Here is a 115343-nt window from a genome sequence, read left to right as displayed (position 1 = left end):
CCCCTCGAGCTGACGGTTGCGGTCGGGCACGTTCGCGACCGCGCCCCGCGCCCATTCCGGCACGCCGAGCGCGGCGAGGTCGGTGCTCGCGCCGGCCGCGTCGAGCTCCTCGTACGTCAGGCAGGTGCGCTGCCCGTCGCGGTCGAGGCAGCTGGCCTCCGCGATGAGGGTGTAGATGCCCTTGCGCACCGCGCCGGTGTTGACGTCGCGGATGTCGTGCAACTGCCGGCCCTCGGAGATCACCACCGCCCCCACCCGGTTCGCGGGGTCGACCAGGGCGGCGACGGCCTCGCGGGCGGGAAGCCGGCTGGCGATCGAGTAGAAGCCCGGCTGCAGCGAGTTCATGCCGGGGTCCTGGACGGCGGCGTTGTAGAAGGCATCGGAGCTGGCGACGATGTCCGCCTCCTTGAAGGCGGCGCCGATCTGCTCGGCGGTGTCGCCCGGGTGCACCTGCACCACGACGGCGGGACCGCCCGCCCCGGTGTAGTCGGGCGGCAGGTCCGGGCCGGTGAATTTCTGGTAGGCGAAGAATCCGCCGCCGAGGAGCAGGACCAGTACGGCCGCGACGGCGAGGATCCCGACGATCCGGCCGCGGGTGCGGCGGGCCTGGGCCGAGCGGGCGTGGGCCCGGCGGGCCGGGGACACTCCGACGGTTTCGGGGGCGGCGCGGTCGGCGGAGTCGGTCCAGTCCCGCCCTGCGGCCGGCGTCTCGGCGTATCCGCGGGGGTCGTCGTCCACCGCGGCGTAGCCGAACTGGTCGTAGCCCGCCTCGTCGTAGGCCGGCCGCTGCTCGTAGTCGTCGTACCGGTAGGCCCCCGGCTCGGGGTCGTACCCGTCGTGGTCGCGGGGGTCGTAGTCCCGGGGCTCGTAGCCCTGCGTCTCGTAGCCCTGCGTCTCGTAGGCCTGCGTCTCGTAGGCCCGGACCTCGAAGGTGTCGTGGCCCGGGCCGTCGGTGGGAGTCCGGCCGTGGGGATCGAGGTCCTGCCGGTCGTGGCGGGGGTCGGGCTGCGACGGGGCGCCGGGGGCGTAGTCGTCGAGCCGGTAGACGTGCTCGGTGGTCGGCGCGTCGTCGAAGGCATGTCCGGCGGCCGGATGCGGTGGGTGCTCGTATCGGTAGCCGTCCCCGGCCGGGGCCGGCGGCTCCGGGACGTCGGGCCCCGGAGAACCGTGCCGCGGCCGGTACCACTCGTCCTGCTGCGCGGGTCCGAAGCCGGAGCGCCCCCCGGGGAAGTCGTGGTCCGCCCCGGTGGACTCGTCGTCCGGCCGCCCGTGCCGGCTCACTGCCCGCTCCCCGGCTTGCCGTCCTCGGCCACGTTCACAACTGCACTCCGCTCGTCCAACCAACCCTGCAAGATGGCGACGGCGGCGGCCTGGTCGATCACCGGCCGCGCACCGCGCGCGCTGACTCCGCTCTCGCGGAGCGCCCGCGCCGCAGTGACCGTCGTGAATCGTTCGTCGGCCATCCGCACGGGGATCCCGGTCAGGCGCCGGCGCAGCCGTCCCGCGAAATCACGGGCCAGTTTCGCGGCCTTGCCGGGCTCCCCGCGCAGGGTCTGCGGCAGTCCGACGATAACCTCCACGGCCTCGTACTCCGTGACGATGTCCACAATGCGCCGGATATCCGGCGCGTCGGACCCGCGTTCCTTCGAGCGGGGCACGGTCTCGACCGGAGTGGCCAGGATGCCGTCGGGATCGGACGAGGCGACCCCGATTCGGACACTTCCGACATCGATGCCGATGCGGCGGCCGCGGCCGGGGTCGTCGACGCCCGGACGGTCGGGACCGGCGAAGTCGGCCACGATCAGCCGGCCAGCTCGCTCAGCCGGGCCCGGAACGCGGTCAGCGCCGCAGGGATCCCGGCCGGATCGGATCCGGATCCCTGCGCCATGTCGGGCTTGCCGCCGCCGCGGCCACCGATGGCGGGCCCGAAGCTCGACACCAGGTCGCCGGCCTTGATGCCCCTCGCCTGGGCCGCCTTGGTGGTGGCGACGACGAACGGCACCTTGCCGTCGGCGGAACCGAGCAGCAGCACCACGGCGGGCTCGCTGCCGAGCCGGCCGCGGACGTCGGAGGCGAGGCTGCGCAGGTCGTTCCCGGCCACGCCCTCGGGGGCGGTCTCGGCGACGACGAGAAGATCCCCGGTGCGCTGCGCCTTCTCGGCGAAGGTGCCGGCCGAGGCGAGCACCGCGGCGGCGCGGGTGCGTTCGAGCTCCTTCTCGGCCACCTTCAGCCGCTCGATCAGGGATTCGACCCGTGCGGGCACCTCCTCGGAGGGCACCTTCAGCGTCGAGGAGAGACCCGCGAGCAGCGCCCGTTCCTTGGCCAGGTGCCGGTACGAGTCCAGGCCGACGTACGCCTCGACGCGGCGCACGCCCGAACCGACGGACTGCTCGCCGAGCAGGGTGACGGTGCCGACGTGGGAGGAGTGCTCGACGTGGGTGCCGCCGCACAGCTCCATCGAGAACGGGCCGCCGATCTCCACGACGCGGACCTCGTCGCCGTAGTTCTCGCCGAAGAGCGCCATCGCGCCCATCTTCTTGGCCTTGTCCAGGTCCGTGACGAAGGTGTTCACCGGATAGTTCGCGGCGACGGCCTCGTTGGTGACGGCCTCGATGTCGGTCTTCTGCTGCTCGCTGAGCGCGCCGGGCCAGGAGAAGTCGAACCGCAGGTAGCCCGGCTTGTTCAGCGAGCCGGCCTGCACGGCGTTGGGGCCGAGGACCTCACGCAGCGCGGCGTGGACCAGGTGGGTACCCGAGTGGCCCTGGGTGGCGCCCTTGCGCCAGGACGGGTCGACCTGCACGAGCACGGCATCGCCCTCGGTGACCTGTCCCTCGAGCACGGTCACCTTGTGCACCCACAGCTGCTTGGCGATCTTCTGGACGTCGTTGACCTTGATGCGCAGGCCGCCGGCGGTGATGGTGCCGACGTCGGCGATCTGGCCGCCGGACTCGGCGTAGAGGGGGCTGCGGTCGAGGATCAGCTCGACGTCCTGGCCGGCCTGCGCCGCGTGCAGCCGCTCGCCGCCGGTGATGACGGCCAGCACCGTCGCCTCGGTCACCAGCTCGGTGAAGCCGGTGAACTCCGTGGGGCCGCGGTCGAGCAGCTCCTTGTAGACGGTCAGGTCGGCGTGGGCGTGCTTGCGGGCGCGGGCGTCGTCCTTCGCGCGCTGGCGCTGCTCGGCCATGAGGGAACGGAACCCGTCCTCGTCGACGGTCAGACCCGCCTCGGAGGCCATCTCCAGCGTCAGATCGATGGGGAACCCGTAGGTGTCGTGCAAGGTGAAGGCCTCGGTGCCGCCGAGGACGGACCTGCCCTGCGCCTTCGCGGTCTCGACCGCACCCTCGAACAGCTTGCTGCCGGTGCCCAGGGTCTTGAGGAACGCGGTCTCCTCGCCGACGGCGACGGTCTCGATGCGCGAGTAGTCCGTGGCCAGTTCCGGGTAGGACGGGCTCATGGTGTCGCGCACGACGGCCATGAACTCGGCCATCGTCGGCGTGTCGGCGCCGAGCAGTCGGGCCGAGCGCACGATCCGGCGCAGCAGGCGGCGCAGCACGTAGCCACGACCGTCGTTGCCGGGGTTGACGCCGTCGACGATGAGCATCGCGGCGGTGCGGGCGTGGTCGGCGATGACGCGGAACCGCACGTCGGAGGCGTGGTCGGCGCCGTAGACACTGCCGGTCAGCTCGGCGGCCTTGTCGATGACCGGGCGCAGCAGGTCGGTCTCGTAGACGTTCTCGACGCCCTGGAGCAGGAACGCGACGCGCTCGACGCCCATGCCGGTGTCGATGTTCTTCTTCGGCAGCGGCCCGAGGATCGGGTAGCCCTCCTTGGCGCCGCCCTCACCGCGCTCGTTCTGCATGAACACGAGATTCCAGATCTCGATGTAGCGGTCCTCGTCGGCCTCCGGGCCGCCCGGGGCGCCGTACTCGGGGCCGCGGTCGTAGAAGATCTCCGAGCAGGGGCCACACGGGCCGGGGATGCCCATGGACCAGTAGTTGTCCTTCATGCCGCGACGCTGAATGCGCTCGGCGGGGACACCGATCTTGTCGTGCCAGATCGAGTACGCCTCGTCGTCGTCCAGATACACCGTCGCCCAGAGCTTCTCGGGATCGATGCCGTAGCCGCCGTCCTCGACGGGGCTGGTCAGCAGCGACCACGCATGGCCTATCGCCTCTTCCTTGAAGTAGTCGCCGAACGAGAAGTTGCCCGCCATCTGGAAGAACGTGTTGTGCCGGGTGGTGATGCCCACCTCCTCGATGTCGAGGGTGCGCACGCACTTCTGCACCGATGTCGCGGTGCTGAACGGCGGGGTCTGCTGGCCGAGGAAGTAGGGCACGAACGGGACCATGCCGGCGTTGACGAACAGCAGGTTCGGGTCGGCGAGGATCAGCGACGCGCTGGGCACCTCGGTGTGGCCGGCCTTCACGAAGTGGTCGAGAAAGCGCCTGCGGATCTCGTGGGTCTGCACGTCGATGGTCCTCTTTGTCTGACGGTGTGGGCTGCCGAACCCGCGCGGGCACGGCGAATCGGCCATCGTTCAGCTTATCGCGCGGGCGACGGTGGCCGTTCTCGCCACCCGCGCCGCTCCGTCCCCCGCCGGGGGCGAGCGAATGTATCGTTCACCTCCGTAGTCCGACGGCATGGTTCATTCGCTCGGCGCCTGCCGCGCGACCTGCGGCGCACGCGGTGCCCTACCGTTCGCCGCGCACGATCCGGCGCAGCTTGGGCACCCGCTGCGCCAGCTCGCGCTCGGCGCCGTGGCCGGTCGGGGTGTAGTAGTCGACGCCGACGAGTTCGTCCGGCGCGTACTGCTGCGCCAGCACGCCGTCGGGGTGGTCGTGCGGGTAGCGGTAGCCGACGGCGTTACCGAGCTTCTGGGCGCCGGCGTAGTGGCCGTCGCGCAGATGCGCCGGCACCGACCCGGACCGGCCGGCCTTGACGTCGGCGATCGCGGCGCCGAGCGCGGCGGTCACCGCACCCGACTTGGGCGCGGTCGCGATGTGGATGGTGGCCTGCGCCAGGGCGAGCTGCGCCTCGGGCATGCCGACGAGCTGCACGACCTGCGCGGCCGCCGTCGCGGCCTGCAGCGCGGTGGGATCGGCCATGCCGACCTCCTCGCTGGCCTGGATCATCAGCCGCCGCGCGATGAACCGCGGGTCCTCCCCCGCGACGATCATCCGCGCGAGATAGTGCAGCGCCGCGTCGACGTCGGAGCCGCGCAGCGACTTGATGAACGCGCTCGCGACGTCGTAGTGCTGGTCGCCGTCGCGGTCGTAGCGCACCGCGGCCTTGTCGATGCTCGACTCGACGGTCGGCAGGTCGATCGTCGCGCCCGTACCGCCGCGGTCGAGCGCGGTCTCGGCCGCCGCCTCGAGCGCGGTCAGCGCGCGACGTGCGTCTCCGCCCGCGAGGCGCACCAGGTGGTCGAGCGCATCGTCGGTGATCTCCACACCGCCGCCGAGACCGCGTTCGTCGGTACGGGCCCGCTCGAGCAGCGCCCGGATGTCGTCCGGGCCCAGCGGCTGCAGCTGCAGCACCAGCGAGCGGGACAGCAGCGGGGCGACGACGGAAAACGACGGATTCTCGGTGGTGGCCGCCACGAGCAGCACGATCCGGTTCTCCACCGCGGCGAGCAGCGCGTCCTGCTGGGTCTTGGAGAAGCGGTGCACCTCGTCGATGAAGAGCACGGTCTGTTCACCGGCGCCCAGGCGGCGACGGGCCAGGTCGATCACGGCCCGCACGTCCTTGACGCCGGCCGACAGCGCGGACAGCGCCTCGAAGCGGCGGCCGGTGGCACCGGAGATGAGGGAGGCCAGGGTGGTCTTGCCGGTCCCCGGCGGGCCGTAGAGCACGACGGACGCGGCGCCGGAGCCCTCGACGAGGCGGCGCAGCGGCGCACCGGGGGCGAGCAGGTGCTGCTGGCCGACGACTTCGCTCAGGTCGGCCGGGCGCATCCGCGCGGCGAGCGGCGCGTTCGGTCCGGCACCGCGGGACGTGCGCGACGCCGGTGGTACGGGTGCGGGATCGGGCTCGGTCGGGCGGGGGGTCTCGAACAGGGCGTCCGGTCCGGCTGGTTCCTCCGCTCCGAAGAAGGTGCTCACCCCACGACGCTACCGTCCCGGCCCGACGGCGGGTCGGGCCGACGGCGCGTGAACCGGCCGTGAACGTTCGGGACATTCCGTCGCGGTACTTGCTCATCGCGGGGGACGCTGGTCTGATCGTCCGGTGCCTCCCACCGAAACCCGTGTCGTGTCGCGACGGACCGCGCTGCGCGCGGGCGGCGTCGCCCTCGGCGCCGCGGCCCTGGCGGCCGTCTCCGTCTCCCCCGCCGCGGCGGAGAGCGCCGTGTTTGCGCACGGCGTGGCCTCCGGCGATCCGCTGCCCGACCGGGTGATCCTGTGGACCCGCGTCACGCCCGCCCCGGACGCCGTGCCCGGTTCCGGCCTCGGCGTCGCGACGACGGTCCGCTGGGAGATCGCCACCGACGGCGACCTCCGCGACGTGGTGGCCTCGGGGTCCGTGACGACGTCCCCCGCGTCCGACCACACGGTCAAGGTCGATGCGACGGGCCTCGAGCCGGACACCGCCTACTTCTACCGCTTCACCGCCGGCGACGCGGCCTCCCCGGTCGGCCGCACCCGCACCGCGCCCGGGCCGGGGGCCGAGCTGAACCGGCTGCGGTTCGCGGTGGTGTCGTGCTCGAACTGGGAGGCCGGGTTCTTCGGCGTCTACCGGCACCTGGCGGCGCGCCCGGACCTCGACGCCGTCGTGCACCTCGGCGACTACCTGTACGAGTACGGCACGGGCGAATACGCCTCCGGCGGCAACCGGGTGGTGCGCCCGCACGACCCGCGGCACGAAATCGTCACCCTCGCCGACTACCGGATCCGGCACGGCCAGTACAAGAGCGATCCCGATCTGCAGCGGCTGCACGCGCTGCTGCCGTGGATCGTGGTGTGGGACGACCACGAGAGCGCCAACGACGCGTGGTCCGGCGGCGCCCAGAACCACGACCCCGCCGTCGAGGGAGCCTGGGCGGAGCGACGGGCCGCGGCCCTGCAGGCCTACCTGGAGTGGCAGCCCCTCCGGCCGGGCGGCACCGCCGACGCGCCCCGGCTGTACCGGCGGCTGCAGTTCGGGGACCTGGCCGAGCTGTCGATGCTGGATCTGCGCAGCTATCGCACCGAGCAGGTGAACGGGCGCCGCATCGACGACCCGGCGCGCACCATCACCGGCGCGGAGCAGATGGCGTGGCTGACCGCGGGCGTGACGAGTTCGGGCACGCGATGGCAGCTCATCGGGAACCCGGTGATGATCGCCCCGGTGCTGCTGCCGCCCCTGGACGAGCGGACCACGGCGGCGCTGACCGCCGTCGCGGGGCTCCCCGCGGCGGGGGCACCGTTCAACGTCGACCAGTGGGACGGCTATCCCGCCGACCGGCGACGGCTGCTCGACGCGATTCGTGCCTCCGGCCGCGACGTGGTGTTCCTCACCGGCGACATCCACTCGTCGTGGGCCGCCGACATCCCCGTCGACGCCGCGAACTACCCCGGCGCGGGCACCGTGGCCACCGAACTGGTGGTGCCGTCGGTGACCTCGGCGAATATCGACGAGATGCTGGGCGTCGCGCCCCGCACCGTCACCCCGTCGATCGAGGCGGCGGTGTTGGCGACGAACCACCACATCCGGTACGTCGAACTGGACTCGCACGGCTTCGGTGTCCTCGACGTGACACCCGACGCGGTGCAGATGGACTGGCTGTACGTGCTCGATCCGACCGACCCGGGCACCGGCGTGTGGTACGGCACGAGCCGGCGGGTCGCCGCCGGCACGCCGCGGCTGGAGCCGGCGGCCGCGCTCGATCCGGGTGCGCACGGCCGGCAGGCCCGGCCGTGACGCCACCCGCCGGAGCGATCGATCGGCGCACGATGCTCGCCGGCACGGCCGTGCTGGCCGGCGCGGCCCTGATCGGCACGGCTCCGGCCCTGATCGGCACGGCTCCGGCCCGGGCGGCGACGCCGTCGGCGCTGCTACCGGACGCGGACGTGCACGTCCTCGTCGTCGACGGGATGCGCCCGGACGAGCTCGCGCCGGGTCTCACGCCGCATCTGCTCGCGCTCGCCGACGCCGGCACCCGGTACACCGCGGCCCGGGCGATCTCGGTGGCCGAGACGCTGCCGAACCACGCGGCGATGATGACCGGTGTGCTGCCGCACCGCTCCGGCGTGCCCGCCAACTCGATCTTCGACCCGGTGCTCGGCCGCACCCGGGACCTCGACCGGCCGACCGACCTGCGCGCCGGGACGGTGCTCGACCGGCTGCCCCGCGAGCTGGGGCTGACGACCGCGAGCGTGCTGTCCAAGCGGTACCTGCACGGCCTGTTCGGCGGCCGCGCGTCGGTGGCGTGGGATCCGGTGCCGCTGCTGCCGCTCACCGAACACGCGCCGGACCGCTTCACGGTCGACGCGCTGATCTCCGTGGTGGAGGAGCGGTCGCCGCGGTTCACGTTCACCAACCTCGGCGACGTGGACCGCGTCGGGCACCTGGACGTGCTCGGCGCGTCGCTGCGGCTCGCGCGTACCGCGGCGCTGCGCTCGGCGGACGAGCAGGTGGCCCGGTTCGTGGAGTTCCTGCGCGCGACGGGACGGTGGGAACGGTCGGTGCTGATCGTGCTGGCCGACCACGGGATGGACTGGTCGGCGCCGGACCAGCTGATCGGCCTCGTCGACGTGCTCGGCGCCGACCCGCTGCTCGCCGGATCGGTGCGCACCGCCCAGAACGGCGGTGCGAACCTGCTGTACTGGGTCGGCGATCCGGCGGCCCGGGTGGACGCGGTGGCGCGGATGCGGGAGGTCGCCGCCGCCGTCCCGGGCGTGGCCGCCCTGTACGCGGGTGCGGATCTGGGTCTCGGCGCCGCCGCGGGTGATCTGGTGGCGTTGTGCGACGCGGGGTGGCGGTTCTCCGATCCGAGCCCGTTGTCGAATCCGATTCCGGGCAATCACGGTCACGCCGCGACCGTCGAGATCCCGTTCTTCGTCGCCGGCGGGCATGCGAGTATCCGCCGCGGCCTCACCGTCGCCGACCCCGTGCGCACCCTCGACGTCGCCCCGACGGTCGCGGCGCTGTTCGGGTTGGCCGGGCCGGCGGGCGGCTGGGACGGCCGCGCGGCGACGCACGCCTTCGCCGGGTGAGCCCGATGCCTCCGCAACCCTTCCGCCGGTCGCCGTCCCGCGTGACAATGGAAGTGCAGTAACCGTTTTCAACGGAGGAGGCAGTGATGACCACTGCACGCGACATCATGCACCGCGACGCGGTCTGCATCGGCGAACACGACACCCTCGAGACCGCGGCCCAGCGGATGCGGGAACTGGACATCGGCGCGTTGCCGATCTGCGGCGACGACGACCGGCTCCACGGCATCATCACCGACCGCGACATCGTGCTCGAGTGCGTCGCCACGGGCGGCGACCCGAGTTCCATGACGGCCGGTGAGCTCGCCCAGGGCAAGCCCTACGTGGTCGACGCGGACGCGGACGTCGACCGGGTCCTGACGATGATGGAGGAACACCGCATCCGCAGGCTACCGGTGGTCGAGGAGCATCGGCTGATCGGCATGATCAGCGAGGCCGACCTGGCCACGCATCTGCCCGAGTCGGAGGTGGGCCGGTTCGTCGAGGCCATCTGCGCACGTACCGCGCCGTAGGCGGGCCGGGCATACCGCGCTGTAAGCGGCCCGGGCATAGCGCGGTCAGTCGCCGACGCGCTGCTCGAGACGTTCGAGGACGTCTCGGGCATGCCCGGCGACGTCGTCGTGTCCGGTGTCGGCGGCGTAGTCGGCGAGCAGCGACCAGCGGCTGCGCAGCGCGTCGGACCACGGCACGGACAGGTGGTGGTCCCGCACCGCCGCGATGCGGGCATGGTCCTCGGGGACGAACAGGTAGGTGCTCAGCCACACCCACGCGAGCTGCGCGTCGAGCAGCCGCTCGGCGAGCACCTCGTCGAAGCCGAGCGAGGGCCACATGCCCACCACCTCGGCCCGCCACGCGTCGGCCATCGCGCGGGCCCGCTCGAGCGTGAGCGGCGCCTTGCACAGGCACGCCGGGAAGGAGGTCAGGGCGTAGGCGATGTCGAGGGTGGCGTCGCGGAAGCCGCCCCACTCGTAGTCGAGGAACTGCACGCCCTCGTCGCCGACGACGATGTTGTCCGGGCACAGGTCCGAGGGGCTGAAGGCCCGGAACCGGCCGGCGGTGAACAGCTTCGCGGCCCGCTCGGCGCGGTCGATCACGCTCTGCGGCACCTCGAGGCCGAACTCGGTGGCGAAGCGGTCGGGCACGACGCGCAGCGCGCCGGTGGCCTGCTCGACGACGGCGTCGGCGAAGTGCGCCACCTCGGCACGGCGCAGCAGGGCGGCGAAGTCCTCCTCCCGCCCGACGGTCGCGGCATGCATCCGGCCGAGGGCCTGGGCGAACGCCATGAGGGTGTTGGTGACGGTGTCGGTGTCGTCGCTGCGCAGCAGCGTGGCGATCGGGGTGGCGTCGCCGAGGTCGCTGAGCACCAGCAGCCGCGACTCGAAGTCGTAGGCCAGCAGTTCGGCGCCCGGCCGGTCGTCCTTGGCCAGGGCGGTGGCGAACTGGTAGGACACCGCCTCGCGCAGGAACGCGACCTCGTCGTCGGTGGCGGCGCCACGGAAGCCCACCCGCCGTTCGGCGCGCGGGGGTACCTGCTTGAGCACCAGGGTGCGCGGCAGGGAGAACGGGTTCGCCGCGACCCGCACGCGCAGAACCACCGAGCGGCCACTGCCGCCGAGATCCACCGGATCGGCCAAGGTCACGGGTGCGCCGGTGCGCCGGGTCAGCAGCTTTTCGGCCGCCTCCACCACTTCCGACATGGGCTCCGCCAATGTTGCAGTCATCGTCTGACAATCTACCCGGTTCGGGCGACGATCAGTTCGTGCACGAACCGCATCTTGACCAAAACGGGCGGGGGTAGCACGAACGGATACAGGTCGGTGTGACCCATCGACCGGTTGACCATGTTCAGCGACCAGGCCAGCGGCAGCCAGCGCTCGAGGAGTTTGTCGAAGCCGGCCGGGCCGGGCTGGGGGCGGTCCAGGGCGGCGCCGGCGGGTGCGAACCCGAACCCGGCGGCGGTGTCCAGCGCGTCCCGCATGTGCAGATAGTGCGCGAACGTCTCGGCCCAGTCCTCGGCCGGATGCATCGTCGCGTACGAAGAGACGAACTCGTCCTCCCACCCGTCGGGTGCTCCCTCGGAGTAGTGCCGGTCCAGCGCCGCCTGGTAGTCCGCGTCGGGATCGCCGAACAGCGCCTCGAACCGGGCCCGCACGGCGGGGGTGGCGATCAGGACCATCTGGTAGTAGTGCCCGATCTCGTGCCGGAAGTGGCCCAGCAGGGTGCGGTACGGCTCGCCCATCTCGATCCGCAGCTGCTCACGGTGCACGTCGTCGCCCTCGGCGAGATCGAGGGAGATCACTCCCGACGCGTGTCCGGTGAGGACCTGCTCGTCGCGGCTCGACAGCAGGTCGAACGCGAGGCCGGTGTCCGGGTCGGTGTCGCGGCCGGTGAGCGGCAGGCCGAGTTCGGTGAGTTCGACGATCAGCCGGCGCTTGGCGGCCTCCGCGTCGGCGAACGCGGCCAGCGCGTCGGTGTCGTCGTCGGCCGGGCGGGTGCGGGTGAGCCGGCACGACCGGCACAGGCCGGGCTCGTCGCGGCCGACGATCCAGTTGCAGCGGGCCAGGTGCAGGTTGTCGCACAGCCGGTAGCGGCGGGCCGGCACCGCACCGGAGGCCGGACCGTCGGCGTCGTCCTCGGGCAGGATCGCGACCATCGAGACGGTGCCGAGGTCGAAGCCGATTGCGCTGCCACAGCGCAGGCAGACCGAGTTCTCGAAGGTCAGTTGCTGCCCGCACATCGGGCACGAGAAGTCACGCATCGGCCGCTCCTGTCGGTTCGGGGTCGGTGCGGTCGCCGCCGGTGGGCGCGAGCGGAGCCACGTCGACGGACACGTCGATGGTGCTGTCCTTGGCTTCGGTGTAGATCACCCCGCGCAGCGGCGGCACGTCGGCGTAGTCGCGGCCCCACGCGACGGTGGTATACCGCTCGTCCACGAACTGGTCGTTGGTCGGGTCGAAGGCGAGCCACGTGTCGCCGGGCAGCCACACCGCCGCCCAGGCGTGCGTCGCGTCGACGCCCACCATGCGTTCGCGTCCGGGGGGCGGATCGGTGGCGAGGTAGCCGGACACGTAGCGGGCGGCGAGGCCGTGCGCGCGCAGGCAGGCGAGGGCCAGGCGCGCGAAGTCCTGGCACACGCCGGAGCGCGCGACCAGGACCTCGGCGACGCGCGTGGACACCGACGTCGATCCGGAGTGGTAGGCGAAGTCGGTGAAGATGCGGTGGGTGAGTTCGGCGATCGCCTCGACCAGCGACCGGCCCGGAGGGAAGGTGGGCGCGGCGTAGGCGAGTACCTCGGCGTCGACCTCGGGCGGGTCGAGGTCCAGAACGAAGTCGGTGGCCAGGGCGCCGGCCGTGCCGACCGGCCGCGCCGACTCCCACGGCGCGACGGCGGGACCGGCGACCAGCCGCGCCGGATCCGGCGGGGTCACCGTCACCTCGGACTCCGCGGTGACGACGAGCGTGTCGTGGGGCTCGGCGACGTGGAAGTAGACGTCGCGGTTGCCCCACAGGTCCGCCCCCACCGACGTGTCGGCCGGGGCGGGGTCGACGGTGACGCTGCTCGAGACGACCCGCTGGTTGTCGGTGTCGCGGGGCAGCAGGTAGCCGCGGCCGTACGAGGAGGTCACCACGCCGGAGTACCGGTAGGTGGTGCGATGCACAATGCGGTACCGGCGCCGGGCGGGGTCGAGCGGATCGGTCACGGCAGGGTCCTCCGCTGGGCGCCGCCCCACAGCGGCCGGGTGCCGCCGGGCAGCGACAGCGGCCCGCGCAGCAGCTGCTCGGCCAGCTGCTCGAGTCCGGTGTGGACGGCCGCGAGGAGATCGGCGAGCTCGCGGCGGACGCCGTCGGTGGCGGTCTCGAGGTCGACCGGGTCCACCCGGCGCAGCCGGGTCAGCAGCTCGTCGGCGAGGCGTTCGGGCCGGGTCGAGCCGGAGGCGTCGGGCAGCGCCCGCAAGTTCTCGCGCAGGCGTTCGAGCACCCACGCCAGCGAGCGGGGGTTGGTGGTGTCGAGCAGCAGCAGCTGCGCGACGGCGGCCGGGCGCACCCGGTGGTTGCGGCGGCGGTAGGTCACCGAGCTCTCCGCGGCGCCGAGCACCGTCTCCATCAGCGCCCGGTCGGTGGCGGCGTCGCGGGCGACGGTGAGGGTGGTCGCCAGCAGGGTGGTCAGCGACAGCGCCCGCTCGATCCGCTTGCCGAGGTCCATCACGTGCCAGCCCAGGTCACGGACCATCGATTCGGCCCCGAGCCCGGACAGGGCGAGCATCCCGGCGAGGACGGCGGACTGGGTGGCGCCGAGCAGGGAGCCGTCGTCGTCGGGGTCCTCGGTGAGCGCGTCGAGGGCGCGCTGGACGTCGGCGAGCACGGCCCATGTGTCGTTGGAGAGCTGGTCGCGCACGGCCCGGGCCGCCTGGTCGAGTCCGGCGAACGATTGGGCGAGCGAGCCGAGCCGTTCCGGATCGACGGTCATGGAGCGGAATTCCGCTGTGGCGGAGTGGTAGTCGTCCATGACGTCGGCACCGGTGTGCTGCGCCGCGATCGCCGGTCCGGGGGCCGCGGCGGTGAGCGCCGACAGCAGCACGGGCAGGCACTCGCTGCCCGGCAGCCAGGGCCGGAAGCGGTAGTCCTGGTAGCGCTCGCGGACCGCGACGAGCAGGCGGGCGGTGTCCTCGGCACGCTCGCCGTAGCGGCCCAGCCAGAACAGGTCGTTGAGCACCCGAGGCGAGGCGACGACGTCGACGGGGGGCACGGCGAAGGTGGACACCTCGTCCCCGGCCGGAACGCCCGTCGCGCCGGTGGTGGCCGTGGGCGCGGCGGTGCGCACCCACACGTCCTTGGCGACGACGCGCATCGGCGGCCGCGTGCGCGGCGTCGCGCCCGGGACGACGATCTCGCCGAGCCCACCGGGCATGGGGGTGAATCCGACCCGCTGGGCGACGGTGAACAGCCGGACGCCGACCGGCGCGGCACCGAGCCCGCCGGAGATTCCGGACAGCGACGGGACGTACGAGTGGTCGGGAATCTCCTGGCCGACCCACCGACCCGGCTGCGCTCGCACCTGGGCGAGCAGACCCTCGCGCTGCTGCGCGTCGAGGCTGCCGACCATCACCGACCGGGCGGTGACCGCCGACCGCAGCACCAGCCGCTCGAACCTCTCCGTCAGCACCGCGACCCCGGCCGGGGTGCCGCCCCAGTATGCGGGGACCGGCTCGAGCAGCAGGTCCTCGTCCAGCAGCGCCCGGCACAGCGACGGCAGGAACTCCGCCAGGGCCGGATTCTCGAGCACCCCGCTGCCGAGGGTGTTGACGACGGTGACGGCGCCGCGCCGCACCACCTCCACGAGCCCGACCACGCCGAGCCGCGAGTCCGGCCGCAGGTCGAGCGGGTCCGCGTAGGCGGCATCGACGCGGCGTAGCACGACGTCGACGCGGGTGAGCGAGCCGAGCGAGCGCATCCACAACCGGCCCTCCCGCACCACCAGGTCGGCGGCCTCGACCAGCGGGAACCCGAGGACGCCCGCGATGTGGGCCTGATCGAAGGCGGTCTCCGAGTGTGCGCCCGGGCCGAGGACGACCACCACCGGGTCCTCCGCGCCGGCGGGTGCGGCCTCGCGCAGCGCGAGCCGCATCGCCTCGACGAACGGCGACAGCGGCCGTGGGTTCGTCGCCTGGTACAGGTCGGGCATGGCGCGTGCCGTCACCCGCCGGTCGGCAAGGGCGTACCCGGCGCCGGACGGGGCCTGGGTGTGGTCCCGCACCACCCGGAACCGGCCGTCACGGGCACGGGCGACGTCGATTGCGTGGAAGAACAGCTGATGCGGCCCGGGGAGCGAGAGCCCGTGCGCGGCCCGCACGTAGCCGCGATGGCCGAACACCAGTTGCGGGGGCAGCAGTCCCTCCCGGAGCGTGCGCATCGGCCCGTACAGGTCGGCGAGCAGCGTGTCGAGCAGCCGTGAGCGCTGCAGCAGACCCTGCTCGAGGGTGCCCCAATCGTCGGCGGAGAGGACGAACGGCACCCCGTCGAGTTCCCACCGGTGCGGCGCGGCCGGACCGGTCTCCTCGGTGCGGGCGTCGACGGGGGTGTAGGTGATGCCGTGGTTGTCGACGAGCCGGCGCACCCGCTGCCGGTAGCGGGCCAGCGCCTGGGGGCCACGTGCCTGCAACCCCTCCGCCAGTTCGGCCCAGTGCTCGCGGACGTCGCCCGCGGGGTCGAAGAGTTCGTCGAATTCCGGTCCGCGGTGGGCGTACCGCGCTCGCAGCGACTGTGTGGCGACCATGTCGGTCATGCCGTTGCCGCCCTCTCCGTCCGTCCGGCGCCTGCTGTCACTGTGCCAGGCCGTGCCCCGCCGTGCGCGCTGCCCTCTGACACCGCGGCGGCGCCGGCCCGTGGGCAGGCGCCGCCGACGAGGTCCTGTCGGTGCTCTACTTCTCGGCCTTCTTCGGCTCCGGCTTGAAGTCGATCCCGGACTCCTTGCGCTGCTCGGGGGTGATCGGCGCCGGAGCGTCGGTCAGCGGGTCGACACCACCGCCGGACTTCGGGAACGCGATGACCTCGCGGATCGAGTCCGCGCCGGCGAGCAGGGCGGTGATGCGGTCCCACCCGAAGGCGATGCCGCCGTGCGGCGGAGCGCCGTACTTGAATGCCTCGAGCAGGAAGCCGAACTTCTCGTTCGCCTCCTCCTCGGAGATGCCCATCACCTTGAACACGCGCTGCTGGATGTCGGTGCGGTGGATTCGGATCGAGCCGCCGCCGATCTCGTGACCGTTGCACACGATGTCGTAGGCGTAGGCGAGGGCCGAGCCGGGATCGGTGTCGAACGTGTCGAGGTGCTCGGGCATCGGCGAGGTGAAGGCGTGGTGCACCGCCGTCCATGCGGAGCTGCCGAGCGCGACGTCGCCGGAGGCGGTGGCGTCGGCGGCCGGCTCGAACAGCGGGGCGTCGACGACCCACACGAACTTCCAGTCGTCGGGATCGATGAGATCGAGCTTGCGGGCGATCTCGCCGCGAGCGGCACCGAGCAGCGCGCGCATGGGCTTGGTGGCGCCGGCGGCGAAGAAGATGCAGTCCCCGGGCTGGGCGCCGACGTGCTTGGCCAGGCCCTCGCGCTCGGCGTCGGTGAGGTTCTTCGCGACCGGTCCGGACAGCTCCCCGTCCTCGCCGACCAGCACGTACGCCAAGCCCTTCGCGCCGCGCTGCTTGGCCCACTCCTGCCAGGCGTCGAGCTGGCGCCGCGGCTGGCTCGCGCCGCCGGGCATGACGACCGCGCCGACGTACTCGGCCTGGAACACCCGGAAGGTGGTGTCCTTGAAGAACTCCCGGCACTCGACGAGCTCGAGGCCGAAACGCAGGTCGGGCTTGTCGGAGCCGTAGCGGCGCATCGCGTCGGCGTAGGTCATGCGCGGGATCGGGGTGGTCAGCTCGTGCCCGACCAGGCGCCACAGCGCGTGCAGGATCTCCTCGGCGAGCAGGATCACGTCGTCCTGGCTCACGAACGCCATCTCGATGTCGAGCTGGGTGAACTCCGGCTGCCGGTCGGCGCGGAAGTCCTCGTCGCGGTAGCAGCGGGCGATCTGGTAGTACCGCTCGATGCCGCCGGCCATCAGCAACTGCTTGAACAGCTGCGGCGACTGCGGCAGTGCGTAGAAGCTGCCGGGCTGCAGCCGCGCCGGCACCACGAAGTCGCGGGCGCCCTCCGGGGTGGAGCGGGTCAGCGTCGGGGTCTCGACCTCCACGAAGCTGTGGTGGGCGAGCACGCCGCGGGCGGCGGCGTTGACCTTGCTGCGCAGCCGGATCGCCTTGCCCGGGCCCTCGCGGCGCAGGTCCAGGTAGCGGTACTTCAGGCGGGCTTCCTCGCCGACCTGGTCGTCGAGCTGGAACGGCAGCGGCGCGGCCTCGTTGAGAACCTCGAGCGTCGAGGCGTTGACCTCGACGGCGCCGGTGGGGATGTCGAAGTTCTGGTTGCCCTCCGGCCGGACCTCGACCACTCCGACGACCTTGATGCAGTACTCGGCGCGCAGACGGTGTGCCTGCTCGAGGACGGCGCCCTCACGGAAGACGACCTGCGACACACCCGACGCGTCGCGCAGGTCGATGAAGATCACCCCGCCGTGGTCGCGGCGCCGGGCCACCCAGCCGGTGAGGGTGACGGTCTGCTCGGCGTGCTCGGCTCGCAACGAGCCGGCGAGATGGGTGCGCAGCACGGAATTCCTTTCGAAACAACCTAACGAGGGACGTCGTCGTTGCAATCCTACGAAAGACACACATCCGCCGAGGACACCCGTACCCGATCGGCCGTGCCAAGCTGAACCGATCGGTCCCCCTGCGACGAGGAAGTGAAGGCGGCGATGACGTTCAACGAGGGCGCTCGGATGGAGGGCGGCCGCATCCAGGTCGGCGGCGGAGGCGGACCGGGCGGGAAGATCGCGATCGGCGGTGGCGCCGGCGGCCTGCTGGTGCTGATCCTGGCACTGCTGCTCGGAGGTGATCCCGGCTCGCTCCTCGGCAGCGGCGCCCCGGAGCAGTCCGGGCAGTACGGCTCGGGCACCCTGGAGGGCTGTGAGACCGGGGCGGACGCCAACGCGAGCGTCGACTGCCGCGTCCAGTTCACCGTCGGCAGCCTCGACGCGGTGTGGGAACAGCAGCTCGGGCCGCAGACCGGCGTCGAGTACGTCCGGCCCGCGGTCGTGCTGTTCTCCGGTGCGGTCGCGACGGGCTGCGGCAACGCCACGAGCGACGTCGGACCGTTCTACTGCCCGGCCGACCGGACCGCGTACTTCGACACCAGCTTCTTCCAGGACCTGGTCACCCGGTTCGGCGCCAACGCCGGCCCGCTCGCGCAGGAGTACGTCGTCGCGCACGAGGTGGGTCACCACCTGCAGAACCAGCTCGGGGACCTCGGCCGCGCGCAGGCCGATCCGCGCGGTGCCGACTCCGGGGCCGTCCGCACCGAGCTGCAGGCCGACTGCTATGCCGGGGCGTGGGCGTACCACGCCGACAAGCAGCCGGATCCGAACACCGGGGAGCCGTTCCTGCAGCCCCTCACCCAGCAGGACATCCGCGACGCGCTGTCGGCGGCGTCCGCCGTCGGCGACGACCGGATCCAGGCTTCCGCCGGCGGGCGGGTGAACCCCGAGGGCTGGACGCACGGGTCGTCCGACCAGCGGCAGAAGTGGTTCCTCGCCGGGTACACCACCGGGCAGATCGCGGCGTGCGACACGTACACGGCGCGAGATCTGGACAACCCGCCGGCGCTGCGCTGACCCCGCCGCCCACCACGGGGAATCGACTCCCGAAACGCGGTGCGCGTGCCATGCTCGAGGGGTCCGCACCGGTACGAGGTGACCTGCCGTGGAATGGTACGACGCCGACGGGTATTCGCTGGGACGGCTGCTGTGCACGCGCGCGCTGGCCCTGGTGTACCTCGTCGCGTTCCTGGTGGCGCTCAACCAGTTCCGGGCGCTGCTCGGGAGCACCGGCCTGACGCCGATCCCCCGCTTCCTGAAGGCGACGTCGTTCGGCCGGGCCCCGAGCGTGTTCCACCTTCGCTACTCGGACCGTCTCTTCGCGGCGGTCGCCGGTCTCGGCGCGGTCCTGGCCGCCGCCACCGCGCTCGGGGTGACGGACCGGCTGCCGCTGATCGCGTCGATGCTCGTCTGGTTCCTGCTGTGGCTGCTGTACTTGTCGATCGTCAACGTCGGACAGGTCTGGTACTCGTTCGGCTGGGAATCGTTGCTGCTCGAGACCGGCTTCCTGGCGATCTTCCTCGGCAACGCGGACACCGCCCCGCCACTGCTCGTCCTGATCCTGCTGCGCTGGCTGCTGTTCCGGCTCGAGTTCGGGGCGGGCCTGATCAAGATGCGCGGCGACCGGTGCTGGCGGGATCTGACGTGCCTGTACTACCACCACGAGACCCAGCCGATGCCGGGCCCGCTGAGCTGGTACTTCCACCACCTGCCCAGGCCCCTGCACCGGGTCGAGGTGGCCGGGAACCACGTCACCCAGCTCGTGGTGCCCTTCTTCCTGTTCGCGCCGCAGCCGATCGCGGGGATCGCGGCGTCGATCATGATCGTCACCCAGTTGTGGCTGGTGGTCAGCGGCAACTTCTCCTGGCTGAACTGGCTGGCGATCGTGCTGGGCCTGTCGGTGATCCCGGACAGCTGGTGGGAGCGTCTGCTGCCGCTCGAACCCGGCCCGGGGTACGGGACGACGCCGACGGTGTTCGTGGCGGTGGTCGTGGCGCTGACCGGGACGGTCGCGGTGCTCAGCTACTTGCCGGTGCGGAACATGCTCTCCCACCGGCAGGCGATGAACGCCTCGTTCAACCGGTGGCACTTCGTCAACACCTACGGCGCGTTCGGCAGCATCACCCGGCACCGGCACGAGGTGATCGTCGAGGGCACCTCCGATCGGGAGGTGGGCCCCGGCACCGTGTGGCGCGAGTACGAGTTCAAGGGCAAGCCCGGCGACGTGCGCCGCCGGCCCCGCCAGTACGCGCCGTATCACCTGCGGCTGGACTGGCTGATGTGGTTCGCCGCGCTGTCCCCCGACTACGCGCGCTCCTGGTTCGGGCGACTGCTCGAAAAGCTGCTGACCAACGACGAGCACGTGACGGCACTGCTGCGGCGTAACCCGTTCCCCGACGCGCCGCCCCGCTGGGTGCGGGCGCGGTACTTCAGCTACCGGTACACCACGTGGCGCGAGCGCCGCGAGACCGGCGCGTGGTGGGTGCGCGAGTACATCACCGACTACATGCGGCCGGTGGCCCTGGCCGAACGCGACGCCGAATGAGGTTCCCGGAGCCGGCGGCGCTTTCGAAAATTCAATCTCGCGTTATCTCACCTTTATCGAACATCAACGGCGGGTAAAGAATGAGATCGACCGGGCGACCGGTATCCGGGACCCGGACAGGAAAAGGGGGCCTGCGTCCTCAACCCGCAGGCCCCCTCTATTTCCCCCGGATCAGCTGAGGTTCATGTCCTCGGCGGAACCGGAGAAGAAGTCGAACGCGCCGAAGAGGTCGGCGATTGCTCCGAAGAAGTCGGCCAACGTTCCAAAGTCCATGCTGGAGCTCCATTTCTGATCTTGTACATACCGTACCGGTGCCGTGCACCGAACCCAATTGTTACCAAACGCGCCGGGTCCCGCAATTCGAGCGCGGACCCGGCTGCCGCACGCGGTAGGGGAAATCGGGTTCGCGAAATTCTCAGCACTCCGCGCATGCAATTCGCTGGCGCGCACGGTCGGCGCGATCGCGCCTGAAGGGCCGGGTCAGCGACGCGGCGGGCCGCCGACCGCCGCGACGCCCAGCTCCGCGAGGCCGTCGACGATCCCCCCGGCGAACTCGTCGACGTCCGGGACGAGATCGGCATCGGCGACGACGTCGACGTTCAGCCGGCCCGCGTAGGACAGCACGCCGACGGCGACACCGACGTTGCCCTGCACCACGCCGACCTGGAACAGCTCGCGCACGCGGGCACCCGCGAAGTACAGCGGCACGGGCGGGCCGACCAGATTGCTGACGAACAGATTGACCAGCCGTTGGCGCCGCATCACCCGCACCGTCCACCGCTGGAGCAGCAGTCCCCCGGGCTGCAGCGGCGGCTCCCGCTTGAGCCGCGCGGTCTCGCGGGCGACGGCCGCGACCCGGGCGGCCACCGACCCGGGCCCCACCGGCAGGGGCACGAGCAGGATCCCGACCCGGTTCCCCGGGCTCCGGTCGTCGGCGGTGCGCAGCGACGCCGCCACCGACGCCTTCAGGATCAGGTCCGGGTCGAGTTCGCCGCGCGCCGCGAGGAGCCGCCGCGCGCCGGCGGCCACGGCGGCGAGCACGACGTCGTTGACCGTCGCACCGTGCGCGTGTGCGACGCGCCTGACCTCGGCGAGGTCGCAGCGCACCAGGCTCAGCCGGCGGTGCGGCCCGACGGGACCGTCGAACGACACCCGCGGGGCCCGGCCCTGCCGGGCGAGCGAGCGCAGCTGCCGCACCCGCAGGGCGGCACGTCGCGCCACCACCGCCGGCCGCACTGCCCGGAGCCACCGCCACGCGGCCCCGGGCCGGCGGTGCAGGTTGTCGCGGACGAGCGCACGCACGGAAGGTGGCGGAACCGGGGTGGGCACGGGACCGGGGTCCTCGTCGGGCGTGGTCGCGGCAGTGTCGAGCAGGGCGCCGAACAGTTCGAGGGCGGCGATGCCGTCGGCGACCACGTGGTGGAGCCGCAGCAGCAGCGCGATCGTCCCGTCGTCCCGGTCCGTGAGCAGCCACATCTCCCACAGCGGCCGGGACCGGTCGAGGCGTGGTTCGTCGAGTTCCGCGCAGGTGCGCAACAGGGTGGCCTCGTCGCCGGGAGCGGGCAGGGCGCGGGTCCGCACGTGGCACGAGATGTCGAAGTGCGGGTCGTCGACCCACACGGGCGGTCCGGCACCCGGCGGCGGGCGGTGCAGCCGCTGGCGCAGTCGGGGCGCGCGGCGGGTACGCCGCGCGACGTGCTCGCGGATCGCCGCCAGCCGGAGGCGTCCGGCCGCATCGCGCAGCGGCGCTCCGTCCAGGACGGCGAGCGCGGCCACGTGCATGGGCACCCCGCGGTCCTCGACGCGCAGGTTCCCTACGTCGAGCGGGCTCAGCCGCTCGAATCGGGGCCGGTCGTCCGTCATGGTGCCCGTCCTGCCGTCGGCAACGCCCGGGCGGCGCGGCTACGGCACGTTCAGCGCCCGCCGGGGCGTCTCGGCGGCACCTTCGTCGCCAGTACCGCGGCCTGGGTGCGGCGTTCGACCCCGAGCTTGGCCAGGAGCCGCGACACGTAATTCTTCACCGTTTTCTCGGCCAGGAACATCCGTTCGGCGATCTGACGGTTGGTCAGCCCCTCCCCGAGCAGCGCGAGCAGGGTCCGTTCCTGATCGGTCAGGTTCGCATACGGTCCGCCGTCGTTACTGGTGTCGGCGCGCAGCTTCGCCATCAGCGTGGTCGCGGCGCGGCTGTCGAGCAGGGACTTGCCTGCCCCGACGTCCCGCACGGCCTGGATCAGCTCGGTGCCGCGGATGTCCTTGAGCGCGTAGCCGCTCGCGCCGGCGAGTATCGCGTCGAGCATCGCCTGCTCGTCGGTGAACGAGGTCAGCATCAGGCAGCGCAGTCGCGGCATCTGCGAGAGCAGTTCCCGGCACAGCTCGATGCCGTTGCCGTCGGGGAGCCGGACGTCGAGCACGGCGACGTCGGGTTCTACGGCAGGAACCCGCACGAGAGCCTCGCCGTACGACGACGCCTCCCCCGCGATCGTCAGTTCGGGATCCGTGGTGAGCAGGTCCGCGATGCCACGGCGGACGACCTCGTGGTCGTCGACGAGAAAGACCTTGACCATGCGCCAGCCTCCAATCCCCGGTCAGCACGGTACCGCACGGTGTGCCGACTCACGGTCGGCTCGGGGACTGGATTGTCAACCGCGCTCGCCGGGCCACCACGGCAGCGTGGCACGACGCCCGCTGATGTGCTCGACGTCGATGACGAGGAGGGGATCCTCCGTGCCGATGCCCCACGGCAGGCCGCCGGCGCCGTCGAATCCGCGGAGACCGTCCGTGCCGCGCGCGAGCCGGGCGCGGCCGATCGCGACCACGCTCCACCCCGAGCGGGTCGGCGCCTCGAGTTGTTCGGCATGGAAGGCGAGCAGCCTGCCGTCGAAACGCTCGAACCACCCGTCGTCGCCGGTGGGAACGACGATCTCGCCGTTCGGCGCCGCGAAGGCCACCGGGTGCACCGCGGGCAACGCCCCGTCGGTGTAGACCAGACGGCCGGTCGGCACCGACCGCAGCAACGCCATGCACCGACCCGGCGCCAGCGGAGCTTCCGGACCCGTCGTCATCCTGGGCTTTCCCTCCTGCAAAGACATCTCCGCACTCCACCCTCGCCCGTCGAGGCGGCCCGCGGCAGGGTCCAAAGTCGTCACCACCGGGGCGCAAGTCACCGCGCCGGGGGTGACCCACGGATTACCCTCGGCACAATGGGAAAAACCGGGCCTTTCGAAGCGGCCCGGCACGCGGCGCACGGGACGTAATCCACCGAAGGGGTGAGCGATGGCCGCCGACGAGGAAACGTTGCTCGCGGGGACGCTCTCGCAGCTGCGACTGAGGGAGCTGCTCGCGGAGGTCCAGGACCGCATCGACCAGGTGATCGTCGCGCGCGATCAGATCGACGGTCTGCTCGAGGCCGTGCTCACGGTCGCGTCCGGGCTCGAGCTCGAGGCGACGCTCGAGCGCATCGTGCACGCCGCGATCGAGCTCGTGGACTGCCGCTACGGCGCCCTGGGCGTCCTCAACCGCCGCGGGGACGGATTGCAGAACTTCGTGTACGAGGGCATAGACGCAGACACCCGCGCGCTGATCGGCGACCTCCCCACCGGCCACGGACTGCTCGGACTGTTGATCGAACAGCCGAAGCCGATCCGCCTCGACAATCTGGCCCAGCACGTGGCCTCGTCCGGCTTCCCGGCCCACCACCCGCCCATGCGGACCTTCCTGGGTGTCCCGGTCCGGGTGCACGGTGAGGCGTTCGGCAACCTCTACCTCACCGAGAAGGCCAATGGTCAGTCGTTCACCGAGGACGACGAGGTGATCGTGCAGGCCCTCGCGGCCGCGGCGGGCATCGCGGTGGACAATGCGCGCCTGTTCGAGGAGGCCCGGCTGCGGCAGCGCTGGCAGGAGGCCACGAGCGAGATCCGCGCCGAGCTGCTCGCCGACACCGACCCGGAGGAGGTGCTCGGCCTGATCGCCCGACGCGCGCTGGCCCTGTCGGAGGCGGACCACGTGCAGATCGCCCAACCCGAGGATCCCGACGTGCCGCCGGAGGAGGTCGCGGCCCTGATCGTCACCGCATACGCCGGTTCGGACCCGTCCGGGTTCGGGGGCAAGCGGATCCGGGTCGAAGGGACCGCGACCGGAACCGTGTACCGGTGCGGTGAGCCTCTGCAGGTCACGGAGTTCGACGGTGACGGCGACCGGCACGGGCCGGCGCTGCTGCTGCCGCTGCGCGCGTCGACCGACACCATTTCGGGGGTGCTGTCGGTCATTCGCGATCCGGGGCGGGAGCCGTTCGACGACCGTCAGCTCTTCCTCGCCACCTCCTTCACCGATCAGGCGGCGCTCGCGCTGAAGCTGGCCGACGACCAGCGACGGCTCAACTCTCTGACCGTGCTCGCCGACCGGGACCGCATCGCGCGGGACCTGCACGATCACGTCATTCAGCGGCTGTTCGCCCACGGCCTGAACCTGCAGAGCACCCACGCCCGCACCCGGGCGCCGGAGATCCGCGGGCGCCTGGCGGACATGATCGACGACGTGCAGAGCATCATCACCGACGTGCGCACCGCGATCTTCGACCTGCACGGCGGGATGGAGGGCACCCGGCAACTGCGGCAGGCCCTGCACGACATCGTCGCCGAACACACCGCCGACGTCGGCTTGCGCACCGTCGTGCGCATGTCCGGGCCGCTCAACGTGGTCACCGGGCCCCTCGCCGATCACGCCGAGGCGGTGCTGCGGGAGGCGATGAGCAACGTGGTGCACCACTCCGGCGCGAACAACGTCACCGTCACCGTGTCGGTCGACGACTACCTCACCATCGACGTCACCGACAACGGCGTCGGCATTCCCGCCACCGTCGCGCGCAGCGGACTGCACAACCTCGCCTCCCGCGCCGAGGAGGTCGCGGGCACCTTCACCGCTACCGCGGTCGACACCGGCGGCACCCGCCTGCTCTGGTCGGCGCCGCTGCCCGAGGACTGAGCTCGCACCGCCGGCAGCGGACGGCTCCCGGCCCCGGCATCTCGCCGCGGGCGCGGCAGCGGGCCGCACCGAGGCGGTGACCGGCTCGGTGGGGGAAGGCGGCAACAATTGCTGCGGCGCTCCTCGTCGCCGTTTCCCTTCGCGGCCGTGCCGATCCCAATTCCGAATCGCCGTTTCTGTCCTTTCTCGGCCGGAAGTCGAGATTCTCCGGTATGCGCCGGATCGCCCGGTGCGAGGGCTATCATCGAATTCGGCAGAGGGAACCCGATGAACACGAACACGAACACGAGCGCACTGAGCGACCAGATTCGGGCCGTACACCAATTGGTGCGGACGCAACTGCAGATACTCGAAATTCGCCACGAGCGCAGCTCGCATCCGATGGCGAAGCAGCAAATTGCGGCGGACATTCGCTATTTGTCGGAACGATGCGACACCCTCGAACGAATTCTGCATTCGCACACGACATCCGCGAAGTCGTCGTCGTCTCGGGCGGCGCGGCTGAGCGACTGCATCGCCACCATCGCCGGCTCGGCGGACAGGCGCAGCGTCGCCGCCCTCGAACACGTCCTCGCGGACCAGCTGGCCGACCGCGTCCGCACCCTCGAATCCCTCGCGATCGCGCTCGGAGACCGGCCGCTGCAGCAGTGGGCACGCGGTATCCACGCCGTCGGCGCCGCCTGATTTCCCTCCCGTTCTCTTCCCACCTGCCCGGGACGCGTGCCAGGCTGGAGCCACGGTCCTGCCGAGCTGTTTCGGCCGTTCCGGTTGGAGGAGACGATGACGTCCACGCTGCCGCGCCGTGCCGGATCCGACCGTGGCGATGTCCCGGGCCGGCTGCTGACCATGGGCGTCGAGGAGGAGTTGCTGCTCGTCGACGCCGACTCCGGCCGGCCCCGGCTGAGCAACGCCGCCGTCGTGGCCGATGCCCGCGAGGCCGGGCTCGACCTCCAGCTCGAGCTGTCGCGCTGCCAGGTCGAGACCGCCACACCGGTCTGCACCCGGATCGACGACCTGCGGCAGGAACTGCGCGTCTCGCGCACGGTGGCGGCGGCGGCCGCCGCACGCGCCGGGGCCCGCCTGCTCGCGGCGGCAGTGCCCCCGTTCGACACCACCCCGCCCGGGGCGCTCACGGACGCCGCCCGGTACCGGCGGATGGCCGAGCACTTCGGGGTGGTGACCGATCAGGTGATCTGCGGCTGTCACGTCCACGTCGGGGTGCCCGATCGCGACGTCGCGGTGCAGGTCTGCAATCACCTGCGGCCCTGGCTGCCCGCCCTGCTCGCGCTCACGGCGAACTCGTCCGTCACCGCCGGCGCCGACACCGGTTACGCCAGCTGGCGTCACATCCAGTGGGGGCGCTGGGGCAGCGGGGGGCCGCCGCCCTTCTTCCGGTCCGCCCGGCACTACGACGACGTCGTCGCCATGATGCTCGACGCCGGCACCGTCCTCGACCCCGCGATGGTCTACTGGGACATCCGGCTCTCGCCGCACCTGCCCACCCTCGAGATCCGGGTCTGCGACGTGCCCGCCACGATCGAGGAGACCGTCACCGCCGCCACCCTCGTCCGCGGACTCGTGTCCACCGCGCTCACCGCCGTCCACCGCGGTGACCCGGCGCCCCGGCTCGAGGCCGACCGGCTGAAGGCCGCGTGCTGGCGCGCCGCGCGGGAGGGCATCGACGGCTACGGGATGGACCCGCTGACGCAACGGCCCGTCCCCGCCGCCCGGCTGCTGGGCTCGCTGCTCGAGCACGTGCGGCCCGGCCTCGAGGAGGCCGGCGACTTCCCGTCCGCGCGCGCGTCGGTGCGGCGGATCCTGCGCCGGGGCAACGGCGCGCGCCGTCAGCGGCGAGCGCTCGCGGCGTCCCGGAGCACGGCGGACTTCGTCGCGGAACTGGCCCGCATCACCGTCGAGGGGTGCGAACCGGCCGCTCCCCCACCGACGGCCCGGTGATCGCTCCTACTCGGTGATCGCTCCTACTCGGGGGGTGTGACGCCGATGTCCTCGTGCCACAGGTCCGGGTGCTCGGCGACGAACGTCGCCATCATGTCGATGCAGCGTCGATCGTTCAGCACCGTCACCTCGACCCCGTGCTCGGCGAGCCAGTCGTGGCCGCCGGTGAACGTGACGCTCTCCCCGATCACCACGGCGCCGATGCCGAACTGCCGGATCAGGCCGCTGCAGTACCAGCAGGGCGACAACGTCGTCACCATGATCGTCGAGCGGTAGTCGCGCCGGCGGCCCGCGGCCCGGAAGGCGGCGGTCTCGGCGTGCAGCGACGGGTCCCCCTCCTGCACCCGCCGGTTGTGGCCGCGGCCGAGCAGCGTCCCGTCGGCGGCGAACAGGGCCGCGCCGATCGGGATGCCGCCCTCGGCGAGGCCGAGCCGGGCCTCCGCGAGCGCGACCTCGAGCATGGCAGCGGTGGTGGGGATGTCGAGCGGCCTGCGCGGCTCCGTCATGACGCCACCTCGAATCCCGTTCAGGCGAACGACTTGTGGATCTGCGCGCCGTAGCGGCGGATGATCTTCTGCTTGGCGGCGGTGTAGGCGTGGACGTCGTCCTGCAAGCCCTTGTTCTCGAGCGATCGGCGCGCCAACTCGCCGGCGATCACGTCGAGGAACAACTCGGCCAGCAGCAGTCGTGCCGCGTCCCGGAACCGGCCCCGGCCGTCCAGATACAGCTGCACGGTGGGGTCGCCGGTGTTGATGAGGATCGTTCGCTGCTCGGGGTCGTACACGGCACGTCCGGCGTCGTCCCCGAGATAGCGCAGGTCGTAGCCGACGAACATGTCCTCGCCGTGGTCGCGTGGCGGCCGTCGGTGTTCCTCCGGATGGGGCGGGGTGTGCGGGCGTGGCACATGGTGCGGCGACGGCGCGTTCTCGGCGATGACGATCTCGCACCACGCCCAGAACGCCCCGGACCGCACCATGATCTCGCCGCGCTCCCCGGCCGCCTCGCCGACGACCGTCCATTCCAGCCGCTGCACACCGGCCTTCTGCTCCACGGCAATCTCGGCGGGCCGGGGGTCGATCCGCATCGAGTCGGGCAGCGTGTACGCGATCGTCAGCCTGTCGTCGCCGGGCAGGCGCTCGGTGTCGACTTCCAGAGTGACGTGGAACCGATGGCCGGGCCTGCGGTAGCAGAAGGGCGTCGTGAATTCAAGGACGACCGACTTCTCCGTGCCGGTCGCGGTCGTCAGCGGTGCCGAGGCCGGCGCCGGCCCGATCCCGAGATCCCGGATCGCCGACTCGCTCATCCGGTGCAGCAGCCGGTCGATCATGTGCGCGGTGTGCTCGGAGGTTATCGCGTGCTCGAGGTGTTTGAGCTGATCGCGTTCGGCCAGCACATATTCGGCGAGCCGAACGCTGACCGCATGCGAGAATGCGGCGACGAACCGGTCCTTGTGGTTCAGACCCTCACGCTCGTCGCTGATGATCGGCTCACCCTGCCCGAGCCGCTCGATCAGGGCCGCGCAGTGCACGGTGCCGAACAGGTACTCGGCGCCCACCTGGTTCTCGTACTCGAACATCTGACAGTCGAGCACGGCGAGGCCCGAGACGACGACGAGACCGTTCGTGCGCTCGTCCCCCGACATGGTCAGCTCGGCACCTTCGGCCCGCTTCAGGGTGAGGGTGAAGGTGTACTCGTCGCCGTCGAAGTCGAAGCTGCCGGGCGCGTCCGGACCGATCAGCACGAGCGCCGGGGTTCGTCGAAGAGCACCCGGCCGCTGCGCTGGATCTCGTGCCGACCGGCGACGTGCACCACCTCCACGCTCCGCCGCGACAGCACCTCACGCAGGTAGACGTTGTCGGACAGCGCCTGCACCACGGTCTGGTACCGGGAGATGACCACGTGCGGGTTCTCCACGACCAACGTCACCCGGGTACCGTTCCCGGGGATGCCGAGGCGTTCGCGGTCGTCGTCGGAGACCGGCCGGTCGCCGCCGTGGTCGTCGTAGAGGTAGCCGCCGTTCTCGCCGCGGAAGAGGTCGATGCGGGTGAGCCGGCCGTCCTTGACGGTCTCGACCGTTCCGGCGCCGACACCGAACACGGCCTGCTTGAGGCCGCGCCCGAAGTAGCCCCGCCCATGGCCCTCGCCCCGCGACAGCGGGCTGTGGGCTGCCCCGTACGCCAGGATGCGGGCGGCCTGATCGAACGGCATACCTTCGGCATGGTCGGTGACCTGCAGGACCGCGCCCGACTGGTGGCGCTCGTAGGTGATGTCGATGCGGCCGTTCGCCTGTGCGCGGCCGTTGTCCAGCCGGGAGTAGCTGTCGTCACTGTTGGTGATCAGTTCGACGAGCGCCTTCTCGATCGAGGCGAAGCGCCGCGAATCGATCCCGATCACACGCTGGTCCACCGGAATGGGGGCGACTGCCATCGTTTCTGCCTTGTCTGTTCCGTCGGGCAGTCCTGAGGGTGGCTTCCCGACCTTGCCGCGATCGTACCGACGTTCGCGTCGATGCCGCGGCAATCGAAGTGCCCGGCGATGTCACCGCATTTCGTCGCATCCCGTCAACTCCAGGTACTCGTCCGGCAGTCGGCCGTCGGTGACGACCCCGCCGTCGGACCACGTGAACGTCAGCTCCGCGAAACCGGTGGCGGCCGCGTTCGGCTCGCCCTCGCGCGGGTAGTTGTATTCGACGTCGATGGAGTCGAAGGCCGTTGCGACCACCGCCGGGTTCAGCGCGCACGGCGTGGCGGTGCCGACGTAGTCGCCGCGGTGGAACAACAGCAGGTGGGTCGGCGACGATCCCGTCGCCCCCACGATCCCGACCTGCGCGTAGCTCAGGTCGCTGCAGCCGTTGTAGTTGCCGTTGTACGCCTGCAGCCACGTGGCATCGGGGATCTGCTGCGGCGGGGGTAGCTGCTCGATCACCGCGAAGACCTCGGGTGCCTCGAGGTCGACATCCGGGTCGCACGGCTGTTCGCCCACCGTCGTGGACACGGCGGCCCCGCCGGTGGGTGCCTGACGGGAGGACGTCGCGGTGGTCGGTTCGGCCACCGGCTGCCCGTCCTGCGGCTGCGCGCACCCGGCCAGGATCGCCATCGCAAGGGCCGACACAAGGGTGACACCGGCTGTGCGACTCGGCATGGGGCTCCTCGGACTCTCGGGTGCGACGGCGGTCGCCGCGACGGGTACGAATGGTGTCAGTTCGGATCATCCCAGTCGAGGCCCGTGGCAAGGTCGCGGAATGGTCCAGTTCGGTCGAGCCGAGCAAACTCCGGCTACCTCGTCAGAAGCCGGTAGAACTCCGCATCGTGTCCGTGTGCCGGGCAGAGGACCGACATCACTGCGTGTGACTGTGGCCCGGCGGAGAGGGGTTCGGTGCGGGTGGCCGCAGGAGTTCGGCGCGGGTGCCGGGCATGCCGCTGTGGCCCCGTTCGGTGCATTTGACCGCCAGGACCTGATTGACCCCGAGCCGGTTCGCCGCAAATGCCAACGCCGAGCCGGCCATGTACAGCCGCCATACTCGTGCCCGCCCGGCGCTGCTGTGAGCCACCGCCTCGTCCCAGTTCGACTCCAGGTTCGCCACCCAGGCCCGCAGGGTCGTCGCGTAGTGCTCGCGCAGCGACTCGACATCGCGCACCTCGAAACCGGCCCCTTCGAGCGCCTCGATCATCGTCGCGAGCGGCACGATCTCGCCATCGGGGAACACATAGCGATCGATGAACGACGTTTTCGAGAACTCGGCGAGGGATTTGCCCGGTCGCCGCGAGATCGCGTGGTTGAGCAATCGCCCCTGCGGGCGTAGCAGCGCGAACAGGTCCGCGGCATAGGTCGCCAGCATCGCAGCACCGACGTGCTCGGCCATCCCGATGCTCGAGATCGCGTCGTAGGGGCCGTCGGTGACGTCGCGGTAGTCCTGGACCCGGATCTGCACCAACTCGCCCACGCCCGCGTCGACCATCCGTTTGCGGGCGTAGTCCGCCTGTTCGTGGGACAGGGTGACACCGACGACGTGCGCGCCGTAGTGACGTGCCGCGTGCAGCGCGAAGGTCCCCCACCCGCAGCCGACGTCGAGTACCCGCATCCCCGCGGTCAGGCCGAGTTTGCGGGCCACCAGATCGCATTTGGCGTACTGGGCGGCGTCCAGATCCTCGCTCTGCGCCGCCCAGTATGCGCACGAGTAGGTCATCGACTCTCCGAGCACGAGTCGATAGAAGTCGTTGCCGACGTCGTAGTGGTGGCTGATCGCGGCGGCGTCACGCCCCTTGTCGTGCCGGCGCCCGCGCACCGGTTTCATCTCCTCCACCGGCGGCCGCGGGGGCGGGCCGAGGATCCCCAGGCGCAGCGCCGCTTTCACCAGCGCCTTCTTCGTGTGCCCGTCGATCCGGACACCCGGGCCGCGGCTCGGGTCCGACACCTGCTCCAACACGTCCAGACCGGCGAGCAGGTCCCCCTCGATGTCGATGTCGCCGGAGACGTAGGCCCGAGCGAAACCGAGATCGTTGGGCGCCCACAGCAATCGCCGTAGACCACGCCTATTGACCAGGTGCACCCGCCAGGGCGCGTCCGCAGGCCCACTCCGACTGCCGTCCCAACACCTGATCCCGACCGGAGCCTGCGCGCCCAGCACCGCACGAACCAGCGGCGCCACCGTGTCAGCGACTGTCATACGCACCTCCGTCACAGTTCGGGCCCGACCACCATCGCGACTGCGCGGTTCCCGCTGCTCGCCGTGACGCTCAGGGCCTGTCAACCCGCACCCGCGTCCCGCAACGCCACCTCGTCGACAGTATCGATGGACCCCCTCGCCGTACACCATTACACCAATCTCCGTGTCACCACACCGGCTTCGCCGAGCTTGCACACCTCGTCGACCACCGGTCCAGCGCCACAGGCTCCGCCAGGGCAGCCCTCGACCCGAGCCGGCTGTGGCCGATAGCGCTTCGGGCGAGGCGGTGGCCGAACGTCTTCGTGCGCAACCCGTTCGAGCCGGGTCGCATGAAGTCACCCCGCGCCGAGTAAGGGCGTGGAAGGATGGCCTCACGCACAACCGCGCTCCGTGTGCACAGCCAGCCCCATGGAACCCGAAGGTCGAGTCGCCTGCCCAGCAGAAGACGTAATCGAAGGAAAACCATGACCGCACCCGGCGGTATCACGATCGATCCGGCACTCGTCGATCTGTACAAGGACCTGCACCGGCATCCCGAGCTCGGATTCCGAGAACACCGCACCGCCGCGATCGTGGCCGACCGGCTGAGGGCATCGGGATTCGAGGTCACCACCGGCGTAGGGAAGACCGGCGTGGTCGGCGTCCTGAAGAACGGGCCGGGGCCGACCGCGCTGCTGCGGGCGGACATGGACGCCCTTCCCGTCCGGGAGGACACCGGGCTCGACTACGCCAGCACCGCCACGGCCACCGACGAGCACGGCGGCACGGTGCCGCTCGCTCATGCGTGCGGCCACGACCTGCACACCACCTGCCTGCTGGGCGCGGCCCGAATTCTCGCTGCCGACCGGTCCGGCTGGACCGGCACCCTACTGCTGGTGTTCCAGCCCGCCGAGGAGCTGGGCGCGGGTGCGCAGGCCATGGTGGACGACGGGCTGTTCGGCAGATTCCCGAAGCCGGACGTCGTGCTCGGTCAGCACGTGGCGCCCCTGCCGGCCGGCAAGATCGCCGGACATCCCGGCCCGTCGTACGCGGGCTCGGATTCTCTGCGGGTGCGGCTCGCCGGAAGGGGCGCGCACGGATCGATGCCGGAGGCATCGGTCGATCCCATCGTGTTGGCCGCCGCCACGGTGTTGCGTCTGCAGACCGTCGTCTCCCGGGAGATTCCGAGTACCGCGACCGCGGTGCTCACCGTCGGGTCGATCCATGCCGGTGACGCCGCGAACGTGATTCCCGGGCACGCCGAGATCCAGTTGAACATCCGCAGTTACGACACCGCCGTGCGCCGCCGCATCCTCGACAGTGTCGAACGCATCGTGCGCGGCGAAGCTGCCACGGCCGGCGCGCCGGAGGACCCGACCATCACCGAGATCGAGCGCTTTCCGGTCGTCACCAACGACGCGGACGCGTTGCGCACGAGCCTTGAGGCCTTCGCGACCTGGCTGGGGCAGGACAACATTCTCGATCCGGGAGCCGGCGCCGGAAGCGAGGACGTCGGCATTCTCGCGACCAGCGCCGGGGCGCCGCTCTCCTACTGGCTTCTCGGCGGCGCCGATCCGTCGCTCTTCACCACCGGTGACATGACCGATCCCGCGCTGCTCACCGTGCCGTCCAACCATTCACCCCACTACGCCCCTGTCATCGAACCGACGCTGCCGATCGGGGTCGCCGCGTTGGTGACCGCTGCCCGGACGTGGCTGCCGTCGACTCACTGACCGTCCGCAGCACCGGTCTCGGTGCGCCCGCAATGCCGAGGTGCTCTGGGGAGAGGATCGATGCAAAGCTGTCTTGACGGGTCAGGGCACCGGGAACTGCACCGATGACTTGGCGGCGACAAAAGTCGCGAACTCGGTGTTGACGCGTTGGTGCTGCGGATCGGTCATGTAGTCGGTGAGTGCCTGTTGGTCACGGAAGACCGCGGCGACGGCGTAGTCCGCAGTTCCCGGCCGCAGGCGCAGGTCGGCACCGTGGTGGTAGGACTCGATCCCCACGCAGGAGTGGGAGACGGTCTCGAGCGCGTGGGCGAGCGCGTCGATGGTCTCCGATGTGGTGCTCGGGGTGAAGGTGAAGGTCACTACGTGGGCGATAGGCATGGCCGGTGGTTCTTTCCGGGAGTGGGCGGGTTCGGCAGTGCGGCCCGGGCGCGACAGTGTCCTCAGGCGGGTTGAGGTCCTCAGGCGGGTTGAGCTTCGAGTTGGTGCAGCGGTGCGCCGGTGGCTCCGCGCACCCACTCCTCGGCGACACCGGGTGCGCACTCACGCAGGACCAGGCCGTCGTCGGTCACGTCGATCACGGCGAGGTCGGTGATGATCCGCTGCACCACGCCCTCTCCCGTGAGCGGCAGCGAGCACTCCGAGACGATCTTGGGGTTGCCCTGCTTGTCGGTGTGTTCCATGAGCACGATGACCTTGCGGGCACCGTGGACGAGGTCCATCGCCCCGCCCATGCCCTTGACCATCTTGCCCGGCACCATCCAGTTCGCCAGATCGCCCGTAGCGGAGACCTCCATGCCACCGAGCACCGCGGTGTCGATGTGCCCGCCGCGGATCATGCCGAAGCTCAGCGCCGAGTCGAAGAACGCCGCGCCCGGGTTGACGGTGACCGTTTCCTTACCGGCGTTGATCAAGTCCGGATCGACCGCATCCTCGGTCGGGTACGGTCCCGTTCCCAGGATCCCGTTCTCACTGTGCAGGGTGACCTTCACGCCCTCGCGCAGGTAGTTGGGGATCAGCGTCGGCAGGCCGATACCGAGGTTGACGTACTCCCCTGGCGACAGCTCCTGAGCGGCCCGGGCCGCCATCTGCGTGCGCGACCAGCCGACGGACTGTGTGTCCACACTCACGGTCATCTCAAGCACCCTTTCCGGCCGACACGGTCCGCTTCTCGATCTGCTTGTCCTGCACCCCGGTGTGCACGATCCGGTTGACGAAAATCCCCGGCAGGTGCACTTCGCCCGGATCGATCTCGCCCGGCTCCACCAGCTCCTCGACCTGCGCGATGCAGATCCGGCCGGCCATCGCGGCGAGCGGGTTGAAGTTCATCGCGGCCTTGTTGAACACCAGGTTGCCCTCGGTGTCGCCCTCGAGCGCGTGCACCAGCGAGAAGTCCGCCGTGATCGACTCCTCGAGCACGTACCGCTTGCCGCGGAACTCGCGGATCTCCTTCGGCGGGGACGCCACCGCGACCGATCCGTCGGCGTTGTAGCGCCACGGCAGACCGCCCTGCGAAACCGGTGTCCCCACCCCGGCGGGGGTGAAGAAGGCGGGAATGCCCGCGCCGCCGGCCCGCAGCTTCTCCGCGAGGGTCCCCTGGGGCGTCAACTCCACCTCGAGTTCACCCGACAGGTACTGCCGCGCGAATTCCTTGTTCTCCCCCACATAGGACGAGACCATCCGGCGTACTTTTCCGCGAGTGAGGAGCAGGTCCAGTCCGTGGCCGGTCGCGCCGCAGTTGTTGGAGAAGACCTCGAAGTCGTCCACGTCGCGATCGGCAAGAGCACCGATCAGGACATCTGGAACACCGGAGACTCCGAATCCTCCCACCGCCAGCGCGGCCGACGAGGGAATGTCTGCCACCGCTTCGGCTGCGGAGGCGAACACCTTGCCCGCGCACAATAATTCGACGCGATCGGTCATCTTGGATCAGCCTTTGCTCGAGTGCGCGCCGGTCATCAGGGCGGCAAGATCTTCGGGTTCGAGGAACGACGGCGGCAGCGGGGGTCCCCACGAGTACAGTGCTGCCAGGCCGTGGAGCACCTCCGGGGCCCACACCTCGTCTTCGGGGATGCAGTCCATGTCGGAGTAGTACTCGGAGTAGTTGCCGGCGGGATCGCGCAGGTACCAGAAGAAGTTCGAGCCGGCGTAATGCCGTCCCAGTCCCCAGGCGTGCCGTTCCGGATGTCCTTCGAGCATTCCGTAACCGCCGCGTCCGACTTCGTCGATGTCGTCGACCTGCCAGCTGGTGTGGTGCAGGAAGTTCACCGGCGAGGCCTGGACGAGCACGTTGTGGTGATCGGTGGAGCAACGCATGAAGGCGGCCGTGTCCCCGACATAATCGCTGACCTTGAACCCGAGGCCTTCGGTGAAGAACCTCCGCGTCGTCTCGTAGTCGACACTGCCCAGCACGGCGTGACCGAGCTTGCGGGGACGGACCGGCCCGGTGCGCGAGGAGAAGGGCGCGCGACCGACGCGGTCGATCCGTCCGGGCCCGTTGTACGGGGTGGCCGGTACCGGGGGCACGACGATGCGCGAACGCACCGAGACACGCACTCGGGTGCCGGTGGCCGGTTCCACGGCCACCAGACTCGACTCTTCGTGCACCACCGGCACACCGAGCTCGGCCAGTCGCCGGGCGATGGAAGCGATGTCGTCGGGATCGTCCGCAGCAATCTCGAGTTCGACCAGCCGACGGATCGGTGCATGAACGATCTCGAGTTGCTCGCCACCGTTCTGGGTGGCGAAGATGCCGCCACCGCGGTGGTCTAGCCCGAATTCGGTGTAGTAGTAGATGTTTTCGTCCACATTGGGCACACCGATGGTGACTTTGCCCAGTCCGTGCAAGGCCATGACAGTTCTCCTGTTACTTCGCGGCGGGACCGGCGACGAACCGCTGGTGCAGTTCGCCGATGCCTTCGATCCAGCTGTCGAGGGTTTCGCCGGGCTGCAGGAAACGCTTCGGGGTGCGGCCACCGCCGACGCCGGCAGGGGTTCCGGTGAAGATGACGTCGCCCGGGTACAAGGTGACGGTTTGCGATAGGGCGGCGATCAGCTTGCCGACCGGGAAGATCAACTCGCGGGTGCGGCCCTTCTGCATCTCCTCGCCGTCGATGCTGCAGCCCAGCTCCAGATCGCTCGGATCGGCGAACTCGTCCGGGGTGACCAGCCACGGACCCTGCGGGGAGAATCCGGGGAACGACTTTCCGAGTCCGAATTGCGGTGCGGGTCCGCGCAACTGGGTGACTCGTTCGGAGATGTCCTGCCCGACGGTCAATCCGGCTACGTGGTCCCACGCATCCTGCTCGGCGATCTGGAAACCTTCGCGGCCGATGATCGCCACGAGTTCGATTTCCCAGTCGACGTTACCGCCGGCGGGAATGGTGACCTCGGTGTCCGGGCCGGAGAAGCTCGAGACGTATTTGGTGAAGACCGGCGGGAGTTGGCTCGGCGCCTCGAAACCCGATTCGGTGGCGTGAGCGGAATAGTTCAGGCCGACCGCGAAAACCTGGCGCGGGGCCGGGGACGGCGCCTCGAGCGTTGCCCGCTGCACCGGGGTGGTCTGCTCCGTCGAATCCACATCCGAAGCCCAGGAGCGGAACTCGTCCCAGGTGTTGTAGATCGACGGCAGGTCCGGACCGAACCGGCCATCGCTCGCAGTGGCGATATCGATGGCGTGCTCGGCACCGCGCTCTCCGACGATCAGAGCGGCGCGACCGGCAAGGTTGGCAATACGCATGAGAGGCATCTCCTGAAATTGTGTGAGGAACCCGGGGCGGTGCGGGGTCAGGCTGTCGGAACAGGGGTGGCGACAGAGATCGGAGCGAGGGCAGCGTGGTACCCGTGGACAAGGTCGGTGAGCCGCTCCGGGGTGGCAGCGGTGCCGAAGACGTAGTGGTCGGGCCGGAGGAGTACGCAGGCGATCTGCTGGTCGGTGAACCATCGCGACCATGCGTGAGTGGAATCCTCGAGATCGCAGCCTTCCGACCCGATCGTGAACACTCGCAGGTTCGCCGCATCGAGTAGGGGCCGATGCGTTTCGCCGATCCGGGCAGCAGCCGCGGCGTCGGACGTCAGCAGAACCGCGCCGTAGCCGATGACGTCGTCGAGCAGGGCGGTGTACCCCTCGGCAGTCTCCACCGGGAACTGCGGAGCATGGGTTCCCGCGAGTCCGGCGAGGCCCTCGGCCGTGGCCACGATCCCGGACCCCAGGACCGGCTGCTCGGTGATGGGCAGAACCTTGGCCGGATCTGCTCCCCCGGCGAGCATGCGGGCGTCACGTTCGGCAGCCAGCTCCGGGTCCAGGACGCAGATGACGTTGCCGAGGGCCACCGACATCGCGATTGCGTACTGCAGGTGTCGCGTCCGTTCGGAGGTGTAGCTGTCGAGCAGCGCCGGGCCGGACCGGCCGCTCAGAACACGGTCGAGCTTCCACGACAGGTTCGCCGCATCGCGCATGCCGGAGCACATGCCCTGGCCGGCGAACGGAGGCATCTGGTGGGCGGCATCGCCGGCCAGGATCAGTCGGCCCTTGTTCCATGCGTCGGCCCACCGGGCACCGAAGGTGTAGACCGCGTGCCGCTCGAGATCGGTGTTCTCCGGGGTTCGCCCCCAGGCTGCGAGCAACTCCCACGCCTTGGCGGGGTCGTTGAGGGAGTCGCGTGTTTCCCCCGGCAGTCGCATGAACTCCCAGCGTCGCCGTCCCGGTCCGCCGGACACCACGGTGGTGGGTCGCGCCGGATCGCACATCTGCCAGTTCTGCGGCACCGGGTCTACGTCGTCCCAGCCCGGCGGTGCCCAGTCGGCTTCGTCGTGAGGCTTCGTGTCCACGACCAGCCAGTCGAAGAAGAATCCCCGATCGACCATGGAGACACCCATGCGCTGGCGGACGAAGCTGTTCGCCCCGTCGCATCCCACCACGTATCGGGCACGGATCCGGCGTTGCTTGGTCACCGCGCTGGTGTAGGTCACCAGCACGTCGTCGTCGGTTTCGTGGATCTGTACCACCTCGGCGCCGCGCCGCAGCCGCACATTGGGCATGGCGGTCACCGCGTCGGCGAGCACCTGTTCGAGCTCGGGCTGGGAGAAGAAGGACGTACCCCAGCCGCACGGGCGGTCGAGCTCCCACGGGATCTTCACCAGTGTCCGGCCTTGGGCGTTGCGCCACTCGTACGAGTCGTGCACCGGCTCGGAGATGGCCTTGACCTCGTCGCTCAGTCCCATGGACTGGAAGGCGCGTCCGATCTCGTCGTCGAAGACCACGGCCCGGGGCAAACCGTAGGGCTCGGGCCAGCGCTCGAGGATCACCACGTCGTGACCTTGCAGGCCCAGCAGCCGTCCGACGGCCAAGCCCACCGGACCGGCTCCGACCACGACCACATCGTGCAGTTCAGGCTGCATTGCCGAGGTCCTCTCGTTTGGAAGGGGAATGGTGCGGATCACCCTCGCACCAATTGAGCATGTTGAATATGCTTAATACTGTGACGTGATCTGAGTCTCATGTCAAGAGGTCTGAGAGAATCGGGCATGATGAATTGCGATCGAGTACGAAAGAGCAGGTAGAGGGCATGACCACTCCACAGCCGGACCTGCAGGTACGAGGGTCACTGACCCGGCCGGAGCAGGCCGCCCTCGCGATAGGCCGTCTCGCCGAGAGCGCCGAGCCCGGCGCGCGCCTCGGCACCAAGCAGGAACTACAAGAGCGCTGCGGGGTTTCGAAAGGAACCTTCAACGAGGCCCTGCGTTTGCTGCAGGCCCGGGGCCTGATCACCGTCCGATCAGGTCCGGGCGGAGGGCTGTTTGCCGCAGAGCCCACACCTGCCGTACGGATCGGCAACGCCATTCTGGCCCTCGATCGAACGGAAACCTCCGTCGACGACGCGGTACGGATCCGCAGCGCACTGGATCCACTGTTGATCGACGACGCCATCCAGTTCGCCGGCCGCGCCGACATCGCCCGGATGCGTCAAGCACTCGACGAAATGAGCCGATCGGTCGAGACCGAGGACGTGCTGACCTTCCTGCGCGCGAATTGGGATCTGCACGCCGCCATCGCACGCACCAGCCCTAGCCGGGTACTTCGATCGGTCTATCTCAGCCTGCTCGACGTGCTTGCCTCGCATACTGTTTCAGCCGAACCTGTCGACGGTCGGACCCTGGCCGAGGTGCTCGCCGAACGCTTGGTGCTACATTCCGATATCGTCGAAGCTCTTGCAGGCAAAGACCTTTCGCGCGCCCAGGAACTTATCGCTGTCCACAATCAGCGCTGACTCCATCCAGCCCTCCAGAAGGAGCCATTACGTGCAGGCAGCAGTTGTCCATCAGTGGGGCGGTCCCGAGCAACTCGTCCTCGAAACCGTGGCCGATCCCACCCCCAGCCCGGACCATGCCGTCGTCGAGCTCAAAGCCAGTGCCGTCAATTGGCACGACATCCTTGTCCGCCGCTCCGGCCGCGGATTCCCGCTTCCTCGCATCCTCGGCATCGACGGTGCCGGAATCCGGCGCGACACCGGTGAAGAAGTGCTCATCTATCCCGGCTTGAACTGGGGCGACAACCCCGCTGCCCCATCGGCACAGTTCTCGATCCTCGGTGACGACACCGACGGCACCTACGCCGAACTCGTCTGCGTACCTGCCGCCAACCTCTTCCCCAAACCTCGCCACCTCGGCTGGGAGGAAGCCGAGGCGCTGCCGGTCGGTGCGCTGACCGCATATCGCGCGATCGTTACCCGGGCCGGCCTGCGCCCCGGCGACACCGTTCTCGTCCTCGGCGCCGGCAGCGGCGTGTCCACCTTCTCGATCATGATCGCCGCCACCCTCGGCGCCACCGTGCTGGTCACCTCCTCGAGTACGGACAAGATCGAGCGGGTTCGCGAGCTCGGTGCCACCGACGGAGTGCTCTACACCGACCCGAACTGGCCCCGGCAGATCATCGACGCGACAGGTGGCGTCGATGTCGTCGTCGACGGTGTCGGCGCCAACCTCGACCAGTCCCTTTCCTGCCTCAAACCCGGCGGCCGTGTCGTCGTCTTCGGGGCCACCGCAGGCACAGTCGGGAACATCGACATCCCTTCCCTCTACTTCGGGCAGCACACCATCCTCGGATCGACTCTCGGCACCCGAGACGAGTTCGGCCGGATACTCTCGCTGTTCGATGCCCATCGCCTCCGCCCGGTGATCGACTCCGTACGTCCTCTGACCGATGTCCGGGCTGCCCACGAACGCATCGAAAGCCGTGCCCACTTCGGCAAGCTGGTCCTGTCCATCGATTGAGGACGGAGTTCGTCGATCTCGGGCGGGCCATGGAGCGTTTCGTCAGATCAGCGGGGTGACCTGCTCATCGATGTCGAGCAGCGCTCGTCCGTACGCCTCCGCACTGATGGACGGGTTGACCACTGCGTGACGCGAGCCGGTCTCGAGATCGCGCCACTTCAGCTGCAGCGGGCTGCCTTCGGCGAAACTGCCGGCGCCCTGCACACTGAGCAGCAAGTCCATCGCCTCGCGCGCTCGGGTCGCCACGACGCCGACGTCCATCCGCACCCGTGCTCGGGTCAGGACATCGGGATACTCGGCACGGCGAGCTGCCGCATCGATATCGGCGGCGGCGCGGAAGCAGTGCAGTTCGGCGGTGTCCACAAGCGATGCCGCCTGTGCCATGTTGAGCTGCGTCGAGCCCGAATCGGTGGCCTTGTCGTAGAAGGTGTAGGAGATTCCCCGGCCCTTGGCGAGAGATGCCTTGACGAAGTCCAGTGCCCCCTTCGCCAGTCCCAGCTGGGGGCCGGCCAGCACCAATGCCAGAACCGGGACGAACGAGGACCGGTACAGTGCCTCATCCGTGTGCTCGGTGGGGTAGTTGCCCTCGATCCCCTGGGTCACCGAGAGGATCCGATGGGCCGGTACGAATACCCCGTCGGCGATCAACGTATTACTGCCGGTCCCGCGCATGCCGGCCACGTACCAGGTGTCCTCGAGGGAGAGCTCGCTCATCGGGATCAGTGCGATCCCCTGATCGACCTGCAGACCGTCCTCGTCCACGATGGGAACTCCGAGAATCGCCCATTGCGCGTGCAGGCTGCCGGAAGCGAACCCCCACTTCCCGCTCACCACGAGACCTCCGTCGACGGCCTTGCAGGTCGCATTGGGGGCAATGACGCCACACACCCTGGCATCGGGATCGGTTTCGAAAACCTCGCGCTGAGCCCGATCCGGGTACAGCCCGACGAGCCATCCCCCCACGTTGATCAGCGTGGCCACCCATGCGGTCGAACCGCAGGACTGGGCCAGAGTGGATGTCACCTTCAGGAAGGTGGTGAAGTCCGCCTCGTATCCACCGAGGCGTTCGGGCACGGCCAGCTTGAACAGACCCGAGGCTGCAAGCGCGTCGATGTTCTCTTGTGGAATGCGGCGGTCGGCATCTGCACGAGCGGCGTTGGAACGAAGAAGTTCGGCCAAGTCCTCGGCACGCCGGGATAATTCGGCGGACAGGTCTGCCGGGTCGGTGGAGATGGGACGGGGTGCGGATGCAACGGTCATGGTGTCCTCACTGAAGTCGGTGACGAGATGTGCATCACATACTCCGAAGTCGGACCGGGAAACGCTTGCGCTCATCCACCAAAGATTTTCGGATCAGTGAAGCGATCTGCACGCTCCGGATCGCGATTGGGCGATCCGCACAAGGCTGCCGGAAATCTCGAGCCTCCCGAACAAGCGGAACGTCCCTGTGACGCGCTTCACTGTCCAGATCCGGTGCATCGATATCACAGGAGATTTCATGACCACTGCAGTTTGTCCCGTCACGAACCTCGATCCGTCTGCCCTTCGGCGCACCCTGGGACAGATCCCGACCTCTGTCGCCGTGGTAACTGCGATGCGGGAGGAGGGACCTGTCGGTATGACCATCGGGTCGTTGACCTCGGTGTCGCTGGATCCTCCGCTGGTGGCGTTCTTCGGCATCAGCTCCTCCTACACGTTTTCGCAACTGCGTCGTGCGGACCGGTTCTGCATCAATGTTCTCGCCGAGGATCAGCACGACATCTGCTACGCATTCGCTTCCCGTACCGGAACCAGATTCGAGGTGGGACAGTGGGAAAGCGGAGACGGATCGCGAGCACCACAACTACCCGGGGCAGCAGCATGGATCGAGTGCACCACCGAATCGGTATTCGAGGCCGGCGACCACCTCGGCATGATGGGCCGCGTCCGCTCCGCCACCCACAGCGACGCCCGGCCGTTGCTCTTCCACCGCGGCCGGCTGACGCGGCTGCACCACATGGCCGGACGTACCGCCGGAACGGCTCGCCTGGACTGGTGGACGGCCTGACGGTAGGAACCGGTCTTTCGTGGGGCGCCTTGTCTCACCACCCGAGCCGGAAGACCATCACCGGATCCCCGAACGACTGCCATCGGAAGGCAGGCTCTACATCGTGACCACGCATCACGACGCGGAAGACAATGCCTTCGGCGCTGTTCCGCGCGACCGGACGACGCAACACTGGGTGCACCGTCTGCATCCCGTCGCCGCCGCCTCGCCACCCGCCACGTCGGTGGCCACGGTGGCCGATGCCGCCGACCGGCTCGGTACCTCTCCGGTTCAATGGGCCTGCGAAGTCGGATACACGATGGCGGCGCGGGTTCTCGAGGAAATTCCAGAGCTCAGAGGTGGGAGCGAACCATTCGAGACGGTTCGGATGGGAACCGAGTCGTCCGTCATCCGCGCGATGCTGCGGCTCTCGGAGCTCGCGCCCGACGCACCGGCGATCACGGGAGAAGCCTTGGCGGGAGTGCCGGACTTCGTACGCCGCGGAATCACCCTCGACCGGCTGCTGCGGGGAATCCGGCTCGGGCACGCCGAAATGTCCAAAGCCTTCATGACGGCCTGTAGTCAGCTCGTGGCTGCCGACGAACGCCCCGAACAGATGCAACGGATCTCCGACGTACTCTTCGACTACATCGACGAATTCTCAGGTTCGATGGTCACCCACTACATCAGCGAACGTGACCGTTGGATGGCCAGTGCGGCCGCGGCCAGAGACGAAGCTGTGCGACGCATCCTGGCCGGCGAATCGACCGACGCCACTCAGGCCCAGCACGCGCTCGGATACGACCTGTCCCGCCAGCACCTGGCGGCCACACTCTGGTTCGAGCCCGCCCGCAGTCGCGCGAACAACGCGGACCTGCAGACCGTCGCGCACGACACACTCAGCCGTCTGGGAGCCACGAAACTGCTGATCATGCCGATCGGCGCGGGACGACTGTGGGCGTGGGGCAGTCGAGGAACATTCACCCCGTCCCTATCCGTCGACGATCTCCCGCCGACACACCCCGATGTCCGCATCGCGCTGGGAACACCGGCTCCTGGGCTCGAAGGATTTCGCAGGTCTCATGAGGAAGCCGCCACCGCCGAACGCGCAGCGCGCCTGTCGCCCGCCCCGGGACGGTGGGCGACCCTCTACGCGGATGTGGCTATTCCTGCCCTGTTGACGACCGATATGTCGGCCGCCCGCCACCTCGTGCAGCGCGAGCTCGGACCTTTGGCCGCGAACACTGCCCACGCCGGCGACCTGCGCAGCACTCTGCTGGTCTTCTTCGAGGAAGAGAGCAGTCCGTTCGCCGCCGCCCGCCGCCTGCACGTTTCTCGAAACACCGTTGCCTACCGAGTCAAGCGAGCCAGTGAGCTACTGGGATACGACATCGCAACCAGACGATACGAGCTGCACACAGCATTGCGGCTGATAGCGACGTTCGGCCCCGAGCGCCTGCTCACCCGCACGGACCAATCCCCCGGCGACCGATAACGGTGGCACTCCGATCACCGCACCGACCAATCGGGCCGCCGTACTTGTCGCACCTATTTCTCCCGAGTCATGGAAAGTGACTCGGGTTATGGGAAGTCCTCGAGAGCGACGACCTCCGAGTGCCGTTACGAGTCGCGCCTGGACTCCCACAGCCCGATCACGTTGCCCTCGGTGTCGGCGAAGTACGCCGCGAATCCCATGTCGCCGACGGGCATTCGCCCCGTCACCGTCTTCCCGCCGAGGGATTCGATCCTCTGCAGCGCGGCGTCGATGTCCTCGACGTCGACGGTCACGACGGGACTCTTCAACTCGTCGCGTCGGAACATGCCCCCGTTGATGTACCCGGGTTCGGTGGAGGTGCCGGTCTCGTCGACGGGACCGGTGGTGACGAGGGTGTAGTCCATGCCGGGGACGTCCGCGAGCGACCATCCGAATGCGTCGCGATAGAAGGACCGGGCGCGGTCACCGTCGTCGTAGGGGAGCTCGAAGTGCACGATGCGTCCTGCCATGACGTTCGCCTCCTGTTCGACCGGAACGACCGGGTTTCAGCGTAGCCTCCGCGAACTGGTGGACCCGCCCGATCGAGGTCGATCGACGCTAAGCCACCGCTAAGAGGGTGCGGGTGTACTCGACCGCGACATCCCGGTCGAGCGAGGAAGAACCATGCACGAGAGCACGTTGACCGTCCACCTCCGGGCGGTGCTGCAGTTGACGCAGACGCAGATCCAGATCTTGGCGGCGCGCCGGGAGCGCACGGCCGACCCGGTGCGCCTGCGGGAGATCGCGGACGATCTGGAGCACGCGCTCGGCTACCGGGACGCTCTGGAGCAGGCCCTCCAGGATGGCGGCGCGCCGGCCGAGCGCCCGTCGGCGCGGGCCGCGCGCCTGAGTCGCTGCGTGGAGCAGATTGCGACGTCCGGCGACGGGCGCCGGGTGGCGGTGCTGGAACGGGTCCTGCACGAGCAGCTGGTGGACCGCACCCGGGCGCTGGCTCGACTCACCGCGGCCGGCGACCATCGGCCGGTGCACTACTGGGCACGGCGCCACCTGGCGCACTGCCGGAGCCTGGGCGAACCGCAACCGGCCGGGGGCGACGAGCAGTGGTCCGTCAGGTCACGGTGACGGTCATGCTCCGCTCGTCCGCCGACATGTGCTCGGCCCGCTGCAACTGGAGCGACACCGGCCAGGTGCCGGGCCGCTTGGCGCGCAGGTAGAGGATGCGTTCGCTGCCGGCGCCGGGGAGCGGATTCCGGGACGGCACGAATCGCACGTCGCTGAGCAGGAGACCCTTGCCGATGTGGGTTGGGCACCAGGTGTAGTCGCGGGAGGTGTTCTCCGGCAGGTGCAGTTCGATGGTGTCGCCCACGGCGACCTGCAGGTCCCGGGGTCCGGTCGTCACGTGCCTCATTGGACCAGAGTACGGCGGCTTTGTGATCTATGTCACTATCGGGAGCGATCCGGGGGCCTCGTTCGTCGGAACACGTGTCGGGGGTCCGCGAGGCGGGTACCCGGACCACCGGCATGGGAATCGACCAGGGAGTGGGAACACATATGGCCGCATCGGTGTCAGACGAGTTCGAGATCGAGGCGACGCCCGAGCAGGTGATGCGCGCGTTGACCGACATCGAGCGCATCCCGGAGTGGTCGTCCTCCCACAAGGACGTGCAGGTCGAATCGCGGCACGACGACGGCCGGCCCCGCGTCGTGCGCATGACGCTCGCACTGTTCGGCATCTCGGACACGCAGGTGATCGAGCACGAGTGGACCGAGGAGTCCACCTCGTGGACGCTGATCGAGAGCGAGATGCAGCACTCCCAGGACGGCGAGTACCGCCTGACCCGCACCGAGCGCGGGACGCGCGTGCGGGTGACGATGTCCACCGACCCGAAGATCCCGGTGCCGGGCTTCATGCTCAAGCAGGGCCAGAAGCACGCGGTGAAGACGATCCGCAAGGGTCTGACCGAGTTCGTCCTGCGGCACTACGCCTGACCCGGCAGCCTGACCCGGCACCAGGTCCGGCACGCCACCCGCCCACAGTCTCGGCACGCCGAGCCGCCGGCGCGTCGTGCGCGCCGGCGGCTCGTCGCTTTCCCGGATCAGCTCAGGTGGTGGACCTCCTGAAGCCCGTACACCGGCGTCGGGATCCCCTCGTGCCGGGCCTTGAGCTGCAACGCCAGGTACAGCGAGTAGTGCCGCGACTGGTGCAGGTTGCCGCCGTGGAACCACAGGCCCTCCTGCCGGGTGGGCTTCCACATGTTGCGCTGCTCGCCCTCCCACGGGCCGGGGTCCTTGGTGGTGTCCGACCCCAGGCCCCAGCACTTGCCGACCTTGTCGGCGACGTCCTGGCCGATCAGGTCCGCCGCCCACCCGTTCATCGAGCCGTAGCCGGTCGCGTAGACCACCAGGTCGGCCTCGAGCTCGGTGCCGTCCTCGAGGATCACGCTGTTCTCGGTGAGTTCGCGGACGCCGCCGTGGGCCAGCTTGATCTCGCCGTCGGCGACGAGTTCGGCGGCACCGACGTCGATGTAGTAGCCGGACCCGCGGCGCAGGTACTTCATGAACAACCCGGAGCCGTCGTCCCCGAAGTCGAGCATGAACCCGGCCTTCTCGAGCCGGGCGTAGAAGTCGGCGTCGCGCTCCCGGATCGCGTTGTAGACGGGAATCTGGAACTCGTGCATGATCCGGTACGGCAGCGACGCGAACGTCAGGTCGGCCTTGGCTGTCGTCATCCCCGCGGCCAGGGCCCGCTCGGAGTACAGGTCGCCGAGGCCGAGGTCCATCAATGAGTCGGATTTGACGATGTGCGTGGACGAGCGCTGCACCATCGTCACGTCGGCGCCGACCTCCCACAGCGCGGCGCAGATGTCGTGCGCCGAGTTGTTCGCGCCGATCACCACGGCCTTCTTGCCCGCATACGCGTCCGGCCCGGGATGCTGGCTGGAGTGGTGCTGGTCCCCGCGGAACCGGTCCATGCCGGCGAAGGTCGGGATGTTGGGCTTGCCGGACATGCCGGTGGCGAGCACCAGCTGCTTCGGCCTCAGCACGACGGGTTCGCCGTCGCGGACCACGTTCACGGTCCACTCGCCGGTCGCCTCGTCGTAGGACGCCGAGGTGCACGTGGTCTTGGACCAGTAGGGCACCTCCATGACCTTGGTGTACATCTCGAGCCAGTCACCGATCTTGTCCTTGGGCGCGAACACCGGCCAGTTCTCGGGGAACGGCATGTACGGCAGGTGGTCGTACCAGACGGGATCGTGCAGGCACAGCGACTTGTAGCGGCCGCGCCACTGGTCGCCGGGCCGGTCGTGTTTGTCGAGCACGAGCGCGGGCACGCCGAGCTGGCGAAGACGGGCGCCGAGGGCGATGCCGCCCTGGCCGCCGCCGACGATCACGACGTACGGCTGGGTGGTGTAGCCGAGTTCGCGCTCCTCGGCCTCGCGCTTCTCGGACCAGGTGACGCGGTTGCGGTCGGCACCGTGCTGCACACCCTTGGGCCGGCGGACACCCTTGCTCTCCTCGTGCCCCTTCAGCTCCTGCATCGTGGTGAGCAGGGTCCAGGCACCCTCGTCCTTCAGCCGCAGGTGCCCGACGCCGCGGCCGACCGCCGTCTCGAACGCGATCCAGGCGCTGACGACGCCGCCGTCCTCGGTGGGGGGCTCGGTGGTGCGGAATCCGCTGGGGTCGGCGTCGTGCAGCCGCGCACGGAGCATGTCGGCGACACCTTCCCGGCCCTCGACGGTCTTGAGGTTCCAGGTGAAGGCGACCAGGTCGCGCCAGAAGCTGTCGGTGGCGAACATGCCCGCGGCGGCCTCGACGTCGCGCGCGGCGAGGGCGGCCTCGAAGTCGGCCAGCCACGCGTCGACCCTCTCCTGCGGTCCGGTGATCGCGGCGTCGGGTGGGGTCAGTGTGTCGGTCATTGCGTGCTCCTCGTCCTGAACTGTTGTGATACAGAGCACACCGCACTGCAGGTGGGTGCGGCCAGCGTTGCATCGTGTTGCACCCTGCGGCACACCGCTGCACGGACCCGGACGTCCGGCATAGACCCCGCTCGCATCCCGGACGAACCGTCACAAACCCGGCGACGGTTCGCCCGGGATGCGAGGGTGGAGCGGTGAGAAACGGACATCCTCGCCCGGCGGCGGTCGCGGCGGGCCTCGCCGTCGCGGTGTCGACCGCCGTGGGATGCGCGCCGGCGATCGACTGCGGCGCCGCGATCACGCCGCTGCACGAGCCGGTCGGCGCGTGCCTGCGATTCGGCGTGAGCACGCCCGGCGGCCCGACCGCCGTCGACGAGTTCGAACGGGTCGCCGAGATCGCGGGCACTCCCCCGACCGTGGTGCTGTCGTTCTCCGACTTCGCCTCGCCGCCGCCCGTCGCGGGGCTCGCCGCCGTGCGGCGGCTGGGCGCCGACCCGATCGTCACGTGGGAGCCGTGGCGCTGGCTCGGCGACGGGCGGTACGAGCGCGGCGAGTTCACGATGGCGTCGATCGCCGCGGGCGTGCACGACGACTACCTCTACCGCTGGGCCGACGAGCTCGCCGCGTGGGGTTCGACCGTCTATCTGCGTTTCGCGCACGAGCCGAACGGGACCTGGTACCCCTGGAGTCCGGCCGGGGGGACACCGCCGCACGTCTACGTCGCCGCGTGGCGTCACGTGCACGAGTTGTTCGCGTCGAAAGGGGTGGCCAACGTGAAATGGGTGTGGGCTCCGAACGTTTCGTTCGAGGGCAGCAGCATGATCGCGGACCTGTACCCGGGGGCGGAGTATGTCGACGTGGTCGGGGCCGACGGATACAACTGGGGCGCCACGCAGCCGTGGAGCCGCTGGACGTCGCCGCGGGAGCTGTTCGAGGAGACCCTCGACGAGCTCGGCCGGATCGCGCCGGGCAAGCCGATCGTGGTCACCGAGGTGGGCAGCACCGACGTCGGCGGGTCGAAGCCGGACTGGGTCGGCGACCTGATCTCCTTCCTCGACGACCGGACGGATGTGGCGGCGTTCGTCTGGTTCGATCACGACAAGGAAACCGACTGGCGGCTGGCGAGCACCCCGGAAGCGGCTGCCGCGCTGGCGGAAGCCCTGCAGAGGGGGCAGCGCTGACATGACGACCGACGCCTCGCACCTCCCCGACGACCTCGAGGACCAGCGGGTCCGCGACCTCGAACGGCTGGAGATCCTCGACACGCCCCGAGAAGACCGGTTCGAGCAGATCACCCGCATGGCCCGGCACGTGTTCGGGGTGCCCATGGCGAGTGTGGCACTGCTCGACCGGGACCGGCTCTGGTTCAAGTCCCTCCAGGGGCTCGACCTCGTACAGGTGCCGCGCGAGGAGAGCATGTGCAAGACCACGATTGCGCGCACCTACCACCATCCCGGCGATCCGACGCTGATCGTGGAGGACGCCTCCGCCGACCCCCGGTTCGCCGGCATTCCCGGTGTCGGCGGCGCCGACGGCGTCCGCTTCTACGCGGGCTACCCGTTGTACGGTCCCGCGGGTCATCCCGTCGGCACGTTCTGCATCTACGACACCGAGCCGCGGACACTCGACCCCGACCAGCTCGACGCGTTCGCCGAACTCGCCGAATGGGCGCAGCGGGAACTGCAACGCGCCGACGAACTCGATCGCGCCGCCGCGATGCAGGCCCAGCTGCTGCCGCGCCCGTTGACCGGGCTGCCCGGATTCGAGGTGCAGGCCGTGTGCATTCCGGCGTTCGTGGTCGGCGGCGACTTCTACGACCACTACCGGTTGCGCGGCGGGCTGGTCGTCACCGTCGCCGACGTGATGGGCAAGGGCCTCGGCGCGGCGATCCTGTCCTCGGCGGTGCGCTCCACGTTCCGCGGCGCGTCCCGGGTGATGGAGCGGTTCAGCCACGCCGAGGCATGCAGCGTCCTGGACACGGGCGCCGCGCTCGGCGCCGCCGCCGAGAACCTCACGGACGACTGCGAACACACCGGCACCTTCGTCACCGTGTTCCATGCCGCCGTCGAGTTCGCCACCGGGTCGGTGGACTACGTCGACGCCGGGCACGGCCTGGCCGCGATCCGCCGTCGCGACGGCTCCGTGGTGCCGCTGGCCGGCACCGGGCTACCCGTCGGCGTGCTCCGCGAGACGTCGTGGCAGGCGCAGTGCACGCGCCTCGAACCCGGTGACACGCTGGTGATCTGCTCCGACGGGCTGCTCGACCTGCTCGACGAGCACAGCGACCGGGAGGCCCTGTACCGGTTCGTGGCCGACCATGCGACGCCGCACGACCTGACCGAGGCGGCGCGGGCGCTGGCCGAAGGCAACCCACCGATGGACGACGTCACCGTCGTCGCCGTCCGTCGCTGCGAGGACGCATGAATGCGGCCGGTGCGGACCGCTACCCGTCGCCGGGCCTGCGGATCCTGATCACCGCGACGGTGCTGCTCGGCGTGAACTACGTGGTGTGGCGCTGGCTGTTCTCCGTCAACTGGTCCGCGTGGTGGATCGCGGTGCCACTCGTCGTCGCCGAGACGTACAGCCTGATCGACTCGATGCTGTTCGGGCTCACGATGTGGCGGTGGCGCCGGCGGGCCGCGCCGCCGGTCCCGCCGGACGGGCTGATCGTCGACGTCTTCATCACCACCTACAACGAGCCGGTCGACCTGGTGATCGGGACCGCCGAGGCGGCGGCACGCATCCGGTATCCGCACGAGACATGGATCCTCGACGACGGGGAGCGGCCCGAATTGGAGCGCGCCGCAGCCGAACTCGGGGTCCGGTACATGACGCGGGCGGCCAGCTGGACGAACAAGCCCCGGCACGCCAAGGCGGGCAACCTCAACAACGCCCTGCTGCACACGCACGGCGAGTTCATCCTCGTCCTCGATGCCGACCAGGTGCCCGACGCGGAGATCCTGCACCGCACCCTCGGCTACTTCGAGGATGAGCGGACGGCCCTGGTGCAGACACCGCAGTACTTCGTCAACGTGCCGGACTCCGATCCGCTGGGCAGCCAGGCCCCGCTGTTCTACGGCCCGATCCAGCAGGGCAAGGACGGCTGGAACGCCGCCTTCTTCTGCGGCTCGAACGCGATCCTGCGCCGCGAGGCGCTGATGCAGCTGGGCATCACCGGCTACGTCCGTGCCGTCGAGGAGGGCGTGGTGCGGGCGCTGCGCACGGCCGGCAAGGTGCTCGACCGGGCGCGATCCGAGGTCGGTGCGAACCAGCCGGAGGTTCTCGCCGCCCTCGATTCGGTGCGGGTGGCCGTGCGCACGGCCCGCGCGGCCGTCCGGCAGGGACAGCCGCTCGCCGAGGTGACCTACCGGTTCCAGCAGAGCGTGGACGAGGCCGCGCGGGCCGTGGTCGACGCGGACGCCGGATCGATCCGCGCAGACCTGGAGGCGATCGCCGCCCTGACCGCCACCCCCGGGTCCGACGCCGACGGAGTTCTGCTCGACGAGACGACATTGTCGCGCCTCGCAGACCGCGAGTGGTCGCCGCTCGGGGCGCTCGAGTCGATCCGTACGATGATCCGCGCCGTCGACGTCAGCCGCGACGACGAGGCCGAACCGACGCTGGCGCTGGCAACGATCTCGGTGACCGAGGACATGGCCACGTCGATGCGCCTGCACGGGATGGGCTGGAAGTCGGTCTACCACCACGAGGTGCTCGCGCACGGTCTCGCGCCGGAGGACGTGGGCACGATGCTCACCCAGCGGCTGCGCTGGGCGCAGGGCACGATCCAGGTGATGCTGCGGGAGAATCCGCTCGTGCAGCGAGGATTGACGATCCCGCAGCGGCTGATGTACTGGGCGACGATGTGGAGCTACCTCGCGGGTTTCGCGGCCGTCGCCTACATCGCCGCGCCGGTGATCTACCTGATCTTCGGAGTGCTGCCCGTGCAGGCCTACAGCTGGGACTTCTTCGGCCGGCTCATCCCGTTCCTGCTGTTGAACCAGTTGCTGTTCTTCGTGGTCGGTCGGGGCACCCCGACCTGGCGGGGGCAGCAGTACAGCCTGGCGCTGTTCCCGGTGTGGATCAAGGCGTGCTGGACGGCGTTTCGCAACGTGTACCTGCACAAGCCCCTCGACTTCGCGGTGACCCCGAAGACGCGGCAGGGCCGCGCCACGCTCCCGTGGGGCAAGGTGCGGTACCAGATCGCGGCCATGGCGCTGCTGGTGATCGCGTCGGTGGTGGGTGTGGTGCGCTTGTATCTGGGCGCGAGCTCGGTGCTGGGCGTCGGCGTCAACCTGTTCTGGGTGCTGTTCGACCTGGCGATCCTGAGTGTGGTGATACCGGCGGTCCGCTACCGCGGGCCCGACATGGAAGGAAGACGATGACGCACTTCGCAACCCGCACCACCGGCTCGGACGTGGTGGTGGTCCGGCCCGAGGGCCGGCTGAACATGGTCGCCGCACCGCGGCTGCGGGAACAGCTGCGCGGCCTCGTCGAGGGCGGGTCCGCCCGCGTCGTCGTCGACCTCGGCGCCACCGAGTTCATCGACTCGTCGGGGCTCGGGGCGCTGGTGTCGGGGCTCAAGGCCGCCCGGCAGGCCGGCGGGGACCTGCGGCTGGCGGCGCCCACGGCGCAGGTGCGCAGCGTGCTGTCGCTGACGAGCCTCGACCGCGTGCTGCGCACGTACGACTCCGCGGACGCCGCGTTCGATGGCGACTGACCCCGGCGCGGGATCTTGGGCCCTGACGACCGTCACGGGCGCCGACACGCTCACCGACGTGCACGCGCTGATCGAGAAGATGATGTGCGCGGGGCAGGTGGAGGACGAGGATCGCTTCCCGTTCGAGATCGCGGTGGCCGAGATCGCCGCCAACATCGTCGAGCACGCAGGCGACGGCGCTCCGGTCACGATGCGGCTGGAGCTGCGCCTGTCCCCGGACCGGATCGAGGCCTGCTTCCACGACGACGGCCGGCCCGCGCGCGTCGACCTCGAGACGGTCCGGATGCCCGGGGAGATGGCCGAGCGGGGCCGGGGCCTGGCGATCGCCCTGGCGGCGCTGGACGAGTTGTCCTACCGCAGGCGGGGCGGCAGCAACCGGTGGATCCTCGTGCGGGAACGGACCGACCCGGCATAACCGCGCACCGGTCCGCCCGGGGCCGGCCACGCGACCGGCCCGGCGTCCGCCCTCGCCGCGGCGACCGAGATGCCGACTTTGTCCGGACCACCCCCGTTAACTTCCCGTTAAGTCGACTCCCGCGCGACCGCTCGGACCGCCGGAAAAGCCCAGGCCGGCGCCGCGCATCTGCCGTTTCGTCGAACGTCGGGATCGACGGCTCGCCGATGTGTCTATTACAGCGGCGGAGCGGGAACCTCAGACTCAGGCGGTCGAGAGGTACATCACACTCGATACCAAACCTGGTTGTGAAGGGGTTCCCATGTCGAACAGCGATCAGCCCGAGCTGAGGCACACGCTCGAGAAGCGGCACCTGTCGATGATCGCGATCGCGGGTGTCATCGGTGCAGGCTTGTTCGTCGGCTCGGGCGCTGCGATCCGGGAGACTGGCCCCGGGGTGCTGGTCGCCTACGCACTCGCCGGGGTCGTCGTCGTGCTCGTCATGCGCATGCTCGGCGAGATGGCGGCGGCGAATCCGCAGACGGGGTCGTTCTCGGCGTACGCCGACCGGGCCATCGGCCGATGGGCCGGGTTCTCCATCGGGTGGCTCTACGCCTGGTTCTGGATCATCGTCCTGGGCATCGAAGCGACGGCCGGTGCGGTGATCATGAACCGCTGGATTCCCGGCGTGCCCCAGTGGACGTGGGCGCTGGTCCTCATGGTCGTGCTGACGCTGACCAACATCGCGTCGGTGAAGTCGTTCGGCGAGTTCGAGTTCTGGTTCGCCGCCATCAAGGTCACGGCGATCGTGGCGTTCCTCGTGCTCGGCGTCCTCGCGATCTGCGGCTTTCTGCCCGGCGTCGAGGCGCCGGGACTGAGCAACCTCACCGGTCACGGCGGCTTCTTCCCCAACGGGACAGGTGCCGTACTCGCCGGGGTCCTCGTCGTGGTGTTCTCCTTCTTCGGAGCCGAGATCGCGACCATCGCCGCCGGCGAGTCCGCCAACCCGGCCGAGGCGGTGCGCAAGGCGGTGCGGTCGGTCGTGTGGCGGATCCTGATCTTCTACATCGGCTCGATCGCCGTCGTCGTCACCCTGCTGCCGTGGGACGACGCCTCGGTGGCGTTGAGCCCGTACGTGGCGGTCATCGACTCCTTCGGCATCCCGGCGGCCGCCACCATCATGGACGTCATCGTGCTGACGTCGGTGCTCTCGTGCCTGAACTCGGGCCTTTACACCGCCAGCCGCATGATCTTCTCCCTGTCGCGCCGCGGTGACGCCCCGCCGTCGCTGGCCACCATCGGGCGGTCCGGTGTGCCCCGCAACGCGGTTCTCGTCTCCACCGTGGTCGGCTTCCTCACCGTGGGCCTGAACTACCTCTACCCCGAGACGGTGTTCCTGTTCCTGGTCAATTCCTCCGGAGCGATCGCCCTGTTCGTGTGGCTCGTCATTGCCGCGTCCCAGCTGCGCATGCGCCGCTCGCTCGAGGCCCAGGGCCGGGAGCTGTCGCCGAGGATGTGGCTCTTCCCGTACCTCACCTGGTTCACCATCGCGGCGATCGTCGCGCTGTGCGCCGGCATGATCGCCCTGGAGAGCACGCGCAGCCAGATGCTGACGTCCTCGGCCCTCGCCGCCGTCGTCGTCGGAGTCGGCGTCTACCGGCAGCGCCGCAGTGCCGCTCCGGCTGCGCCGGTGGACGCGAACGCCGGCGTCGCCGACGTGGTCCCGGAAACCACCTGACCGACCGGCCGGTGTCGCCCTCGCGGGTACCTGCCTCACCCCGGGGGGCGACGTCGTGTCCCGAGTTCCGCAGCGCCGCTCAGAACAGGGTGGGGTCCGCCGACTCGGCTGCCGGCCGCGGCGGCGCTGCGACCGGGCGCCGGTGCTCGGCCACGCGCGCGCCGAGCCCGTAGCGGGACACCAGCGGATCGACGCGGTCCTTCAACCACGTCTTGTACTCCGGTGAGACGTACGCGCCGCGGCCGTAGATCTGCCGGTACCGCCGGATCAGGGCGGGGTGCTCCTGACCCAGCCACGACAGGAACCAGCCGCGGGTGGCGCCGCGCAGATGCATCGGCAGCACCGTCACGCCGGTCGCCCCCGCCGCCGAGATCGCACCGAGCAGATCGTCGAGGTGCCGGGCGGAGTCGGTGAGGCACGGGATGACCGGGGCGACCATGACGTGGCAGGGCAGCCCGGCGTCGCTGACGGCCCGGATCAGGTCCAGACGTGCCTTGGGCGACGGGGTGCCGGGTTCGATCTGCTTCTGCAGGTCGGGCTCGCCGATCGCGAGGGAGACGGCGACGCCGATGTCGACCTGCCCGGCGGCGAGGGTGAGCAACGGCAGGTCGCGGCGCAGCAGCGTGCCCTTGGTCAGGATCGAGAACGGGGTGCCGGATTCGGCGAGGGCCCGGATGACGCCGGGCATCAGCCGGTAGCGGCCCTCGGCCCGCTGGTACGGGTCGGTATTGGTGCCCAGGGCGACGTGCTCGCGCTTCCACGACCGTCGCGCGAGTTCGCGGCGCAGCACGGCCGCGACGTTGGTCTTGACCACGATCCGGCTGTCGAAGTCGCGGCCCGCGTCGAGGTCGAGATACTCGTGGGTCGGTCGGGCGAAGCAGTATCGGCACGCGTGCGAGCAGCCGCGAAAAGTGTTGACGGTGAAGCGGAACGGCAGGTTCGACGCCTCGGGGGTCTTGTTGAGCGCGCTCTTGCACAGCACCTCGTGGAAGGTGATGCCCTCGAACTCGGGGGTCTGGACGCTGCGGACGAGCCCGGCCCGTTCGAGGCCTGGGAGCGCGCCGTCGTCGACGTCGAGAGTCTGTGCCGCCCACCGCATGCAGCCAGTCGAACATACGTGCTAACGACAGTCAAGCGCGGGGCGGCGGGGGCGGCCTGACAGAATTCCGGGCCATGACCCGTGTGAACATCTCGTCCGGCTCCGAATGGGAGCCCAGGATCGGCTACTCCCGCGCCGTGCGCATCGGCAACCAGATCGCCGTGTCCGGCACCACCGGCGCCGGCGACACGCTCGCCGACCAGACGCGCGCCGCACTGAAGACCATCGAGGCCGCGCTCGGCGAGGCCGGCGCCTCGCTGACGGACGTGATCCGCACGCGCATGTACCTCACCGACATGTCGACATGGGAGGAGGCCGCGCTCGTGCACGGCGAGGTGTTCGGCGAGATCCGCCCGGCCTCCACCATCCTCGAGGTCTCGAGCCTCATCGACAAGGGCCTGTTCATCGAGATCGAGGCCGACGCCGTCGTGTAGGCGGCTGCGCCGCCGGTGCGTCCTTCGGGCGGCAGGAACAGCCCGAAGGACACACCGGTGCTACGCGCCCGCGGCCTCCCAGCGGGCGCGCTCGGCGGCGAACGCCACCGACTGCACCTGCTGGAAGGCGTCGATCGACGCGGCGTTGCCGGCCAGGAACCGCTGGTGCTCGGCCAGGGAGAACGTGCCGTCGGTGATGTCCACTCCCCCGCCGCGGCCCGCCGCGAGGTCGGCGCGCAGGTCCATCAGCTCCTCCGGTTCGACGGGATACCAGGAGATCCGGTCGAAGAAGCGCAGCAGCCACGGTGTGCCGGCCTCGAACGGGCCCGCGGCCTGCGGGTGGCGGTGGTTCCACACCTGGGTCGTGCGGCCGACGAACTGGTAGCCACCCGGGCCCTCCATGCCGTAGATGCACAGGTACGCCCCGCCGATGCCGACGGCGTTCTCCGGCGTCCACGTGCGGGCCGGGTTGTACTTGGTCGTCACGAGCCGGTGCCGCGGGTCGAGCGGGGTCGCGACCGGCGCCCCGAGGTACACGTCGCCGAGACCGAGCACCATGTAGTCGGCGGCGAAGACGGTGTCGAACACGTCGTTCACCGAATCGAGGCCGTTCATCCGGCGGATGAACTCGATGTTCCACGGGCACCACGGCGCATCCGCCCGCACCCCGTGCATGTACCGCTGGATCGCCTCGCGGGTGGCCGGGTCGTCCCACGACAGGGGCAGGCGCACCCGCCGGCTCGGCACCACGAGCTCGTCGCTCGCCGGGAGCTGGTCCTCGGCCTCGGCGAGCAGATCGAGCAGCGTCGGCACCGGCAGCACGTCGGGGTCGACCTTGACCTGGAGCGACCGGATGCCGGGGGTGAGTTCGAGCAGGCCCGCGGGGCGTTCGGTGTCGAGCCGCCGGTGCAGCGCGTGCACGCGGGCCCGCAGCGCGAGATCGAGCGTCATGTCACCGTATTCGACCAGGACGTTGTCGTCGCCGCTGCGCCGGTAGGTGACGGCGGTGTCGCCGTCGCGGCGGGCGAGGACGCCGTCGTCGCCGTCGCCGCCGGGCGAGACCACCAGCGACAGCCCGGCCCGACGGGCGACGCCGAGCGCGCGGCGCGACGCGGCGTGCTCGGCGCGGACAGGCACGAACCGCACCGTGTGCCCGGGCGCGAGCTGGCCGAGCTTCCACCGGTCCGCGGCGACGACGGTGACGGGACAGACGAATCCGCCCAGGCTCGGGCCGTCCGGCCCGAGGAGGATGGGGGTGTCACCGGTGAAGTCGAGCGCACCGACGGAGTACGCGTTGTCGTGGATGTTGGACGGGTGCAGGCCGGCCTCCCCGCCGTCGGTGCGTGCCCACTGCGGCTTCGGCCCGGTCAGGCGCACGCCGGTGCGGTCGGAGTTGAAGTGCACCTCGTAGTCGGTGGCGTAGAGCGTGTCGATGTCGCTGCGGGTGAAGAACTCCGGAGCGCCGTGCGGGCCCTCGGTGACGGCGATCTCCCAGCGGGCGGTCATGGCCGGCACGTGTTCGGCCGGCACCGGGACGGCCGCGCCGGTCGCGACCTCCCCGACGACGAGCACGTCGCCCTCGGTGAGGGTGCGGCCCTCGTGGCCGCCGAACCTTCCGAGGGTGAAGGTGGCTGCGCTGCCGAGGAATTCGGGGACGTCGAGTCCGCCGCCGACGAGTACGTACACGCGCAGGCCGGGGCCGGCGACGGCGCCGACGTCGAGCACGCCGCCGGCGGGGACGGTGACGGGACGCCACTGCGGGACCACCGTGCCGTTCACCGTCACGGTCGCCGGGGCGCCGGTGACGCACACCTCGGTGGCATCGGTGAAGCGCAGGGCCGGCCCGGCCATGGTGGATTCGAGGCCGGCCGCGCCCTCGGGGTTGCCGAGTGCGGCGTTGCCGAGTCGGAACGACAGGTCGTCCATCGGGCCGGAGGGCGGGACCCCGATCTGCCAGTACCCGGTGCGGCCCGGATAGTCCTGCACTGTGGTGAGCATGCCGGGACGGTCGACGGTGATCTTGGTGGTCATGACGGTCGGGCCTCCGGTCGGGTGACGATCATCCGCACCGTGGTGGGGTCGAAACCGTTGCACGGATTGTTGATCTGCGGGCAGTTGGAGACGAGGACGAGCACGTCGCGGTCGGCGCGCAGTGCGAGGCGCTTGCCGGGCGCGGAGAGTCCGTCGACGATGCCGAGGGTGCCGTCGGGGTCGACGGGCACGTTCATGAAGAAGTTGATGTTGGACACCAGGTCGCGTTTGCCCAGGCCCCACCGGGCACCCTCGACGAGGAAGTTCTCGACGCAGGCGTGCTGGTGCTTGGTGTGGTGGCCGTAGCGCAGGGTGTTCGACTCCTGCGAGCAGGCGCCGCCGACGGTGTCGTGGTTGCCGACCTCGTCGGCGACGAGGGTCATCAGTTCCTCGCCGTCGGCGGCGCGCAGCACCGAGCCGGCGGTGAGGAACAGGTTGCCCTGCGCGGCGACGGTGGCGGCGGCGCTGTAGCGGACGGTGGTGTCGTGGGCGTCGTAGATCAGGGTGTCGACGGCCTGGTTGCCGTGCAGATCGACGATGGTGAGCACGTCGCCGGCGGCGACGACGGCCGACCACGGTCCGCGGGCGCCGGCGATCTCGTCGCGGATCACGGTCCCGGGGACGAGCGCCGGCAGGTCGAGGGTCGAGGTCATGATCAGTGCTCCGTTCCGGTGGCGGCAGTCCAGGCGTCCTCGGTGTTGAGGACGGCGCGCCGGTATTCGGGGTCCGTGTTCGGCAGGGTGTCGAGGTCACGCGGGGCGTGCCAGGCGAGCACCTCGAGGGTGGTGGTGGGGAACCCGGGTGCCGGGTCGAGGGGGTGGGCGGTGTTGGCGATGAGTGCGATCACCGGCAGGTGGATCAGCAGCTCGACGCAGGCTCCGGCGCCGGCGGTGCCGGTGCTGGTCAGGGCCCCGTCGGCCGCGACGCGCACGCCGTGGAAGAACGACAGGGACGGCGGCAGGTCGCGCGGGGCGAGGCCGTGCTTCGCGGCGGCGACGGTGAACAGCTCCCGCCCGGCGGGGGCGTGCGAATGCAGGCTGCCCGCCCCGTATTTCGCCGTGTTCCCGGCGAGGTTCGTGGTGCCGCACAGGGCGTCGTGGCGGCCGGAGGTGTCGGCGACGACGGTGGCGAGCACCCGGCCCTGGTCCGACAGCAGCGGGTGCCCGACGCCGAGGTAGGCCTGCCACGGCACCTTGACGGTGTCGGCGACGTTGAGCCGCTCGTGCGGGGCGTCGGCGCGGAAGAGCAGCAGGTGGGCGCAGGCGGCGCCGTCGATGTCACGCAGCCGCAGCCGGGTGCCGCGGGCGAGGACCTTGCCGGTGTAACGGCCGCCGGGCACGGTCTCCGCCCAGGTCATGGCGGCGGTGCGGCCGCCGGGCGGGGTGGGGTACGCGGTGGCGGGCACGGTGGGCATGCCGTCGGTGACGGTGCCGGCCTGCGCGCGGGCGTGCGCCTTGGCGGCGTGGGTGGTGGCGGTGTCGAGGACGCCGGTCATCTCAGGCTCCGATCGTGACGGGGTTCGGGTGCGCGGCGCGGCGCGGGAAGCACAGGGCGCCCAGAGCGACGACGGCGGCGACAGTGAGCGGTGCGGCCCACTGCAGCAGCGGCATGGTGCCGTCCGGGTTGAAGATCTCGGCGCGCGGCCAGGACAGGTTGATCACCATCAGCAGGCCGTACGCGACGGCGAGGGCGTTGACGGGCAGACCCCATCGGCCGAGGGAGAACAGCGGGTCGCCGTCGGCGTCGGTCGCCGTGCCGTCGTGCGGCCAACCGCGCAGCCGGCGCAGCAGCAGCGGCACGGTGACCATCAGGTACGCGAGGTAGATGAGCACGATGCACACGCTCGACAGGGTCGCGAAGATCGCGCTGTTGCCCATGTTGAGCGCGAGGATGCCGATGCACACCACGCCGATCAGCACGGCCGGCGCGATGGGAGTGCCGGTGCGGGCGTTGACGTGCGAGAGGATCTTCGACGCGGGCAGGCGCTCGTCGCGGGCCATCGAGAAGATCAGGCGCGACGCGGCGGTCTGGATGGCGAGGGTGCAGATGAACACGGCGATGGCGACGTCGACGAGGAGCAGCGTGCCCCACGGTGAGGACAGGATGGCGCCGAGCACGTAGGGCAGGCCCTCGGCGGCGAGGCGGCCGTCGGTGAGGCTGGGGGCGGCCATGAGGGCGCCGAGGATCATCAGGCCGCCGCCGAGGGCGGAGACCGACAGGGCGAGGCGGATGGTGCGGGGTGCGACGCGCCGCGGGTTGCGGGTCTCCTCGGCGAGTTCGCCGGCCGAGCCGAAGCCGACCATGACGTACGCGGCCATGAGGCCCGAGACGATCCACGCCCAGCCGTAGCCGGGGGCCTCCCCGGTGACGCCGGTGTCGAGGACGACCTGCGGGCCGCGGACGGCGTGGGTGAAGAACATGCCGATCACGGCGACGACACCGACGATCTCGCAGGTGACGCCGATGCTGTTGATCCGCGACATCCAGTTCACGCCGATGCTGTTGATGATCGTGGTGAGCACGAGCAGCACCGAGCCGAGCAGGACGGCATTGGCGGCGCCGGAGGAGGAGGTCAGCGACGGGTCGTCGCCGATGATCTGGAATCCGCTCCAGATGTTCGGCAGGACCACCTGCAGGGCGATCGCGGCGGCCGAGGCGGTGACCATCTGGGCGAGGATCATGAACCAGCCGGCGAACCAGCCGACCACCTCGCCGCCCATCCGGCGGGCCCATTGATAGATCGCCCCGGAGATCGGATAGCGCGCCGCGAGTTCGGCGAAGTTCAGGGCGACCATGAACTGACCGGCGAAGACCACCACCCACGTCCAGAAGAAGGCGGGGCCGCCGAAGCCGAAGCCGAGGCCGAACAGCTGGAAGATGGTCGTCAGGATGGAGACGAACGAGAAGCCGGCGGCGAAGGAGGCGAACTTGCCGAGGTTGCGGTGCAGCTGCTGCTGGTAGCCGAATTCGCCCAGGTCGCCCGCGTCCTGGTGCGAGGCGGTCGGTGCAGCGGCAGCCGGCCGGGTGAGCGTCAGGCTCATGGCGGTGTCCGTTTCTGTGCGCGGTGGCGGCGGCCGGGTGACCGTCGAAAAACTGTCGAGTGACAGTTTTCGCGAGGTCACGTCTTGTCCGAATGACCGCGGCGTAACGAGTTCGTGACCGACGTTTCCTCCGTGTGACGGTCTGCTCACCGCCCGCCCGGGGCGCTGTCACCGTCCGATCTGTGCCATCGTCGAGGACGTGACCCACGCCCGTCCCGGACGCCCCCGACTGCACCGGCCACGCCGGCCCGGTTCCACCGCGCGCGCCGAAATTCTCGACGCCGCAGCAGAACTGTTCACCACCCGTGGATTCGCGTCGACCTCGACGCGGCTCGTGGCCGAGGCGGTCGGCGTCCGGCAGGCCTCCCTGTACAACCACTTCGCCACCAAGGACGACATCCTCGCGGCGCTGCTCGAGCAGACCGTCGCCCCCACCCTGTCGTTCTGCGAGCGCCTCGGCGACGACGCGCCCGCCGAGGCGCGGCTGTACGCCCTGGCGCTGTTCGACACCGCGCAGCTCGTCGCGGGACGCTGGAATCTCGGTGCGCTGTACCTGCTTCCGGAGGTGCGCACCGAGCGCTTCGCACAGTTCCACACCGCCCGGACCGGTCTGCGCGAGTGCTACCGGCGGCTCACGGTCGCCGTCCTCGACCGCCTCGGCGCCGGCGCGGACGCCGACGACCCGCGCGCCGATCTGCCGTTCCGGCTGGTCGAATCCGCCATCAACATCCGCGCGGACCGGGGCACGGACGCCGTCGCCGACCTGCCCGACGTGCTGGCGGAGGCGGCGCTGCGCGTGCTCGGATTCACCGCGCCCGCAGAGCCCGTGCGCGACGTCGCCCGCACGCTCGTCGCCCGTGTCGCCGACTCGAGTTAGAGTGCTGCCCACGCGAATCTGATTGGGGGGTCATCATGAGCGGTTTACTCGACGCTGTCGGCTCGTTCTCGACGGGAGGCGGCGTCCGTGTCGTACCCGACGGGGTCCGGGCCTTCGGCAGCACATCCCTGCGCGCCGCGGAGGAGGTCGCCCGCGCGGGCGCGATGAATCTGCAGGCCAACGTCTCGTCGCTGAGCCCCGCCATGGGCCTGATCGGCGCGGACTTCGTCGCGGCGTTCGCCGTCACACAGGGTGCGCACACCCGCACCGTCGCGCAGCTGGCATACGTCTACGCGTCCGGCGGTGTCGCCGCGCACGACGCCGCCACCCGGTACGAGGCGCTCGACGCCGCGGTCGCCGCGGGACTCGGGGGCGCGCGGTGATCGCACAGGAGACGCCGGTCGCTTCGCCCACCGTCCTCGACGCACTGCGCGCGTCCCCCGCCGGCCCGGCCCTCGACCTGCCGCTGCCCGCGCCGCCGGCCCCGCCGACGTGGTCGCCCGAACCCGAGCTCGACGCGATAACCGAAGTGCTGCAGTCTCTTCCGGTTCCGGCAGTGCCGGGAATCGACGAAATGCTGCGTCCACTGCGCGACCTCGGCGACCTGTTCGGTACCGGCATCGTCGACGCGCTCGATCCGTCGGCGGTCCTGCAGCAGTCGTCGCGGATGCTCGACGGCGCGGCGTCGCTGGCCCGCACGGCACTGCACGCGCTGCCGGACTCGTGGGCGGGCGCACCCGCCGAGGCGGCGCTCGACAAGGGTCGCCAGGCCCAGGTCAGCGCGGTCGAGCTGAGCGAACGGGGCGACGAGATCGGGGCCGTCACGCGCGCCGCCACCGCGAGTGTCGAGCGGGGCAACGTCGAACTCGGCGGGATCGCCCAGTCCTTCCTGGCCTTCGCCACCGCGACCGCGCCCGTCGCGTTGACGCCGCCGGGTCAGATCGCGCTGCTCACTTCCGCCGCCGAGCATGTATCCGCGGCACTGGCGGTGGTCGCGCGCACCCGCGGTGAGCTTCTCGGCTACACCACGGCGATGAACGCCCTCGCCGCACCCATCGCCGTGCCCGCCCCCGTCGCCGCGCCCGGCCTGCCGGCTCCGGCCGACGTCGCAGCGGCGGCCACGGGAGCCGTGGACACCGTCGCCGGCGCGGTCGGTGTGTCCGACGACCTTCCCGCGCAGACGCACGCCGCGGCGTTCGGGGGTGGCACCGTCACCGCCGGCCCCACGACGACCGCCGCGACCGCACCGGTGAGCACCGGCGCCGTGGCACCGGGCGCCGGAAGCGCCGTTGCACCGGGCGCCGGAAGCGCCGTGGCGCTGGGCGCGGGAGGCGCCACGGCCCTCGGGACCGCGGGCGGGGGTCTCGCCGGCACGCCGTCGGGCCCGCGACCGCCCACGTCCGCTCCGGTGACGGCCGCAGCTGCGGCCGCACGTCATCCCCTCCCCGCCGCCGTCCCGGGCACCGGACGCGCCGATGAGGACGCTCCGCGACGGGCGCGTCCGACGATCCTGGTGACCGCGGCGAACACCACCGCCGTGATCGGCGAGGTGCCGCCGGCGACCGCCCCGGTGATCGGGGCCGGCGACGACTGGTGATTCCGTGTCCCCCGCCCCGGCGCGCGGGGCGGGGACACGGTCGACGGCCACGCTGGTGTCCGTGACCCGCGGTTTCCTTCTGCGAGGACGATCCGGGCCGCGTAGCGTGTAAACGCATGTTCGGTGGCGGTGCCCGCAAGCTTGGTGTCGAGGAGGAATTCCACCTCATCGACGCGAAGACCCGGCGTCTCACGCCGCGCGCCCCGGAACTGCTCGCGCGCCTGCCCGGCGACGTCTACGTCGAGGAACTGCAGCGCTGCGTCGTCGAGGTCAACAGCGGCGTGTTTCCGGATCTCGCGGGTCTCCGCGCAGATCTGGTGCACCGCCGGTCCGTTCTCGTCGACACCGCCGCCGAGCTCGGCCTCGGCATCGCCGCCGCGGGCGCGGTCCCACTGGCCGTGCCCGCGGAGATGCAGGTCACCGAGACGCCGCGGTATCGCCGCATGCTGGCCGACTACCAGCTCCTGGCCCGCGAGCAGCTGATCTGCGGCACCCAGGTGCACGTGGACATTCCCGACCGGGACGAGGCGGTGCAGGTCGCCAATCGGGTCGCCCCGTTCCTGCCGATCTTCCTCGCCCTGAGCGCGAGCTCGCCGTTCTGGGCCGACGGCACGGACACCGGATATGCCAGCGTCCGCAACCTGGTGTGGATCCGGTGGCCGAGTACCGGGCCGGCCGCGCCGGTGTCGTCGGCCGCCGAGTACGACAAGCTCATCGCGGACCTGGTCTCGACCGGCGTGATCACCGACCCGGGCATGGTGTACTTCGATCTCCGCCCGTCGGACCGGTATCCGACCCTCGAGCTGCGCGTGTGCGACAGCTGCCCGTCGGTGGACACGATCACGCTGATAGCCGGGCTGTTCCGCGCCCTGGTCGATCGGGAGGTGACCGACCTTCGGGCCGGTGTCCCGGGGCTCGACGTCTCGCCGACCCTGGTGCGCGCCGCCATGTGGCGCGCCTCGCGCTCCGGCCTCGAGGGTCCTCTGGTCGACGTGCGGTCGGCCACCCCGCGGCCGGCACGGGAGATCGTCGACGGACTGATCCGGTCGCTCCGGCCCCAGCTCGAGGGGAACGACGACTGGGCCCTGGTGTCGGAGCTCGCGGAGACCGCCCTGCAGGTCGGCAGTTCGGCCGCCCGCCAGCGGCGGGTGCTGCGCCGACGGGGCCGCCTGACCGACGTGGTGGATCTGCTTCTCGACGAAACCGCGGGGCGCGTGCGCGCGGTGCCGGAGATCGCCGATCCCGGTGCAACCCTGCTCCACGGCTACGTTCCGCTGCGAGCGGGCGACGTGGACGACCGGTACGACGAGGCCGTCGAGGTCGGCGGGCGTCCCCGTCGCGAGTACGAGGCGGTCCTGGCCGCGGTGGCGCGGGTCGGTGCGGCCGAACTGCGCCGCATCCAGGAGTCCATCGACCGGGAACAGAGCGTCGACGGCGTGACGTTCCGGGTGAGCGGCGAGGATCGTGCCCAGGTCTTTCCCATGGACATCGTCCCGCGCATCGTCCCGCACACCGAATGGTCGCACCTGGTCCCGGGTTTGCAGCAACGCGCCCTGGCCCTCAACGCCTTCCTCGGCGACATCTACGGCGAGCAGGCCGCGGTGCGGGACGGGGTGATTCCCTCCGAGTTGCTCGACCGTGCCCCGGGCTATCGGGCCACCGGGGCCGCCGCAGCAAATCCCCCGGTGCGCGCCCACATCTGCGGGATCGACCTCGTCAGCACGGGCCCGGGCGACTTCGTGGTGCTCGAGGACAACCTGCGGGTGCCGTCGGGCGTGGGGTATGCGATGGCGCATCGCGCGATGACGACCCGGTTCCTCGGGGCCCTCGGCATGCCGGCCGACGTGATGTCCGTGGACTCGATGCCGGAGATGACGCGGCAGACGCTGCAGGCGGCGGCGCCCGCCGCGGCCGCGGGACCGGACGTCTCCGTGGCGCTGCTCAGCGCCGGGTGGAAGGACTCCGCATGGTTCGAGCACCGGTTGCTCGCCGAGAAGTCCGGACTGCCCCTCGTGCTGACCGGGGAACTGTCGGTACGCGACGACGTCGTGTACCGACACCGGGGACGCGAGGCCACGCGAGTGGACGTGCTGTACGTCCGCCTCGACGAGGACATGCTGCTGTCCTCGATCGGGCACGACGGGCACCCGCTGCGCAGGGGGCTTCGGGCCGCGCTGCAGGCCGGCAACGTGACGATCGCCAACGCCCTGGGGAACGGGGTCGGGGACGACAAGGCCGTCTATTCGTATGTGCCGGCAATGATCGAGTACTACCTCGGCGAGAAGCCGATCCTCGAGCAGGTACCCACGTGGGTGTGCGCCGAGCGTGAGCAACGCGACTACGTCCTCGACCGGTTGGCGGAGCTGGTGGTCAAGCCGATCGACGGGTTCGGCGGCGCCGGAATCACCATCGGCCCGGAAGCGTCGCGACACGAACTGCTGGAGCGGCGTCGGGACCTGCTCACCCACCCGGAGCGATACGTCGCGCAGGAGGTCGTGCCGTTGTCGACGCATCCGACGTTCGACGGGAGCGGCCTGTTTCCGCACCACATCGACCTGCGCGCATTCGTTCATCTTCGGGCCGAGGGGCCGTCGGTGCGTGCCCGCGTCGCTCCGGCGGCGCTGACCCGGGTGGCCCCCATCGGGAGCATGGTCGTCAATTCGTCCCGGGGCGGCGGGGGGAAGGACACCTGGGTGCTCGGTCCCCCACGCGGCGCGGCCAGCGACGAATAACCGGAGGGCGTGAGCCGGAAGGAGAGCACGATGTGCGGTGTGTGTGGGGAGATGCGCTTCGACGGGGCTCCCCCGGACGTGGCCGCGGTCGGGCGGATGACCGACGCCATGAGCGCCCGGGGCCCCGATGCGGCCGGCCTCCACGCGCGCGGCTCGGTGGCGTTCGGGCATCGGCGGCTGACGATCATCGACCTGTCGGCGCGCGGCAGCCAGCCGATGATCGACAGTGAGCTCGGGTTGGCACTGGTCTTCAACGGGTGCATCTACAACTACCGGGAGCTGCGCTCGGAACTGGAGGGGGCCGGCTACCGGTTCTTCTCGACGGCGGACAGCGAGGTGGTGCTCAAGAGCTTCCACCGTTGGGGCGCGGAATGCGTGCAGCACTTCAAGGGCATGTTCGCATTCGCCGTGCACGACACCGACACCGGCGCGGTGACCCTGGCCCGCGACCGGCTCGGCATCAAGCCGCTCTATCTGGCGGAGGGCCCGGGACGGTTGCGCTTCGCCTCCACCGTGCCGGCGTTGCTCCGCGCCGGCGAGGTCGACACCACCGTCGATCGCGTCGCGCTGCACCACTACCTGAGCTTCCACTCGGTGGTGCCCGCACCGCACACGATGCTGCGGGGGATCCGGAAGCTGCCGCCGGCGACCGTGCGGGTGATCGAGCCCGACGGTGGCAGCACCGAGCACCGCTATTGGGAGCCCGCATTCACGCGGGACCCCGCGCGGACGACGTGGACGGCCGTGGATTGGCAGGAGGCACTGCTGGATTCGCTGCGGACCGCGGTGAGCCGGCGAATGGTCGCCGACGTGCCGGTGGGGGTGCTGCTCTCGGGAGGCATCGACTCGAGCCTGGTCGTGGCGTTGCTCGCGGAGCAGGGCCAGCGAGACCTGGCCACGTTCAGCATCGGATTCGATCCGGCCGGTGGCGAATCCGGGGACGAGTATGTCTACTCCGATCTCGTGGCGCGGAGGTTCGGCACCGTCCATCACAAGATCCATATCGACTCGTCCCGGCTGTTGCCGGCGGTGCCGAAGACCGTGGCGGCGATGAGCGAGCCGATGGTCAGCCACGACTGCGTGGCGTTCTACCTGCTGTCGGAGGAGGTGAGCAAGTCGGTGAAGGTGGTGCAGTCCGGGCAGGGCGCCGACGAGATCCTCGCCGGCTACGACTGGTATCCGCCGCTGATGGAGGTGGCCCGGGAACGGTCCGCCGAGGCGTACGCGAAGGTGTTCGCCGACCGTACCCACGCCGACATCGTCGCGCTGCTCGACCCTCGGTACTCCCTCGATCACGACGCGAGTGGCGAGTTCCTGGCCGAGCAGCACGCCGCGGCGGGGGCGGCGACGGCGGTCGATGCGGCGCTGCGTCTCGACACGACGGTCATGCTGATCGAAGACCCGGTCAAGCGGGTCGACACGATGACGATGGCGTGGGGCCTCGAGGGGCGGGTGCCGTTCCTCGACCACGACTTCGTCGAACTGGCCGCGACCTGCCCGCCCGAACTGAAGCTGGCCTCCGGCGGCAAGGGCGTCCTCAAGGAGGCGAGCCGCAAGCACCTGCCGGCGGAGATCATCGACCGGACCAAGGGCTACTTCCCGGTGCCGGGCATCCGGCACCTCGACGGGGACGTACTGACCCTGGTGCGCGATGCGTTGCACAGCCGGAGCGCCCGCGACCGCGGGCTGTACCGGCCCGAAGCACTCGACGCGCTGCTCGCCGACCCGAACAGGCATCGCACCACCCTCGGGGCGAACGCCCTGTGGCAGGTGGCCCTGCTGGAAATGTGGCTCCAGGAAATGGAACAGCTGTGAGCGGCGAGACGGAGACGACCTCGGTGGCGCGAACACCGGATGCCGCGACGACCGCCGCGGCGGCACAGTCGCGCCACATCCGCTTCACGTCGGGTGCGTCGGTCGCGCCGGACGGCACGGCGATCGCTCATCTCGTCGACGACGGCGGCTATCCCCGTGCGGTGCAGCGGTTCCTGTCCGGCCGCGCCACGAGCGCGGCGCGGTGGGTCGAGTTGCCGGTGGACGGGCCGGTCACCCGGATCATGCACTCGGCGGACGGCCGTTGGCTGGCGTGCGAGGTGGCGCCCGACGCCGGTACGCGCACCCAGGTATGGGTGGTGAGCACCGACCCCGACGACCGCGGCGCCCGCCGCCTCGGGTCGGCCGGGGACTCGTCGACGGAACTCGTCGGGTGGGACGGGAACCGGGTGGCGACGGTCGCCACCGACGAGGAGGGGGTGGCGGAATCCCGGCTGGTGGACCCGCACACCCAGGACACCGTGGTGCTCGATCGCCGCGTCGGCGGTCACCTCGTCGACGCGTGGGCGGGGTCGGCGCTGCTGCGGGTCGGTCCGCGCGGCCACCGGGAGTTGCTGCTGCTGCACGAGGACGGCACGCGGATTGCGCTGCTGCCCAACGACGTCGGTTCCACCACGGACGCCGGGGTCATTCTCGACGACCATCGGCTGCTCGGCGTGGTGGACCAGCTTCGTTCGCCGTGGGCGTCCAGCGACGGCGAACCGGAGAGATATCTGCGGTCGCTGGTGCGCAGCGACAACGGCGCGGAGTTCGCGCGGCTGCTGGGCGTGGCGGTGTCGTCGGAGGGCGTGTCGTACCGGGTGCTGGCCGAGCGGGAGGACGGCGACCTCGACGAGTTCGCCGTGAGCGACGACCACAGCACGGTAGCCCTGCTGTGGAACCACAAGGGTCTGAGCCAGTTGCAGATCCTGCACCTGGCGGACGGCTCGCTCGACGATCCCCTCGGGTTGCCCGGACTGGTGGCGTCCGAACTGAGCATCAGCGCGGACGGCTCGCTGCTGGCGGTGACCGTGCAGGGTCCCGGAATGCCGCCTTCGGTGGAGATCGTCGATCCGCGGACCGGGGAGTGGGGCCCCGCGGAGGCCGCGCGGACCCGGATGGACGACGACGATCTGCCGACGTTGCTCGAGTTCCCGGCACGGGACGGGACGCCGCTCTCGGGTTGGCTGTATCGGGCGCAGGGCAGCGGCCCGGGCCCGGTGCTGCTGTACTTCCACGGCGGACCGGAAGCCCAGGAACGGCCCGGATACAGCGACTACTACCCGGCGATCGTGGCGGCGGGATTCACGGTCTTCGGGACGAACGTGCGCGGGTCCGGCGGTTTCGGGCGGACGTTCATGCACGCCGACGACCGCTACGGGCGGTTCGCCGGGATCGACGACGTGGCCGACTGCGTGCAGTACCTCGTCGACCACGGCATCGCCGATCCCGCCCGGGTGGCGTGCGCGGGCAGATCGTACGGCGGCTACCTGACGCTGGCATCGCTGACCTTCCACGCCGAGTTGTTCGCCGCCGGGATAGCGATCTGCGGGATGAGCGACCTCGAGAGTTTCTACGCCAACACCGAGCCGTGGATCGCGGCGGCGGCCTACCCCAAGTACGGGCATCCGGTGCACGACCGGGAACTGCTGCGCGAGCTCTCCCCCATCCACCGGATCGCGGAACTGCGGGCACCCCTGCTCGTGGTGCACGGGGCGCACGACACCAACGTGCCGGTCAGCGAGTCGGAGCAAATCGTCGCCGCGGTACGCGACCGGGGTGGGATCGCCGAGTTCCTCCTGTTCGACGACGAGGGCCACGACATCGTCAAACGCGAGAACAGGGACGTGCTCGCCGAGGCCATGGTGAACTGGCTGACGAGCCGGCTCGGTACGGCCGGCCCGTAGATGTCACCGAACCGACGGAGTTCTCGACGGATGACGATCGACCACGACCGCCTCGTCGCCTGGCGACGGGACCTGCATGCCCACCCGGAGCTGTCGTTCGCGGAGTTCCGGACCACCGCGCTGGTGCGCGATCAGCTCGTCTCGCTCGGGCTGGACCCGGTGACGCTGCCCGGCGGCACCGGTCTGTGGTGCGACGTCGGCCCGGACACCACCGGATGCATCGGGTTGCGGGCCGACCTCGACGCGTTGCCGCTGACCGAGACCACCGGGTTGCCGTACGCGTCGACCGTGGAGGGCGTGTGTCACGCGTGCGGGCACGACGCCCACACCGCGATGCTGCTGGAGGCGGCCACCGTGCTCGCGGCGGATCCGCCCCCGCAGCGGGTGCGGTTGATCTTCCAGCCCGGCGAGGAGACCACCCCCGGTGGTGCGCTCGAGGTCGTCGCCGCGGGTGGCCTCGCCGGGGTGTCCCGGATCTTCGCCCTGCACTGCGCCCCCCAGCTCGAGGCGGGCAAGCTCGCCACCCGCGCCGGGCCGATCACCTCGTCCGGGGCCGTTCTCACGGTGCGGTTGTCCTCCCCCGGCGGCCACTCGGCCCGCCCGCACCTGACCGGCGACCTGATCCACGCGGCGGGCGTGCTGGTGACCGGGCTGGCGTCGGTGCTCGATCGGCGCCTCGACGCCCGCACCGCCACCGTGCTGACATGGGGCCGGATCCACGCCGGCCACGTCGGCAACGCCATCCCCGAGTCCGGTGAACTGGTGGGCACGCTGCGCAGCGCGTCGCATCGGACGTGGGCGACGGTCGAGCCGCTGGTGCGGCGCAGCGTCGCGGAACTGCTCGCACCCTACGCGGTGGACCACGAACTGGACTACGTGCAGGGCGTGCCGCCGGTGGTCAACGACGCCGAGGCAACCGCCGAGATGCTCGCCGCGATCGAATCCGTGGTGGGCCTGGAGAATCTGGCCGAGGCGGGACAGTCCAGCGGCGGCGAGGACTTCGCGTGGTATCTCGAGCACGTCCCGGGGGCCATGGCGCGCTTGGGAGTCTGGGACGGGACGAGTCCGCGACACGATCTCCACAAGCCCGACTTCGAACTGGACGAACGAGCCCTGGTGTACGGGGCGCGCACCCTGCTGGCCCTCGCCTACGGAGGCAAGTACGAACCTCGTACGCCTGACCCGAGCGAATGAACCATGCTGTCGGACTGATCGAGTGAGCGATACATTCGCTCGGGGGAAGCGCCCGCGCGGCGCCGTCACCGGTGGCGACGGACGGGTCCGGCCCGGATGGGCGGATCCGCCGCGGGGGGCGGGTCCGAGCGACGCACGGTCACCCGGACGGTCCGCGCGGAGGGCCGGGGGCCGTGTCGGCACGGCGCCGGTCGTACTCCGCGCGGCGGTGCGGATCGCGCAGGACGGCGTAGGCCGCGACGATCCTGCGCAGCTGCTCGTCCGGATCCGGACCGAAAGGGACATCCGGGCTGCGGAGGTCGGGGTGGTGCTCGCGGAGCTTGCGACGGAAGGCCGCGGTGATCTCCGCCTGCCCGGCAGACCTGGGCACGCCCAGCACGGCGTAGAGATCGGGTTCCCTGCCGGACACGGCCCCGCCCTTCTCTTCCGTTGTCGACGCCCGAACGGCGTGACGGCGCGTGACAGGAGCGAACGCCCGGCCACCCGCCGCGTGGATGGGTACGAACGGCGGGTGGCCGGGCGTCGGCGATGATCGGGTGCGGCCCGCACTGTGTGTGCCGAATACCGGCGGTGCGCTGCCCGGTCACCGGCTCCGGGCCGGTGCCCCGCCCAGCGCCTCGTAGCTGCCGTCCGGGCGGGCGGCACGCACGTCAACGCCTGGCGACTCTGCTGCGATGTCGTATCACCGTCCTTTCGCTACTACGTGGCTTCGACGGGCCGATCCGGTACGGACCGGAGGAGAGCGCTGCGTGGCAACCACTTCCCCCGGAGCCCGCGTCCCGGCTCGACCCGGCGGTCCCGCGGTGCGCGCCGCGCCCCGCGGACGACGGACCGCGGCGGTCCGGCACCTCGGGTCCGCCACCGGTCGTCGCGGCCGGGGCCACTCGAGCATCTCCAGCTCGAGATCGAGCAGGAGCAGCTCGAGGTCCACGCCGTCGACGGTGGGCGGCTGCCCGACGGGCGGTTCGGCAATCAGGTCGAGTTCGTCCATGGTCGTCTCCCGGGGACACGCCTCGGACGGATCAGCCGTCGATCGCCTTCTTGTCGCCTACCGCGATCTCGATCTTGCGCGGCTTGGCCTTCTCCGCGACCGGGATCGTCAGCCTCAGCACGCCGGCGTCGTACGTCGCCTCGATGTTGTCGGTGTCGAGGTTCTCGCCGAGGAACAGCTGCCGGCTGAACACTCCGCGCGGGCGCTCGGCCGCCACCATCTCCTGACTCTGGTCGCGTGCCGGCCGCTCTGCGTGCACCGTCAGCACGTTCCGTTCGACGTCGAGGTCGAGCGAATCCTCGGCGACGCCGGGCAGATCGAACTCGACGACGAACTTGTCGCCCTCACGCCAGGCATCCATGGGCATCACCGCGGGACGGGCCGCCGTGCCGAGAACCTGCTGCGCGAAGCGGTCGAGCTCGCGGAACGGATCGGTGCGCATCAACATCGTTTCCACCTCCACAGACTCTCTTCGTGCCGGTTGAGGAGAGCGGTCGATCTATGCTGGCCGCTACACCTTTCTTGTACCACTCACAACACAGCGGGGCAAGGAATTGTTCCCGGAAACCCCTCGAATTCCGCGCGTACGGACGACAATCCGCCTCGCAAAACCTCCCGCGCGCGGCCGGTGCCGGTTACGCTCGACCTACCGCATGATGCCGCGGTCGTTCCGGGGTGCCGTCTCAGGCCGAGCGGAGCGCCCGGCGCCGCAGCGACATCGCCGCCCCCCCGGGAGGCGCAAGGAGGCACCATGGTTGTCACCGAGACGAAGGCCGTTCGCCCGTATCCGCCGCGGTATGCGCCCAAGGGCTCGACGTTCTACAAGCTGGTCACCACGACCGACCCGAAGATGCTCGGGCTGATGTACATCGTGACCTCGTTCGCCTTCTTCCTGATCGGCGGGCTGATGGCCCTGCTGATCCGCAGCGAACTCGCCGTCCCGGGCATGCAGTTCCTGTCCAACGAGCAGTACAACCAGCTGTTCACCATGCACGGCGGCATCATGCTGCTGATGTACGCGACCCCGATCGTGTTCGGGTTCGCGAACTACATCCTGCCGCTGCAGATCGGCGCGCCCGACGTCGCGTTCCCCCCGGCTGAACGCGTTCAGCTACTGGCTGTACCTGTTCGGCGCCTCCGTCGTGGCCTTCTCCCTCGTCACCCCGGGCGGCGCCCCGGACTTCGGGTGGACCTCCTACGTTCCGCTCGCGGACGACCTGCACAGCCCCGGTGTCGGCGGAAACCTGTGGTTCGCCGGTCTGGCCGTCGCCGGTCTCGGCACCATCCTCGGCGGGGTCAACATGATCACCACGGTCGTGTGCCTGCGTGCCCCCGGTATGACGATGTTCCGGATGCCGATCTTCACCTGGAACATCTTCATCACGATGATTCTGATCCTGCTGATCTTCCCGCTGCTGACCGCCGCGTTCATGGGAGTGCTGGTCGATCGCGTGCTCGGCGGCAACATCTACGACCCGGCCAACGGCGGGGTGATGCTCTACCAGCACCTGTTCTGGTTCTTCGGCCACCCCGAGGTGTATGTCATCGCGCTGCCGTTCTTCGGCATCATCTCCGAGGTCATTCCGGTGTTCTCGCGTAAGCCGATCTTCGGCTACACCGGCCTGGTCTACGCGACCCTGGCGATCGGCGCCCTGTCGATGGCCGTGTGGGCGCATCACATGTACGCCACCGGCGCCGTGCTGCTGCCGTACTTCTCGTTCATGACGTTCCTGATCGCGGTGCCCACCGGCGTGAAGTTCTTCAACTGGATCGGCACCATGTGGCGGGGGCAGGTGACGTTCGAGACCCCGATGCTGTTCGCGGTCGGCTTCATCATCACCTTCCTGTTCGGCGGCCTGACCGGCGTGGTCCTCGCCAGCCCGCCGCTGGACTTCCACGTCCACGACTCCTACTTCGTCGTCGCGCACTTCCACTACGTGCTCTTCGGCACCATCGTGTTCGCCACCTACTCGGGCATCTACTTCTGGTTCCCGAAGATGACCGGGCGGCTGATGGACGAGCGCCTCGGCAAGTGGCACTTCTGGCTGACCTTCCTCGGCTTCCACACCACGTTCCTGGTGCAGCACTGGCTGGGCAACGAGGGCATGCCGCGCCGCTACGCCGACTACCTGCCGTCGGACGGGTTCACCACCCTCAACACCATCTCGACGATCGGTGCCTTCACCCTCGGCGTGTCGACCCTGCCGTTCCTGTGGAACGTGTTCAAGAGCTACCGGTACGGGCAGGTCGTGATCGTCGACGACCCGTGGGGTTACGGCAACTCCCTCGAGTGGGCCACCACCTGCCCGCCGCCGCGGCACAACTTCTACGAGCTGCCGCGCATCCGCTCCGAGCGCCCGGCGTTCGAGCTGCACTACCCGCACATGGTGGAGACCATGCGGGCGGAGGCGCACGTCGGCGTCGGCCGGCGCCACGCCGCCGAGGTGGCGGAGGAGCCCCACGTCCGGGACACCGCCGAGCGGACACCGCCGAGCACCTGATTCGGACGGATCGGTGTAATCGGGCTCCCGCCGGGGTATCTGGAGCGCACGCCCCTCACGGCGGCGGGCATTCGAGAACCACTTCGGCGGGAGGCCTGGTGTCCACTGACGCGATCGTGTTGTTGAAGGAAGACCACAAGGAGATCCGGAAGCTGTTCCGCGAGTTCCGCGGAGCGGACGACGGCGACGAGAAGGGCCGGATCGTCGGCCGGATCATCGAACTGCTGACGGTGCACACCTACATCGAGAACGAGGGGATGTACCCCGAGGTGCGCGCGCTGCTACCCGACCTCGAATCGGACATCCTCGAATCGTTCGAGGAGCACCACGTCGCGGACGTCCTCGTGACGGAACTGGCCGGGATGAAACCCGACGCCGAGCGGTTCGACGCGAAGACGACCGTCCTCATCGAGAACGTCGAGCACCACATCGAGGAGGAGGAAGAGGAGTGGTTCCCGAGGGTGCGGGAGGCACTCGGCCGTAAGCAGCTACAGGAGATCGGGGCGCGGATGCTCGAGCTGAAGGAGAAGGCCCCGCATTCCCCCGCGCAGCCCTCGGCCCTGAAGAAGACGATCGACGCCGTCGTGAGCTGACGCGTCGCCGGACCGGTTCCGGTCCGGCCCACGAAGGCCGGGGGTGCAGAGTTGCTCTGCACCCCCGGCTACTACGTTCCGGCGGTGTCGAGGAAACCGCTCCGCGCGGACGCGTCGGATGCCCCGCGTCCCGAGCGGCTGCCGCGGTATGCGTCGCGGCGGAACGGCACGAGCCAGCGCGGCCACAGCTCGACGGCCGCCGGGTGGTTGAGCACGGGATCGAACGACGGCTGGGCCTCGTCGGAGGCGGGCACCGCGGACTCGAGCGTGACGCGGCCGGCCGGCACGAGCGGCCCACGGGCCGAGGCCACGTGCAACGAGAACAGCAAAGGGACGCCGTGCCGGGCCAGTTCCAGGACGGACGTCGAGGACGGCTGGTCGCCCTCCGGGAACGCGAAGATCCACCGCGGCGCGAGGTCGACATTCGTGCGATAGGCCATCAGGGAGCCGTACCGCGCGGTCGACCAGCCCCGGGCCGGCAGCAGGACCGCCCTGGTGGGCACGTGCAGGGTGGCGAGCAGGATGTCCCACGGGCCGTCCTCGAGGGAGAACCGCAACGCCAGACCCAGGATGTCGGGCACGCCGTCGGGCGTGCCCACGGCGCCGGACAGCCGCGCGGTGACCGGCACCCGCGCCGGTGCCGGAACCGGCCACCATCGCGAATCCAGTTCCGCGACGCCCCGGAAGAGCACCCCACGTGGATGGAACACCCGCGCCCCGCGCAGCGCGGAGGCGGCTCGGAACGGCCCGGAGAACACCGAGTGCAGCGAGATCATGCGCCCCGCATACCCGGGGTACCCACAGCCCAATCGGTCCGCGCTCACTCGACGAGCGAGGCCACCTCGTGGTCGGTGAGCGTGGTCTGCGGCACGCGCCCGGCGTCACGGGCCAGCAGCACCGCCCGGTACAGCGGCCGCTGCTCGAGCCCGGCGTCGCGGGCCTCCGCCCGCAGCTGCTCCACCAGCACCGACGACATCGCGGCGGCCGAGGCCAGCTCGCTCGCCGCCAGCGCGTCGGCGAGTCGGCGCAACGCCAGTACGTCGAGCTCCCGGCAGCCGCCGTTCGCGTACAACGCCAGCGGAACCGACACGAGCCGATCCCCGTCGTTGAGCCGCAACACCACCTGACTCACCCGCAGCGCCGACACCACCAGCTCGACCCCGGCGAGGTTGCGCAGCTCCACCCGCCGGGTGCGCAGCGCCCCCTTCGCGGTGACCGTGGTGCCGTCGATCCAGCGGTGCCGGCGCAGCACCGCCAGGGCGCCCACCGCGGGCGGCACCCCGACGAGCACACCGAACACGACCGCAACCAGCGGGCTGGACACCAGGTACACCAGCAGACCGGCCACCACGCCGATCAGGAGGGAGAACACCGCGACTCTCCCGGCGCGGGGCGCGAGCACCCGCGTGGGGATCAGGTCCAGACGGGTCGGCGCGGGACGGGCCGACGGGTCAGGTGCGGGCAACGACGTCCCCGACCCGGGCGACCACGTCGTCGAGCGGCACGGTGTGCTGTTCGCCGGTGCGCAGGTCCTTGACGACGATCTCGCCGGCCTCGAGTTCGCGCTCCCCCAGCACGAGCGCGACCACGGCACCGGAACGGTCGGCGGCCTTCATCGCGCCCTTGACGCCGCGACCGCCGTACGCCAGGTCCACGCGGATGCCGGCGGCGCGCAGCCGGTGGGCGATCGGCACCAGCGTCGACTTGGCGGCCTCGCCCATCGGCACGCAGAACACCTCGCAGCGGGCGGGGCTGCCCGCGGTCCTGCCCTCGGCGGCGAGCGCGAGGACCGTGCGGTCGACGCCGAGCCCGAAGCCGATACCGGAGAGCGGCTGGCCGCCGAGCTGCGCCATCAGGCCGTCGTAGCGGCCGCCGCCACCGATCCCGGACTGGGCGCCGAGCCCGTCGTGGACGAATTCGAACGTCGTCTTCGTGTAGTAGTCGAGGCCGCGCACCATGCGCGGGTTGATCGTGTACGGCACGCCGAGCGCGTCGAGATGCGAGAGCACCTCGTCGAAGTGCGCCTTGGCCGTGTCGGAAAGGTGGTCGAGCATGAGCGGCGCGTCGGCCGTCATCTCCCGCACGTGGGGGCGTTTGTCGTCGAGCACCCGCAACGGGTTGATCTCGGCGCGGCGGCGGGTCTCCTCGTCCAGGTCCAGCTTGAACAGGAACTGCTGCAACAACTCCCGGTACTGCGGGCGGCACGTCTCGTCGCCGAGGGACGTGATCTCGAGGCGGAACCCCTCGAGGCCCAGGCTGCGGAATCCGGCGTCGGCGACGGCGATGACCTCGGCGTCGAGGGCCGGATCGTCGACGCCGATCGCCTCGACGCCCACCTGCTGCAGCTGGCGGTACCGGCCGGCCTGGGGGCGCTCGTACCGGAAGAACGGGCCCGAGTAGCTCAGCTTGACGGGCAGCTGGCCACGGTCGAGGCCGTGCTCGATCACCGCCCGCATCACACCCGCGGTGCCCTCCGGGCGCAGCGTGACGGACCGGTCGCCGCGGTCGGCGAACGTGTACATCTCTTTGCTGACGACGTCGGTGGACTCGCCGACGCCGCGCGCGAACAGTCCGGTGTCCTCGAAGATCGGCAGCTCGATGTGCCCGTAGCCGGCCAGCCGCGCCGCGCGGGTCAGCCCGTCGCGCACGGCGACGAACTCCGCGGACTGCGGGGGGACGTAATCGGGTACACCCTTGGGCGCCGAGAACGTGGAGGGCTTGCTCAACTGTCGCTGCTTTCTCTCGTCGGTGGATCGGAGGCCGGGCCGGCCCGGGCCGGGTCAGCGGGAGCCGGCCAGCCCCACCAGGAACGGGTTCGACACCCGCTCCTGGCCGATGGTGCTGGACGGGCCGTGGCCGGGCAGGATCGCGGTGGCGTCGTCGCGCACGAGCAGTTTCGCCGCGATCGACGCGAGCAGCTGTTCGTGGTTGCCACCCGGCAGGTCGGTGCGGCCGATCGACCCCTGGAACAGGGTGTCGCCGGTGAGGGCGATCTCGACGTCGTCGCCGTCGGGGGTCGTCGCGTGGGTGCGCAGCACCACCGAGCCCTGGGTGTGCCCCGGGGTGTGATCGACGGCGAACCGGATGCCGGCGTGCTCGATCTCGTCCCCGTCGGCCAGTTCGATCACGGTCCGCGGCTCGGCGAATTCGGCGCCCTCGAGGAACGGCTTCAACGTCGGGCCGATGCCGCGCCCGGGATCGGTCAGCATGTAGCGGTCGTCCGGATGGATATAGGCCGGGATGTCGTAGCGGTCGGCGACGGCCTGCGCCGACCAGATGTGGTCGAGGTGCCCGTGGGTGAGCAGCACCGCGCGCGGCGTCAGTCCGGACCGGGTGAGAAAGTCGGCGAGGGGCTCGGCGGCATCCTGCCCGGGGTCGACGACGACGCATTCCTTCGCGTCGTCCTGCGCGAGGATGTAGCAGTTGGTCTGGAACATCCCGGCGGGGAATCCGGTGACGAGCACGGGCATCGCTCCTACGGTGTGGGCCTTCGCGTGGCCCCTACAGCCTAGGCCGGGCTCCCCGTCGCCCGGTTCTCAGGTTGGGGTGGCAGACTCGATCCGGCTCGAGCCGGGTTCCAGCGGCGACGCTGGGACCGGCAACGACGATCGGTTACGGGAGGACTACTGCAGTGCCGAGCAACGCACAGCGGCGCCAGGCCGCCAAACGCAAACTCGAGCGGCAACTCGAACGGCGGGCACAGCGGGCGCGCAAGCGCCGCCAGCTGACCATCGGTCTGTCGGCGCTCGGTGTGGCCGCGGTCGTCGCGGCGGGCGTCGGCATCTGGGTGCTCGGCCGCGGCGGCGACGACGCCGCCTCCACCGCGGCGTCGGAGACGACCGACCCGGCGCAGACCGAGTTCGCGGCGCTGCCCGCGGGCCGGTCGGAACCGCTGCCCGAATCGGTGAACTGTGCGTACCCGCCCGGCGGCGAACCGGCCAGGCCGGTGCAGCCGCCGCGCACCGACGGCATCCTCACCACCGGTGAGGGCAATACCGACATCAGCGTCAGTGTGGAGACCACCCTGGGCAACATCGGCCTGGTCCTGCACAACGACACCTCCCCGTGCACGGTCAACAACTTCCTGTCCCTGGCGTCGCAGGGGTACTTCGACGACACCGCCTGCCACCGCCTGACCACGTCCGACTCGCTCGCCGTGCTGCAGTGCGGCGACCCGACCGGCACCGGCGCCGGCGGCCCCGGCTACCAGTTCGCCAACGAGTTCCCCACCGACCAGTACGCGCCCGAGGATCCGGCGGCCACGCAGCCGCTGACGTACCCGCGCGGCACCGTCGCGATGGCCAACGCCGGCGCCGGCACCAACGGCAGCCAGTTCTTCCTCGTGTACGGCGACTCGATCCTGCCGCCGCAGTACACCGTGTTCGGCACCATCGACGAGACCGGCCTGGCGACCCTCGACACGGTCGCCGCCGCCGGGGTCGAGGGCGGCGGCCAGGACGGCGCGCCGGCCCAGCCGATCTCCCTGACCAGTGTGAGGATGGACTGATGACCCGTACCCGATCCGGCGCTGCCCGGGCCGCCGCGGCCGGGGTCGGTGTGGCGCTGCTGCTCACCGCCTGCTCCGGCGACCCGGACGACGGGTCCGCGACGTCCACGTCGAACACCGCGGCCTCGGCACCGACGTCCGCACCGTCGCTGTCCGACTTCCCGGCCCTGCCCGCCCAGCGGGCCGAGCCGCTGCCCGATACGGTGAGCTGCGCGTACCCGTCCGACGGACGACCGGCCGTGAAGCCGGTGCAGCCGCCGCGCGCCGAGGCCGTCCCCACCACCGACACCGACGTCACCGTGGCGACCACCCAGGGCGACATCGGACTGGCCCTGCGGGGCGAGCTGTCCCCGTGCACCGTCGGCAGCTTCCTGTCGCTGGCCTCCCAGGGGTATTTCGACGACACCGACTGCCACCGGTTGACGACCGACCCGACGCTGTCGGTGCTGCAGTGCGGCGACCCCACCGCCACGGGTACCGGCGGACCGGGCTACGAGTTCGCCAACGAGTTCCCCACCGACCAGTACGCGGCCGGAGATCCGCAGGCGCAGAATCCGATGATCTACCCACGGGGCACGCTCGCGATGGCCAATGCCGGCCCCGGCACGAACGGCAGCCAGTTCTTCCTGGTCTACGGCGATTCGATCCTGCCGCCGCAGTACACCGTGTTCGGCACCATCGACGAGACCGGCCTGGTGACCCTCGACGAGATCGCCGCGGCCGGGGTGGACGGCGGCGGACCCGACGGACCACCGGCGGCGCCGACGACGCTGACCGCCGTCCGCACGGACTGATCCTGCGCGTCTCCCAACGCCCCGCCCACCCGCCGGTGGGCGGGGCGTTCGCGTCCCCGCCGCCGGCAGGGGTCTGTCGGATTGTGACGGGATCGTCTACTGTGCCGTGTCTGTGACCTCAGGTACCTCCATTGCTGCGCGCCTGGCCGCGACGCTCGGCGCAGCACTCGCGGCTGCGGCGTGTGCCGCTTCCGACACCGGGCCCGCCCCTGCCGCGCTGCGGGCGACGACCACCGCGGCCGCCACTTCCCCCGGGTTCGACCCGTCCGCCTATGTTGCGATGCCGCCGCGGCCGGAACCGGCGGCCGCCACCGTCGCCTGCGCGTTCCGTGCCACCGGGCCGGCCGCGGGGACGGCGACCGTGCCCGCGTCGACGTCCGTGCCCGCGACCGGGACGGTGGAGCTGACGCTGACGACCTCCGCGGGTCCGGTCCCGCTGGTCCTCGAGCGCGCCGCAGCGCCGTGTGCGGTGCAGAGTTTCGTCGGCCTCGCCCGGCAGGGCTTCTTCGACGGGACCGAGTGCCATCACGTGACCGACGAACCGGGGATGCAGATGTTCCGGTGCGGCGACCCCACCGGATCCGGGACGGGAGGGCCCGGCTACACGTTCGCCGACGAGTACCCCGTCACGGTCGTCCGCGGGGAGAACGGCTATCTGCCGTCCCCCGTCGTGTATCCGCGCGGCACCGTCGCGATGGCCAACGCCGGGCACCGGGACAGCAACGGCAGTCAGTTCCTGCTCGTGTTCGGCGATTCCCTGCTGCAGCCGCAGTATTCGGTGTTCGGCACCGTCGGAGAACCCGGCCTGCGGGCGCTCGAGGAGGTCGCCGCGGCGGGCGACGACGGATCGAGTCCCCTGGGCGGTGGGCGCCCCCTGATCCCGATGCGGATCGTCGCGGTCGGGTGAGTGCGGCCGGGTGAGTGCGGCCGGGTGAGTGCGGCCGGCAACCTACCGCGTCTGCAGGGCGACGAGTTCCGCGTACCGCCCGTCCCGGCTCAGCAGTTCGTGATGGCCGCCCCTTTCGACGATCCTGCCGTCGTCGAGCACGAGAATCACATCTGCGGTGCGGACGGTGCTGAGCCGGTGCGCGATGACGATCCGGGTCTGGCGCAGCCCTCCCAGCGACGCCACGACCGACGCTTCGGTCGCGGCGTCGAGGGCGCTGGTCGCCTCGTCGAGCAACAGCACCCGGGGCGCGCCGAGCACCGCCCGCGCAAGCGCGATCCGTTGGCACTGCCCACCGGACAGGCCCGACCCGTCCCGCAGCATCGTCTCGTATCCCATCGGCATGGCGACGATCGCGTCGTGGATGTGCGCCAGTTTCGCGGCCTCGACGATGCGGGGGAGGGAGGCCTCCGCCCGTCCCGCGGCGATGTTCTGCGCGACGGTCCCGGTGAACAGGGCGCTGTTCTGCGTCACCACCCCGAACTGGGCGCGCAGCGAACGGGATTCCAGGTCCGCGGCGTCGTGTCCGTCGAACAGCACCCGTCCCTCCGTCGGCTCGTAGAGTCCGAGCAGCAGGCGGGCGAGGGTGCTCTTGCCGGAGCCGGAGGGTCCCACCAGCGCCACCGTCGACCCGGCGGGGATGTCGCAGTCGATGTCGCGCACCACCCACGGCGAGCGCGGGTCGTACCGGAATCCGACACCGCGCAGCGAGATCGCGCCGCTGAGTGCCGGGGCGGGCCGCACGCTCCGGCCGTGCTGTTCGACGTCGCTGTCGACGATGTCCCGCAGCCGGGCCAGGTGGGCCGCCGCGAACTGCAGCCGCTGCAGCACCGACACCACCGAGCCGAGCGGGGCGAGCGCGGCGAGCGCGACCCCGTTCGCGGCGATCATGGCGCCGAGCGTCTGCCGTCCGTCCAGCACGCCGACGACGCCGACGATCATCAGGACCGCGGGCGCCGCCACCCTGAGACCGGCCACCAGCGATTCGACCACACCCTCGAGGCGGCCGCTGCGCGACGCCGCGTCCAGGGCGGTGGTGAACAGAGCGTGCCACTGCGCGGCCGCAGCCGCCTCGCAACCGGAGGCCTTCACCGTCTCGATGCCGTTCACGGTCTCGAGCAGGCGTCCCTCGGCGAGGGCGTGCGCGCGCAACTCCTCCTGACCGAGCTGACCGACCCGGCGGCCGGTGCCCACGATCAGGACGATCTGCACCGTCGCGAGCACCATCAGCGTGACGCCGAGCATCGGCGCCCACCACAGCAGCAGAGCGAGGTACGTCAGCGCCAACGGCCCGTCGAGCACCGCCGCCACGACGGGTCCGGTGAGCAGCTCCCGAATCGCCCCGACGCTCGAGACCCGCTGCACCACGTCACTGGTTCCCCGGCGAGCGAAGTATGCATACGGCAATGCCAGCAGGTGCGCGACGGCGGCGCCGGTGAGCTCACCGTCGGCGCGCCGGCGCAGCGCCTCCAGCATCCGGCTGCGCACCACCCCGACCGCACCGTGCGCAAGGCACGCGACGACCGTCGCACCGACCACGGCGTACAGCAGCGGGCGGTCGGCGCTCGGCAGGACCCGGTCCACCAGGATCGCCGAGACCACCGGAAGCGTCATCCCGATCGCCTGCAACGCGATCGAGGCCACCACGACCGACGCGAGCAGTGCGCGGTGGCCGTGCAGGAACCGGGCCGGCATCGTTCGTCGCCGGGAGGCGGGCGGGGCCGGCGGCGGATAGACCGACGGGTCGCCGGGGCCGAACTCGATGCTCACGCCCGAGTACCCGTCGCGGAACTGTGCCCGGGTCAGGCGCCGGCGTCCCCGCGCCGGATCGACGATGTGCACGTGCCGCTCCGTGCACCGTTCGACCACCACGAAATGGTTGCCGTCCCAGTGCACGACGGCGGGCAGCTGTGCACCGCCCCCGGCGACGGCGTCGGCGGAGCGGCCGAAGGCGCGGACGTCGAGCCCGTGGCCGCGGGCACATCGCACGAGCGCCAGGGCGGTGAGTCCGTCGCGGGAAACCCCCAGCTCGTCGACGAGGTCCGCGACGCCGCGTGGGACGCCGAAGTAGGCGAAGATCATCGCCAGGCACGCCGCGCCGCAATCGGACATCCCGGTCTGAGCGAGCGGCCGGATGCGGCGCGTCACCGCGGCGTCTTCTCCGCCTCGCCCCAGAACCATTCGATCCGGGCGGTGCGGCGCCGGTCGGCGAGCCACTCGTCGAACAACCGCCTCGAGGCCTGCTCCAGCAGGTCCGACTCGGACGCGGCGGCGCGCGAGAGCACCTGTACCACTTCCCATTCCGTTCCGACCGCCCGCGGCGGCAGCAGCGTACCGGGCGCGACCGCATCGGCCAGGCCGGAGCCGAGGCCGAGGTCGAGGTCGGCCACGGTCCGCTCCATCAGCTCGGCCCCCAGCGGACGGGACGGGGCGACAGCCGTCAGCGCCGCGCCGAACGCGTCGGCCGTTGTGCCGCAGGTGCGTCGCCGCTCGGCGAACGCGGCGACGAACCGCTCGGCGGCGGCGCGGTCGGCGAAGCGCACGCGGGCGATCCGGAGCCGGTCGCACGTCGATCGGTGCGCCGCGCACCACGAGTCGACGCGGTCGACCGTCACCCGCGTGCGCAGCGCGGCAACGGCGGCCTCGCGTGCCACCATCTCCTCGAGCGCCGCGTGGTCGAGGTGCCGCCGTGCCATCCATGCAGCGGTCGCCGCCGGGGTCAGCAGGCCGCGCGCGCGACGGAAGGCGTCCATGGCGTCCTGCAGCTCACCGTCGGTCAGCGTCACCGGGTTCTCGGCGAGTTCCTGCTGGACGAGACACACGTCGACGAGTCGGTCGAGCAGGGCCGTCTGCTCCCACATCACGTCCAGATACGCCATCGCGTGCTGGATGTCGAGCGCCTCGCCGTTGACGCGTAGCAGCATCGATTCGGCGCTGCGTTGCGCGCCGCGCAACATCCACGGCACCTCCGACGGCGGCGCCCAGGACAGCGTGACGGTGCCACCGCGGGGCCCGGAGACGAGCAGGCCGAACTGCACGGTGTCCCCGTAGGCTTCCCGGTGCCGGAGCAGGCGAAGGCGCAGTCCGGGGTGCTCCGCCCGCAGGGCCGCCAGCAGTTCCTCCGCGGACCCGGCCGCTACCGGGTCGGTGTTGAGGCGCGCGAGCAGAGTCAGCGCCTGCCCGAGAGCAGCGTCGTCGAGCGCCGCGCCGGCCGGGGCGATCATGCGGGCACCCCCTGGACGGCGGGGCGCCGGGAGAGGCGGGCACCGTCGAGCAGCAGCTCGCACAGTGCGTCGGAGATGGGCAGACCCGTCGCGTCCTCGATCCACAACCACTGTCCCGACGGGTTGATCTCGAGGAACACGTAGCGGCCGTCCGGAGTGAGTATGAGATCGATTGTCCCGTACTGCAATTCGAGCTCAGCCACCAGACTGCGGCACAACGCGGCGAGCGCGTCCGGCAACTCGTGCCGGCTGTAGCGGGTCGTGGAAGGGTCGTAGCTGCGCCAGTCGAGCCGCGTGTGGTTGCTGTCCTGGCTGTGGATGGCGGCGCCGAGGACCCGCTGCCCGACCACCGTCACCCGCACCTCGATCTGTTTGGGCACATAGCCCTGCACGATCATCGGGCACAGGCGCATCGCCTCCGCGTACCCCAGGTCCGTCGTCGTGACAGGCTCGCACATGCGGAAGTAGCCGTCGTCACCGTCGATCAGGAACGGCCGGTCGAGCGGTTTGCTGATCACCTGCCCCTCGTGCCGGTCCCAGAAATCGAGGAACTCGTCCGGGGAGGTGGTCACGATCGTGGGCGGAAGCTCGAACCCGAGACGGCCGGCCAGGGTGAGCTGGGCGGTCTTGCGGGCCGCCTGCCGGATCGCGGCCCGCGTTCCCGGCACCGCGAGACAGTCCAGATCGTCCCAGAGCGCGGAGGTCATTGCCTCGCATTCCCTTTCGACGTACTCGCGGACCGCCGGGGCGGTGACCTCCGGGTGCGCCCGCGGGTTGCGTGGGCGGCGGAACCAGACCGTGTCGACGGCGGACAGGTCGATCCGCCCACCGCGGTGGTCGAGGGTGCGGCGGACCGCACCGCCGGCGGTGTAGCCGACGGAGATCGACGCGTGGACAGGAAAATCGGCGGGGTCGAACACGACGACCCGGGCGTCGCGCCGGCGCAACAGGTCGACGACGTGGTCTGCGTGCGGGTCACCCGGCTGGGTGAGCACCAGGATGCGGGCGGGATGCGCGCTCATGAGCTGTTCCTCGGGGCGGATCGGATCGGATCGGTCGACGGACGAGCGCCGGGTGGGCGAGGCGAGTCGCCTCCCCACCCGGCGTCCTCGGTCCGTCAGAAGTCCTGATCGGTACCGACCGCGCCGGTCGACATGTCGATCGTCTTGCTCGACCGATCCTCGCACGCGCGACCGCCGGACACGGTCGCGAGGCGCGCCTCGTCGAGTTCCGCACCCTCGGCGGAAATGGCGGTGATGACGGTGTTACGCAATGCGTTCTCCTCTGTCAGGATGTGCCGGACCGTCCGGCGAGGAGAACGATCGCGCAGCGCGCTTAGCATGCGCTTAGCGTCGGCTGACGGACCGCGACGTGCGGATGGGCGAGGTGGGGTCGCCGATCCTGCTACGCCGCGGACCCTCTATGCCGCGGAGGTCACCCGGTACACGTCGTAGACGCCCTCGACGTTGCGGACGACGTTGAGCACGTGCCCGAGGTGCTTGGGATCGCCCATCTCGAACGTGAAGCGGCTCACCGCGACCCGGTCGCCGGTCGTGGTCACCGACGCCGAGAGGATGTTCACCTTCTCGTCGGCGAGTGCCTTGGTGACGTCCGAGAGCAGCCGGTGCCGGTCGAGCGCCTCGATCTGGATGGCCACGAGGAACACCGACGACGGGGACGGCGCCCACTTGACCTCGATGATCCGCTCGGACTGCTGCTGCAGGGATCCGGCGTTGGTGCAGTCGGTGCGGTGCACGCTCACCGAGCCGGTGCGGGTCACGAAGCCCATGATCTCGTCGCCGGGCACCGGCGTACAGCACTTGGCCAGCTTCGACACCGTGCCCGGCGCGCCGGGCACGAGGATGCCGGAGTCACCGCTCTGCCGGGACCGGGTCGGAATGGACGACGGGGTGGACCGCTCCGCGAGCTCCTCCTCGACGCCACCGACCCCGCCGAGCAGCGCGACGAGGCGCTGCACGACGTGGTGCGCCGAGACGTGGTGCTCACCGACCGCGGTGTAGAGCGCCGACACGTCGGCGTACCGCAGTTCCTTGGCCACGGCCTGCATCAGGTCCGCGTTCATCAGGCGCTGCAGCGGCAGCCCGACCCGCTTGACCTCCTTGCCGATGGCGTCCTTGCCGGCCTCGAGCGCCTCCTCGCGGCGTTCCTTCGCGAACCACTGCCGGATCTTGGCCTTCGCGCGCGGCGAGACCACGAACGACTGCCAGTCGCGGCTCGGCCCGGCATTGGGGTCCTTGGACGTGAAGACCTCGACGACCTCGCCGTTCTCGAGCTTGCGTTCGAGCGCGACGAGCCGGCCGTTGACCCGCGCGCCGATGCAGCGGTGCCCCACCTCGGTGTGCACGGCGTACGCGAAGTCCACCGGCGTCGACCCGGACGGCAGCGTGATCACGTCGCCCTTGGGGGTGAAGACGAAGATCTCCTTCACGGCGAGGTCGTAACGCAGCGACTCGAGGAACTCGCCGGGGTCGGCGGCCTCGCGCTGCCAGTCGAGCAACTGCCGCATCCACGCCATGTCGTCGAGCTCGGCGACGTCGCCCGAGTGTTTGCCCTTGGTCTCCTTGTACCGCCAGTGCGCGGCGATACCGAACTCGGCGGTGCGGTGCATCTCGCGGGTGCGGATCTGCACCTCGAGCGGCTTGCCCTCGGGGCCGATCACGGTGGTGTGCAGCGACTGGTACACGCCGAACCGCGGCTGGGCGATGTAGTCCTTGAACCGGCCCGCCATCGGCTGCCACAGCGAGTGCACGACGCCCACGGCGGCGTAGCAGTCGCGGATCTCATTGCACAGGATCCGCACGCCGACCAGGTCGTGGATGTCGTCGAAGTCGCGGCCCTTGACGATCATCTTCTGGTAGATCGACCAGTAGTGCTTCGGCCGGCCCTCGACGGTGGCATCGATCCGCGACGCTGCGAGCGTCGCGTTGATCTCGGCGCGGACCTTGGCCAGGTAGGTGTCGCGCGACGGCGCCCGGGTGGCGACGAGCCGCACGATCTCCTCGTACTTCTTCGGGTGCAGGATCGCGAAGGACAGGTCCTCGAGCTCCCACTTGACCGTCGCCATGCCGAGACGGTGCGCGAGCGGCGCGATCACCTCGAGGGTCTCGCGCGCCTTGCGGGCCTGCTTCTCCGGCGGCAGGAAGCGCATGGTGCGCATGTTGTGCAGCCGATCGGCGACCTTGATCACCAGGACCCGGGGGTCGCGCGCCATCGCGATGATCATCTTGCGGATGGTCTCGCCCTCGGCGGCGGTGCCGAGCACCACCTTGTCCAGCTTGGTGACGCCGTCGACGAGGTGGGCAACCTCCTCGCCGAACTCGGCGGTGAGCTGCTCGAGACTGTAACCGGTGTCCTCGACGGTGTCGTGCAGCAGCGCCGCGATCAGCGTCGTGGTGTCCATGCCGAGCTCGGCGAGGATCGTCGCGACCGCGAGGGGATGGGTGATGTACGGGTCGCCGGACTTGCGCTTCTGCGACGCGTGCCGCTCCTCCGCCACGTCGTAGGCGCGCTGCAGCTCCGACAGGTCGGCCTTCGGGTACAGCTCGCGGTGGATCGTGACCAGCGGCTCGAGCACCGGCTTGAGAGTGGTGCCGCGCTGCCCGGTGATGCGGCGCGCCAGCCGCGCCCGCACCCGGCGGGAGGCCGACGTGGACGCCGAGGTCGGGGTCGGACCGGAATTCTGGGACCGATCAAGATTCTGGGTCATGCCCACACCTCCCGTCGCCGATGCACACCGGACGCACCGCCGCACATTCCTCGTCGTCCGGAACCACCGGCACCTGCGCCAACTCTAGCTCTCAGAGCCGAACCAATGACGTCACCGGGTACTTTTCCAGCCGCGCCCGCCCACCGAGGGCCTCGATCTCGGTCACCACCGCCACCGCGACGACCAGGGCACCGGCCGCGTCGAGAAGCTCCGCCGTCGCCGAGAGGGTGCCGCCGGTGGCGAGCACGTCGTCGACGACGAGTACCCGCCGCCCGCGCAACCGAACCGAATCCTGCGGGATCTCGATCGCCGCGGTGCCGTACTCGAGGGAGTACTCGCGGGTGTCCACCGGCGGAGGCAGCTTGCCGGCCTTGCGCACCGCGAGGACGCCGACACCCAGAGCGTGGGCGATGCCGCCGCCGAGCAGGAAGCCGCGGGCGTCGACGCCGGCCACCAGTTCCGCGTCCGGCGCGGTGGCGGCCAGCGCGGCGATGACCGCCCCGAAGGCCTCGCCGTCGGCGAAGACCGGGGTCAGGTCGGCGAAGCGGACGCCGGGCGCCGGGAAGTCGTCGACCCAGCGGGTACGGGCGGTGACCGCCGTGGCGGCACGTTCGATCAGAGCGTGCGCTCCGGCGGGATTGCTGTTCATCTGTTGAGGATCCACCTGTCCATGTTCCAGCCCGCACCGGCAGCGCTGGGGTTGGCGACGGCGGCACGCAGGCCGCCGGCGAAGGTCGTCTCCCGGGGCTGCGCGTACAGCGGCAGGGTCGGCATCGCGGTCCACAGGATCGTCTCGGCCTCACCCACCAGACCGGAGATGGTGGCGTCGTCGGTGGTGACGGCGAGGGCGTCGAGGATCTGGTCGACGCGGGCGTCGGCGAAGCGCCCGACGTTGCTGCCGGCCGCGGAGTTGAGGGCGCCGCGCGCGTCCTGCATGTCGGCCGTGCCTCCCGCCCCTGCCGCGACGGCGGTCCCGGCCAGGACGGCATCGACCTGTCCCGCCGTGAGCTGCGACGGCGTGAACGTGTCCGAGGCGGCGTCGACCACCTCGATGCCCGCCTCGCGACAGGACTGGGCGATCAGCTCGACGGTACGGGCGCGGCGCGGGTCCGGGCCGAGGTACCCGATCCGCACGGTGATGCGGTCCGTCCCCGCAGCGGCGAGCTCGGCCTGCGCCGCGGTCGTGTCCGTCCGGTCGTAGCGGGCTGCGGGCCCGGACACGCCCGGGTACAGCGGCGAGTCGGCGGGCAGCAGCCGCGACGACGTCGCCCCGGAACCGAGTCCGGTGGCGGGCACGTCCCCGACCCGGCCGAACTCGTCGAACAACTGCGAGCGGGGCACGCACAGCGCGAACGCCCGGCGCGCGGCGGCGGCGCCGAGGCTGCCCCCGCCGGTGCCCAGCACGAGCTGCTCGACGTTGCGCGACGCCGCGGCCGTCGTCTCCACGTCGTCCCCGAGGGACAGGTCGAGTGCCCCGGTGCCGGTGTCGGCGACGTGGACGCGGCCGTCGGCGGCCGCCGCGGAGGCGTCGGTGCCGCGCGGCCACACCACGATCCGGTCGGTGCCGGGCTTGTTGCCCCACCAGCGTTCGTTCGCGACGAGGACGAGCCCGTCCTCGGCGGTGAACGACTCGATCCGGTAGGGGCCGGAGGCCGGCAGCAGCGACAGGTCCAGCCGGCCGGGGGTCAGGTTCCACCCGGTGTTCCAGAAGTCGGCGAGCCGGCGCAGCGCCTCGACGTCGCCACCGCCGATGGCGGCGACCACGTCGGGCACCCCCGAGACCCGGGCAGCGACGTGCGCGGGCATCAGCTCGGTGGCGCCGAACAGGGCTCGCCAGTCGGCGTAGGCGCGGCCGGCGCGGAAGACGACGGTGGCGTCCTTGGACCCGGTTTGGCAGTCGATCCGTTCGATGTCGACGTAGCCGGAGCGCCGGGCGGCGGAGAACAGGTTCGCCGGGGCACCCGAGGCGTCGGGCGCGGTGAATCGGCCGCTGGCGGCGGCCCAGGCCAGCACCAGGTCGTCGCACGACATCGGCACCCCGTCCGAGTACACGGAGTCCGGGGACAGCCGGTACTGGACGGTCAGCGGGTCCTGCGAGACGACGGTGGCCGCCCCGATGTCGGTGTCGGAGATCACCTGACCGGCCGGATCGACGTAGCCGAAGCCGGGCAGCACGCGGGCCAGGGCCTGCCGGGCTCCCGAGGTGGCGCCGTCCACGGTGTTGGCGTTATAGGTGGTCACCGTGTTGTCGACGGCGTACCCGATGGAGGGCAGGGACTCCTCCGTCGTGCCACAGGCGACGGTGGTCGCGGCGAGCGCCGCCGCGGCGGCCGCGCCCGCGATCGCCGCGCGGACGGACCGGCGGCGCCGGGCTCGACGTGTGTGCTCGGGTGCCGACATGTCAGTGCCTTCTCTTGGCGCGCTTTCCGGTGGGCCGGACGCCCGGTCTGGGGGTGCGCTCGGCCACCGGCGCGGCGCCGGCGCCCGCCGTCGTGGTCGCTCCGATGCGCTTGGTCACGGACACGGGTGTCGCGCCGGCGTGCGCGCCGACGGCCTCCCCGGCGGGGGGCACGGTCCGCGATTCGGCGGCGCCGCGCTTGGCGAGCACCTTGCGGGTGTGTGCGGCCACCGGCCCGCGCCATTCCTTGAGGGTCACCAGCAGCGGAGTCGCGAAGAAGATCGACGAATAGGCGCCGACCACGATGCCGACGAGCTGGACGAGGGCGAGGTCCTTGAGGGTGCCGACGCCGAGCAGCCACACCGCGATGACCATCAGCGCGAGCACCGGCAGCACCGAGATGACCGTGGTGTTGATCGACCGCATGAGGGTCTGGTTGACGGCGAGGTTGGCCTGCTCGGCGTAGGTCCGACGATGCAGGTGCAGGATGCCGCGCGTGTTCTCCTCGACCTTGTCGAACACCACCACGGAGTCGTACAGCGAGAAGCCGAGGATGGTGAGCAGGCCGATGACGGTGGCCGGGGTGACCTCGAATCCGACGAGCGAATACACCCCCGCGGTGACGATCATGTCGAAGAACAGGGCGGCCAGCGCCGCGAGCGCCATGTCCCGCTCGTAGCGCACCGCGATGTAGATGCTGACGAGCACCAGGAACACCGCGAGCGCGATGAGGGCCTTCTGGGTGATCTGTCCGCCCCACGTCTCGCTGACGTCGGCGACGCTGATCGCGTCGCGCGACGGCACGCCGTCGGGCCCGGTCGGCTGGAACTCGTCGTACAGCGCGTTCTGCAGGGTCCGGACCTGCTCGAGGTCGAGGGCCTCCGAACGGATCTGAATCGAGGCGCCCGCGCCGGACCCGACGGTCTGCACCGATACGGGCTCGGTGCCGAGGGTGTCGGAGTACACCGTCTCCACCTGCTCGGTGGTGACGCCCTCGGCGGCCGGGAGCTGGATGCGGGTGCCGCCCTCGAAATCGATGCCCCACGTGAAGCCGCGGATCAGCATGCTCAGCAGCGCCACCAGCACGATGCCGCCGGTGAGCAGGTAGTAGAACTTGCGGCGGCCGACGATCTCGAACGCGCCGGTGCCGGTGTAGAGGCGGGAGAGGACGCTGTGCCGGGGTGCGGTCGTGGTGGTGTCGGTCATCGTCACGCCTCCTTCGCCGAGGCAGCCGCGAGCTGGCGTTCACGGGCGACCTGCTGAATGGCGCCGAGTCCGTTCACGCTCGGCTTGGACCAGAACTTCGACGTCGACGCCAGGTGCACCAGCGGCCACGTCACCAGGAACACCACCACGACGTCGAGGATGGTGGTCAGGCCGAGGGTGAAGGCGAAGCCGCGGACCTGACCGACCGCGAGGACATAGAGCACCGCGGCGGCGATGAAGCTCACGGCGTTGCCGGACAGGATGGTCCGGCGGGCCCGGGCCCAGCCGCGGGGTACAGCGGAGCGGAAGCTCCGACCCTCACGGATCTCGTCCTTGATGCGTTCGAAGAACACCACGAACGAGTCGGCGGTCATGCCGATGCCGATGATCAGGCCGGCGATGCCGGCGAGGTCGAGGGTGAAGTTGATGTACCGGCCGAGCAGCACCATCACCGCGTACACGGCGAGCCCGGACATCACCAGCGACAGCGCGACGAGCACGCCGAGCATGCGGTAGTAGACGAGGCTGTAGAGCAGCACGAGGACCAGGCCGACGACGCCGGCGATCAGCCCGGCCTCGAGCGATGCCAGGCCGAGGGTCGCAGACACCGTCTCGGCCTCCGACGCGGCGAACGACAGGGGCAGCGAGCCGTACTTGAGGGTGTTGGCGAGCTCGGTGGCCTGGGTGTTGGTGAAGTTGCCGGTGATCGAGGTCGCGCTGCCGGCGGGGGTGGCGCCCTGGATCACGGGCGCGCTGACCACCTTGGAGTCGAGGACGAACGCGGCCTGCTGGCCGATGCTGGCGGCGGTGAACTGCGCCCAGGTGCTGCTGCCCTCGGAGTCGAACGTGAGGCTGACCTCGTAGCGGGACTGCTGGGTGTTGTAGCCGGAGGAGGCGTCGGTGATCTGCTGGCCGTCGATGATGCTCGGGCCGAGCAGATAGACGGCGGTGCCGTCGGTGGAGCACGCGACGAGCGGCTTTGCCGGATCGTCGTTGCCGGCGAGCGGGTCGGCGGCCGAGCAGTCCAGGGTGGCCATGGCCTGCTGCAGGACGGCCGGGTCCTCGCTCTGCCGGGTCTCCTTGGCGGCGGCGATGTCCGCGGCGGCCCGGGCCTGCGGGTCGAGGTCCTCCGTGGGAGCGGGAGCGGGCGCCGGGGCGTCGGTGGCGGGCGCCGGGGTGTCGGTGGCGGGCGCCGGGGTGTCGGTGGCGGGCGCCGGGGTGTCGGTGGGATCCTGCGCCGGGAAGGGCCGGCCCTGCGGTTCGGGAGCGGGCGTGGCGGCGTCGGGCGCCGGCGTCGCGGGGGCGGGAGCCTGCGGGTCCGTGGGCGTGGGCGCCGGCTGCGCGGCGTTAGCGCTGGCGATGGGCTGACCGATCACGGGCCGGATGTACAGCCGTGCGGTCTGGCCGAGAGTGCGGGCCTGCGAGCTGTCGTCGCCGGGAACCGTGATCACCAGGTTGTCACCGTCGATCACCACCTCGGAGCCGGACACGCCGAGGCCGTTCACGCGGGTCTCGATGATCTGCTGGGCCTGCCGGAGACTGTCCTGGCTGGGCGCGCTGCCGTCCGGGGTGCGGGCGGTGAGGGTCACCCGGGTGCCGCCCTGCAGGTCGATGCCGAGTTTCGGCGTCGCCGACTTGTCCCCGGTGAAGAAGATCAGGGCATACAGCGCCACCAGGATCGCCCCGAACAGGGCGAGGGAGCGAACTGGATGCACCGATCCGTTGGAAGGTGCCACGGTCTGTCAGTCTCCTCGATGCGAGTGAGTGATGCGCTGGTCACGGGGCCACCGCACCCGTCGGGGCGCGGCCCCCGGCGCGGCCCGCACATCGGCCGGGGTGTCGACCGGTCGGTGTCCGACCGTTCAGTGCTCGGTCGGCCGGCCGGCGGGCGGCTCGGTGTCGTCGCCCTTGTCCAGCGAGAGGCCACCGGTCTCGTCCGTCGCCGAGCCGAGCTCGGTGACCCGCTCGCGGACCACGACCCGGGCCCAGGTGGTCACCACGCCGGGAGCGATCTCGAGATCGACGGTGGTGTCGGTGAGCGCGACGATGGTGGCGTGCAGCCCCGCCGTGGTCATCACCCGGTCACCGACTCGCAGCGCGTCCTGCAGTTCCGCGGTCTTCTGCATCTCCTTCTTCTGGCGCCGGATGCCGAGGAACGTCGGCACCAGCAGGGCAAGGATCAGCAGCGGGAAGAGCAGTTCCATCGTTGAAGTCAGTCCTCGAAGTCGTCCGGTATCGGGCGCCGGCGGTCGTGGACCGGCGCAGTAGACCAGTGTGCCATTACCGGCGCGGCTCCTGTACCGGCGCCGGTGGCCGACCGGTCATTCGTCGTCGAACAGGCCGGGTTGCGGTTCGCGGGCCCGCACCTCGATGCCGCCGGTAGCAGCCTCCGGCGGCGGTGTCAGCCCGAGCTGCAGCCACGCGGCCTGGGTCGCGACCCGCCCGCGCGGAGTTCGCGCGATCATCCCCGCCCGTACCAGGAACGGTTCGCAGACCTCCTCGACGGTGCCGGGTTCCTCACCGACGGCCACCGCGAGCGTGGACACGCCCACCGGCCCGCCCCCGAAGCTGCGGACCAGCGCGCCGAGCACGGCACGGTCGAGCCGGTCCAGGCCGAGCGCGTCGACGTCGTAGACCGCCAGGGCGGCCTGCGCGATCTCGCGGGTGATGATGCCGTCGGCGCGGACCTCGGCGTAGTCGCGGACCCGGCGCAGCAGCCGGTTGGCGATGCGCGGAGTGCCGCGGGAACGGCCGGCGATCTCGGTGCTCGCCTCCTCGCCCAGGTCGATGCCGAGGATCCGGGCCGAGCGCAGCAGGATCTGCTGAAGTTCCGCCGGGTCGTAGAAGTCCATGTGCGCGGTGAAACCGAACCGGTCGCGCAGCGGTCCGGTCAGCGCGCCGGAACGGGTGGTGGCGCCGACGAGGGTGAACGGGGCGACCTCGAGCGGAATCGACGTCGCGCCCGGGCCCTTGCCGACGACGACGTCGACCCGGAAGTCCTCCATCGCCAGGTACAGCATCTCCTCGGCGGGACGCGCGATGCGGTGGATCTCGTCGATGAACAGCACGTCGCCTTCGACGAGGTTGGACAGCATCGCGGCCAGGTCGCCGGCCCGCTCGAGCGCGGGGCCCGACGTCAGCCGCAGCGACGATCCGAGTTCGGCGGCGATGATCATGGCCATCGACGTCTTGCCCAGGCCCGGCGGGCCCGACAGCAGGATGTGATCCGGGGTGCCGCCGCGCAGCTTCGCCCCGCGCAGCACCAGCTGCAGCTGTTCCCGCACCCGAGGCTGGCCGATGAAGTCGTCGAGGTTCTTCGGCCGCAGGCTCGCCTCGACGTCGCCGTCGGCGGGGGTGTACTCGGCGGTCATCGGCGCCTCGTCGGGGGCACCCGCAGGGGGAAAGTCCTCGATCATCGGCTCTTGCCCAGCAAGGCCAGCGCCGAACGCAGCGCGGTGGAGGTGTCGGAGTGCGGGTCACCCGCGAGGACCGTGTCGGTGGACTGCTCCGCCTGTTTGACGGGGAAGCCGAGTCCGACGAGAGCCTCGACCACCTGGTCGCGCATGGGCGAGCCGACCACCGCGGCCGGGGCGGAGGTTCCGGCGAACGCGGCGACCTTGTCCCGCAGTTCGACGACCATGCGTTCGGCGCCACGCTTGCCGATGCCCGGGACCCGGGTCAGGGCGGCGGTGTTGCCGTCGGCGAGGGCCGCACGCAACGAATCCGGATCCAGCACGGCCAGGGTGGCCATGGCGAGGCGGGGTCCGACACCGGAAACCGTCTGCAGCAACCCGAACAGGTCCCGGGCGTCGGGGTCGGGGAACCCGTACAGCGTCATCGAATCCTCGCGCACGATCATCGCCGTCACCAGGCGGGTGTCCTCGCCACGGCGGAGCGTGGCCAGGGTGGCGGGCGTGGCGTGGATCCGGTAACCGACCCCCGCGGATTCGATGACGACGTGGTCGAGTGCGATCTCGAGCACTTCCCCGCGCACCGAGGCGATCACCGTGCACCTGCCTTCCGCGCGGCGGCCTGTTCCCGCAGCCGCGCTTCGTATCGTCGTTTCTGTTCGGCCGCGGCGGCCTCGGCGGCGGCCATGCGTGCGAGCATGGGCGCACGCCAGCAGTGGCAGATCGCGAGGGCGAGGGCGTCCGCGGCGTCCGCGGGCTTCGGCGCGGTGGCGAGGCCCAGGATCTTGGTGACCATGGCCGTGACCTGCTTCTTGTCGGCCGAGCCGTTCCCGGTCACGGCGGACTTCACCTGGCTGGGGGTGTGGAACGCCACCGGGATGCCGCGTCGGGCAGCGGAGAGCGCCACCACTCCCCCGGCCTGGGCGGTGCCCATCGCGGTGCGGACGTTGTGCTGGGAGAACACCCGCTCGACGGCGACGACATCGGGCCGGAATCGGTCGAGCCAGTCCTCGGCGGCCGCGGAGATGCGCAGCAGCCGCGACGGCAGTTCCAGGTCGGGGGGTGTGCGGATCACGTCCACCGCCACGGCGGCGACCTCGCGTCCGCGGCCGGTGTCCACGATGCCGAAGCCGCATCGCGTCAGTCCCGGGTCCACACCCATCACGCGCACCCGTTCACCTCTCGACCGCTACGAACAACTGTTCGAGAGCATAGCGGCCGGGGCGGCGCGTCGCGGTATCGACACGCAGCCCCGGCCGGGAGCCGTCCGTCTCAGGCGTCGAGTTCGGCGAGGACCTCGTCGGAGACGTCGACGTTGGTGTAGACGTTCTGCACGTCATCGGAATCCTCGAGGGCGTCGACGAGCTTGAACACCTTGCGGGCGCTGTCCGCGTCGACGGGGACCTCGACCGAGGCCCGGAAGTCCGGGTCGGCCGATTCGTAGTCGATGCCGGCCTCGACGAGCGCGGTCCGCACAGCGATGAGATCGCCGGCCTCGGAAACGATCTCGAAGCTGTCGCCGAGGTCGTTGATCTCCTCGGCGCCGGCCTCGAGCACCACCTCGAGAATCTCGTCCTCGGTGCGGCCGTTCTTCTCGAGCACGACGACGCCCTTGCGGGTGAACAGGTAGGACACCGAGCCGGGGTCGGCCATGTTGCCGCCGTTGCGGGTCATCGCGGTGCGGACCTCGCCCGCCGCGCGGTTGCGATTGTCGGTGAGGCACTCGATGAGGATGGCGACACCGCTGGGGCCGTAGCCCTCGTAGGTGATGGTCTGCCAGTCCGCGCCGCCGGCTTCCTCGCCGCCGCCGCGCTTGCGGGCCCGCTCGATGTTGTCGTTGGGGACCGAGTTCTTCTTCGCCTTCTGGATGGCGTCGTACAGCGTCGGGTTGCCCGCCGGGTCACCACCGCCGGTCCGGGCCGCCACCTCGATGTTCTTGATCAGCTTCGCGAACATCTTGCCGCGCTTGGCGTCGATGGCCGCCTTCTTGTGCTTGGTGGTGGCCCATTTGGAGTGGCCGCTCATTCGATTGGAGCCCCTTCCGGCGAGGTGAGGTCGGACCGGGTCCGACTGGTTCGGAGGGTCGATTCTACTCCGCGCCGACCTGCCCCGAACGGACGGTGTCGACGAAGAGCCGATGCACCCGCAGGTCACCGGTGACCTCGGGGTGGAACGACGTCGCCAGCACCGCTCCCTGCCGCACCGCGACCACCCGTCCGGCGGCCGGTCCCTCGGGGACGGTGGCCAGGACCTGCACGCCGGGACCGACCTCCTCCACCCAGGGCGCTCGGATGAACACCGCGCGCACCGGATCCCCCTCGATGCCCGCGACGTCGAGGTCGGCCTCGAACGAGTCGACCTGCCGGCCGAACGCGTTGCGCCGGACGGTGATGTCGAGGGCGTCGAGGTGCTCGGCGTCGGGGCGGGTGTCGAGCACCTGCGAGGCGAGCAGGATCATGCCCGCGCAGGACCCGTAGGCGGGCAGGCCGGCCTTCAACCGGGCGCGCAGCGGCTCGAGCAGGTCGAACACCTGCAGCAGCCGGCTCATCGTGGTGGACTCCCCGCCGGGAATCACCAGGCCGTCGACGGCGTCGAGTTCGGCGGTCCGGCGCACCCCGATCGCGCGGGCGCCGGCCGCCTCGAGTGCGGTCAGGTGCTCGCGTACATCGCCCTGGAGCGCGAGCACGCCGATGGTCGGAGAACTTCCCACTGTCGCCTGTTCTGTCGGGGACGGGACGACACCCGTCCGAAGCCTGGATATCAACGCTAGCAGCCGCGGCGGGGTGTCCCGGCTCACGGACCGCGAGCCGGATGCCGGCGCATCAGCGCAGGTAGCGGGCCAGTCCCTCCTGCACCACCGCGGCGACCATCCGCCCGTTCCGGTCGAAGATGCGGCCCTGCGTCAGGGCCCGCCCGAAACCTGCCGACGGGGACGTCTGGTCGTACAGCAGCCAGTCGTCGGCGCGGAACGAGCGCAGGAACCACATGGCGTGGTCGAGGGAGGCGCCCTGCGTCTGCTCGTCGGGATGGGCGACCCTCGCGGAGCCGAGCAGCGTCATGTCGCTCATGTACGCCAGGGTGCACACGTGCAGCACGTTGTCGTCCGGGAGCGGGTCACGGACCCGGAACCACACCTGCTGCTGTGACACGATGCCGGCGCGCCGGAAGAGGCGATCCTCCGGCACCCGTCGCAGGTCCCATTCCGGCCACTCGCGCCTGGCCCACAGGTTCCCGGGGTCGTCCGAGTCCGCGAGGTCGGCGAGGTCGTCGGGATCCGGCACCTGGGGCATCTCGTCCTGGTGCTCGATGCCGTCGTCCTGGACGTGGAACGACGCGGACATGGTGAAGATCGCCTGCCCGTCCTGCACGGCGGTCACCCGCCGGGTGCCGAACGACCGGCCGTCGCGGATCGGGTCGACGAGATACACGATCGGCTTCTCGGGGTTGCCGGGGCGGACGAAGTACCCGTGCAGCGAATGCACCGAGTACGCGGGATCGACGGTGCGCACCGCGGATACCAGCGCCTGTCCGGCGACCTGCCCCCCGAAGGTGCGCTGCAGCGACGTCTCCGTCGCCACGCCCCGGAAGATGTTCTTCTCGAGGTGTTCGAGCGCCAGGATCTCCTCGATCTTCGCCATGCGGGCTCCTTCCCGGTCCTGCGACAGGCTATCCGCAGGGCCCGGCGAGAAGCGACGGGAGCCTCCGACACGGTCGGAGGCTCCCGTCGCACGCGGGGATGCCGGCGGCGGTGGGGTCACCAGCCCCGCTCGGCGAGGCGGTGCGGAACCGGGATGTCGTCGACGTTGATGCCGACCATGGCCTCGCCCAGGCCACGCGAGACCTTTGCGAGCACGTCCGGGTCGTCGTAGAAGGTGGTGGCCTTGACGATCGCGGCGGCACGCTCGGCGGGGTTGCCGGACTTGAAGATGCCCGAGCCGACGAACACACCCTCGGCGCCGAGCTGCATCATCATCGCCGCATCGGCCGGGGTGGCGATGCCGCCGGCCGTGAACAGCGTCACCGGCAGCTTGCCGGCCTTCGCGACCTCGACCACCAGGTCGTACGGCGCCTGCAGTTCCTTGGCCGCGACGTAGAGCTCGTCCTCGGGCAGGGAGGTCAGCCGCCGGATCTCCTGGCGGATCTTCCGCATGTGGGTGGTGGCGTTGGAGACGTCGCCGGTGCCGGCCTCGCCCTTGGAGCGGATCATCGCCGCGCCCTCGTTGATACGGCGCAGCGCCTCACCGAGGTTGGTGGCGCCGCACACGAACGGCACGGTGAAGGCGAACTTGTCGATGTGGTTCTCGTAGTCGGCGGGGGTGAGCACCTCCGACTCGTCGACGTAGTCCACGCCGAGGGCCTGCAGGATCTGTGCCTCGACGAAGTGACCGATGCGGGCCTTGGCCATCACGGGGATGGACACGGCCTCGATGATGCCTTCGATCATGTCCGGGTCGGACATGCGGGACACGCCACCCTGGGCGCGGATGTCGGCGGGGACGCGCTCGAGCGCCATGACGGCGACGGCACCCGCGTCCTCGGCGATCTTCGCCTGCTCGGGGGTGACCACGTCCATGATCACGCCGCCCTTGAGCATCTCGGCCATACCGCGCTTGACGCGGGCGGTGCCGGTGGTGGGAACGGACTCGGGGCTGCTCACAGCAAGAACTCCTGGGGTATGGCCTGCAGAAACTGACGCGGCGGACGGAATCGGGCACGTCGCGGCGCCGCTCCCGATTCTAGGGGCACCTCGGGGACCGTCCCATAGCCAGTCGCGAGGCCCTGGCCTGCCTCGCAGGCAATCGACTCCGCCTGCCTCGCAGGCAATCGACTCCGCCTGCCTCGCAGGCAATCGACTCCGCCTGCCTCGAGTGCCGGCGCTCACCGGATGGCGCGGACCTCCGGCTCCACACGACGCACGGCGACGTCGCGCGCCTCCCCCAGCAGGTCTGCGAGATCCTGCGGATACACGGCCTCGCCGTGGCGCTGCAGGTCCCGGATCTCGCCCTCGGCGAACCAGCGGTGCTCGAGGCTCATGCGGCGCTCGAGGTCGGTGAATCCGCCGTCGCCCGGCTCGAAGGCGGGCGTCTGCAGCGCGAAGAACAGTTCCTCCGAGCGGATGAGCTCGCCGTTGAAGGGGAACACCGCCACCCGCCGCCACATGGGCCCGCACAGCTGCTCGGGCGCGACCGGCAACCCGGTCTCCTCCCCCACCTCGCGGACGGCGGCCGCGCGCAGCGTCTCCCCCACCTCGACCGCACCGCCGACGGTGAACCAGAAGTGCACGTCCGGCGTGGTCGGGTCGTGGCCCCGCAGTAGCAGCACCCGTCCCTCGTGGTCGAACAGCACCACCCGCGCCGAGGTGCGCGTCTCGTCGAGCGACAGGCCCGTCGCCGCGGCCGGGTTCGTGCGCTCGGCGATCTCGAAGTAGTTCGGCAACGGCGCCGTGCCGCCGAGATGCAGCCAGCGCACCGGCCGGCGGCTGCGCAGCGTCAGCGTGTCGCGGACGGCGTCGTTGTGGAACCGCCGTGCGATCAGCACCCGCGCCTCGGCATCGGCGAGTTCGGCCACCAACTGCGGGCGCAGCCGCTCGGTGTCCACCGCGGCCAACGCGGCCGACAGCGCGTTCTCCGCCGATTCCCGTTCGGCACGGTCTGCCCGTTCGGCGCGGTCGGCCAGCGCGGCCAGCCGACGGCCCTCGGCGACCGGGGTGGAGGCCGCGATGCCGCGCGCCACCACGGCGCGACGGGCCAGGGCGGCGTCGAGCGCCTGCCAGGAGAGGTCCGAACGCACGTGGAGCCGGTCCAGCCGGTTGGCCGTGCCGTAGGCCCACAACCCGAGCGCGACGATGATCGCGGAGATCAGCGCCAGGACGAGAACGGTGACCGCGGACAGCGTCACGTCCCACTCCCCTCACGCGGTGCCGTCGCCGGCTCGCACCTCACGACCGGACCTCCCGAACCGGCCCGGCTCCGACGGTGACGGTTTCGTACACGCGCAGGATCTGCTCGGCCACCACCGGCCAGTCGTAGGAGCCGACGATCTCGTTCGCCGCCGCCACCAGGGCGCGACGGCGGGCACCGTCGTCGAGCAGGCCGCGGATCGCGGCGGCGAGAGCCTCCGAGTCGCCCAGCGGGACGAGCACGCCGGCGCGCCCGTCGCGCAGTACCCGGCGGAACGCGTCGAGTTCGCCGGCCACCACAGGGGTACCGGCGGCCATCGCCTCCACCAGCACGATCCCGAAACTCTCCCCACCGAGGTTGGGGGCGCAGTACACGTCGGCGCTGCGCATCGCCGAGGCCTTCTCCGCGTCGGACACCTGGCCGAGCAGCCGCAGGTGCCGGGCGTACCGGCCGGCCTCCTTGCGCAACCGGTCCTCGTCCCCGCGGCCGACCACGAGGATCTCGAGGTCCGGGTAGTGCTCGACGAGCAGCGGCAACGCGCCGAGCAGCACCGCCATGCCCTTGCGCGGCTCGTCGTACCGGCCGAGGAACAGCACGGTGCGGCCGGCGCGGGGATAGCCGGGCAGCGTCGGGGCGTGAGCGAACGAGGACACGTCGACACCGTTCGGGATCTCCACGGCGTCCGAGCCGAGCGACGTCACCTGCCAGCGCCGGGCGAGTTCGGACACGGCGATGCGGCCGCTGATCTTCTCGAGATACGGCTGCAGCACACCCTGGAAGGTGCTCAGCACCAGCGATTTGGTCGTCGACGTGTGGAACGTCGCGACGATGGGGCCCTCGGCGATCTTCAGCGCGAGCATCGACAGGCTCGGCGCGTTCGGCTCGTGGATGTGCAGGACGTCGAAGTCGTTGTCGTTGATCCACCGCCGGACCCGCGCATAGGAGACGGGGCCGAAGCTCAGGCGCGCCACGGACCCGTTGTAGGGGATGGCGACGGCGCGCCCGGCGGAGACGACGAAGTCCGGCAGCTCCGTGCGGTCGGAGGCCGGGGCGAGGACGCTGACCTTGTGGCCGCGTTCGATGAGCACGTGGGCCAGGTCCACGACGTGCGCCTGCACCCCGCCCGGTACGTCGAACGAGTACGGGCACACCATCCCGATCTTCACCGCGCCTCCATCCGGGCCAGGCGGGCCTCGGAGAGGTCGTCGAACCAGAGCGGTTGCAGCATGTGCCAGTCCGCGGGGTGTTCGGCGATGTCGGCGGCGAAGCAGTCGGCGAGAGCCTGTGTCGCCGGCCCGATCCCGCCGGTGACGTCGAGTTCGGGGTGGACCCGGAAACCCCAGCCGCCGTCGGTGAACCAGCAGTGCACCGGCAGCAGCGGCGCGCCGGTCTCGGCGGCGAGCTTCGCCGGGCCGGCGGGCATGCGGGTGGGCTCCCCGAAGAACGTCACCGGCACGCCCTTGCGGGCCAGGTCGCGCTCGCCGAGCAGGCAGACGATCCGGTTCTCGCGCAGCCGCGTCGCGAGCCGGTCGAACGGCGGCGACTCACCCCCGCTGAGCGGGAAGATCTCGAAGCCGAGGCTCTCGCGGTACGCGACGAACCGCTGGTAGAGCGATTCGGGGCGCAGGCGTTCGGCCACCGTCGACAGGCCACCGTAGGTCTGCGTGCACCACACGCCGGCCATGTCCCAGTTCCCGCTGTGCGGCAGCGCGAGGATCACACCGCGCCCGGCCGCCAGTGCTTGCTCGATGTGCTCGCGGCCCTCGACGGCGTGATCGAGGGCGGCGGCCGTCACGGTCAGGTCCATCGAGGGCAGCCGGAACGCTTCCCGCCAGTAGCGGGCGTAGGACCGCACGGACTGCCGGATCAGCTCGTCCGGGACCTGCGCGGCGGGCACGCCCAGGACCCGGGCGAGGTTGCGGCGCAACTGCTGCGGGCCACCGTGGCGCCGGGCGGCGACGTCGGCGCCGAGGTCGAACAGGCGGCAGGCGGTGGACTCGGGCAGCGCCCGCACGAGCCGCCACCCGGCGGCGTAGCCGAGGTCGGAGGCACGTTCGGTCGCGCTCATCGGGCTTCTCCGTCGGCCGGGGTCGACGACGGCAGGGGCAGCAGCTCGCGGGCATCCGGGGAGCGGCGCACGGCGAGCACCCGCTGGAACACGGTGATCACCGAGCCGGCGGCGAGCAGCCACATGGCGGCGTGGATCGCCCACCACACGCCGAGTCCGGTGACGCCGGCGCCGACCAGCACGATGACGAGCCGGTCGGGCCGCTCGATCAGGCCGCCGTCGGCGGACAGGCCACTCGCTTCGGCGCGGGCCTTGGCGTACGAGATGACCTGGGAGGTGACCAGGCAGATCAGAGTTGCGATCAGCAACGGTCGGCTCTGTTCCCCGTAGACGGCCCACCAGGCCAGCCCGGCGAAGATCGCGCCGTCGGCGAGGCGGTCACAGGTGGCGTCGAGGACGGCGCCGAAGCGGGTGCCGCCGCCGCGGGCGCGGGCCATCGCCCCGTCGAGCATGTCGAACATCACGAACAGCCAGATCACGATCGCACCCCAGAACAGCTGCCCCATCGGGAACAGCGTCACGGCGGCGGCGATCGTGGCAACGGTGCCGATGAGTGTCACCGCGTCCGGCGTGAGGCCGGTGCGGATCAAGGCCCTGCCGAGCGGGGCGGTGACCTTCGACACCGACGCACGCCCGAAAAAGCTCAGCATCCACCGACCCCCGTCTTCCGTTCACACCGTTGCGTCCGGGACACGATCCTGCCACGCCCGCGAACGGCGACAAACATGCAGGCGGGGGCGGCGACGGACACCGGGGCCGGGGCCCGGTGCGGCGTCACTCGTTCCAGGCCGCCGCGAGCAACGCGCGGGTGTCCCGCAGCAGCTGCGGCATGACCTTGGCGCCGCCGAGGACGGTGATGAAGTTGGCGTCGCCGCCCCACCGCGGCACCACGTGCAGGTGCAGGTGTTCGGCGAGCGAGCCGCCGGCGGCGGCCCCGAGGTTGAGGCCCACGTTGAAGCCGTGCGGCCGCGAGACGCTCTTGATGACCCGGATCGCCCGCTGCGCGAATGCCATCAACTCGGTGCTCTCCTCGGGGGTCAGGTCCTCGAGGTTGGCGACCCGGCGGTACGGCACGACCATCAGATGACCGGGGTTGTACGGGTACAGGTTGAGCACCGCGTACACGTGCTCGCCGCGCGCGACGACGAGACCCTCCTCGTCCCGCATCTTCGGGATGTCCGTGAAGGGCTCGTACGGCGCCTCCTTGGATCGCGGTGCCTCCGCGATGTACGACATCCGGTGCGGGGACCACAGCCGCTGCAGGTGGTCGGGTTCTCCGGCACCGCGATCGACGAGGGCGTCGTCGGAGCAGTCGCCGCTCACGCGGCGCCGCCCCGGTCGACGGGAGCGACGAGCTCCGCGGTGGGCGAGGCGTTCTCCCGCCGTCCGATCCACTCGGTGACCAGACGGATCGCGTCGGCCACGGGCACACCGTTGACCTGGGTGCCGTCCCGGAACCGGAAGCTGACCGCCCCGGCCTCGACGTCACGCTCGCCCGCGAGCAGCATGAACGGCACCTTCTGCGTGGTGTGGTTGCGGATCTTCTTCTGCATCCGGTCGTCGCTGGTGTCGACCTCCGCACGCACCCCGGCCGCCTTCAGCTGCCGGGTGACGTCGAACAGGTGATCCTCGAAGGCCTCCGCGACGGGGATCCCGACGACCTGCACGGGCGCGAGCCACGCCGGGAAGGCGCCGGCGTAGTGCTCGGTGAGCACGCCGAAGAAGCGCTCGATCGAGCCGAACAGGGCCCGGTGGATCATCACCGGCCGATGCTTGCTGCCGTCGGGACCGGTGTATTCGAGCTCGAACCGCTCGGGCAGGTTGAAGTCGAGCTGGATCGTCGACATCTGCCAGCTGCGCCCGAGCGCGTCCTGAACCTGGACGGAGATCTTCGGCCCGTAGAAGGCGGCGCCACCCGGGTCCGGCACGAGATCGAGCCCGGAGCCCTCGGCCACCTCGCGCAGCGTGGCGGTGGCCTCCTCCCACAGGACGTCGTCGCCGACGAACTTCTTGGGGTTCTTCGTCGACAGTTCCAGGTGGTAGTCCTCGAGGCCGTAGTCCCTCAGCAGGTCGAGGACGAAGTTCAGCGTCGTGGTCAGCTCGTCGCGCATCTGCTCGCGGGTGCAGTAGATGTGCGCGTCGTCCTGCGTCATACCGCGCACCCGGGTCAGGCCGTGGACGACGCCGGACTTCTCGTACCGGTAGACCGAGCCGAACTCGAAGAGCCGCAGCGGCAGCTCCCGGTAGGAGCGGCCGCGGGAACGGAAGACGAGGTTGTGCATCGGGCAGTTCATCGGCTTGAGGTAGTAGTCCTGGCCCGGCTTGCGCACGGTGCCGTCCTCGTTGAGTTCCTCGTCGATGTGCATCGCCGGGAACATGCCGTCGCGGTACCAGTCGAGGTGACCGGACACCTCGTAGAGGTGCCCCTTAGTGATGTGCGGGGAGTACACGAACTCGTAGCCGGCCTCGACGTGCCGCCGGCGCGAGTAGTTCTCCATCTCCTGGCGGATGATGCCGCCCTTGGGGTGGAACACCGGCAGACCGGAACCGAGCTCGTCGGGGAAGCTGAACAGGTCGAGCTCGTTGCCGAGCTTGCGGTGGTCGCGGCGCTCGGCCTCGGCGAGCAGCTCGAGGTAGCGCTCCTGTGCCTCCGGGGATTCCCACGCGGTGCCGTAGATGCGCTGCAGGCCGGCGTTGTCCTGGTCACCGCGCCAGTAGGCGGCGGAGCTGCGGGTGAGCTTGAACGCCGGGATGTACTTGGTGGTGGGGATGTGCGGGCCGCGGCACAGGTCGCCCCAGATCTTCTCGCCCGTCCGAGGGTTGAGGTTGTCGTAGATCGTCAGTTCCGCGCCGCCGACCTCCATGATCTCGGGGTCCTCGTCGAGGGAACTGTTGCCGGCCGACTTCTCACTGATCAGTTCGAGCTTGAACGGCTCGTTCTTCAGTTCCTCGCGTGCGTCGTCCAGGTTCTCGACGACGCGGCGGGAGAACCGCTGCGCGCCCTTGACGATCTGCTTCATGCGCTTCTCGAGCTTCGCGAGGTCCTCCGGGGTGAAGGGTCGGTCGACCTGGAAGTCGTAGTAGAAGCCGTCCTTGATCGGGGGCCCGATGCCCAGTTTGGCCTCCGGGAACTCCTGCTGCACGGCCTGGGCGAGGACGTGTGCCGCGGAGTGCCGGATGACGGAGCGGCCGTCCTCGGTACCGGCGGCGACCGGCTCGATCTCGGTGTCCTGTTCCGGCGTCCACGACAGGTCGCGCAGCCGGCCCTCGCCGTCGCGGACCACGACGATCGCGTCGGGTCCGCTGTTGGGTAGGCCGGCCTCCCGGAGGGCGGCACCGGCAGTGGTCCCCGCGGGCACCCGGACGAGCACGGCTGGGTCTACGGATGCGGGCGTCGTCACTGTGGTGGGCTCCTCGGGCTCGTGCCGGTGATGGGTGCACCGACGCCGCGGGGCATGCCACGCGTCGGCAACCAGACCATGCTATCGACACCACCCCGGTCGCCCGTTCACCCGGGCACCGCCGGAGCGGTGCGGGCCGGGGCGGGGCAGGCTGGAGCGGTGCAGGCTACAGGCGGCGCAGGCCGCCGAGAACCCGCGACAGGAGCTGGGCGTCGGGGCCGACCCCGTCGACGGTCCGGTGGACGGTGAGTTCCCCGGTGGCGGCGAGGTCGCCCACCAGGACCCGCGCGACCCCCAGGGGCAGCTTGGCCAGAGCCGCGATCTCCATGATGGAGCGGGGTTCGGCGCACAGCGCCAGAATGGTGCGGTGTTCTTCGAGGCCCGCGGCTCCCACGGCGTCGGGCACGGCCGAGACGAGGACCTCGAGCGGGAGATCCACCTCGGCGCGGGTCCGTCCCTGGCTGCGCACGAAGGGCCGCACGAACGACGGCTGCGCCCCGCTCGGCTCCTCTTCCCTCGGGACCGCGGTCACGGCGGCGGGCATCGGGGTCGACGCCGGGGCGGCGACGGTCGCGAAGGTACCCGTCGCCGGCGGGTCCACCGCGGGCGCGGCCTCGTGCCGGTCGGTCGCGCCGGGGGCCGGAGCCGGGCGGTCCTTCCGCCGTCGGCCGGCAGATCCGAATCGTGCTCCTGTGGCCCCGACCAGGGGCCAGTTGTTGTCGGCGACACTCATCAGCCGCATCCTCCTCACACCGACCGCAATCCTGCCATCTGCGCAGTGCGGTCCGATGAACGCGCAGGTCACGACCGCTCCGCCGACGGCTGTTCCGTCCGGGCGCGCATCGAGCCGCGCCCGAAACGACGAAGGGCACCCCCGTGGGGGTGCCCTTCGTCGGTGCTGTGGTCCCGGCTGGGATCGAACCAGCGACCTCCCCGGTGTGAACGGGACGCTCTTCCACTGAGCCACGGGACCGGGCCGCTTCGCAGCGGCTCGAACGAGAAGGAACATTAACACGCCCACCGGGTGAACACGAATCGCCTGCTCGACCCCCGTTTTCGGTGGCGACGGAGGCCGGGCGCACCGCCATCGGCCCCGGCGCGGGAGCCCGTGCCGCGCACGCCGGATCCGCCGGAGCCCGCACGCCGGCGCCGGTGAGGGCCCTCACGACCCACGAGGACGCCTCGCCCGCGCCCTCACCTGCAGATTTGTGTGTTCTGACGATGGTCGGCTAATGTTCTCAACCGCACCACGGAGAGCACGACGCCGGACGGTGCGATGCGGATGTAGCGCAGCTGGTAGCGCATCACCTTGCCAAGGTGAGGGTCGCGGGTTCGAATCCCGTCATCCGCTCGAGAGGTTGGACTCGACCTTTTACGGTGGAGTGGCCGAGTGGTGAGGCAACGGCCTGCAAAGCCGTGCACACGGGTTCGATTCCCGTCTCCACCTCGCGCGATTAGCTCAGCGGGAGAGCGCTTCCCTGACACGGAAGAGGTCACTGGTTCAATCCCAGTATCGCGCACCACGATCGACCAGGTTTCACCCCGCACTTCTCGACCCGGGCCACCGGGAAGAGAGGTGCACATGCGGATGTAGCGCAGCTGGTAGCGCATCACCTTGCCAAGGTGAGGGTCGCGGGTTCGAATCCCGTCATCCGCTCCACCACCCGCGCGATTAGCTCAGCGGGAGAGCGCTTCCCTGACACGGAAGAGGTCACTGGTTCAATCCCAGTATCGCGCACCACGATCGACCAGGTTTCACCCCGCACTTCTCGACCCGGGCCACCGGGAAGAGAGGTGCACATGCGGATGTAGCGCAGCTGGTAGCGCATCACCTTGCCAAGGTGAGGGTCGCGGGTTCGAATCCCGTCATCCGCTCCACCACCCGCGCGATTAGCTCAGCGGGAGAGCGCTTCCCTGACACGGAAGAGGTCACTGGTTCAATCCCAGTATCGCGCACCATCCACACGGCGAAGGCCCTCCCGACCGGGAGGGCCTTCGCCGTATCGCCACCCCGTCAGCGGGAGGCGTGCAGCCGGTTGGCGCCGGCGGTCATCGCGCGCAGTGCCGATTCGGTCCCGGTCGCCGCGATTCCCATGCTCCAGAGCCGGCGGCCGTCCGCCTCGCACAGCAGGAATGTCGCGTGGGTGTCACCGAGGTCGAACTGGTGGAAGGAGAGGATTTCGAGCGGCATCCCGAGGGTGTGCATCATGGCGGTCATCGCAGACACCGGGCCGGTGGCGGTCGCCGCGGCGGTGTGGATGGTCTCCCCCACGCCGAAGGTGGCCTCGTAGTTGCAGCGGCCGGCGCGCGCAGCCTCGGCGTACCAGCCACCGAGCCGCACGGGCCCGTGCTGCGGCGCATAGGTGGCGGTGAACTCGGCCCAGCTCATGCCGGCGGACTCGGCGCGCAGCTCGCGCGGCAGGAACCGACCGTAGCGTGCGGCGAAGGGATCGATCGGCGCCGAGCGGGGAGTGTCCGTGCAGCCGGCGGCAGGAATCAGAGCGGTGGAGGTGAAGGCGTTCATCGAAGGAGGTCTTCCGCGCGAAGGAAGGACCGACAGGTAGCTCAACGACCCGCAGCGAGGGGTCGGTCCGAATCAGACCCCGCTACGGCGGTGAACTACGAGTACGCGCTTCATGAGAGCCCACAGTAGAGCGTCGGCTCGCAGAAGGCAACCACCCCGGTAACCGGCGCGTGACCGAACCGTGACCCACCCGGCTGGAACCTGAGGAATCCCTCATGTATCGTCGGAGGTGCCATCCCCCCGATGGTAATGAACCCCAGCCATGACCCCCCATCCAAGGCTGGGGTTCAGCCATTTCCGGACCTCGGGCGTGCTCCGTCCCCCGAGCGTCGCCGCGGCGGAGCGCCGAGTGATCTACTGGTTGCTATGCCAACGCCGTCACTCGAGGAATCCACCGCGAACGTCTCCGTCGAGCAGGCCGGGATCTGGGATGCCGAGACCATCGCCGACGTCGCGGCCACCACATTCCCCCTGGCCTGCCCGTCCGATGCCTCCCAGGAGGACATCGCCGCCTTCATCGACGAGACCCTGTCCGCGGAACGGTTCAGCGAGTACCTCACCGACCCGACCCGCATCGTCCTCAAGGCGACGGTCGGTGGCGAGATCGTGGGCTACCTCATGGCAATCGATGCCGAACCGGCCGACCCGGCGGTCCGCGAAGCCGTGACGGCGCTGCCGACCACCGAGATCAGCAAGCTCTACGTGCTCCCGGGCAAGCACGGCACCGGTGTTGCGGCGGCACTGATGGCTGCCATCGTCGACCACGCCCGGGCGACCGGCTGCCGGGGGCTGTGGCTGGGGGTCAACCAACAAAACTCACGCGCCCGGCGGTTCTACGCCAAGAACGAGTTCGAGGTCGTGGGGACGCGGACGTTCCAGGTCGGCTCGCAGACCCACCACGACTACGTCATGCAACGCACCCTCTGACGCGAGGTCCTGCGCTCCCGGCGGCGTCCGCCGGGAGCGTGACTCAGCTGGCCGCGGTCTCGAACCGCGACAGTGCCAGCAGGCGCGACGTCGCGCGCAGGTACTTCTTGCGGTAGCCGCCGGCAAGCATCTCGGCGGTGAAGATCTCGTCCAGCTTCGCGCCGGCGACGGTCACCGGGATGCTCGCATCGTAGAGCCGGTCGGCGAGAACCACCAGGCGCAGCGCCACCGACTGGTCGTGGGCGGGATGGACCCCGTTGAGGAAGACCGCCGGAACGCCCTCGACGAGCTTGCCGTACCGCGACGGGTGCAGCGTGCTCAGGTGCGCGCACAATTCGTCGAAGTCGTCGAGGGTGGCGCCGGCCACCGCATCGGCTCGATCGAGCAGGTCCTCGGAGCTGATCGGGTCCGGTGCCGGCGGCAGGTCGCGGTGCCGGTAGTCGGGGCCGTCCACACGGATGGTCTCGAAGATGGCGGCGAGCTTCTTGATCTCGCGCAGGAAGTCCTGCGCCGCGAACCGGCCCTCCCCCAGCTGCCCGGGCAGGGTGTTGGACGTCGCGACGATGGACACGCCTCGCGCGGACAGCTCGGTCAGCAGCCGGGACACCAGCATCGTGTCGCCCGGGTCGTCGAGCTCGAACTCGTCGATGCACAGCACGCTGTGGTTCGACAGCTCCTCGACGGCCTTGTTGAAGCCGAGAGCGCCGACCACGTGGGTCAGCTCCACGAACGTGCCGAACGCCTTCGGCGACGGCGCCGCGTGGAAGATCGAGGCCAGCAGGTGGGTCTTGCCGACGCCGAAGCCGCCGTCGAGGTAGAGCCCGGCGCCGGTGGACGGCGCCTTGCGGCCGAACAGACCGCGCCGGCCACCGCCCCGGATCTTGGCGATCTTGTGGGCGAACTCCTCCGCCGTCCGGACGGCGGTCGCCTGGCTCGGCTCGTTCGGATCGGGAATGTAGGACGCGAAGCTCACGTCGTCGAACATCGCGGGCGGAACCATCTGGGCCACCAGTTGGTCGGACGGCACCACGGGATTGCGATCGACGAGACGTTCGTGCATTTCTCCAGGGTAGGGCCGGAGCTCGAGGCGACCGGTACACCGAGGGCAGATTGCGACCTACTTCACATCACGTACACCTGATCGTCACGTCCGGCGGATCGGACGATCCGGTCACGTGCGCGGCCCGCCGCACCGACCTGGCAGGCTGTGCCCATGCGCAGAACCGGTGTGCTCACGATGGGCATCGTCGTGCTCGGAGCGATGACCGCCGCGTGCGGGGCGGGCCCCTCGGTGCGTCCCGACGTCGCCGTGGTGCAGGAGGCGGACGGCCGGGCCACCCCCACCGGCGAGGACCCGGCCGCCGCGCCCGAGTTGCCGGTGCCCGGCCGGGACCTGGACTGGCGCGACTGCACCGCCGACACCCTCGCCGCGCAGGCCCTGCCGCCGGGCCCGACGGGTCTCGTCCTCGAGTGCGCCCAGATTCCGGCCGCGATCGACGCCGCGGGCACCGTGCCGGGCTCGTTCCCCCTCGACGTGCTGCGTGCCCGGCTGGCGCAGACCCCTACCGATGCGGCCCCGCTCGTCATGACGACGGGGGCGGACCTGCCCTCCACCCGGGCGCTGGCCGCGCTGTCGACCGGCTCGCTCGCCGAGCTCGTGGCCTCCCGGCCGGTCGTCGCGGTGGATCGGCGCGGCCTCGGTGCGTCCCAGCCGATCGAGTGCATCTTCGGAGCGGACCGACGCGCCCTGGCCGACCACGGACAGTTCGGTCGTACCGGCGACGGACCCGACCGGGTCGCCGAGCTCGGCCGGCAGGCCACCATCGCATGCACCGACTACCTGCAGCCGCAGGAACTGCTGTTCGGGGCCGCCCACGCCGCCGACGATCTCGAGCAGCTGCGCACCACGTGGGGGGTCGAGCGGATCGGTGTGCTCGGCATCGGCAACGGCGCCACGGTCGCCCTGGCCTACGCGTCGAAGTACCCGACGACCCTCGGCCGTCTCGTCCTCGACTCCCCCGCCGCGGCCACCGCCGACGCCGAGATGCTCGCCGAGAGCCGGGTGCGCGGCGCAGAGTCGGCGGTCGACGCGTTCGCCCGCCAGTGCGTTGCGCTAGCGTGCTCGCTGGGCCCGGATCCGCGGGCCGCGCTCGAGGATCTGCACGCCCGGGCCGCGGCCGGCACGCTCGCCCCGCTGTCGTCGAACTCCCTGCTCACCGCGGTGACGTGGTTCCTGGGGACTCCCCGCAGCGACGCGCCGACCCGGGTCCGCGAGCTGTCCGACGCGCTGTCCGCGGCCGGCGCGGGCGACGTGACGCCGATGCTCGAGCTCGTCGGCGCCGCCGAGGCCGTGCTGTTGTCCGACGGGCAGTTCGTCTCCCGCTGCAGCGACGGGCAGCGGTGGCCCACGACGGCACGGGCCGCCGAACTGCAGCGGACGTGGTCGGCGAACTACCCACTGTTCGGTGGCGACGCGGCGATCGGTCTCACCGCGTGCAGCGCCTGGCCGAGCATGCCGACCCCGCCGCTGCCGGCGGAGGTCCGCGTGCCCGTGCTGGTGACGACGGGCGCCGCCGACCCGCTCGTCGGCAGCGCGGGGCTCGACTCGGTCACCGGAGCCCTCACCGCCGTCTCGGCGCGGTGGGCGGCGCTGTCGTGGCAGGGCGCCGGATACTCCGCGGCCCTGCACTCCGGCTGCATCCAGACACGGGTGGCGGAGTATCTCGACACCGGTGCGCTACCGCCGAACGGCAGCCTGTGCCCGGCGTGACCCCGCGTCCGACGTGGCCCGGGCCCGGCGCCGCGAGGAGGGGACGGTGGGTGGCCACCACCGGCTCCCGGTGTACCGTGCCGTAGTGTTCCTCAGCCGCCTCGAGCCCCGCACCGCCCGCACCACCGCGGAGGTGGTCAAGTGCGTTGTGTGGCCGTTGGCCGTGCTCACGGTGCTGCACCGTGTGGCGGTCAAGGCCGTCAACGGATTCCGCACCGACGATTTCACCCCCGTCTACAACGCGGCCCTGGCGTTTCTCAACCGCCGGCCCGTGTACACCGCGAACTTCGAGTGGGTGGACCCGCACTACCTGTACCCGCCGTCCGGGACCCTGCTGATCTCCCCGATCGCGGTGATCGACCCGGAGCGATCGCGGTGGCTGTTCATCATCGCCAACGCGATCGCGATCATCGTGGCGCTGTACCTGCTGCTGCGGATGTTCGGCTACGGCCTCGACTCGGTGCTCGCGCCGATCCTGCTGCTCGCGGCGTTCAGCTCCGAGACGGTGACGAACACCCTGGTGTTCACCAACATCAACGGCCTCGTCCTGCTCGGCGAGGTCACCTTCCTGGCGCTGCTGCTCCGGCGGCGCGACCTGTGGGCGGGCGTCGCGATCGGGCTGACGTTCGCGGTCAAACCGATCCTCGCGCCGCTGCTGCTGATTCCGTTCGTGCGGCGGCAGTGGAAGGTGTTCGCCACCGCCGCGGCGGTCCCCCTCGGACTGACGCTCGTCGCGTGGCCGCTCTCGGTGGATGCGTGGGCGTTCGTCGAGCGCACCACGCCGTACCTGTTCGAGGCGCGCGACTACTTCAACAGCGCGATCGTCGGCAACGGCATGTACTACGGCCTGCCGGCGTGGTTGATCCTCGCGCTGCGCGTCGTGCTGGGTGTCATGGTCGTCGTCTCGCTGTGGCTGCTGTACCGGTACTGCCGCCACGACGAGCTGTTCTTCGTCGGCACGAGCACCGGGGTGCTGCTCACCGCGTCGTTCCTGCTCGGTTCGCTCGGCCAGATGTACTACTCGATGATGCTGTTCCCCCTGCTGATGACGGTGGTGCTGCCCAACTCGGTGATGCGGAACTGGCCGGCGTGGCTCGCGGTCTACGGCTTCATGAGCTACGACAGCTGGCTGTCGGGGCGGTGGCCGGAGGCCGGGCGCGCCGCCGAGTACATGAAGACGACGTTCGGCTGGTCGCTGCTGCTCATCGTGATCTTCGCGGTGCTGCTCGACCGGTACCTGGCCGCCCGGCGGGAGGGCCGGCTGGCGGACGGCATCGAGCCGTCGTTCCTGTTGCCGGAACGCAAGACCGCGCCGCAGGCCGAGCTCGTGGCGACGAACCGTGGTGAGGGCTAGCGTGGAGCGCATGGCTGACCCTGTCCCGACCGAACCCGCGCCGAAGGTGTCCCTGAGCGACGACGAATGGCGCGCGCGCCTCACCCCCGAGGAGTACGCGGTGCTGCGGCAGGCCGGCACCGAGCGGCCCTTCGTCGGCGAGTACACCGACACGGAGACCGAGGGCGTGTACGAGTGCCGCGCCTGCGGGACCGAACTGTTCCGCAGCACCGAGAAGTTCCATTCGCACTGCGGGTGGCCCTCCTTCTTCGATCCGGCGACGAGCGACGCGGTGATCCTGCGGTCCGACGACTCCCTCGGCATGCGCCGGGTGGAGGTACTGTGCGCGTCCTGCCACAGCCACCTCGGGCACGTGTTCGAGGGCGAGGGGTACCCGACCCCGACCGATCAGCGGTACTGCATCAACTCGATCTCCCTGCGCCTGGTTCCGAAGGACTGAGGCCGGCCGCGAACAGGGCCCGCCACAACCCCCGGCGACGCTCGGCGGTGGGCAGCGGCTCCACGAGGGCGAACGCGCAGCCGATGCGCC

General features: G+C 70.7%; 102 protein-coding genes, 8 tRNA genes and 1 pseudogene (2 of these 111 cut by a window edge). 45 read left to right on the top strand and 66 right to left on the bottom strand.

Annotated features, from left to right (window positions below):
* The 4 genes from mltG to ISO16_RS02630 all read right to left on the bottom strand — a co-directional run.
* On the bottom strand, positions 1-1281 hold the 5' portion of the coding sequence (mltG, locus tag ISO16_RS02645; RefSeq protein WP_072635211.1) for an endolytic transglycosylase MltG. Its footprint begins 543 nt before the window's first position; the window shows 1281 of its 1824 coding nt (coding positions 1-1281); the start codon lies at positions 1279-1281; its stop codon lies beyond the left edge, outside the window.
* Positions 1278-1802, bottom strand: a complete 525-nt coding sequence (gene ruvX, locus ISO16_RS02640) for a Holliday junction resolvase RuvX (RefSeq protein ID WP_170914086.1) — start codon at positions 1800-1802, stop codon at positions 1278-1280. Before ruvX ends, mltG begins: the two co-directional genes overlap by 4 nt.
* A complete protein-coding gene (gene alaS, locus ISO16_RS02635; protein WP_006947016.1) occupies positions 1802-4468 on the bottom strand; it encodes an alanine--tRNA ligase in 2667 nt (888 codons plus the stop codon). Before alaS ends, ruvX begins: the two co-directional genes overlap by 1 nt.
* Positions 4469-4691: 223 nt before the next feature.
* On the bottom strand, positions 4692-6101 hold the full coding sequence (locus tag ISO16_RS02630; protein ID WP_050035197.1) for a replication-associated recombination protein A: 1410 nt from the start codon (positions 6099-6101) through the stop codon (positions 4692-4694).
* Positions 6102-6249: 148 nt separating this feature from the next.
* Between ISO16_RS02630 and ISO16_RS02625 the strand changes: the two genes are divergently transcribed.
* The 3 genes from ISO16_RS02625 to ISO16_RS02615 all read left to right on the top strand — a co-directional run bounded on the left by ISO16_RS02625 (position 6250) and on the right by ISO16_RS02615 (position 9703).
* Positions 6250-7896 carry an alkaline phosphatase D family protein gene (locus ISO16_RS02625; RefSeq protein ID WP_083662507.1) on the top strand — a complete coding sequence of 549 codons (1647 nt, stop codon included), beginning with the start codon at positions 6250-6252 and terminating at the stop codon, positions 7894-7896.
* On the top strand, positions 7893-9191 hold the full coding sequence (locus tag ISO16_RS02620; RefSeq protein ID WP_029543571.1) for an alkaline phosphatase family protein: 1299 nt from the start codon (positions 7893-7895) through the stop codon (positions 9189-9191). The genes ISO16_RS02625 and ISO16_RS02620 overlap by 4 nt, the downstream gene beginning before the upstream one ends.
* 86 nt (positions 9192-9277) lie before the next feature.
* The gene (locus ISO16_RS02615) at positions 9278-9703 is read left to right on the top strand and encodes a CBS domain-containing protein (protein WP_072635209.1); all 426 of its coding nucleotides are present in this window, start codon (positions 9278-9280) and stop codon (positions 9701-9703) included.
* A gap of 45 nt (positions 9704-9748) precedes the next feature.
* On the opposite strand, the gene ISO16_RS02610 is transcribed toward ISO16_RS02615, so the two are convergent.
* The 5 genes from ISO16_RS02610 to aspS form a co-directional block, all read right to left on the bottom strand.
* A complete protein-coding gene (locus ISO16_RS02610) occupies positions 9749-10888 on the bottom strand; it encodes a kinase (RefSeq protein ID WP_080688626.1) in 1140 nt (379 codons plus the stop codon).
* Positions 10889-10923: 35 nt separating this feature from the next.
* Complete coding sequence (locus tag ISO16_RS02605; RefSeq protein WP_006944841.1) at positions 10924-11949, bottom strand: zinc-binding metallopeptidase family protein; 1026 nt, start codon at positions 11947-11949, stop codon at positions 10924-10926.
* Positions 11942-12892 carry a transglutaminase family protein gene (locus ISO16_RS02600; protein ID WP_072635208.1) on the bottom strand — a complete coding sequence of 317 codons (951 nt, stop codon included), beginning with the start codon at positions 12890-12892 and terminating at the stop codon, positions 11942-11944. Before ISO16_RS02600 ends, ISO16_RS02605 begins: the two co-directional genes overlap by 8 nt.
* On the bottom strand, positions 12889-15474 hold the full coding sequence (locus ISO16_RS02595) for a circularly permuted type 2 ATP-grasp protein (protein ID WP_139311005.1): 2586 nt from the start codon (positions 15472-15474) through the stop codon (positions 12889-12891). Before ISO16_RS02595 ends, ISO16_RS02600 begins: the two co-directional genes overlap by 4 nt.
* A gap of 136 nt (positions 15475-15610) precedes the next feature.
* Positions 15611-17389: an aspartate--tRNA ligase gene (gene aspS, locus ISO16_RS02590; RefSeq protein WP_006930709.1), complete on the bottom strand. Its 1779-nt coding sequence runs from the start codon at positions 17387-17389 to the stop codon at positions 15611-15613.
* A 144-nt stretch (positions 17390-17533) separates the two neighbouring features.
* Between aspS and ypfJ the strand changes: the two genes are divergently transcribed.
* Both ypfJ and ISO16_RS02580 read left to right on the top strand, forming a co-directional pair.
* Positions 17534-18448, top strand: coding sequence for a KPN_02809 family neutral zinc metallopeptidase (gene ypfJ / locus ISO16_RS02585; protein WP_006930708.1), 915 nt, complete (start codon positions 17534-17536; stop codon positions 18446-18448).
* An 88-nt stretch (positions 18449-18536) separates the two neighbouring features.
* Positions 18537-19976, top strand: a complete 1440-nt coding sequence (locus tag ISO16_RS02580) for a lipase maturation factor family protein (protein WP_065922588.1) — start codon at positions 18537-18539, stop codon at positions 19974-19976.
* Between the two features lie 480 nt (positions 19977-20456).
* Here ISO16_RS02580 and ISO16_RS02575 read toward each other — a convergent pair whose 3' ends face one another.
* The 3 genes from ISO16_RS02575 to ISO16_RS02565 all read right to left on the bottom strand — a co-directional run bounded on the left by ISO16_RS02575 (position 20457) and on the right by ISO16_RS02565 (position 23038).
* Positions 20457-21839 (bottom strand): wax ester/triacylglycerol synthase family O-acyltransferase, encoded by a 1383-nt coding sequence (locus tag ISO16_RS02575; RefSeq protein ID WP_072635207.1) that lies wholly within the window; start codon positions 21837-21839, stop codon positions 20457-20459.
* A 50-nt stretch (positions 21840-21889) separates the two neighbouring features.
* A complete protein-coding gene (locus ISO16_RS02570) occupies positions 21890-22540 on the bottom strand; it encodes a response regulator (RefSeq protein WP_029543555.1) in 651 nt (216 codons plus the stop codon).
* Positions 22541-22615: 75 nt separating this feature from the next.
* Positions 22616-23038 carry a pyridoxamine 5'-phosphate oxidase family protein gene (locus ISO16_RS02565; protein WP_072635206.1) on the bottom strand — a complete coding sequence of 141 codons (423 nt, stop codon included), beginning with the start codon at positions 23036-23038 and terminating at the stop codon, positions 22616-22618.
* A 211-nt stretch (positions 23039-23249) separates the two neighbouring features.
* Between ISO16_RS02565 and ISO16_RS02560 the strand changes: the two genes are divergently transcribed.
* From ISO16_RS02560 to ISO16_RS02550, 3 genes are all read left to right on the top strand, one after another.
* Positions 23250-24956 carry a sensor histidine kinase gene (locus ISO16_RS02560; protein WP_006930700.1) on the top strand — a complete coding sequence of 569 codons (1707 nt, stop codon included), beginning with the start codon at positions 23250-23252 and terminating at the stop codon, positions 24954-24956.
* A 108-nt stretch (positions 24957-25064) separates the two neighbouring features.
* Positions 25065-25640 carry a hypothetical protein gene (locus tag ISO16_RS02555; RefSeq protein ID WP_230304467.1) on the top strand — a complete coding sequence of 192 codons (576 nt, stop codon included), beginning with the start codon at positions 25065-25067 and terminating at the stop codon, positions 25638-25640.
* A 96-nt stretch (positions 25641-25736) separates the two neighbouring features.
* Positions 25737-26912 (top strand): carboxylate-amine ligase, encoded by a 1176-nt coding sequence (locus tag ISO16_RS02550; RefSeq protein ID WP_072635204.1) that lies wholly within the window; start codon positions 25737-25739, stop codon positions 26910-26912.
* A 23-nt stretch (positions 26913-26935) separates the two neighbouring features.
* Here the strand turns inward: ISO16_RS02550 and ISO16_RS02545 are convergent, their stop codons facing one another.
* The 5 genes from ISO16_RS02545 to ISO16_RS02530 all read right to left on the bottom strand — a co-directional run bounded on the left by ISO16_RS02545 (position 26936) and on the right by ISO16_RS02530 (position 31578).
* A complete protein-coding gene (locus tag ISO16_RS02545; protein WP_029543547.1) occupies positions 26936-27373 on the bottom strand; it encodes a nucleoside deaminase in 438 nt (145 codons plus the stop codon).
* Between the two features lie 65 nt (positions 27374-27438).
* Positions 27439-28653, bottom strand: a complete 1215-nt coding sequence (locus ISO16_RS28565; protein ID WP_230304466.1) for a hypothetical protein — start codon at positions 28651-28653, stop codon at positions 27439-27441.
* Entirely contained in the window at positions 28647-29339 is a 693-nt protein-coding gene (locus tag ISO16_RS28560; RefSeq protein WP_230304465.1) for an ATP-binding protein, read from the bottom strand. Before ISO16_RS28560 ends, ISO16_RS28565 begins: the two co-directional genes overlap by 7 nt.
* 111 nt (positions 29340-29450) lie before the next feature.
* Positions 29451-30053 (bottom strand): LppP/LprE family lipoprotein, encoded by a 603-nt coding sequence (locus ISO16_RS02535; protein WP_072635202.1) that lies wholly within the window; start codon positions 30051-30053, stop codon positions 29451-29453.
* Between the two features lie 196 nt (positions 30054-30249).
* Positions 30250-31578 carry an SAM-dependent methyltransferase gene (locus ISO16_RS02530; RefSeq protein ID WP_072635201.1) on the bottom strand — a complete coding sequence of 443 codons (1329 nt, stop codon included), beginning with the start codon at positions 31576-31578 and terminating at the stop codon, positions 30250-30252.
* Between the two features lie 464 nt (positions 31579-32042).
* Here ISO16_RS02530 and ISO16_RS02525 point away from each other — a divergent pair, with 464 nt between their 5' ends.
* Complete coding sequence (locus tag ISO16_RS02525; protein WP_072635200.1) at positions 32043-33290, top strand: amidohydrolase; 1248 nt, start codon at positions 32043-32045, stop codon at positions 33288-33290.
* Positions 33291-33371: 81 nt separating this feature from the next.
* Here ISO16_RS02525 and ISO16_RS02520 read toward each other — a convergent pair whose 3' ends face one another.
* From ISO16_RS02520 to mhpA, 6 genes are all read right to left on the bottom strand, one after another.
* On the bottom strand, positions 33372-33668 hold the full coding sequence (locus tag ISO16_RS02520; protein WP_072635199.1) for a Dabb family protein: 297 nt from the start codon (positions 33666-33668) through the stop codon (positions 33372-33374).
* An 80-nt stretch (positions 33669-33748) separates the two neighbouring features.
* Positions 33749-34423 carry a CoA transferase subunit B gene (locus ISO16_RS02515; RefSeq protein WP_006930685.1) on the bottom strand — a complete coding sequence of 225 codons (675 nt, stop codon included), beginning with the start codon at positions 34421-34423 and terminating at the stop codon, positions 33749-33751.
* 1 nt (position 34424) lies between these two features.
* The gene (locus ISO16_RS02510; protein WP_006930683.1) at positions 34425-35210 is read right to left on the bottom strand and encodes a CoA transferase subunit A; all 786 of its coding nucleotides are present in this window, start codon (positions 35208-35210) and stop codon (positions 34425-34427) included.
* 6 nt (positions 35211-35216) lie between these two features.
* Positions 35217-36140 (bottom strand): VOC family protein, encoded by a 924-nt coding sequence (locus ISO16_RS02505; RefSeq protein ID WP_072635198.1) that lies wholly within the window; start codon positions 36138-36140, stop codon positions 35217-35219.
* Between the two features lie 13 nt (positions 36141-36153).
* Positions 36154-37026 carry a fumarylacetoacetate hydrolase family protein gene (locus tag ISO16_RS02500; protein WP_006930679.1) on the bottom strand — a complete coding sequence of 291 codons (873 nt, stop codon included), beginning with the start codon at positions 37024-37026 and terminating at the stop codon, positions 36154-36156.
* 47 nt (positions 37027-37073) lie between these two features.
* Entirely contained in the window at positions 37074-38687 is a 1614-nt protein-coding gene (gene mhpA / locus ISO16_RS02495; RefSeq protein WP_072635197.1) for a bifunctional 3-(3-hydroxy-phenyl)propionate/3-hydroxycinnamic acid hydroxylase MhpA, read from the bottom strand.
* Between the two features lie 167 nt (positions 38688-38854).
* On the opposite strand from mhpA, the gene ISO16_RS02490 reads away from it, so the two are divergent.
* Together ISO16_RS02490 and ISO16_RS02485 are read left to right on the top strand one after the other, a co-directional pair.
* A complete protein-coding gene (locus ISO16_RS02490; RefSeq protein WP_072635196.1) occupies positions 38855-39556 on the top strand; it encodes a FadR/GntR family transcriptional regulator in 702 nt (233 codons plus the stop codon).
* Between the two features lie 31 nt (positions 39557-39587).
* Complete coding sequence (locus ISO16_RS02485) at positions 39588-40559, top strand: zinc-binding dehydrogenase (RefSeq protein ID WP_072635195.1); 972 nt, start codon at positions 39588-39590, stop codon at positions 40557-40559.
* A 42-nt stretch (positions 40560-40601) separates the two neighbouring features.
* Here the strand turns inward: ISO16_RS02485 and ISO16_RS02480 are convergent, their stop codons facing one another.
* On the bottom strand, positions 40602-41819 hold the full coding sequence (locus ISO16_RS02480) for an acyl-CoA dehydrogenase family protein (RefSeq protein ID WP_072635194.1): 1218 nt from the start codon (positions 41817-41819) through the stop codon (positions 40602-40604).
* A 238-nt stretch (positions 41820-42057) separates the two neighbouring features.
* On the opposite strand from ISO16_RS02480, the gene ISO16_RS02475 reads away from it, so the two are divergent.
* Both ISO16_RS02475 and ISO16_RS02470 read left to right on the top strand, forming a co-directional pair.
* Positions 42058-42606 carry a flavin reductase family protein gene (locus ISO16_RS02475; RefSeq protein ID WP_072635193.1) on the top strand — a complete coding sequence of 183 codons (549 nt, stop codon included), beginning with the start codon at positions 42058-42060 and terminating at the stop codon, positions 42604-42606.
* Positions 42607-42709: 103 nt separating this feature from the next.
* Complete coding sequence (locus ISO16_RS02470; RefSeq protein WP_072635192.1) at positions 42710-44080, top strand: PucR family transcriptional regulator; 1371 nt, start codon at positions 42710-42712, stop codon at positions 44078-44080.
* 125 nt (positions 44081-44205) lie between these two features.
* On the opposite strand, the gene ISO16_RS02465 is transcribed toward ISO16_RS02470, so the two are convergent.
* Positions 44206-44589: a VOC family protein gene (locus tag ISO16_RS02465; protein WP_006930662.1), complete on the bottom strand. Its 384-nt coding sequence runs from the start codon at positions 44587-44589 to the stop codon at positions 44206-44208.
* 154 nt (positions 44590-44743) lie between these two features.
* Between ISO16_RS02465 and ISO16_RS02460 the strand changes: the two genes are divergently transcribed.
* Positions 44744-45202 carry a hypothetical protein gene (locus ISO16_RS02460; protein ID WP_072635191.1) on the top strand — a complete coding sequence of 153 codons (459 nt, stop codon included), beginning with the start codon at positions 44744-44746 and terminating at the stop codon, positions 45200-45202.
* Here the strand turns inward: ISO16_RS02460 and ISO16_RS02455 are convergent.
* Complete coding sequence (locus ISO16_RS02455; RefSeq protein ID WP_040271220.1) at positions 45189-45488, bottom strand: protease inhibitor I42 family protein; 300 nt, start codon at positions 45486-45488, stop codon at positions 45189-45191. The genes ISO16_RS02460 and ISO16_RS02455 overlap by 14 nt on opposite strands.
* A gap of 143 nt (positions 45489-45631) precedes the next feature.
* Here ISO16_RS02455 and ISO16_RS02450 point away from each other — a divergent pair, with 143 nt between their 5' ends.
* Positions 45632-46069, top strand: a complete 438-nt coding sequence (locus ISO16_RS02450; protein ID WP_006930655.1) for an SRPBCC family protein — start codon at positions 45632-45634, stop codon at positions 46067-46069.
* Positions 46070-46176: 107 nt separating this feature from the next.
* Here ISO16_RS02450 and ISO16_RS02445 read toward each other — a convergent pair whose 3' ends face one another.
* The gene (locus ISO16_RS02445; protein WP_072635190.1) at positions 46177-47997 is read right to left on the bottom strand and encodes an NAD(P)/FAD-dependent oxidoreductase; all 1821 of its coding nucleotides are present in this window, start codon (positions 47995-47997) and stop codon (positions 46177-46179) included.
* A 194-nt stretch (positions 47998-48191) separates the two neighbouring features.
* Here ISO16_RS02445 and ISO16_RS02440 point away from each other — a divergent pair, with 194 nt between their 5' ends.
* The 6 genes from ISO16_RS02440 (at position 48192) to ISO16_RS02415 (ending at position 54849) form a co-directional block, all read left to right on the top strand.
* Positions 48192-49178, top strand: a complete 987-nt coding sequence (locus ISO16_RS02440; protein ID WP_006930651.1) for a glycoside hydrolase family 26 protein — start codon at positions 48192-48194, stop codon at positions 49176-49178.
* A gap of 1 nt (position 49179) precedes the next feature.
* Positions 49180-50421, top strand: coding sequence for a PP2C family protein-serine/threonine phosphatase (locus tag ISO16_RS02435; protein WP_006930649.1), 1242 nt, complete (start codon positions 49180-49182; stop codon positions 50419-50421).
* On the top strand, positions 50418-52382 hold the full coding sequence (locus ISO16_RS02430; RefSeq protein ID WP_072635189.1) for a glycosyltransferase: 1965 nt from the start codon (positions 50418-50420) through the stop codon (positions 52380-52382). The genes ISO16_RS02435 and ISO16_RS02430 overlap by 4 nt, the downstream gene beginning before the upstream one ends.
* On the top strand, positions 52379-52717 hold the full coding sequence (locus tag ISO16_RS02425) for an STAS domain-containing protein (RefSeq protein WP_006930645.1): 339 nt from the start codon (positions 52379-52381) through the stop codon (positions 52715-52717). Before ISO16_RS02430 ends, ISO16_RS02425 begins: the two co-directional genes overlap by 4 nt.
* Positions 52707-53132: an ATP-binding protein gene (locus ISO16_RS02420; protein WP_072635188.1), complete on the top strand. Its 426-nt coding sequence runs from the start codon at positions 52707-52709 to the stop codon at positions 53130-53132. Before ISO16_RS02425 ends, ISO16_RS02420 begins: the two co-directional genes overlap by 11 nt.
* 301 nt (positions 53133-53433) lie before the next feature.
* Positions 53434-54849, top strand: coding sequence for an amino acid permease (locus ISO16_RS02415; RefSeq protein ID WP_043798112.1), 1416 nt, complete (start codon positions 53434-53436; stop codon positions 54847-54849).
* Positions 54850-54928: 79 nt separating this feature from the next.
* Here the strand turns inward: ISO16_RS02415 and ISO16_RS02410 are convergent, their stop codons facing one another.
* A complete protein-coding gene (locus ISO16_RS02410; RefSeq protein ID WP_072635187.1) occupies positions 54929-55948 on the bottom strand; it encodes an Rv2578c family radical SAM protein in 1020 nt (339 codons plus the stop codon).
* 74 nt (positions 55949-56022) lie between these two features.
* On the opposite strand from ISO16_RS02410, the gene ISO16_RS02405 reads away from it, so the two are divergent.
* A complete protein-coding gene (locus tag ISO16_RS02405) occupies positions 56023-56382 on the top strand; it encodes a RidA family protein (protein WP_029543516.1) in 360 nt (119 codons plus the stop codon).
* Positions 56383-56442: 60 nt separating this feature from the next.
* Here ISO16_RS02405 and ISO16_RS02400 read toward each other — a convergent pair whose 3' ends face one another.
* The 4 genes from ISO16_RS02400 to ISO16_RS02385 are packed head-to-tail and all read right to left on the bottom strand — an operon-like array spanning position 56443 to position 61454.
* The gene (locus ISO16_RS02400; protein WP_072635186.1) at positions 56443-58413 is read right to left on the bottom strand and encodes a 5-oxoprolinase/urea amidolyase family protein; all 1971 of its coding nucleotides are present in this window, start codon (positions 58411-58413) and stop codon (positions 56443-56445) included.
* The gene (locus ISO16_RS02395) at positions 58410-59066 is read right to left on the bottom strand and encodes an urea amidolyase associated protein UAAP2 (RefSeq protein WP_006930633.1); all 657 of its coding nucleotides are present in this window, start codon (positions 59064-59066) and stop codon (positions 58410-58412) included. Before ISO16_RS02395 ends, ISO16_RS02400 begins: the two co-directional genes overlap by 4 nt.
* 2 nt (positions 59067-59068) lie before the next feature.
* Positions 59069-59908: an urea amidolyase associated protein UAAP1 gene (locus tag ISO16_RS02390; protein WP_006930631.1), complete on the bottom strand. Its 840-nt coding sequence runs from the start codon at positions 59906-59908 to the stop codon at positions 59069-59071.
* A 1-nt stretch (position 59909) separates the two neighbouring features.
* Positions 59910-61454 (bottom strand): amino acid permease, encoded by a 1545-nt coding sequence (locus ISO16_RS02385; RefSeq protein ID WP_072635185.1) that lies wholly within the window; start codon positions 61452-61454, stop codon positions 59910-59912.
* A 199-nt stretch (positions 61455-61653) separates the two neighbouring features.
* Between ISO16_RS02385 and ISO16_RS02380 the strand changes: the two genes are divergently transcribed.
* The 7 genes from ISO16_RS02380 to ISO16_RS02350 all read left to right on the top strand — a co-directional run bounded on the left by ISO16_RS02380 (position 61654) and on the right by ISO16_RS02350 (position 71573).
* The gene (locus ISO16_RS02380; protein ID WP_006930622.1) at positions 61654-62331 is read left to right on the top strand and encodes a TetR/AcrR family transcriptional regulator; all 678 of its coding nucleotides are present in this window, start codon (positions 61654-61656) and stop codon (positions 62329-62331) included.
* A 35-nt stretch (positions 62332-62366) separates the two neighbouring features.
* Positions 62367-62714 (top strand): type VII secretion target, encoded by a 348-nt coding sequence (locus ISO16_RS02375; RefSeq protein WP_072635184.1) that lies wholly within the window; start codon positions 62367-62369, stop codon positions 62712-62714.
* A complete protein-coding gene (locus ISO16_RS02370; RefSeq protein ID WP_072635183.1) occupies positions 62711-63928 on the top strand; it encodes a hypothetical protein in 1218 nt (405 codons plus the stop codon). Before ISO16_RS02375 ends, ISO16_RS02370 begins: the two co-directional genes overlap by 4 nt.
* Positions 63929-64044: 116 nt before the next feature.
* The gene (locus ISO16_RS02365) at positions 64045-66660 is read left to right on the top strand and encodes a carboxylate--amine ligase/circularly permuted type 2 ATP-grasp protein (RefSeq protein ID WP_072635182.1); all 2616 of its coding nucleotides are present in this window, start codon (positions 64045-64047) and stop codon (positions 66658-66660) included.
* A gap of 30 nt (positions 66661-66690) precedes the next feature.
* Positions 66691-68475 (top strand): N-acetylglutaminylglutamine amidotransferase, encoded by a 1785-nt coding sequence (locus tag ISO16_RS02360; RefSeq protein WP_072635317.1) that lies wholly within the window; start codon positions 66691-66693, stop codon positions 68473-68475.
* Positions 68472-70379 (top strand): alpha/beta hydrolase family protein, encoded by a 1908-nt coding sequence (locus tag ISO16_RS02355; protein WP_083662505.1) that lies wholly within the window; start codon positions 68472-68474, stop codon positions 70377-70379. Before ISO16_RS02360 ends, ISO16_RS02355 begins: the two co-directional genes overlap by 4 nt.
* A gap of 30 nt (positions 70380-70409) precedes the next feature.
* The gene (locus ISO16_RS02350; protein ID WP_072635181.1) at positions 70410-71573 is read left to right on the top strand and encodes an amidohydrolase; all 1164 of its coding nucleotides are present in this window, start codon (positions 70410-70412) and stop codon (positions 71571-71573) included.
* Between the two features lie 139 nt (positions 71574-71712).
* Here the strand turns inward: ISO16_RS02350 and ISO16_RS02345 are convergent, their stop codons facing one another.
* The gene (locus ISO16_RS02345) at positions 71713-71982 is read right to left on the bottom strand and encodes a J domain-containing protein (RefSeq protein ID WP_230304463.1); all 270 of its coding nucleotides are present in this window, start codon (positions 71980-71982) and stop codon (positions 71713-71715) included.
* Positions 71983-72595: 613 nt separating this feature from the next.
* Entirely contained in the window at positions 72596-73012 is a 417-nt protein-coding gene (locus tag ISO16_RS02340) for an Hsp20/alpha crystallin family protein (RefSeq protein WP_029543498.1), read from the bottom strand.
* 303 nt (positions 73013-73315) lie between these two features.
* On the opposite strand from ISO16_RS02340, the pseudogene ctaD reads away from it, so the two are divergent.
* Positions 73316-75065 (top strand): annotated as a pseudogene (gene ctaD / locus ISO16_RS02335) (aa3-type cytochrome oxidase subunit I).
* A gap of 98 nt (positions 75066-75163) precedes the next feature.
* On the top strand, positions 75164-75658 hold the full coding sequence (locus ISO16_RS02330) for a hemerythrin domain-containing protein (protein WP_043798129.1): 495 nt from the start codon (positions 75164-75166) through the stop codon (positions 75656-75658).
* A gap of 71 nt (positions 75659-75729) precedes the next feature.
* Here the strand turns inward: ISO16_RS02330 and ISO16_RS02325 are convergent, their stop codons facing one another.
* From ISO16_RS02325 to ISO16_RS02310, 4 genes are read right to left on the bottom strand one after another with little or no spacing between them, the layout of a single operon-like run.
* Entirely contained in the window at positions 75730-76434 is a 705-nt protein-coding gene (locus tag ISO16_RS02325; protein WP_006940995.1) for a hypothetical protein, read from the bottom strand.
* Between the two features lie 44 nt (positions 76435-76478).
* On the bottom strand, positions 76479-77123 hold the full coding sequence (locus ISO16_RS02320) for a hypothetical protein (protein WP_373867521.1): 645 nt from the start codon (positions 77121-77123) through the stop codon (positions 76479-76481).
* The gene (gene hisS, locus ISO16_RS02315) at positions 77110-78384 is read right to left on the bottom strand and encodes a histidine--tRNA ligase (RefSeq protein ID WP_006940998.1); all 1275 of its coding nucleotides are present in this window, start codon (positions 78382-78384) and stop codon (positions 77110-77112) included. The genes ISO16_RS02320 and hisS overlap by 14 nt, the downstream gene beginning before the upstream one ends.
* 54 nt (positions 78385-78438) lie before the next feature.
* Complete coding sequence (locus ISO16_RS02310; protein WP_006940999.1) at positions 78439-79122, bottom strand: MBL fold metallo-hydrolase; 684 nt, start codon at positions 79120-79122, stop codon at positions 78439-78441.
* A gap of 167 nt (positions 79123-79289) precedes the next feature.
* Between ISO16_RS02310 and ISO16_RS02305 the strand changes: the two genes are divergently transcribed.
* The 3 genes from ISO16_RS02305 to ISO16_RS02295 all read left to right on the top strand — a co-directional run bounded on the left by ISO16_RS02305 (position 79290) and on the right by ISO16_RS02295 (position 81866).
* Positions 79290-80165, top strand: coding sequence for a peptidylprolyl isomerase (locus tag ISO16_RS02305; protein ID WP_072635179.1), 876 nt, complete (start codon positions 79290-79292; stop codon positions 80163-80165).
* Positions 80165-80959 carry a peptidylprolyl isomerase gene (locus tag ISO16_RS02300; RefSeq protein ID WP_072635178.1) on the top strand — a complete coding sequence of 265 codons (795 nt, stop codon included), beginning with the start codon at positions 80165-80167 and terminating at the stop codon, positions 80957-80959. The genes ISO16_RS02305 and ISO16_RS02300 overlap by 1 nt, the downstream gene beginning before the upstream one ends.
* Before the next feature lie 112 nt (positions 80960-81071).
* Positions 81072-81866 carry a peptidylprolyl isomerase gene (locus ISO16_RS02295; protein ID WP_072635177.1) on the top strand — a complete coding sequence of 265 codons (795 nt, stop codon included), beginning with the start codon at positions 81072-81074 and terminating at the stop codon, positions 81864-81866.
* A gap of 42 nt (positions 81867-81908) precedes the next feature.
* On the opposite strand, the gene ISO16_RS02290 is transcribed toward ISO16_RS02295, so the two are convergent.
* The 25 genes from ISO16_RS02290 to ISO16_RS02170 form a co-directional block, all read right to left on the bottom strand.
* Positions 81909-84053, bottom strand: coding sequence for a peptidase domain-containing ABC transporter (locus ISO16_RS02290; protein ID WP_072635176.1), 2145 nt, complete (start codon positions 84051-84053; stop codon positions 81909-81911).
* The gene (locus ISO16_RS02285; RefSeq protein WP_072635175.1) at positions 84050-85129 is read right to left on the bottom strand and encodes a TIGR04500 family putative peptide maturation system protein; all 1080 of its coding nucleotides are present in this window, start codon (positions 85127-85129) and stop codon (positions 84050-84052) included. The genes ISO16_RS02290 and ISO16_RS02285 overlap by 4 nt, the downstream gene beginning before the upstream one ends.
* A complete protein-coding gene (locus tag ISO16_RS02280; RefSeq protein ID WP_230304462.1) occupies positions 85126-86151 on the bottom strand; it encodes an MvdC/MvdD family ATP grasp protein in 1026 nt (341 codons plus the stop codon). The genes ISO16_RS02285 and ISO16_RS02280 overlap by 4 nt, the downstream gene beginning before the upstream one ends.
* A gap of 95 nt (positions 86152-86246) precedes the next feature.
* Positions 86247-86402, bottom strand: a complete 156-nt coding sequence (locus ISO16_RS02275) for a putative ATP-grasp target RiPP (protein ID WP_006941017.1) — start codon at positions 86400-86402, stop codon at positions 86247-86249.
* Between the two features lie 147 nt (positions 86403-86549).
* The gene (locus ISO16_RS02270) at positions 86550-88856 is read right to left on the bottom strand and encodes a RelA/SpoT family protein (protein WP_006941018.1); all 2307 of its coding nucleotides are present in this window, start codon (positions 88854-88856) and stop codon (positions 86550-86552) included.
* Between the two features lie 91 nt (positions 88857-88947).
* Positions 88948-89505, bottom strand: coding sequence for an adenine phosphoribosyltransferase (locus ISO16_RS02265; protein ID WP_043798151.1), 558 nt, complete (start codon positions 89503-89505; stop codon positions 88948-88950).
* Complete coding sequence (locus tag ISO16_RS02260) at positions 89502-91256, bottom strand: ABC transporter substrate-binding protein (protein ID WP_072635173.1); 1755 nt, start codon at positions 91254-91256, stop codon at positions 89502-89504. The genes ISO16_RS02265 and ISO16_RS02260 overlap by 4 nt, the downstream gene beginning before the upstream one ends.
* A gap of 1 nt (position 91257) precedes the next feature.
* Positions 91258-92460: a protein translocase subunit SecF gene (gene secF, locus ISO16_RS02255; protein WP_006941022.1), complete on the bottom strand. Its 1203-nt coding sequence runs from the start codon at positions 92458-92460 to the stop codon at positions 91258-91260.
* A 2-nt stretch (positions 92461-92462) separates the two neighbouring features.
* A complete protein-coding gene (gene secD, locus ISO16_RS02250; protein ID WP_072635172.1) occupies positions 92463-94196 on the bottom strand; it encodes a protein translocase subunit SecD in 1734 nt (577 codons plus the stop codon).
* A gap of 126 nt (positions 94197-94322) precedes the next feature.
* Positions 94323-94664 (bottom strand): preprotein translocase subunit YajC, encoded by a 342-nt coding sequence (gene yajC, locus ISO16_RS02245; RefSeq protein ID WP_050035146.1) that lies wholly within the window; start codon positions 94662-94664, stop codon positions 94323-94325.
* 117 nt (positions 94665-94781) lie between these two features.
* A complete protein-coding gene (gene ruvB / locus ISO16_RS02240) occupies positions 94782-95831 on the bottom strand; it encodes a Holliday junction branch migration DNA helicase RuvB (RefSeq protein ID WP_373867520.1) in 1050 nt (349 codons plus the stop codon).
* 41 nt (positions 95832-95872) lie between these two features.
* Complete coding sequence (gene ruvA, locus ISO16_RS02235; RefSeq protein ID WP_006941026.1) at positions 95873-96466, bottom strand: Holliday junction branch migration protein RuvA; 594 nt, start codon at positions 96464-96466, stop codon at positions 95873-95875.
* A complete protein-coding gene (gene ruvC / locus ISO16_RS02230) occupies positions 96463-97041 on the bottom strand; it encodes a crossover junction endodeoxyribonuclease RuvC (RefSeq protein ID WP_006941029.1) in 579 nt (192 codons plus the stop codon). The genes ruvA and ruvC overlap by 4 nt, the downstream gene beginning before the upstream one ends.
* Positions 97042-97142: 101 nt before the next feature.
* Positions 97143-97895, bottom strand: coding sequence for a YebC/PmpR family DNA-binding transcriptional regulator (locus ISO16_RS02225; protein ID WP_006941030.1), 753 nt, complete (start codon positions 97893-97895; stop codon positions 97143-97145).
* 64 nt (positions 97896-97959) lie between these two features.
* Complete coding sequence (gene pdxT / locus ISO16_RS02220; protein WP_006941031.1) at positions 97960-98580, bottom strand: pyridoxal 5'-phosphate synthase glutaminase subunit PdxT; 621 nt, start codon at positions 98578-98580, stop codon at positions 97960-97962.
* A gap of 112 nt (positions 98581-98692) precedes the next feature.
* Positions 98693-99508 carry an acyl-CoA thioesterase gene (locus tag ISO16_RS02215; RefSeq protein WP_072635171.1) on the bottom strand — a complete coding sequence of 272 codons (816 nt, stop codon included), beginning with the start codon at positions 99506-99508 and terminating at the stop codon, positions 98693-98695.
* A gap of 116 nt (positions 99509-99624) precedes the next feature.
* Entirely contained in the window at positions 99625-100527 is a 903-nt protein-coding gene (gene pdxS / locus ISO16_RS02210; RefSeq protein WP_006943825.1) for a pyridoxal 5'-phosphate synthase lyase subunit PdxS, read from the bottom strand.
* Between the two features lie 221 nt (positions 100528-100748).
* Complete coding sequence (locus ISO16_RS02205) at positions 100749-101768, bottom strand: NUDIX hydrolase (protein ID WP_006943826.1); 1020 nt, start codon at positions 101766-101768, stop codon at positions 100749-100751.
* Between the two features lie 40 nt (positions 101769-101808).
* Positions 101809-102936 carry a glycosyltransferase family 4 protein gene (locus ISO16_RS02200; protein ID WP_065922611.1) on the bottom strand — a complete coding sequence of 376 codons (1128 nt, stop codon included), beginning with the start codon at positions 102934-102936 and terminating at the stop codon, positions 101809-101811.
* Positions 102933-103838: a phosphatidylinositol mannoside acyltransferase gene (locus ISO16_RS02195; protein WP_006943828.1), complete on the bottom strand. Its 906-nt coding sequence runs from the start codon at positions 103836-103838 to the stop codon at positions 102933-102935. Before ISO16_RS02195 ends, ISO16_RS02200 begins: the two co-directional genes overlap by 4 nt.
* A complete protein-coding gene (pgsA, locus tag ISO16_RS02190; RefSeq protein ID WP_006943830.1) occupies positions 103835-104488 on the bottom strand; it encodes a phosphatidylinositol phosphate synthase in 654 nt (217 codons plus the stop codon). Before pgsA ends, ISO16_RS02195 begins: the two co-directional genes overlap by 4 nt.
* A gap of 124 nt (positions 104489-104612) precedes the next feature.
* Complete coding sequence (locus ISO16_RS02185) at positions 104613-105161, bottom strand: HIT family protein (RefSeq protein WP_006943832.1); 549 nt, start codon at positions 105159-105161, stop codon at positions 104613-104615.
* The gene (gene thrS / locus ISO16_RS02180; RefSeq protein WP_072635170.1) at positions 105158-107239 is read right to left on the bottom strand and encodes a threonine--tRNA ligase; all 2082 of its coding nucleotides are present in this window, start codon (positions 107237-107239) and stop codon (positions 105158-105160) included. Before thrS ends, ISO16_RS02185 begins: the two co-directional genes overlap by 4 nt.
* A 166-nt stretch (positions 107240-107405) precedes the next feature.
* Positions 107406-107972 (bottom strand): DUF742 domain-containing protein, encoded by a 567-nt coding sequence (locus ISO16_RS02175; protein WP_072635169.1) that lies wholly within the window; start codon positions 107970-107972, stop codon positions 107406-107408.
* 168 nt (positions 107973-108140) lie between these two features.
* Positions 108141-108212, bottom strand: a tRNA-Val gene (locus ISO16_RS02170).
* A 305-nt stretch (positions 108213-108517) separates the two neighbouring features.
* On the opposite strand from ISO16_RS02170, the gene ISO16_RS02165 reads away from it, so the two are divergent.
* The 7 genes from ISO16_RS02165 (at position 108518) to ISO16_RS02135 (ending at position 109198) form a co-directional block, all read left to right on the top strand.
* Positions 108518-108590 (top strand) — tRNA-Gly (locus ISO16_RS02165).
* Between the two features lie 25 nt (positions 108591-108615).
* A tRNA-Cys gene (locus tag ISO16_RS02160) sits at positions 108616-108686 on the top strand.
* A 1-nt stretch (position 108687) separates the two neighbouring features.
* A tRNA-Val gene (locus tag ISO16_RS02155) sits at positions 108688-108762 on the top strand.
* Positions 108763-108823: 61 nt separating this feature from the next.
* Positions 108824-108899 (top strand) — tRNA-Gly (locus ISO16_RS02150).
* Between the two features lie 6 nt (positions 108900-108905).
* Positions 108906-108980 (top strand) — tRNA-Val (locus tag ISO16_RS02145).
* Positions 108981-109041: 61 nt separating this feature from the next.
* Positions 109042-109117 (top strand) — tRNA-Gly (locus ISO16_RS02140).
* Positions 109118-109123: 6 nt separating this feature from the next.
* Positions 109124-109198 (top strand) — tRNA-Val (locus tag ISO16_RS02135).
* A gap of 55 nt (positions 109199-109253) precedes the next feature.
* Here ISO16_RS02135 and ISO16_RS02130 read toward each other — a convergent pair.
* Positions 109254-109763, bottom strand: coding sequence for a hypothetical protein (locus ISO16_RS02130; protein WP_006938061.1), 510 nt, complete (start codon positions 109761-109763; stop codon positions 109254-109256).
* Between the two features lie 366 nt (positions 109764-110129).
* On the opposite strand from ISO16_RS02130, the gene ISO16_RS02125 reads away from it, so the two are divergent.
* Positions 110130-110690: a GNAT family N-acetyltransferase gene (locus ISO16_RS02125; protein WP_006938062.1), complete on the top strand. Its 561-nt coding sequence runs from the start codon at positions 110130-110132 to the stop codon at positions 110688-110690.
* A 43-nt stretch (positions 110691-110733) separates the two neighbouring features.
* On the opposite strand, the gene zapE is transcribed toward ISO16_RS02125, so the two are convergent.
* Entirely contained in the window at positions 110734-111750 is a 1017-nt protein-coding gene (zapE, locus tag ISO16_RS02120) for a cell division protein ZapE (RefSeq protein ID WP_043798161.1), read from the bottom strand.
* 153 nt (positions 111751-111903) lie between these two features.
* Between zapE and ISO16_RS02115 the strand changes: the two genes are divergently transcribed.
* Genes ISO16_RS02115 through msrB form a run of 3 tightly spaced genes read left to right on the top strand, consistent with a single transcriptional unit; the run spans position 111904 to position 115253 of the window.
* Complete coding sequence (locus ISO16_RS02115; protein ID WP_170914078.1) at positions 111904-113460, top strand: alpha/beta hydrolase; 1557 nt, start codon at positions 111904-111906, stop codon at positions 113458-113460.
* 46 nt (positions 113461-113506) lie between these two features.
* Complete coding sequence (locus ISO16_RS02110) at positions 113507-114814, top strand: glycosyltransferase family 87 protein (protein ID WP_006938070.1); 1308 nt, start codon at positions 113507-113509, stop codon at positions 114812-114814.
* Positions 114815-114824: 10 nt separating this feature from the next.
* Positions 114825-115253, top strand: coding sequence for a peptide-methionine (R)-S-oxide reductase MsrB (gene msrB / locus ISO16_RS02105; RefSeq protein ID WP_037201669.1), 429 nt, complete (start codon positions 114825-114827; stop codon positions 115251-115253).
* On the opposite strand, the gene ISO16_RS02100 is transcribed toward msrB, so the two are convergent.
* Positions 115216-115343, bottom strand: the final stretch of a protein-coding gene (locus tag ISO16_RS02100; protein ID WP_072635167.1) for an HAD family hydrolase. 598 nt of this gene lie beyond the right edge of the window; 128 of the gene's 726 nt are visible here — the last part of the coding sequence; its start codon lies beyond the right edge, outside the window; its stop codon occupies positions 115216-115218. The two genes, msrB and ISO16_RS02100, sit on opposite strands and share 38 nt — an antisense overlap.

Source organism: Rhodococcus sp. M8, assembly GCF_015654185.1.
Classification (GTDB): Bacteria; Actinomycetota; Actinomycetes; order Mycobacteriales; family Mycobacteriaceae; genus Rhodococcus; species Rhodococcus aetherivorans.
Note: the sequence above shows the minus strand (reverse complement) of the source record. Positions and strands in the feature narration are given on the sequence as shown.

Coding starts and splice junctions, on each gene's coding strand:
- msrB (WP_037201669.1), top strand. CDS start 114,825: ATGGCTGACCCTGTCCCGACCGAACCCGCGCCGAAGGTGTCCCTGAGC.
- ISO16_RS02550 (WP_072635204.1), top strand. CDS start 25,737: ATGACGTCCACGCTGCCGCGCCGTGCCGGATCCGACCGTGGCGATGTC.
- ISO16_RS02505 (WP_072635198.1), bottom strand. CDS start 36,140: ATGGCCTTGCACGGACTGGGCAAAGTCACCATCGGTGTGCCCAATGTG.
- ISO16_RS02450 (WP_006930655.1), top strand. CDS start 45,632: ATGGCCGCATCGGTGTCAGACGAGTTCGAGATCGAGGCGACGCCCGAG.
- ISO16_RS02615 (WP_072635209.1), top strand. CDS start 9,278: ATGACCACTGCACGCGACATCATGCACCGCGACGCGGTCTGCATCGGC.
- ISO16_RS02280 (WP_230304462.1), bottom strand. CDS start 86,151: ATGAGCGCGCATCCCGCCCGCATCCTGGTGCTCACCCAGCCGGGTGAC.
- ISO16_RS02360 (WP_072635317.1), top strand. CDS start 66,691: ATGTGCGGTGTGTGTGGGGAGATGCGCTTCGACGGGGCTCCCCCGGAC.
- ISO16_RS02425 (WP_006930645.1), top strand. CDS start 52,379: ATGACGCACTTCGCAACCCGCACCACCGGCTCGGACGTGGTGGTGGTC.
- ISO16_RS02270 (WP_006941018.1), bottom strand. CDS start 88,856: ATGACCCAGAATCTTGATCGGTCCCAGAATTCCGGTCCGACCCCGACC.
- ISO16_RS02340 (WP_029543498.1), bottom strand. CDS start 73,012: ATGTTGATGCGCACCGATCCGTTCCGCGAGCTCGACCGCTTCGCGCAG.
- ISO16_RS02510 (WP_006930683.1), bottom strand. CDS start 35,210: ATGACCGATCGCGTCGAATTATTGTGCGCGGGCAAGGTGTTCGCCTCC.
- ISO16_RS02515 (WP_006930685.1), bottom strand. CDS start 34,423: ATGACCGTGAGTGTGGACACACAGTCCGTCGGCTGGTCGCGCACGCAG.
- ISO16_RS02480 (WP_072635194.1), bottom strand. CDS start 41,819: ATGACCGTTGCATCCGCACCCCGTCCCATCTCCACCGACCCGGCAGAC.
- ISO16_RS02595 (WP_139311005.1), bottom strand. CDS start 15,474: ATGACCGACATGGTCGCCACACAGTCGCTGCGAGCGCGGTACGCCCAC.
- ISO16_RS02115 (WP_170914078.1), top strand. CDS start 111,904: ATGCGCAGAACCGGTGTGCTCACGATGGGCATCGTCGTGCTCGGAGCG.
- ISO16_RS02525 (WP_072635200.1), top strand. CDS start 32,043: ATGACCGCACCCGGCGGTATCACGATCGATCCGGCACTCGTCGATCTG.
- ISO16_RS02225 (WP_006941030.1), bottom strand. CDS start 97,895: ATGAGCGGCCACTCCAAATGGGCCACCACCAAGCACAAGAAGGCGGCC.
- ISO16_RS02390 (WP_006930631.1), bottom strand. CDS start 59,908: ATGACCGGCGTCCTCGACACCGCCACCACCCACGCCGCCAAGGCGCAC.
- ISO16_RS02455 (WP_040271220.1), bottom strand. CDS start 45,488: ATGAGGCACGTGACGACCGGACCCCGGGACCTGCAGGTCGCCGTGGGC.
- ISO16_RS02545 (WP_029543547.1), bottom strand. CDS start 27,373: ATGCTCGAGGTCGCGCTCGCGGAGGCCCGGCTCGGCCTCGCCGAGGGC.
- secF (WP_006941022.1), bottom strand. CDS start 92,460: ATGACCGACACCACCACGACCGCACCCCGGCACAGCGTCCTCTCCCGC.
- ISO16_RS02410 (WP_072635187.1), bottom strand. CDS start 55,948: ATGCGGTGGGCGGCACAGACTCTCGACGTCGACGACGGCGCGCTCCCA.
- ISO16_RS02520 (WP_072635199.1), bottom strand. CDS start 33,668: ATGCCTATCGCCCACGTAGTGACCTTCACCTTCACCCCGAGCACCACA.
- ISO16_RS02405 (WP_029543516.1), top strand. CDS start 56,023: ATGACCCGTGTGAACATCTCGTCCGGCTCCGAATGGGAGCCCAGGATC.
- ISO16_RS02565 (WP_072635206.1), bottom strand. CDS start 23,038: ATGACGACGGGTCCGGAAGCTCCGCTGGCGCCGGGTCGGTGCATGGCG.
- ISO16_RS02195 (WP_006943828.1), bottom strand. CDS start 103,838: ATGAGCGCGACCGAACGTGCCTCCGACCTCGGCTACGCCGCCGGGTGG.
- ISO16_RS28560 (WP_230304465.1), bottom strand. CDS start 29,339: ATGGCAGTCGCCCCCATTCCGGTGGACCAGCGTGTGATCGGGATCGAT.
- ISO16_RS02350 (WP_072635181.1), top strand. CDS start 70,410: ATGACGATCGACCACGACCGCCTCGTCGCCTGGCGACGGGACCTGCAT.
- ISO16_RS02535 (WP_072635202.1), bottom strand. CDS start 30,053: ATGCCGAGTCGCACAGCCGGTGTCACCCTTGTGTCGGCCCTTGCGATG.
- ISO16_RS02435 (WP_006930649.1), top strand. CDS start 49,180: ATGACGACCGACGCCTCGCACCTCCCCGACGACCTCGAGGACCAGCGG.
- pgsA (WP_006943830.1), bottom strand. CDS start 104,488: ATGCTGAGCTTTTTCGGGCGTGCGTCGGTGTCGAAGGTCACCGCCCCG.
- ISO16_RS02445 (WP_072635190.1), bottom strand. CDS start 47,997: ATGACCGACACACTGACCCCACCCGACGCCGCGATCACCGGACCGCAG.
- ISO16_RS02490 (WP_072635196.1), top strand. CDS start 38,855: ATGACCACTCCACAGCCGGACCTGCAGGTACGAGGGTCACTGACCCGG.
- ISO16_RS02610 (WP_080688626.1), bottom strand. CDS start 10,888: ATGTCGGAAGTGGTGGAGGCGGCCGAAAAGCTGCTGACCCGGCGCACC.
- ISO16_RS02395 (WP_006930633.1), bottom strand. CDS start 59,066: ATGACCTCGACCCTCGACCTGCCGGCGCTCGTCCCCGGGACCGTGATC.
- ISO16_RS02215 (WP_072635171.1), bottom strand. CDS start 99,508: ATGGCGAAGATCGAGGAGATCCTGGCGCTCGAACACCTCGAGAAGAAC.
- ISO16_RS02125 (WP_006938062.1), top strand. CDS start 110,130: ATGCCAACGCCGTCACTCGAGGAATCCACCGCGAACGTCTCCGTCGAG.
- ISO16_RS02430 (WP_072635189.1), top strand. CDS start 50,418: ATGAATGCGGCCGGTGCGGACCGCTACCCGTCGCCGGGCCTGCGGATC.
- ypfJ (WP_006930708.1), top strand. CDS start 17,534: ATGACGTTCAACGAGGGCGCTCGGATGGAGGGCGGCCGCATCCAGGTC.
- ISO16_RS02605 (WP_006944841.1), bottom strand. CDS start 11,949: ATGCGTGACTTCTCGTGCCCGATGTGCGGGCAGCAACTGACCTTCGAG.
- ISO16_RS02400 (WP_072635186.1), bottom strand. CDS start 58,413: ATGACCACCAAGATCACCGTCGACCGTCCCGGCATGCTCACCACAGTG.
- ISO16_RS02300 (WP_072635178.1), top strand. CDS start 80,165: ATGACCCGTACCCGATCCGGCGCTGCCCGGGCCGCCGCGGCCGGGGTC.
- ISO16_RS02130 (WP_006938061.1), bottom strand. CDS start 109,763: ATGAACGCCTTCACCTCCACCGCTCTGATTCCTGCCGCCGGCTGCACG.
- ISO16_RS02475 (WP_072635193.1), top strand. CDS start 42,058: ATGACCACTGCAGTTTGTCCCGTCACGAACCTCGATCCGTCTGCCCTT.
- ISO16_RS02415 (WP_043798112.1), top strand. CDS start 53,434: ATGTCGAACAGCGATCAGCCCGAGCTGAGGCACACGCTCGAGAAGCGG.
- ISO16_RS02500 (WP_006930679.1), bottom strand. CDS start 37,026: ATGCGTATTGCCAACCTTGCCGGTCGCGCCGCTCTGATCGTCGGAGAG.
- yajC (WP_050035146.1), bottom strand. CDS start 94,664: ATGGAACTGCTCTTCCCGCTGCTGATCCTTGCCCTGCTGGTGCCGACG.
- ISO16_RS02175 (WP_072635169.1), bottom strand. CDS start 107,972: ATGAGTGTCGCCGACAACAACTGGCCCCTGGTCGGGGCCACAGGAGCA.
- ISO16_RS02325 (WP_006940995.1), bottom strand. CDS start 76,434: ATGATCTCGCTGCACTCGGTGTTCTCCGGGCCGTTCCGAGCCGCCTCC.
- zapE (WP_043798161.1), bottom strand. CDS start 111,750: ATGCACGAACGTCTCGTCGATCGCAATCCCGTGGTGCCGTCCGACCAA.
- ISO16_RS02420 (WP_072635188.1), top strand. CDS start 52,707: ATGGCGACTGACCCCGGCGCGGGATCTTGGGCCCTGACGACCGTCACG.
- ruvB (WP_373867520.1), bottom strand. CDS start 95,831: ATGACCGCCGAGTACACCCCCGCCGACGGCGACGTCGAGGCGAGCCTG.
- ISO16_RS02460 (WP_072635191.1), top strand. CDS start 44,744: ATGCACGAGAGCACGTTGACCGTCCACCTCCGGGCGGTGCTGCAGTTG.
- ISO16_RS02375 (WP_072635184.1), top strand. CDS start 62,367: ATGAGCGGTTTACTCGACGCTGTCGGCTCGTTCTCGACGGGAGGCGGC.
- ISO16_RS02530 (WP_072635201.1), bottom strand. CDS start 31,578: ATGACAGTCGCTGACACGGTGGCGCCGCTGGTTCGTGCGGTGCTGGGC.
- ISO16_RS02570 (WP_029543555.1), bottom strand. CDS start 22,540: ATGGTCAAGGTCTTTCTCGTCGACGACCACGAGGTCGTCCGCCGTGGC.
- ISO16_RS02575 (WP_072635207.1), bottom strand. CDS start 21,839: ATGACGGACGACCGGCCCCGATTCGAGCGGCTGAGCCCGCTCGACGTA.
- mhpA (WP_072635197.1), bottom strand. CDS start 38,687: ATGCAGCCTGAACTGCACGATGTGGTCGTGGTCGGAGCCGGTCCGGTG.
- ISO16_RS02365 (WP_072635182.1), top strand. CDS start 64,045: ATGTTCGGTGGCGGTGCCCGCAAGCTTGGTGTCGAGGAGGAATTCCAC.
- ISO16_RS02285 (WP_072635175.1), bottom strand. CDS start 85,129: ATGATCGCCCCGGCCGGCGCGGCGCTCGACGACGCTGCTCTCGGGCAG.
- ISO16_RS02465 (WP_006930662.1), bottom strand. CDS start 44,589: ATGGCAGGACGCATCGTGCACTTCGAGCTCCCCTACGACGACGGTGAC.
- ISO16_RS02385 (WP_072635185.1), bottom strand. CDS start 61,454: ATGAGCCTGACGCTCACCCGGCCGGCTGCCGCTGCACCGACCGCCTCG.
- ISO16_RS02560 (WP_006930700.1), top strand. CDS start 23,250: ATGGCCGCCGACGAGGAAACGTTGCTCGCGGGGACGCTCTCGCAGCTG.
- ISO16_RS02265 (WP_043798151.1), bottom strand. CDS start 89,505: ATGAACAGCAATCCCGCCGGAGCGCACGCTCTGATCGAACGTGCCGCC.
- ISO16_RS02260 (WP_072635173.1), bottom strand. CDS start 91,256: ATGTCGGCACCCGAGCACACACGTCGAGCCCGGCGCCGCCGGTCCGTC.